Source organism: Treponema sp. C6A8 (genome assembly GCF_000619925.1).
Classification (GTDB): Bacteria; Spirochaetota; Spirochaetia; order Treponematales; family Treponemataceae; genus Treponema_D.
In genome coordinates, this window is record NZ_JHVB01000011.1 from 1 (window position 1) to 104,029 (window position 104,029).

Here is a 104,029-nt window from a genome sequence, read left to right on the forward strand (position 1 = left end):
AGACTTCCCTAAGACTATAAGTCTTCTGAAGACCCCAGAGAGACTATCTGGTTGATAGGATGCAGGTGTAAGCACAGCGATGTGTTCAGCCGAGCATTACTAATAGGTCGTGAGGCTTGACCATATTCTCATCTCCGTTTACAATACGGATACTTCATTAAAGACGCTCCGGTCGTGCAGCAGAAAATGCTCTAACGGCCCTTGTTTATAACTTAGTATAAAATACTGGTGGCCATAGTGGAGAGGCAATACCCGTTCCCATACCGAACACGGAAGTCAAGCTCTCTTACGCCGATGATACTGCTCTTCAGCGGGAAAGTAGGTAGCTGCCAGTTTTTTTTATTTAACGCTCATATTCCAAGGCTCCCTGGCAACCCGGGAGCTTTTTCTTTTTAACCCGCTGAAGAGCAGTGTAGTTGGTAAGCAGACGCGAAGCGGCTGCGACGCCGAAAACACGGAGTGTTTGAGGGTAAGTAAATGCGAAGCATTTACGACAAAGCAGGTAGGAAAGATGCACTTCCGTTATTAAATTATTCCTGTTAATATATTCGACTCGCGCGATTAATCGCGCTCGGAGCCGTTTATACGGATAATCCTTAAACGACCCTGACGGCTCGTTTTTTAACGGATTTACGATTATCGGCTGGTAGCTGCCTGTGAGCCGGGGCACTGTTAAAGACTTAGTCTTTCCTTCCGATTTTGAATATTTCCCCTTAATGCATTGATTATTACGTATAAAACAGTCTTACAGAAAATAGTCTTTCCTCGAAAAAAACAGTTATGTGATATAATAAGATTAATGAAAAAAGGATTACTATTATTTATATTTCTTTGCATTTTGCTGTGTTCATGTACACATAAGAAAATGGCATTTAATAAAAGACAATGGATTAAAGGGAAAAATCGATATTATATGGTCGATTCGCTTTGTGAAAAATTAAATGCGGAAAAGCTTAATCGGTCGGAAATAGTTGATTTTCTTGGCGACCCGAAACTTGAACGAACGCAAAAAGACACTGTAGTTTACTACTGGCTAAAATCAGAAGGTTTTCTAACTGTTTGGATTTTATATATTTATTTTGATGAGGATGGAAATTTCATATCAGCAGAAGTTGTGTGTGAAGATTAAGGTACGTAACATTCTTCAACTGCATCTATATGATAGCGTTCTAATCCTTGTAACATTGTGAAACTGTATTCTTTTTCTTTATTTCCATAAAAACTGTTCACAATAACAACATATTGATTAGCTACAGGATTATCATAAACTGCTTTTGCAAAATAAGAATAGCTGATTTCCAATTTATCCGCTATATTCTCCTGACTATTGAAATAATCAGTTAAAGTTTTTGATATGTCTGATGTTTCCTCTTCTGCAAGACTTCTGTCACCGATTATTCCATTTTTTATATCCCAAAGAACATAAGCAATATAATTGGAAAATTATAAAATAGGAGAATGATAATTCAAAATTTCAGATGACAGCCGGCGGGAGAAACGCAGGGCCTGGTCGGCGGAACGGTAGTGGAGCCGACTGAGCGTTAGCGAACCCGTAGTTGCGACTGGGTGGACGGCCCACGCCTGAAAATAAAAGAAAATGACGGACTGTGACTAAGTTTTGGGTAAAAAGGGGCTAAAAGTTGAAAAAAAATGACGGATAATGAAAGAAAAAGATTGACAATGGATGAATATGGGTTAAAATGAATTCTAGAATGAACGAGTATGACAGGAGGACGTCAGAATCGTTCAAAATAGGAGTTATTTTTATGAAAAAAACATTAGTTAAAATGGTTTTGGCCGGAGCTATGGCTTTGTCTTTTATGAGCTGCGGCAAAAAGAAAGTTGACATTGGAATCGTGCTTCCAACTAACGCAGAACCTCGCTGGAGTCGTGAGGGCGAAAACTTTGCTGCTCTTGTAAAGGATAAGTTCGCTGCAGAAATTATGTACAGTCAGAGAAGCTCTGACCTTGAGCGTACAAATATCGACACTCTTATCAACAAGGGAATGAAGGTTCTTATTATTTCTACACCTGAATCTACTGCTGCCGCTTCTGCTATAGAAGAAGCTCACAAAAACGGCGTAACTGTTATCTGTTATGACCGTCTTATTTTGAATACTGATGCTGTTGACTACTTTGTAACTTTCAACTTCCACAAGGTTGGTATGGCTCAGGCTCAGTACCTTTTGGATCACACTGAACCTGGCAGCAAGGGAAACTCTCTCTTCCTTTATGCCGGCGCTCCATCTGACAACAATGCATTCCTTATTTTTGGCGGTGCCTGGGAAGTTTTGCAGCCTAAAATCGTTGACGGTACTTTTGTAATCCGTAACTCTAGCAAGGCTGTTGCCCTTCAGAACAAGAAAGAGCTTACTCGCGGTGAAATGTCTGAAATCATCGATCAGATCACAACTGACTGGGACTTTGATGTTGCTAAAAAACGCGCTGCTGATAACCTGACTATGCTTAAGGACAGCGAAAAAGGCGTATGTTTTGTTCTTTCTCCAAATGATGGTACTGCCCGCTCTATGGGTGATGAGTTTGCAAAAGATTCTGCTGTAACTAAATACTACACAACAGGTCTTGATGCTGAACTTGCTTCTTTGCAGTACATTGTTGACGGCAAACAGTCTATGACTGTATTCAACGATACTGATACTTTGGAAAAAGACGTTCTTGCTCTTGCTGAAAGAATCCTTAAGGGTGAGCGTCCAACTATGACTGCCTTCAGCGATAATGGTAAAAAACAGGTTCCTGCTCAGCAGTCTGCTATTACTGCAATCGACAAAGATAATATTCAGAAATTGATTGATATTGACTATAATGGTGCTAAGACAAAATTACAGATGTAATTTGAATTATTAAAGTGACGGGCAGGGTAAAAACTGCCCTGTCATTTTGTTACACCAGGAGTTTAATATGCTTTCAGAAGCCAGACAGAGTAAAATCGTAAATCTTGTAAATGAAAACCGCAGTATGACCATCCAGATGCTGATGAAGGAACTGGATACTTCGGAATCTACAATCCGCCGCGATTTAAATGAGCTTGATGCTCAGGGCAGAATTGAAAAGGTTTACGGCGGTGCAATCGCTAAAGATATTACTTTTTCACGAAGGGATGAAAGCGTAAATTTCAGAAAAGAACAGAATAAAGATTCAAAAATTGCAATTGCAAAATATGCTGCATCGCTCATCAATGATGATGATTTTGTTTATCTGGATGCAGGTACAACTACGGAACTTATGATTCCTTTCATTATGGCTAAAAATGCCACTTTTGTAACAAACGGATTTTCGCACGCAAGAAAGCTTTCTGAAGCAGGATTTCTAACGTACATTCTTGGCGGCGAAATCAAATTTCCAACCGAAGCTGTGGTTGGAGAAGAGGCTATCCTCACACTTTTTAAGTATCATTTTACCAAGGGCTTTTGGGGCAGCAACGGCGTAACACCTTCGGGGGGCTTCAGTACTCCGGACGTAAAGGAAGCTCTTGTAAAACAAATGTCTATGAACCGCACCCGCGAGCGTTATGTGCTTTGTGATGCTACAAAGTTTTCGCAGATTTCTTGTGTTACTTTTGCAGATTTTTCTGATGCAACTGTAATTACTTCCAGTCTGGGTGATGATTCTCAGGGCTATCGTTCATATAACAATGTAATTGAGGTAAAAGACTGATGATTTATACTTTGACGGTAAATCCATCTTTGGATTATATAGTTGACGTTGAGCATTTTCAGACTGGTTCTGTAAACCGTACTAAAGCTGAAAAGATTTTTCCGGGCGGAAAGGGAATAAATGTTTCTATTGTGCTGCAGAATCTGGGCTTTAAGAATAAGGCTTTAGGTTTTACAGCAGGTTTTACAGGAAATCAGATTGAAAAGCTGCTTTCTGAAAAAAATGTTGACTGTGATTTTATCAGGGTTGAAAAAGGATTTTCCAGAATAAACGTTAAGCTTCGTTCAGATAATGAGTCTGAAATTAACGGACAGGGACCTTTTATTTCTGAGGCTGATATTTCGGCTCTTTTTGAAAAGCTTGATAAGCTTGGTAGGGATGATGCTCTTGTTCTGGCAGGAAGCATTCCTCAGACTTTGCCTCAGACTTTTTACAGTGATATTATGGCCCGGCTTGAAGCTAAAGGCGTGCGTTTTGTTGTTGATGCAACCCGCGACCTTTTAAAAAAATCTCTTGCTTATAAGCCTTTTATGGTAAAGCCCAATAATCACGAGCTTGGAGAGATTTTTGGCGTGGAACTGAAAACCCGCGATGAAGTTATTCCTTATGCTATGAAGTTTAAGGAAATGGGGGCTCAGAATGTTCTGGTTTCTATGGCTGGGCAAGGTGCTGTGCTTGCGGCTGCTGACGGAAATATTTATCAGGGGCCTGCACCGGAATGTAAACTTGTAAACTCTGTCGGAGCTGGTGACTCTATGGTCGCAGGCTTTATTGCAGGTTATATAAAGAGCGGTTCTTATAAAGAAGCATTGAAAATGGGGCTTTGTACAGGAACTGCCAGCGCCGGCTCAGAAGAACTGGCAACTAAATCGGATGTAGAGAAAATTATTTCGTCGTATAAAGCGCTTGATTAGTTTGTTGGAGGACTCTTCGGGAGTTTTTTATAGAAAAAGTTTTCATAAGAAAAATAGGAGGAATTATGAGAATTAAAGATTTGTTGAATCCGGCTTGCATTAAGCTGAACGGATCTGCAAAAAACAAAGCTGATGCCATTGAACAGATGGTTGATCTTATGGCAAAAAGCGGAAAAATCAGTGATATAGGGGTGTATCACAAGGGTGTTCTTGCACGCGAAGAAGAAAGTACAACTGCCGTTGGAGAAGGGGTTGCAATTCCTCATTGTAAGAGTGACAGCGTAAAGGCTCCTTGTCTTGCTGCAATGACACTTCCTGCTGGAGTTGATTATGATGCTCCTGACGGAGAGCCTGTAAAGGTTATTTTCCTTATTGCTGCTCCTAATACTAAAGAGAATGTTCACGTTGATGTTTTGAGTAAGCTTTCTGTTCTGCTCTTGGACGAAAACTTTACTGCATCACTTTTGAAGGCTGATTCTGTAGAAAAATTTATTGCCGCTGTTGATGCTGCGGAAACTGCAAAAGATGCTGCCGACGCTGCTCAGTCTGGTTCTTCAGCCGGTGCAAAAATCCTTGCAGTAACAGCCTGTCCTACAGGTATTGCCCATACTTACATGGCTGAAGAAAACCTTAAAAAGGCTGCTGAACGTGCCGGAGTTGCAATTAAGGTTGAAACTCGTGGTTCTTCAGGAACAAAGAATGAATTGACTGCAGCTGAAATTTCAAGCGCTGCAGCAATTATTGTTGCTGCTGACGTAAACGTTCCTATGGGACGCTTTAACGGCAAGAAGGTTATTCAGTGCCGTGTAGCTGATGGAATTAATAAAAGCGATGAACTTATTTCAAACGCATTAAAAGGAGATATTCCTGTGTTTACTGCAAAATCATCTGATACAGAAAAGAAGACTGGTGGAAATTCAGCTTACAAGCACCTTATGACTGGTGTATCACATATGCTTCCGTTCGTTGTTGGCGGTGGTATTCTTATTGCTCTTGCCTTCCTCTTTGATGGTATCTACTGTAAGATGAATGGAATTACTCCTGACGGCACATTTGGTTCTATGCTTCCTATTTCTGCCTTCCTTAAAGGAAAAGTAGGCGGCGTTGCATTCGGCTTTATGCTTCCTGTTCTGGCTGGTTTTATTGCTTACAGTATTGCTGACCGTCCTGGTCTTGCCCTTGGTTTCCTTGGTGGTGCAATGGCTGCTAACGGAACTTCTGGTTTCCTTGGTGCTCTGGTAGCTGGTTTCTTTGCCGGATATACCTGTCTTTTGTTGAAAAAATGGTTCAGCGCTCTTCCTAAGAGTCTTGATGGTCTTAAACCTGTTTTGATTTATCCTTTGATTGGTATGGTGATTGTAGGTCTTGGCATGAACTACATCGTTGAGCCTATTGTAGGTGCAATTAACAGCTGGATGAATGCAGGTCTTAATCATATCAGCGGAACAAGCGCAATCCTTCTTGGTCTTATTCTTGGCGGTATGATGGCTGTAGATATGGGTGGTCCTGTAAACAAGGCTGCTTACGTTTTTGCAACAGGTATGCTTGCTGAAGGTCACTATAATATCATGGCTGCTGTAATGGTTGGCGGTATGGTTCCTCCTATTGCAATTGCTCTTGCAACAATCATTTTCAAGAAAAAGTTCACAGAAGAAGAAAGAAAGGCTGGTCCTGTAAACTTTATCATGGGATTCTCTTTCATTACTGAAGGCGCTATTCCTTATGCTGCAGCTGATCCTGCTCATGTTCTTCCATCTTGTATTGTAGGAAGTGCTGTTTCCGGCGCTCTTTCTATGGCATTCAAATGTACTTTGATGGCTCCACACGGCGGTGTATTCGTATTCCCTGTAGTTGGAAATCCTGTAATGTATATTGTTGCTCTTTTGATTGGTTCTGCTGTTACCTGTCTGATGTTAGGAATTTTAAAGAAAGACGTAGCATAACAACGGGAACTGAAATTTGCAGTGGTGTTATGCTGCTGGAACTTCGCTGACGCGAAGTTGTGGCGATAAACATTGTTACAATATTAGTTTACAACTTTTGTAATAAATAAATCCTCTGTTGGGGCATAAAGAAGTTTTCTTTATGCCCCTTTTTTTAAGGATTAGTTGTTGCTGAAGAGTGGAGTTGAAAGGTAGCGGTCACCTGAATCCGGGAGAAGAACTACAATGTTCTTTCCCTTGTTTTCAGGGCGTGAAGCTACGATTGCCGCAGCTTTGAGAGCGGCACCACTTGAAATACCGACAAGGATTCCTTCGCTCTGTGCAAACTTGCGTCCTTCTGTAAAAGCATCTTCATTTTCGATTGTGATGATTTCATCATAGATTTTTGTATTCAAAACATCCGGAACAAAGCCTGCGCCGATTCCCTGAATCTTGTGAGGACCGGCTTCTCCCTTTGACAATACAGGGCTTGTTGCTGGTTCTACAGCAATTACTTTTACATTTGGATTCTGCTCTTTAAGATATTCACCAACACCAGTTACAGTACCGCCAGTTCCTACACCGGCAATAAAGATATCAACTTTTCCATCTGTCTGTTTCCAGATTTCAGGACCTGTTGTCTTTTTGTGGATTGCAGGGTTTGCAGGGTTTACAAACTGACCTGCGATGATTGAACCAGGAGTTGCAGCGTGAAGCTCTTCTGCCTTAGCGATGGCTCCTTTCATTCCTTTTGCACCTTCTGTAAGAACAATTTCAGCGCCGTAAGCCTTGAGAAGGTTTCTGCGTTCAACACTCATTGTGTCAGGAAGGGTGAGGATTGCGTGATATCCCTTAGCTGCTGCAACTGCGGCAAGACCAATACCTGTATTACCAGAAGTCGGTTCGATGATTGTAGCACCTGGCTTTAAGATTCCTTTTGCTTCTGCATCTTCAATCATTGCAAGCGCAACGCGGTCTTTTACGCTTCCTGCAGGATTTAAATATTCAAGTTTTGCAAGAATTTTTGCATCTTTAATATCTGCTGCTTTTGAATAGCCGTTCAACTGTAAAAGCGGTGTTCCGCCAATCAATTCCAATGCGCTCTGTTTTATATCTGCCATAGTCTGCTCCTGTCTGCCGTTTTCCGGCTAGTTTTTTTTGATTACCCATTATGTTAGTAGGTTTTGTGATTCTAATTTTATATTATTTCCCTACTTTGTCAATAGGTAATTAAACGGAAAGTGGAAAAATTATGAAGGAAGGTGGGGGGATTCGGCTTCCAGTCGAAGACGTTGGTTAAAAAATAAAAGAACTCCTAATTTCTTAGAAGTTCTTATTAAAATATCGGGTATACTGGATTCGAACCAGCGACCTCAACGTCCCGAACGTCGCGCGCTACCAACTGCGCTAATACCCGGATTCTTTATGTAGTAAAGTCCGTTATAGTTAGGTAAACCGGATTCGAACCAGCGACCTCAACGTCCCGAACCTGTAAATAGCAAATCCGTTAAAAAACGAGCCGAGAGGGTCGTTTTAGGATTTACTTAATTTGCGCTACCAACCAAAAAGGTAGTCACAAATAAAAAAGCCTTCCGGATTGGAAGGCTTTAGCGCGAGTGACGGGGCTCGAACCCGTGATCTCCGGCGTGACAGGCCAGCGCGATAACCAGCTTCGCTACACCCGCGTGATGTTTAATAATATATACTCTTCTCTTATTTTGGTCAATAGGTCAAAACAGAATTTTTGAAAAATTTTCAATTTTTTTTAACTTTTTTTTGCTGGGGCAGGAGACTTTTTTTGTGCTATAATAGGAATATGATTATCAAAAAGTTTGAGCCGACTTCTACCGGGCTTTGTAAAATTACACCGGATCAGGGGGCAATTTTTTACCTGAGAAAAGAATATCTTTTAACGATAGATTTTGATTCGATTTATGCCGGTGCGGAGTTTGAAACAGAAGAAGAGCTTTCTGAGATTCTGGATGCGGGGCTTGCGGCGGTAGTGGAGCTTAAGGCAATAACTTATCTTGCGCGCTGCGAGCAGTGCCGTTTTAATCTGACTAATAAACTTGTTCAGAAGGGCTATGAAAAAAAATACATTCAGATGGCTCTTGATTTTCTGGAAAGCAAAAATCTTTTGAGTGACAGCCGCTTTGCTACAGCCTGGCTGAATTCGCGAAGAACAAATCACTATGAAGGGCGAACCCGGCTTTTGGCTGAACTTTCTTCCCGCGGAATAGGAAGGGAAGAGGCGGCTGCTGCTCTGAATGAGTTTTTTTCTGAAAACGATGAGGAAGAAATCTGCCGTAAAGCTTATAAAAAGCTTTTAAAAAGCGGAAAACGCGACGAAAAACTTGTAAATGCGATGATAAAAGCGGGTTTTTCTTATAAAATGGTAAAGAACATTATCAGTGAAGAGGAAACTACGCACGAGAATTGAGCACCGCCGGAGGCGTTCGTAAGCAAGCTTTGCTTGCATCGAATGAGCGGCTAGCGAAGTGCGAAATGCGACTGGGAAGGGGGACTGGCGCCAGATGAAAATTAAAAAAACTGGATTTTGGATTATTTTTGTGAGCGGGGTGATTTTTGCTTCATGTTCAAAAACGCCGGAAATGACGATTGAAGAAATAGAGGCTTTGCAAAAATCTGTTGACTACGAGTTTATTCAAAAATCCATTTCTAAGCCTTTTGAAAACCAGCCTTTTGTTCCGGGAAAAAAGGGCGGAATCTGGTACGATACGATTATTTCTGAGCCAAAGACCTTTAATCAGCTTGTGGGAAATTTTGACGGAAGCAGCTACGCAATTATTTCAAAGACTCTGGACGGGCTTTTTGATTACGATAGTGTAAATAAAGTATGGCAGCCCCGTATGGCTTCTTTTGACATTGAAATTAACGAAAAAGAGCAGACTTTAACCCTGCATTGCAGGCTTCGGGACGATTTATACTGGAGCTTTTACGGAAGTGATAAAAAAATCCCTGTAATTTCTGATGATTTTGTTTTCTGGTACAACGAAATTGAAGGTGATGAAGAAGCGGGGATTGGCGGTTATGAGGACCAGTGCATTTCCTTGCCGGACGGAAGCAGGCGGCATATTGACTGCATAAAAATTGATGATAAAAATTTTGATTTTGTATTTCCCCGTATAATTGCCCAGCCGCTTTTGAATGCAAATATGAGTCCTTGTCCTTCCTTTTTGTTCAGGCCTGCAAAAGAAAAGGGCGGAATTGCTGCTGTAAAAAATCTTTTTGGCGTGGACTGCGACCCTAAAACTATTCCTTCCTGCGGTGAGTTTTTTATTACTGAATATGTGCCTGGCCGCCGTCTTGTTTTTACCCGCAATCCGGATTTCTGGAAAAAGGATGCAAATGGTGTTTCTTCTCCTTATTATGAAGAGCTTTTCTGTCAGATTGTGGGCGATCAGAATACGGATTATCTTCTTTTTAAACAGGGAAAAAAGGATGCCTATTCTCCGCGTCCGGAAGAGCTTTCTGATGTTGTAAATAACCAGAAAAATGATTATACGGTTTTTAATGCGCAGGGCTCTATGACAAGCTATCACTGGACTTTTAATCAGAATCCTGTGAATGAGGATAAGCCTTTTTACAAGTGGTTCTGCAAGAAGGAATTCCGTCAGGCTATGAGCTGTATCTTAAACCGCGAGCGTATCATAAAACAGACTTACAGGGGGCTTGCCGAGCCGAGGTATTTTTTCTTTCCGCCGGTAAATCCTTTTTACAATGAAAAAATCCAGCTTGAATACCGTTATGATATTGACCGGGCTCTGAAACTTTTGAAGGCGGCTGGTTTTGTGCAGGGTAAGGACGGTCTTTTGCGCGATGAAGAGGGAAATGAGGTGGAGTTTGACCTTGCAATTTATTCGGGGATGACTCTTTTGAGCGATATGGCCCAGATTATCTGCGATGAAGCTTCTAAAATCGGGATTAAAATAAATGTGCGTCAGACGGACTTTCAGAAAGTGATTGAGTCGATGATGTCTACCTTTGACTGGCAGAGCTGCATCGGGGCTTTCGGGACAAGTTATTTTCCGACTCAGGGCAGTAATGTATGGAAATCGAACGGAAACCTTCATGTCTGGTATCCTTTTCAGAAAGCTCCTGCAACTGACTGGGAAGCAAGAATCGACCAGCTTTATGAGGAAGGTGCCTATACTGTTGATCCGGCGGCGGCAAAAAAAATCTGGGATGAATATCAGGCAATCATTCTGGAGCAGTGTCCTTTGATTTATCTTGTAAGGGCGAGAAGCTTTATTGCCCTGCGTAACCGCTGGGATTTTGCTAACTTTTATTACGATAACAAAAACGGTGCTGAATCTACGTGGATTTATTTGCGCTAGGGGGTAAACTGCCTTATACTTATAGATAATAGTAAGGCCTTTTTTTTTGATTTATGCGGTATAGAAGCAAGGTAAACAGACTTACAATTTTGATTATTTTTTCTCTTTTTGCATTGAATATTTCTTTTAGAATAATCAAAGCCGCATATGATAATACTGTAATTGCAAAAAATCAGATTGTAATTGATAAGGCTATAAATCAGCTGATATATGCAAAAGATTCTTATGAGCATGATTTGAATCTCCTGCTGCCGCTTACAAATTTAAAGCATCTTTCAGAGGGGCAGCTGGCTCAGATTTACCTGCTGGTTACAACCCTACATTACAGCGCCGGAAATATGGATTCCTATTTTAAGGATGTAGGAAAGGCTCTTTTTTACAGTAAAAGAACAAATAATACGGACAGTACGATTTACCTTTATGCTAATATGGCAAAATACTTTCTGGAAATTAACGGAGACCAGGAAGCTTTTGATATCATTAATGAAGCGGCTTCCTTCGGTTCCTTTTATGAATGTTCCAACGTGCTTACCCGTATTCATATTTTTCAGGTTTATTCAGCCTATCTACTTCATATAAGGGACTATGACAGAGCCTTTCTTGCAGCCCATCAGATAATTTCTGATGCTCCGCTTACTGAAAGTTTTTCTCCCTTCTTCCCTGTAAGTTATGAACGTGCCGGTAATGCCATTAAAGCTTTGATTTTGCTGGAGCAGGGAAAAGTTAATGAAGCTTATGTTATGGCCTGCAGTCTTTTTGAAAAATATGCAGATCCAAAAGAAAGAATAACTCAGTTTAATGCCTTTGATTTTTATATGCCTTTGTATTACATAAAGGCAATCTGGGCCCTGCATCATCAGGAGTATCAGACTGCAATTGAAGCCTGTGAAGAATACGGAAAGCTTTGTGATGATAATTTCTTTATTCAGAAAAAAATCCAGCTTATCGGCCGTCTTATGAAAGAACTGCCCCTTTCAATGGCAAAAGAAAGAAGCCAGCTCTTTCAGACAATTTCCATTGATTCCAGAAGACTTTCTGCTTCTTTAATTTCCGAAAATACAAGGCTCTCAAAAGAAAAATTTAATACCGTCATGAATGAACTTATTCTGAACAGTGAACTTAAGGAAAAAACACAGGATATTCTTCATGCAATTCTGGTTAACTGTTTTATTATTGGTCTTGCCCTTATTCTGTTTTATGTGATTTTCAGCGAAATGCAGCTGGACGGCCTTACAAAGCTTTATAACCGCCGTACCCTTAATTCAAGAATTCATCATCTGGATAAGACAAATAAAAATTATGCCGCAGTAATGATGGATCTGGATGACTTTAAAAAACTTAATGATACTTATGGACACGCATTTGGTGATGAAGTTTTAAAAGCAGTTTCTGCTGCAATTCTGGAAGCAGAAGGAAGGTTCGTAAAGGCTTACCGTTACGGCGGAGAAGAGATTGTAGTTTTGTTTGAGCATCTTCCTTTTGAGGATGTTATCAGAATGTCTGAGTCGATTCGTAATAAGGTATGCAGACTTAAATTTTCAAAAGATGTGCGGGTTACAGCAAGCTTTGGTGTGGGTGCAAGGCCTGGAAATCCTGTAAAGCAGGCTGACGAAAATCTTTACTATGCAAAATCTAAAGGAAAGAATATTACTGCCTATAAGATTGACGGAAAGCAGTATCTTGCCGAACGGCGTCTGGAAATAAGAAATCCTATGCCGGATACAAAATAAAATAAAAAGTACGGGTGGGGCATGAATATAATTAAAAAATCACTTTATCAGATAAAAAGACCATGGAAAGCTTATAAAGAAAAAGCTCCTATGGCAGCTTTTATTACAGGCCGGCTTATTACAATGCTGGTTCTGCTTTTTCTGCTGGGCTTTTCGCTTTTTGGCCTTATGGAACTGGCTCCGGGGGACATTGTTGACCAGATGATGAGCCAGCAGATTATGTCCAGCATGGACGGCTCTTCTTCTTCGGGAAAAATGAGCGAAAGCGGCAAGGCTTCCGACAAAGATAATATTTTTAACCAGAAGCAGGTTGAGCAGCTTCGTGCGGAGTTCGGACTTGATAAGCCTTTTTATGTTCAGTATTTTAAGTGGCTGAACCGCGTTATTCTTCATCACGATTTAGGAACAAGCCTTATTTCTCGCGCTCCGGTAAGCTTTTTAATCCGCTCTCGAATTTGGAATTCCGTTTTATTAAACCTGATTTCCCTTGTTTTTATTACGCTCTTTTCTTTTTTTCTGGGTGTTTATTTTTCAAGCAAGGCTGGGACAAATGTTGATACTGCCGTTACTTTTTTTGCCTTGTTTTTTCACGCCTTTCCGGGGCTTTTGCTTTTGATTCTCGCCCAGCTTTTTGCTGCTGTTACGGGAATTTTCCCGGTTACTGCCTATCCTGACTTTTCTTTTGCTGACGCGCCTATGCGTTTTACTTTCAGCTATACGCACCATATTTTTCTGCCGCTTTTAGTTTCTTTTGTTGGCGGGGTTGGAGGCACAATGCGAATGATCCGTGCCACAATGCTTGACCAGATGGGTATGCCTTATATTTTTGCCCTGCGCGCCCGCGGCATTTCAGAAAAGCGCGTTTATCTTAATCACGCCTTCCGAAATACGCTAAATCCGTACATCACAGGAAGCGCAAACCTGCTGGCTTCTCTTTTCAGCGGTTCGCTGGTTCTGGAAATTATCTTTGCATATCCCGGAATCGGGAGGCTTATGTACGAAGCTGTAATGCAGCAGGACATCAATCTTGTACTTGCAAACAGCATGTTTATTTCGGCTCTTGTATTAATCGGCATGATTGTAAGCGATATCCTTCTTGCCCTTGTAGATCCAAGAATCAGATACGGAAAAGAGTAGGGAGTGCATATGAAAAAGTTTTTTGAGTTTTTACAGGTTCGCCGCCTTGCCCTTCTTTCGATGATTTTTCTGGCTCTTCTTTATTTTGTAATGATTTTTGCGGATTTTTTTGCCCCTTACCCCGCAACGCTTAGCTTTGAGCAGAATACCTATCACCCTGCCAACGTTCAGCTGACCCTGCGCGGTCCAAAAGTGCGCGAATACCGCGTAATCAACCAGATTACCTGGGAGTACGTCCGCGTCCGCAATGCCGAATACATTCACAAGCTGAACTTTTTCGTTAAAGGCGAGCCTTACAAACTTGCGGGGCTGATTCCCTGCAGCCGTCACCTTTTTGGCTGCAAGGACGGATATCCGGTTTACCTTCTTGGTGCCGATAACCTTGGCCGTGACCTCTTTTCCCGCATAGTTTACGGAAGCCGCATTTCCCTTACAATCGGATTTGTTGCTACTGCCGTTTCCCTGCTTCTTGCGGTGCTTCTTGGCGGCCTTTCGGGCTATTTTGGTGGCGCTACCGACTGGAGCATCATGCGCCTTTCCGAGTTTTTTATGCTGATACCGTCGCTGTATTTTATCCTCTTTTTGCGCTCCCTTCTCAACGCAAAAATGGACACCGGCACTTCCTACATGATAATTACCCTGATTCTTGCCCTTGTCGGCTGGCCTGGCTCTGCCCGAACAATCCGCGGTATAGTCCACGCCGTTAAGCGCGAAGAGTTTGTCGTTGATGCCGCTCTGGAAGGCGTTCCATCCGTTGTGGTAATATTCCGCCACATAATTCCTCAGACTGCCAGCCTTTTGATTGTAAGTACCGCCCTCAGCATTCCGGGCTTTATTATGAGCGAAACAACTCTTTCTTACCTGGGCCTTGGAATTGCAGACCCTGCCGTAAGCTGGGGTAGCCTTATCAACCGCGATATTTCAACCCTTTCTAACCTCAAGAATTTTCCCTGGCTCTTGTACCCGGTTCTCATGCTGCTGCTCGTGACCCTTGCCTTTAATTTTATCGGCGACACCCTGCGAGACTTTTTTGATCCGTATAGTGCTGTGTTTAAGAAAAAATGGGGCGTTACCGCCGGCAAGCGGCGGTCGGGCTTTCCGTGGTTCCGCGCTAACCGCGCTCCATTGCCTTGTTCGCAAAGCTCACAAGGCAACGGCTTCGCCGCCACTTCAATCCCTAACGCAGAGGTTCTGCTTTCCGTTCAAAACCTCCACGTCACCTTCATGAACCTTCAGGGCACCGAGTTCGTCCCTGTTGAGGCCGCCCGTGGCGTCAGCTTTGAAGTCCACCGCGGAGAAATCCTTGGAATCGTAGGCGAATCGGGAAGCGGAAAATCGGTAAGTACCACTGCAATCCCGGGACTTTTGCCTCGCAACGCTTCTGCCCGCGGTACTATCTTGTACAATGGTGTAGATTTAATGAAACTTTCTCAGGCGGAACTTAGAAAATACCGCGGGCAGAAAATCAGCTTAATCTTTCAGGAACCTGGAAGAAGTTTTGACCCCCTGCAGAATATTGGAAGTGTCTTCTGGGAAACTTACCGCATCCTGGAACCTCAGATTACAAAAGAAGAAGCTTACAAAAAGGCGTCCGCACTGCTTTCTGAAGTTGGAATTCCGGATCCGGCTTCACGACTTACAGCTTTTCCTCATCAGTTCTCCGGCGGACAGCTTCAGAGAATCGGAATTGCGCTGGCTCTTGCCCAGAACTGCGAGCTTTTGATTGCGGATGAGCCTACAACTGCCCTGGACGTTACAATTCAGGCTCAGATTGTTTCGCTTTTACTGCGCCTTAAAAAAGAACGCAATCTTTCTATTATATTTATCAGCCACAATATAGACCTTGTGGCTCAGATTTCTGACCGCATTGCAGTAATGTACCGGGGAAAAATCATGGAAAGCGGCAGGCCGGAAGAAGTCCTTAAAAATCCAAAGCATCCTTACACAAAGGCTCTGGTTGGTGCTGTGCCTCAGTTTGGAAGTCATTATACTGCCACCCGCATGCAGTCAATCAGCGAAGAAGAACGGGTAAAACTGGACCAGCTTGCAGATGTTCAGGGCTCAGATCTTTCGGGGGAAAACTAATATGGAAAATATCATTGAAGTAAAAAATCTATATAAACAGTTCAACCTGGAAGCAGGCTTTTTTGCAAAGAACCGCCAGAATGTATATGCCGTAAACGACGTCTCTTTTGATGTTGAGCGCGGCTCTACTTACGGAATTGTAGGCGAATCAGGCTGCGGAAAAACCACCACTGCAAAAATGCTGATTCAGCTTTTCCGCCAGACTTCCGGCCAGATTTTCTACTATCCGGAAACTACAGAAAAGTTCGAAGTTTCTTCCCTGAATAAAAAGGAACTTTCCCGCTACCGCGAAGAGGTAAAATATATCTTTCAGGATCCTGCCCGCTCTCTGAACCCTCGAATGTCGGTTTTTGACGTTATTACAGCAGGACTCCGCTATTCTTCCCTCTGGCAGGGCAAAAAAGAAGCATTAGAACGTGCAGAAAAAATCATTAAGGAAGTCGGCTTAAAAGGGGAAGACTTATTCCGCCGCCCGGCAGAGTTTTCAGGCGGTCAGCGCCAGCGTATTTCCATTGCCCGCGGACTTATTATGAATCCCCGTCTTATTCTGTGCGACGAAGTTGTAAGTGCCCTTGATGTTTCTATTCAGGGGCAGATTATAAATCTTTTGAGTGACCTTAAAGCGGCCCGAAACCTTACTTATGTCTTTATTACCCATGACCTCAAGGTTGCCTGCTACTTCTGTGACAAAATCGGCGTAATGTACAGGGGCGTTCTGGTAGAAGAAGCACCTGCAGCAGACCTTTATAAATCAGCCTTCCATCCTTACACAAAACTGCTTTTTAACGGCGCTAAAGGCGAACTTTCTTCTTCAAATAAGGAAGTAAAAACAACCCTTGAACAGGAAAACTGCTGTCCTTTTGCCTACCGCTGCCCTCACGCGAGTGAGCGCTGCCGAAAAGAGTTGCCTGAATTCCGCCAGCTTGCAGACGGCCACCGCGTAAGATGTTTTTTGGAATAGCCTCTTTCTGATTGTGATAACTGATTGAGATAACTTGTATTTTTCTTTATAATTACAAAAATATTTAAGAACTTTTGTCATACTGCAAAAGTAAAAAGGGGTACACCTATGATTACATTGAAATTTGGCGGAACATCTATGGCAAATGCCCGCCGTATTCTTTCTTCTGCGGATATTATTATTGGCCGCGCAAAAGAAGACCGTCTTAGTGTTGTTGTTAGTGCCGCTGCCGGCGTTTCTAACAGTCTTCAGGCTGCAATTGACGGGTGTACCACCGGGACTCCAGCTGAAACCTTTGTTTTTGACATTAAGAAAACTCACGAAGAAATCTGTTTTGAACTTCAGTCTAAGCTCAAGGGCTTTGACGCAGAAAAAGTAATGGCTGCAATTCAGCCTAACTTTGACGAGCTTGAAAAACTACTTGCAGGCGTCGGCTCTTTCGGCGAATGCCCTGATACAGTTCACTGCCGCATTATGGGTATGGGTGAACTTTGTTCTGCTCCAATTATGGAAGCAGTTCTCCGTGCAAAAGAGCAGAGCGTAATGCTTCTGGATTCTCGCAAATATGTATTCACAACTGGAAATCAGAAAGAAGGTGAGGCTGATTACGGAAAATCTACAGAAGCCTGCCGTCCTTTCCGCGACGGTGAATCAAATAGCCAGACTCGCATTCTTTTGTTCCCTGGTTTTATCTGTTCATGGACAAAGGGAACTGGTTCAAAACCTGTAATGGGACTTCTTGGCCGCAACGGTTCAGACTTCTCTGCTGCAATCATCGGAACCTGCTTTGGCGTAAAACGCGTTGAATTCTGGACAGACGTAGACGGTGTTTACACAGCTGACCCACGTGTTGTAAAAGACGCAATTCTTGTTGATGACATGAGCTATGAAGAGGCAATGGAACTTTCATTCTTTGGATCTAAAGTTCTTCATCCAAAAACATTGGCCCCTCTTCAGGCAAAGGGAATTGAAGCATGGAGCTTGAACAGCCACAATCCTTCTGCCCGCGGTACAAGAATCGGAAAAGGTCCTTTTGAAAGCCGCAAAAAGTTCAGCATCTGCGGTATTTCTTCTTTGAAGCATGTTTCTATGGTAAGCGTGGGCGGAACTGCAATGAGGGGTCGCACAGGAATGGCAAGCCGCGTTTTCAATGCAGTTTCTTCTGCCGGCTCTTCTGTTCTTTTGATTACTCAGTCATCTTCTGAATATACAATTTCTTTCTGTGTACGCGACAGCGAAGTAGACACAGTACGCGATGCAGTTGCAAAAGAATTCGAACTTGAAATCCGCGAACGAATCATTGACGAAATTGACGTTATCAAAGACTGTTCTATTGTAAGCGTTGTAGGCGACGGCATGATTAAAAACCGAGGCGTTGCTTCAAAGTTCACAAACGCACTTTCTTCTCAGGATATCAATATTATCGCTCTGGCACAGGGCTCAAGCGAACGCTGTATTTCTGCCGTAATTGCAGGCGAATTTACAGACACAGCTGTTAAGGCCGTTCACCGCTTCTTCTTCCACACTGCACAGAGCATAGAAGTATTTGCATTTGGTGCCGGAACAATCGGTGGTACTTTAATCGACCAGATTTACCAGCAGCACGACAAACTTTTGAGCGAAAACGTAGATATTAAAGTTCTTGCAATCACAACTATTGACGGAATGATTTTGAACGAGGACGGAATTGATCTTTCTAACTGGCGCGACCAGATGAAAAATCCGGAATATCCTTTCAACTCAGATGCAAACGTTGACCAGATTATCAACTTTGTAAAGGAAAAGAAGCCTCTTAATCCTGTTTTTGTTGACTGTACAGCTTCTTACGATTTGCCGGACCGCTACCTGGACATTTTGAATGCCGGAATGAGCATTGCAACTCCTAACAAGCGCGCAAACTCTAAGAATATTGAGTTCTACCACGAGCTGCGCCGCACAGCAAACAAAATGCACCGCCGCTTCCTTTACGAAACAAACGTTGGTGCAGGTCTTCCAATTATCGATACTCTTCAGAACCTCTATAAGTCAGGCGATAAACTTTCCAGCTTCAACGGAATTATGTCAGGTTCACTTTCATACATCTTTGGAAAACTCGACGAAGGTGTTCCTTTCAGTAAGGCCGTTCTTGAAGCAAAAGAACTCCGCTACACAGAGCCGGATCCACGCGATGACTTGAACGGAATGGACGTTGCCCGCAAGGCACTTATTATTGCTCGTGAATCAGGTTACGACCTTGAACTTGAAGACATCACACTTTACAAAGTATTCCCGGACAGCTTTGATTCAACAGGAACTGTAGAAGAATTCCTTAAAAAGCTGCCTGAAGTTGACGATTACTTTGCAAAAAAGATTGCAGATTTGAAAAAAGCTGGCAAAGTTCTGCGAATGGGTGCTACAATTAAAGATGGTAAGGCAAGCGTTGGCATGATGGAAGTTGGCCAGGACGACCCTCTGTACGGAGTACGCGGCGGAGAAAACGCATTTGTATTCTACACAGAACGCTATCAGCCGATTCCTCTTACAGTACGCGGATACGGTGCCGGTGCTGGCGTAACAGCTGCCGGTGTATTCGGTGACGTTCTGCGTACAGTATCATTCAACCCGGAACGATAGGAGACTTATATGAATAAATTTGTACTTTCAGTTTTAGTAGAAAACCACGCCGGTGTTTTGAGCCGTGTTTCAGGCCTTTTCAGCCGCCGTGGATACAATATCGATTCCCTTACAGTTTGTGAAACAAACAAACCGGGACAGTCGCGCATGACAATCGTTGTTAATGGCGACGAATACATCCTTGAGCAGATTCAGAAGCAGCTTGCAAAACTTGTAGAAGTAATCTCAATCAAAAAGTGCGAGAAAGCCTCTTCTACCCAGCGCGAAATGGCTTTGATTAAGGTTAAGGCTGAAGGTACAAACCGCGCCGTAATCATCGAAACCTGCGAAATCTTCCGCGCCCACATCGTAGACGTAGGAATTGACTCAGTTATCGTAGAAGCCACCGGTAGCGAAGACAAAATCGACAGCCTGGTAAGACTTCTTGAACCATACGGAATACTTGAGTACGTAAAGACCGGTTTAACAGCAATGGACCGCGGCTCTGTAATAATGTAGTGCCGCAAAGGTCGTAAGACCTTCTTACTTCCCAGCCTCAATCTGCGCTTTAAGTTCAAGGACTTTTTCAACAGTAAGTCCTTGAGCCTGTGCGATTTGTTCCACAGTGAGAAGTTTCATTTTCAGGAGGTTGGTTGCGGCTTCGATGGCACCTTCTTCTTTTCCCTCTCTTCTGGCGGCTCTTTGAATGTCTCTATCATGTAAATTCATAGCAGCGTAATCACTCCTGAATTTCTCGTTATCCTTGATTTTCTCAACAAGCTTTGAAAGACGGTTTGTAAAATCATCTTTTCCAGGCTCATTCGTGCTTATAAAATGCAGAAAGGCTTTGATCTTTTCATCCTTTTCTGATTCATAGGCACTTGCATTATAAATCACAGTAAGACTTTTGTCATTCAAATTAACCTGAGCATTTTCCTTGCAGATATTCTGGAAGGTGTAACAAGGCAGTCCGTAAGTAATTTTTTTTTCTTCATCAATAAAGAAAGGATCCTGTTTGCAGATAAACAAAATGTAGCTTTCTTTCAATTCTGGATAATCCTGACCTTTCATAAGACTGTCCATATCTATCATTGACTGATAATATCGCGTGCGCTTGCCAAGTGCTTCCTGGGGATAGCACTGTAATTCTACATCGATAATCTTGTCCTCATCTTTCAAATAAACATCAAGGCGGACACCTTTTGTTGTGTAAAATGGCTTGATTGCTTTTTCAAGCTCTGGATATTCAACGTGGCCTACTTTAAAGTGAAGAAGCCGTTCGATAAGCTCTGCACAAATCTCAGGATTTCGCATGACTTCCTGAAACATACCATCGTCTGCAAAAGTGAGCTTATCCACAGGCTTTTTGTCATAAATTGTGATTTTGTCAGTCATATTTTCTCCAAATTTTAATATTAACTCTCTACAGTTAATATGGACCTGAAACTATCATTTTTGACAAAATCGGAGGCTTAATTTTTGAAAAAAAGTAAGCGGCAAAGGTTATTTTCCTTTACAGTTGTAGAGAAGATTTTTAACCTTTGCACTTTTGACAAAAATTTGACATATTTAATTCTTGGTAGTATATTTTAGTCGGAGGTAGGTAATATGACTACAATTTCTGCAAAAATAGATGATTCTGATAAAGATTCATTCGAAAATATAATCTCTTCAATTGGATTGAATGTTACGACTGCAATAACAGCCTTTGTAAAAGCCGTCATCCGCGAAAATGGACTTCCATTTGAGTTGAAAGCAAAAGACGATCCTTATATTTATTCAGACGAAAACCTCAAATATCTTCGCCAGGCAATTGCACAAGTTGAAGGTGGAAAAGGGCAGGTTCATGAATTGAAGGAGTTGTCGTAATGATAAAAGTCTGGGCTGATGTCGCTTGGAATGATTATTGCAATTTCTTTGAACTCCACCAGCAAAAACTAATAAAAATGGTGCATGAACTTATAAAGGATATTGAGCGAAATGGTGTAGATAAGGGGCGTGGTCAACCTGAGCAATTGAAATATGAGCTTTCTGAATATTGGAGCCGAAGAATTGACAGGGCAAATCGACTTGTTTATAGGGTTGAAGGCGATAATCTTTATATAGTTCAGTGCGGAACTCATTATCATCAGGAAAAATAAATGCTCCTGTTTCCACTAAAAAAAATGGCAGCTCCCGCTCCTTGGGCAGCTGCCGAGCCCGAAATCACCGGCTAAAAAACTCTCTCATGTCCGGATCTATGCGGCAGTCAAGCTGCCGACTTTAATAATATAAAAGGAAAAATCAGAAAGTTCAAAAAAATCTGCTATTTTACCTTAAATTCCAGATCATCGACGGAAAGGTCACTTACATCAATACCTTCCTCAATTTTTTTCATTGCAATTTTTATTTTTTTTCGCAAATCTCTAATTGTTGTAACTGCAGGTATTTTGGCATACTGGTATTTATAAATACCTTTATTGTATATGTTCAGTCTTCCATCCTTTTTGTGGTTTATTAGACCTTCTTCAAAGATTTCATTCAGTATGCTTTCAAAATATTCGGAAAGCTTTTTCTCACTTTGCTTTAGGACGGTTCTGTCTTTTGTTTCCGCAAAGATACAAAACTTTTCTCGTTGAATTTCTACTCCATAAACGACATTTGAATTATCTGGAATATAAGTCCATTTCAACACTGATCCATTCATAAAATAAATATCAGATTTCCAGTTCTTACTGGCATTTATATTGAGAGTTTTTTGTACTGTAGATGCATACAATTTCTGATATACATCATGCAGACGTATTTCTTTGAGAGTATTAAAAACTTCTTTATCAACCAGATATGGACTATTTTCTTCTGAAGCACTCGTTACAACAAGACTTATAATTTTAAGCAATGATTCGAGGAGTTTTTTATATGAACTTAAGAATTCATTTCTAAACTTCTGTTCATCACTTGTTAATGAAAACTGAGTTTCAGAAAGAGCCTTGCATAAATCTTCGTATGCAACTGTCTGCCAATTTACTGGCCGATTTTTTTCTCTTTCTACTCTTTCAATCTCAAGTTCATCATTTATAAAGAGTTTTACAATTGACTGAATACTTTTGTCATTATGATTTTCCAAAAGCCATCCAAGTACGTTGCTGTGAAACAACTCTTTATCACCAAGAGAAAGTGTATAAACAAGATTCTGCTTAAGAGAAATTACCGTGTTTTTTAATAAATCAGCCATCATTTAGTTACATCCTACACACTCGCTTATGAACAAGTAATGCATTTGTCCGTCATTAAGTGAATCCCCAAAAAAAAGCCATTTTCAAGTTTTTCTAACGCTCCGAATTTTTCGTTGAGATTCAGGTATTCTGCGAAAGCCATCAGCTGACCTATGTTACCTTCTGCAACACAAATCCATTTTTCATCGCACATAAGTATCTGGCGGTTGATTGAGCCAAAACGATAATCAAGATAAATACGGTAGGTGTGATTTCCCATCTGTTTTTCTGCTATCATTCGGATAAGCGGATTCTTTTCTTTTATGAGGCTATCATCACTTACGTCCCCGAGTGCGTCTATACCTTTTTCTTGTGCAGTTTTAGTAAATGCTTCAAGTTCTGAAGGAACTTTTTCATAAGAATAAAGCTTCCAGCCATTAATTTTGAACGACGCAACGCCGTCTTTTGGAGCTTCCTGTACAATAATTTCCGCATGATCTGTTGCAGTGTGATTTACAAAACCACTAACAAAATCCTGTATTGAATCAACATCTATCTTCATATTTCCCCCTTAAAACTTATTTATTAGTGCGTGACGGATTGCTGGGGCAAGGCCAGTGTATTCGCTTTTGGCGGTGCCGAAGAGCAGGGAAACCCTGTAGTCCACATTAAAATACTTGTCGAGCGCGCTAAGCATTTTGCTGAAAAGCTTTTTTACGACAGCCCTCAATGTTTCCGGCTCAGGCGTTGAATCGGGCTTAGTGTAGGTGATATCCTGTAGCTTCCAGCCTTCTAGTAAGATATATCGGCGGTTCAGGTCAATGTCTGGAAAATCGTTGATGAGGCGCTTTCCGTTTATTATAACTTCAGGATGAAAAGTGATGACAGGCTTTTTTTCACCATTGATTTCTTCTTCCTCTACGCTGTGGTAATTTATAAGAAAAGAGATTTTTGATTTTTCTGAAAACTCGGCCAGGGTATTAAAAAGCATATCCGCAGTTTTTTCTGATGAGCCCTGCCACAAAAGCTCGCGGGAATTTAGTACTGCAAAATCTCCGCCAATGCGAAGACTTTTTCTTTCCTTTAGGATATTTTTCCCTTTCATAAACTTCCGCAGTTGGCCGTGAATATCAAAGCGCTCTTCAGACGTATAAAACTCAACTTCATCAGCAGTGATTTTCTTAATCGCTATGATTTTTACAAACTGCATAATTTCAGTGAACTGACCTGAGCCATAAAGACTTGCCATATTTGACATAAAAAAGCCCTATAAAAATGGCAGCTCCCGCTCCTTGGGCAGCTGCCGAGCCCGAAATCACCGGCTAAAAAAACTCTCTCCTATCCGGATATATGCGGCAGTCTTGCTGCCGACTTTAATAATATAAATGCAAAAATCAGAAAGTTCATTTTTTTTGTTAAAATCTACTGAAATTTATAACCTATTTCCTGTAATCGTTTACGGCTTTTGATTGTTAATTTATTCTCTGGAAAATAAAAACCTCGATTGTCAAATTCAACCTGGCAACCAGGTGCTATTTCAATATCAAGTTTTCCGTAAAGGTAATCAGAGCAAAGTGTATTCCAGTTTGCTTTTCCACCAAATATAAATTTCATAGATTTTGGAATAACAAGTTTTTCCAAATGACAGCAACAACCTAAAAATCCACCTGTTATTTCTTCGCAGCCTTCTTCAAAAATAAATTCTTTTATTGCTTCTCCTGAGTGCTCAGAAATCTGAGGGCGCGTAAAACCTGAAGTGTTTGTAAGCTCTGAAGTAGCAAGAGAAAGCAGACCTGTTATTTTTTTTCGTTTATAAAATTGCCAGTAACTTGGTAAAGTATCTATTCCCATTCCCATATCATAAGGATGAGGATTAGTCTTCCAGTTTTTTGACCAGGTTATACTACTGACATTTCCAAAATATATGTCACCGAAGGTAAGAATTTTTGTTTCCATTGGTAATTTTTTGAAGTATTGAAAGCAGTCTCCATCCATTATTAAAACTGTATTACGTGAACCTGAAAGTTCAATAACTGCATTAGGATGTTCTACCATATTATAATAGGGATTTCCCAGATAAATAATGCTTTCCGGTACAATTACTTTGTTAAAACCAGAACCATAAAACACAGTTGCAACAACAGGGTATCCTTCAATTTCTTTAGGAATATCAACAATTTTTGATTTTCCAATGTATTTTGTAATTTTAAGATAATCTTTTGATTTATCAACTGATGGTTCAACCTGGGCGAGCCATCCTTTTTCATAGTTATTTAAAAATACATAGTCAAAATCACTTTCCGGATTTGCTGCAAATGCTGAAAAATATAGAATTATGATTTCAATTACTGTCAAAATTATTTTTTTCATATAAATTTTTTTCAGTTGTATCTTGTTCTTAAAGTATTAAAATAGCACAGAGACTTTTATTCTCTGTGCTTGAAATAGTGATTTATGGAATTAACCAAAAATTCCAAAAAGTTTTTTCTTTTTGTTTAATTCTTCGTACAACTGTGCGAACTGGCTAAACATCTCTGGGTTCTTTAGCTTGCAAATATCAAGTTCATGGATGAGCTTTTTCTTTGCAGCTTTGATAACAAAAGTGTCTCTGAGCAAGTCTGCAGGTTTTGAAGTTGCCTTATCAAACAAAGCCCAGATTTCTTTCTTATATTCTTCCGGGTCTGAAGAAAAAGTCATTTTGTTAATTGCAATTATTTCTTCTTCTGCAGAATGTGTCTTTCCAAATTCTGCTTTTGTTCCATCCAAACCGGATTTCATTGCATCGGCCATTACGCCTGCACCTTTTCCAAGTCCACCAAGCAATGAACCTGCACCTTTTGTTAATGCTCCGAAACCTTTTGCAGCTGCACCAAGACCTGCAGCTGCCATTCCAATTCCAGCACTTGCTGTCATACCAGAACTACCCCCGCTTGATGTATCTGAACTTCCACTTCCCTGTCCATGTGCCGCAAGACAGCATTGTTTTGAACAATATAAAGATGAGTGAGGGTCAGAGCCTGTGGTACCCCAATCCCAAAGAACCGTGCCCTTTGGAATAAATTTACCACAATATGAACATTTTGAATCATAGCTTACACCCTTCCACTCTCTAGCACTAGCTGTTAATAATCCCATATCTATTTTTCCTCCACGTTTTTTTGTCCGCCGACTTTTTTTTATGAGGTCAAACCTCTGTATTTGAATTAAATTATACAATCAGATTTTTTTCTTGTAGTCAGTGAAAACTCACTTTATTTTAGTGAGTTAACTCTATATATTTCTGCTGGATGATGAAGTAAAATAAAAGTATGATTAGCGTAATCAGTATAGACGACCACGAAATGATAAGCCTGGGGCTGGAAAAATTATTTTCAGAGACAAAAGACATCAGCATCTGTCACTCCTGCAAGACAAAGGCAGGACTTGAACCTTTTATTGAGTCAAAAACTTCAGAAGAACTAAAAGATATGATTGCTATGGTCGATATCAAGCTGGAAGAAGAAAGCGGCTTTGATGCTGCCGATTATCTTATTGAACACGGAATTAAATGCCTCATGTATTCGTCATTTTCCAACGTGGGCTTTATTGTGAAAACGATGGAGCACAAAATCAAGGGCTTTATTACAAAAAATGCTGACAAGGCTGAAATCATGGAAGCAATCCGTACCGTTTCCCGCGGCGAAACCTACATACAGAAAGATTTGCTTTCCGACATGATGTACGTAAGCGGAATCCTTGTTACTCTGACCAAAAAAGAGCGCGAGCTTTTAGATTTAATAGCCGAACACCTGCCCAACGAAGTAATCGCTGAGCGCCTGGGTCTTTCCAAACGCAGCGTCGAAAACTATGTTTCCCGCATCTTCGACAAGTTCAACGTCAAGAACCGCTACGAGCTGGGCCGGTATTTGTAAAAAGAAAGTCTGCTGGCAAGCAGAAAAACTCCCCAGGCGGCGAAGGTGCAGATAAAGCGGTCGGCAATATTTACCGGAATGCGGACGGCAATCTGCAGGAGGAGCTTTGAATGGAATTTGTTATCCCATAAGAAGGTAAGAAAATCTGTCTGGCTGCTGGCGGCCTTGTAGGCTTCGACATATCTTAAGATGTAGCCGATGATTCCGCCCGAAATGCTCATTACCAGGCAGAGGACAAGGCTAAGAATAATCAGCTTTATAAAAATTGCCAGGCTTGAGTCTGTTTTTTTGATAAACCATATTTTAAAATATCCGGCAGTAAGGGCTGCAAGAAAATGGCAGATTACAAACCAGTGGCCCAGCTCTAAAGTTCTGTTTAGGCAAAAATCAATCAGATGATAGAAAAAGCCTGCAAGAACTCCCCACCAGGGGCCGGCAAGAAAACTCAGCGCCATAATAAAAATTGTGTCACAAAAAAGCGGCAGATGGTTTACCCAGGCTACAAAGTCGCAGATGATATAATCTAAAAAGCCGCAGAGAATGCTGAGGATAAAAAATAAAACTCTCTTCCGATTTGAAAAATCAAATGGAAAACTCATACTTTATTATATCATTTATATAGAAGAATGTGTTATATTTTTAGTAATGAAAAAGATTTTTGCGTTTTTAATATTTGGATTTTTATGTTTTTCAGGCTTCTGTCATAAGGCCCAGAAACAGACAGAAAAACTTATGCCCGAAGCTATTACCCAAAAGTGGCTGGAATGGGAGGCGGCAGGGGAGGAGGATGCCCAGAGCAGGCTTGAAGAACTTGCGATTGAAATAAAGAAGGCCCAGCCCTCTGATACTGTAATTTATTATTTTCCGGAAGCAAAAGTAATTCATGATAATCTGGTTAACGGAATCATAAAGGGAGATAAACAGAAAATTGCAGAAAATGTCGGCCGCTGGGAAGTTCTTCAGAAAAATCTTGTAAGCTTTCAGCTTGAACAGCTTTATTATTCCTACAGGATTTTGATTCTTGTAATTATTCTGGCACTTGGTATGTCGCTTGTTTTTTTAATTCTCTATCTTGTAACTTACAGGCGCCGTAAGGAAAACCTTATTTATACTGCCCAGGTGATTAAAACTCAGGAAGCCGAGCGCGAGCGTATTTCAAACGAACTTCACGATACTGTCTGCCAGGATTTGCGCGTGCTGCAGTTCCAGCTTGAAGATGAAGAATCTGTAGAACTTTGTAAGAAGATTGCAGGCGATGTCCGTAACTCCTGCTATGCTCTTACTCCGACAGATTTGAATGAAGGTCTTTTTGAAGCCCTTGTTTCCCTCTGTGAAGTCCTGAAAAAGCAGAGCGGACTTGAAATTATTCTTTGCATTCAGGATGAAGTAAAAAACAATCAGGACTTTAAGAATTTCCCAAAAGAAAAGAATCTGAATATTTACCGCATTGTGCAGGAAATCCTTTCAAATTCCATAAAACATTCCGGCGCAGAAAAAATAAGTCTGCTGGTCAGAACTTTTGATGAAAAGAATTTCAAAATTATAATTTCAGACGGCGGAAAAGGCTTCGACTTAAAAAGCGCCCTCAAAACGAAAAATCACTTCGGCCTTAAAAATATCCAGACCCGTGTCAAAAGCCTGGGCGGCCAGGTAAACTTCTTCACCGAAGAAGGCGAAGGCACTCAGGTTTCGGTTACTGTGCCCTATTAATTTTTCTCCAGACAGATTCGTTTACGGCCCAGGTATTGGGTGCTAGTTCTTCTGCGTCGGCAAGACGGAAGATTTTTAGCTGGAGAGGAAAGGTTAGGTCGGAAACTACACCTTCGGTTTTTCCTGCAACATTTGCGAAGCAAATGTTAGGCAAGTGTGAGTCAGATTCGGAAGTTGGAGTTTTCATTTCGACACTTGCCGCACTTGCCGTTTTGCAGAGAATGAGTTCTGCACTGCAAACGCCAGAAGCTGTGCTGATACGTGAATGACTGCCTAAGACCCGGAGCTGCAAATTTTCAGAAAAGTATACGCGTGGTTCTTCGAGTTCTACTTTTAAAATGCTCGGCGAGAGCTCCTTCAGTTCATCCTTTATCAGCTTTTTATTGCCGGAAAGAGAAAACTTGTCTTCAGGGAGAAAAATCCAGAGGGGGGTATTCTGGTAAAAAATTGGCTGCTGCGGGGCATTTGCTTCTTTTATAAAGGCCTTCTGCATTTTTACCAGCTGGGCAAGCTGATTAGGATTTGGGATAAGAACGAGCATGTGGATAGTATAATCTTTTTTTAATTTCTGTTAAACTAGGGTTATGGGTGGAAAGAATATTTTTAAGTCAGCATTTAAGGGCGTTTATATTCCTGTAAAAAAATCGGTGCGCTGGTTCAAGCGGCTTTCGCGCAATATGAAGTATTTTACGCTTGGCCTTGTGGTATTTGTGCTTTTTGACCTCTACCTTTTGTGGTATTTCTTTACTTTTGGCTCGGCAACTCCTGTAAAACTTGAATTTACCTATGACAGATCTGCGACGGAGCTTGTGGCTCTGGATTCTGCGGCTCACAAGGGCTGGATTAAGCAGGCTAATTACGCAAGTTTTAAATTTACTGATGAGGAGCTTGCAAAAATCAGGGAGTCTTTTGACCGCTATGGCAGCGCGGCCCTTATGGTGAGGGTGAAGGTTCTTCCGACTGCCAAACAGAAGCAGCTTTTTGAAAATGCCGTGGATTTGCCTTTACAGGCCGGCTTTTTGACTGAAGATGATTTTACTCCTAAGGGAAAACTGATTTCTCAGGTTTACGGCGGAGGAAACAGGCTGGTCGTTCAGGCTAACTTAAAGGAAACTTCTGACGTTTTTGATATTTCCATCGCCTTTAATAAAAATGATTTTTTGCCGGGCGGCAAAGTTTCTGTTTCCATGCCTTACGGATTTTTTGTTTTTTCTACTTTGCGAACGCGGATTGTGGCTGCCTGCATAAACGATGCAATGCTTGGCTTTGATGTCAGCAATGAAATCCCCCGCTACGGTTTTGCCTACAGCGGCGGAAAAATTGATATTACTAATTCAAGCTATGATTTTTCTAACGCGGGAAGCGTTTTTGATTCCAGTAATCAGAAAAATCCCCTGCCTGAAGTTTGCGTAGGGCTTTACGATGTAGCAAAATACAAGTCTACCCTGCAGGATAAGGTTATTGTTGAAATCAACGCCGGCGGAGAAAAGCTTTTTATTGATAATGTTCCGGGCGCTACAAAGGTTATCATTCCTACGGCTTCGCTGAATAATCCTTATAACCGCATGACTTTTTCTTCCAATAAAATGTGCGTCTCTTCCCTTTATATGAAGGTTTCGGACGGGGCTTTTAAGAAGGCGGCTTTTATTGAGGCTGAAAATATTCCTGCAAACCCTGGCGAAGTTCTGCTGCCTGTTGCAACTGACCCGGGCTTTATCCTGAATTACGATGTTCTCAAGTGGCGTACTGCTGATTATGAGATTTTTGAGTGGGACAGATTTGACCGCATCCTCTTTTTTGATACCAGAAATTATGAGGTTCAGGACAGGTTCTTTACCCGCCTGGCATTCTTTGTTGAAAAGGACGGCTATAAGGGCCGGCTTATGACGAACGAGCAGCTTAGCGGCATGCACGGCTACAACGCCCACGATTACAGCGCAGAAAGCATGGCTAGATTTTTTAATGCGGCTACAGATGCCAACTTCCGCCTGAACTATGAAGAAGAGCTTTTGAAAAAGATTTTGATTGTAAACGGATTTTTTGAAGTGGACGGACCTTATGTCCGCGCAAATGACGGCGGCCTTGTTTCCATTTCCCGCGAAACTTTGGGCGGAACCCGTAGAAATCTTCTGGCTCACGAGGGCTGGCACACGATTTTCTTCCGTGATGAAGAATTCCGTAATTTTGTTGCGGCTGTTTACGGCACCATTGATTATGATTCACGTCAGTTTCTGATTGATTATTTCCGCTCGCAGCCTTCCTTGGGCTATGACACCAGCGACGAATATCTGATGCACAACGAATTTATGGCTTACATCATGCAGCAGCCTTTAAGCGAAGTTTCAAAATATTTTGTGCATCTGGCAAACCGGGGAACTGTTATGGCTGCCACCCCTTATTTGTGCGCCTATATCAGGCAGAATAATGCGGCGGCTTTTGAGGACGCTGCAAGCATGATGAATGATTTTGTCTTTGACCGTTACGGAATTGTCTGCGGAAACATTTCTATTGTCCGCCGTTAGCCGTTAAAAATCGTCCATAACCGCTTTTAATGCGCCAAGTGTTGAAAGCGGGCCATGCCCCGGCATAATTACAGTCTGGTCATCCATTGTGTAGATTTTATTTTTGATGTTTGATTCCAGAATGAATTTTGAGTAGCTGGAGTTTGTTGAACCAATGCTGCCTGCCCCCAGAACGTCGCCTGTAAAAAGCACGTTTTCAATTTTATAGACCATTGAATCTGAAGTGTGGCCAGGGACTGTCATATACTGCACGTTGAGCTTGGCGATTTTGATGTGGCCGTCGTTTGAAAGAACGGTTGTGTCGTCTCCCGCAACTTCCCAGTCGGCGGCGTAGATTTTTGGCGAATAGATTTTCTGCAGGGTTTTGAGCCCGTGAACGTGGCTTCCGTGATTGTGGGTAATCAGGATGCCCGAAATTGTCAGGCCGTTTTCTTCTATTTGTGAGATGATTTCGTCGGTTACCTTTCCCGGGTCAATGATGATTGCTTCTTTTACCGCTTCATTTACTACGATATAGCAGTTTGAAAATCCGCCAGGATTATGATGATAGTATACTTTCATTTAATCACCGTCCACAATTGAGTTACCGAACTGAAGGTTATCTATGCTGCCCGAAATATTTTCAGGGCTGTCAAAAATTGCTTCTCGCGTATTTGACATTTTGAAGGAAACATTCTGGCGGTCTGAGTTTTTAAATATTGTCTTTTTAAGGTTGCAGTTTCTGAAAGATGTGTTTACCAGGGTTGCCTTAATAAAGCGGGAACTGAAAAAGTCCGAATTATCGAATGAGCACTGGAAAGCCTTGATGCCGTTGAAGTTGCACTGCTTCATATCGCTGGAGTTAAAAAGCGTATGGGTGAGGGTGCTGCAGGAAAAGCTTGAATAAACGGTGTTGTTCTGAATAAAGTTGCAGTCGTTGAAAAAGGCAAAGTCAAAAATTGAAATGCGGACAAGGGAATGTTCCCATTTGATGTTCTGAAAGGTGCAGTGGGAAAAATTGCAGCCGAAAAACTTTTTATTTGAAAAATCTATGTCCTTAAAAATAATTCCGCAGGCGTTGAGGCCGATTATTTTTTCGTGATTTTTGATGTAGTTGTAGATTTCTGCCTGTGTCTTTCCCGGATCAGGTGTGTGGTCAATGCAGTATCCGCGTTCAGCTTTAATATTTCCGTTTTCGTCAAAGGAAGAAAGCGCATCGTCCGGGCAGATATTTACAAGGCATTTGTTGATGGTAAACATAGTTCTATTATATAGTTGTTGACGTGCTTTTGCAATTTTTACATATTTTCGTTATTATATGGATATTATTGTAAAAAAGTTCAGGAGGATATGATGTCGGTTGATTTTGCCTTTCTTGATTCTGGCACTGGCGGAATTCCTTATATGAATTTTTTGAGGGAAAAATGTCCGGCGGCTTCCTGTGTCTATGTGGCCGACAATAAAAACTTTCCTTATGGCGAAAAATCTGCTGAACAGATTGTTAAAAGCGTCCTTTCTATCTGTGAAAAAATAATTTCCAAATTTAATCCCAATACGATTGTTATTGCCTGCAACACTATGAGTGTTAATGCCCTTGATGCTGTAAGAAAGGCTTTTCCTGAAATTAATTTTGTGGGCACTGTGCCTGCCATTAAGCTTGCGGCCGGGATTTCTAAAAAACGCCGGATCGGGCTTCTTGCCACTAATTCTACTGTAAATCATCCTTATAACAAAAAGCTGAAGGCGGATTTTGCCTCTGACTGTGAACTTATTTGCCGCGGCGATGCGGATTTGATTTCCTTTGTTGAGCACGAAAGTTTTACTTCTTCCAAGCAGGAAATTATGCAAGCTGTAAAGCCTGCGGTGGATTTTTTCCGTTCGCAGGATTGTGATGTAATTATTTTGGGCTGTACTCATTTTCTAAATATTGCCTCTGAAATTCAGGAGGTTTGTGGCACTGACATTAGGGTTGTGGACTCGAAGGAAGGTGTTGTGAATCATGCAATAGAGGTTTCCGGGGTTTTATGGGGTAAGCACAGCGTCCCCCTAGGCGAAGGGGTAGCGGAGAACGCCGGAGGCGGTCGGAGCGAGGGGAAGGCTTTCCCCATCCCTCAATTATATATCACCGGTTTTACTGAAAAAAAAGATGAAAATGAGTATGATGTAATCTGCAAACGTTTTGGACTTGTGTTCAAAAATATTATATAAAAAGGGAAGAAATTATGAAAAAAATTATTTCTGGTAAAGTTCGCGAAGTTTATGATCTGGAAGACGGACGCATGGTTATTGTTACTACTGACCGTCTTAGTGCATTTGATGTAATTCTGCCTACTTTGATTAAGGACAAGGGCAAGGTTTTGAATGCTCTTTCTAACTTCTGGTTTGAGTACACCGGTGACATTGTAAAAAATCACATGATTTCTTCTGATTTGAAGGATATGCCTGCTGAATTCCAGAAGCCTGAATATGAAGGCCGCACAATTCTTGTAAAGAAGCTCAAGATGATTCCTTACGAGGTTATTGTTCGCGGTTATATGTTTGGTTCTATGTACGAGGCTTACAAGAAGGGCGAGCCTTTCCTTGGTCACAAGTTTGATAAAGAATATAAAGAGGCTGAAAAGCTTGCTGAACCTATCTGTACTCCTTCTACTAAGGCTAAGGAAGGTCACGATATTAACGTTACCTGCCAGTACATGAAGGACGACCTTGGCGAAGAGCTTGGTTCTAAGATTGAAAAAACTGCAATTGCTGTTTACAAAAAATGCTATGAGCACGCTTACAAAAACGGAATTATCATTGCTGATACTAAGTTTGAGTTTGGTCTTGATGAAAATGGCGAGCTTGTTCTTGCTGACGAGGTTCTTACTCCTGACAGCTCTCGCTTCTGGGATTTGAGCAAATATGAAGTTGGCGGAAGTCCTGCAAGCTATGACAAGCAGTTTGTCCGTGATTGGCTTAAGGCTAACAATCTGGCAGGCGACCCAAATATTAAGGAAATCCCTGCTGACGTGGCTGAAAAGACTAGCGCAATTTACAAGGAATGTGAAAAGAAAATCTGTCATAAGTAAAAATCAATTCGTGGGACGCAGGCGGAAATTAAGGGGGGACCGCGGACGGGGTGATACCTTGATTTTCGCCGTCGCTGGGACCCGCGAATTGATTTTTACATAAGTTGATTATATTTGGGAGTTTAATTTTGCTTCGACTGTGGTTCATCGTAATTGTTTCATTACCTTCAATTTTCAGTTTTATTTTCACCAGCTGGGTGATTCGCATTTTTCGCAGGGTTTTGTCGGAAAATTTCTGCTATAAAATTGCAAAGAAGACTCTTTTGAAGATTATGAAAAGGGGAAGAATTTCTACCGAGGTTATCGGACGTGAAAATCTTCCTTCTGAGGGCGGATACGTTATGTATTCCAACCATCAGGGTAAATACGACGCAGTTGGTATTATCTATGGGCACGAAGCTCCCTGTACAATTTTAATGGATAAAAAACGCTCAAAGCTTCCGATTATGAAGGAGTTTTTGAGCATTATCCGGGGAATTGGCATTGACCGTTCCAGCATTAAGACTCAGATTGCGGCTATTAACCGCGTTTCTGAAGAAGTTAAGGCTGGCCGCAAGTATATCATTTTCCCTGAGGGCGGTTATAACCACAATCACAATACGATTTCTGAGTTTAAGCCGGGTGCCTTTAAGTGCGCGACCAAGGCTAAGGCTCCGATTGTTCCTGTCGTTGTAATTGATTCCTATAAGCCCTTTGAAATTAATTCCCTTCGTCCGGTAAAAACTAAGGTTGTTTTCTTAAAGCCTTTTTACTATGAAGATTATAAGGGCATGACTTCCATTCAGCTGGCACAGGTTGTGCAGGAGCGTGTTATGGAAGGAATGGAAAGATATCGTTAAAAATAGCCACAGATGGGACGCAGATGTTTTTTTTATCTGTGTTTATCTGTGGCTATTCAATTAAAGAAGTTTTTCTAGTCGCTCACGTATAGCGGCTATATACTCCCAAGAGTTTAATACTTTCTTAGCCTTAGGTTCAGCAATGCGGGCAATGTCGCCGGTCATGTAGCCTTCTTCGATTGTGCCGAGTGTGGCTTTTTCAAGCTTTTTAGCAAAATCAACAAGTTCTGGAGTTCCGTCCATTTCACCGCGTTTTGCAAGGGCACCTGTCCATGCAAAAATTGTCGCTACAGGGTTTGTAGAAGTTTTTTCTCCCTTGAGGTAGCGGTAATAGTGCTTCTGAACAGTTCCGTGGCTTGCTTCGTATTCAAAGTTTCCGTCCGGGCTTACAAGAACAGATGTCATCATGGCAAGAGAGCCGCATGCAGAAGCAATCATGTCTGACATAACGTCGCCGTCGTAGTTCTTTGTTGCCCACATGAAACCGCCTTCGCTTCTCATAACGCGTGCTACTGCATCGTCAATCAAAGTGTAGAAGTATTCGATTCCGGCAGCCTCAAACTTAGCCTTGAATTCTTCCTCGTAAACGCGGTTGAAGATTGCCTTGAAGTTTCCGTCGTAAGTTTTAGAGATTGTATCTTTTGCGCCAAACCAAACGCTTATTTTGCGGTCGAGCGCGTATGTAAGACAGCAGCGGGCAAAGCTTTCGATAGAGGCATCAAGGTTGTGGATTCCCTGAATAATTCCAGGTCCCGGTATATCTTTAATCAGCTTGCGGATTTCTTTTCCGTCTGCACCTGTGAAAACAAGTTCAGCTTTTCCTGCGCAAGGAGTTTTAATTTCTGTGTTTTTGTAAACGTCGCCGTATGCGTGGCGGCCAAGAACAATCGGCTTTTTCCAGCAGCTTACAGTTCCGTGAACGTTATTGACAAAAATCGGCTCGCGGAAAACAGTACCGTCAAGCTCTGCGCGGATAATTCCGTTTGGAGACGGTGTGAGCTGTTTTAAATGATATTCTTCTACGCGTGCCTGATTAGATGTGATTGTGGCACATTTTACACCAACGTGAAGGCGTTTGATTGCGGCGGCAGCTTCGTAAGTGATTTTGTCGTCCGAATCATCGCGGCTTTTCAAGCCCAAATCATAGTATTCTGTTTTTAAGTCTACAAAGGGAGTAAGAAGTTCATCCTTAATCACTTTCCATAAAACACGAGTCATTTCATCGCCATCGAGCTCTGCGATGGCATTTTTCATCTGAATTTTTGCCATGACCGCATTATACAAAAAATCGCAAGGCTTTACAATCTTTAGTAAGACTAAAAATGCTTAAGTTTTACTTAATTTTATTTGGACTTTGCTTCGTTCCAGAAATTATCTTCTTCTTTAAGATGTTCGTGATCCATAGGAATATTGTTTTCTGCCATCTTTTTTTCTACGTAGGTAAAACGGCGGTAGAACTTCTGATTTGTGCGGGTCAGGGCAGTTTCAGGATCTACACCAAGCTTGCGGGCATAGTTGACTACGGCAAAGAGAAGGTCTCCGATTTCTTCTTCAAGGTGAAGCTGTGCAGCATCTAAACCAGCATTTGAGCTTACGGTGAAAGGTTCGGTGTGAGAGGTGGTTTCTGCCGACGTAACAGTGCCGTCAGCCGCCTCTGCAGCTTTATTCCGCTCAATCTTAGCTTCCTTTGCCTCTGCGAATTCCTCTTCAATCTTTTCTTCGACTAATTCCGGGGTGTCCCAGTCAAAACCCTTTTTTGCAGCTTTTTTCTGAAGCTTGTAAGCGCGTAAAATCGGCGGGAAGCCTTGCGGCACTTCGTCAAGGATTGAATCTCCCTTGCGACCTTCAACATTCTGCTTGATTCTGTCCCACTGGTTCAAAACTTCGTCAGAAGATTTTACAGCGCCCTTTGCTTCACTTTTACCTTCGCTCTGTGGGAAAACATGAGGATGACGGCGGATAAGCTTGTCTGCAAGTTCTGTAAGAACTTCTGCTACCTTAAAGCTCCCTTCCTGCTCGTACATGTAAGAAATCATAGAAACGTTTAAGAATACATCGCCAAGTTCCTCTTTTGCGTGTTCTGCGTCATTCTGGCTGATTGCGTCCACAGCCTCAAAGGTTTCTTCTATTAAATCACGGCGCATGGAAAGGGGAGTCTGTTCCCTGTCCCATGGGCAACCGCCAGCCGCACGCAAAGTCTGAATTGTCTTAAAAAAATATTCAAAAGCGGCGGTAGTTACCTTAGTTATCTGTAAGTCCACGTCTGTATTTAAAGCGTCGTTTAGTTGTTCTTTCATATATTTCCTTTATTAAAATAGCCACAGATGGGACACAGATTCACACAGATTTTTTTATCTGCGTCCTATCTGTGTTTATCTGTGGCTATTAATTATTTTCTCACCGGAACGCCAAGTTTATCAAGTTCTTCCTTAATTCCGCCTACTGTGTAAGCGCCGGAATGAACCATAGTTGCAATCAGGGCAGCGTCTGCTTTTCCTTCTTTTAAGACATCTGCCATGTGCTGAGGTGTACCGCCGCCGCCACTTGCAATAACCGGCACGGCAACATTTTCTGCAATCAATCTTGTCAATTCAATGTCGTAGCCGTTTTTTGTACCGTCCGCATCCATCGAATTCAAAACGATTTCTCCGGCACCAAGTTCAACACCTCTTTTTGCCCATTCAAGAGCATCAAGACCTGTGTCTACACGGCCTCCGTTTATTGTTGTTCCGAATCCGCTAGGCTTTGTAGGGTCGCGTCTGACATCCATTCCAAGTACAATGCACTGATTTCCAAAAATGCGGGCACCCTCTGTTATCAGCCCCGGATTTTTTACCGCCTGCGAGTTCAAGCTTACTTTTTCCGCACCCGCAAGAATTGTTGAACGGATATCTTCTATGGTACCAATGCCGCCGCCAACGCAGAATGGAATAAATACCTGAGATGCAACCTTTGCAATCAAATCAAGAATAGGGCCGCGGCCGCGCGCAGAAGCAATGATGTCATAAAAAACAAGTTCGTCTACGCCCTGTCGGTAGTATTCAGCCGCCATTTCAACCGGGTCACCAATATCAATATTATTCTGAAACTTAACGCCCTTAGTTGTGCGTCCGTCCTTTACATCCAAACAAACAATAATTCTTTTTTTCAGCATATTACATCTCGCAGAAGTTTTTCAAAATCTTAAGACCTTCTTCGCCGGATTTTTCCGGGTGGAACTGACAGGCATAAATGGTTCCGCACTGAATGACAGCAGGAACTTCTATTCCGTAGTCTGCACTTGCCTTGATTACATTTTCGTCTTCAGGGCAGATTACGTATGAATGGACAAAATAAAAATCTGCGCCCTCTTTTACGCCGTCAAGAATTGCAGAACCGCCGTGCTTTACATTCAGATTGTTCCAGCCAATCTGCGGAATCTTAAATCCTTCGTGCGAAAGGCCTGCCTTAATCGATTCAAAATATCGGATTTTTCCTTTAACAAGGCCTAGGCAAGGAGTATCACCTTCCTCGCTCCAGTCAAAAATAATCTGAGAGCCAAGGCAGATTCCCAAAAGCGGAACTCCATCCTTACACTTTCGCTTCAAAAATTCTTCAAAGCCAGTTTCTTTGAGCTGAGTCATGGCGTAAGCCGCATCACCAACTCCCGGGAAAATCAGCTTGTCGCAGTTTTCCAGGTCTTCAGTTTTTTTTGAAAGCACAAAATCAATTCCAAGACTTTTTAGCGCGCGTTCCACACTTGTAATGTTTCCAGCGTTGTAATCAACAATTCCAATCATGGTTGTAAGGGTACTTTAATGCTTTTTTCATTTCAAGTGAATTTCAAAAAAAATGTATTAAATTATTGCAACTTTATGCATAAAACGATATTCTTTTTGTATATTTATGCAGTTTAGGAGGCCTTTTTTATGGCAAAAGAAAAAGTAGTTTTAGCTTATTCTGGTGGACTTGATACAACTGTTATCATCCCATGGCTCAAAGAAAATTATGATTATGATGTAATCGCTGTCTGCATCGACGTAGGACAGGGTGATGACTGGGCTGCAATCAAATCACGTGCCCTCAAAACAGGTGCTTCTGCATGCTATGTTGTAGATGCACGTCAGGAATATATTGAAGAATACATCTGGCCTGCTGTAAAGGCTAACGCAGTTTACGAAGATGAATATCTTTTAGGAACTTCTACAGCTCGTCCTCTTATCGGAAAAATCCTTGTTGAATATGCCCGCCAGGAAGGCGCTGTTGCAATCTGTCACGGAGCTACAGGTAAGGGTAACGATCAGGTTCGTTTTGAACTTGCAATCAAAGCTTTTGCTCCAGACTTGAAAGTTATCGCTGCATGGCGTGATGACAAATGGAACATGGACAGCCGCGAAGCTGAAATCAAATATCTTGAAGACCGCGGACTTGAAGTTCCAATGAAGAAAGACCAGTCATACTCTCGCGATGAGAATATCTGGCACCTCAGCCACGAAGGTCTTGAACTTGAAAAGACAGAAAATGAGCCAAACTACAAGCACATGCTCAAAAATACTGTTGTGCCGGAAGAAGCTCCTGATGCAGGTGAGTACGTAACAATCGAATTCGAAAAAGGAATTCCAGTTGCACTCAACGGCAAAAAAATGAATGCAGTAGACCTTTTGAATGAACTCAACGTAATCGGCGGACGCAACGGTGTTGGTCTTGTTGATATCTGTGAAAACCGCTGTGTTGGTATGAAGAGCCGCGGCGTTTACGAAACACCGGGTGGAGCAATCCTTTACTTTGCTCACCGCATGATGGATCACATCTGTCTTGACCGCGATACTTACCACTACAAGCAGCAGATTGCAATCAAAATCGGCGAACTCATCTACGACGGAAAATGGTTCACAACCTTGTTCGACAGCCTTATGGCCTTTGTTGACAAGACAGAAGAAACTGTTACCGGCTGGGCAAAAGTTAAGCTGATTAAGGGCGCTATCCGTGGTGCAGGTTCTGGTTCAAAATACAGCCTCTACAACGAATCAATCGCATCTTTCACAACCGGCGAGCTTTACAACCACAAGGATGCAGAAGGCTTTATCACATTGTTCGGACTTCCATTAAAAGTTCGCGCTATGATGGAGCAGAGTGTAGGTGAAGGTCAGGCTATTGTTGAAAGCAAAAATCTTAAGAAGAGACCTACTGAGTAATATCAATTCTTTTGGAGTGTGATAATGAGGGGGAAAGCCTTCCCCCTGGGCTCAGCCCGCAAGCGGTCTTCGCCACACCCCCATCTCCTAGGGGGATGCTTCGCTTACCCCCCTAAGACCCCGCTTTATTATTTCTTATACAACTTACTGTGACTTCCGATTCGATAAACGTATAACTCTAAAATCTTTTCTTTTATTCTATATATAAGAACTAAATCTGGGCGAATGTGACAGTCACGGAAATCTTTTAATTGACCTGAAAGCTGATGGTCATGATATTTTTCATCAAGAGTTTCGCCTTTTGCTAATTTTCGGATAACTTCCTTTGTCTCTTCCCGTTCTTCATTGGAAAGAGATTTCATGTCTTTTTTGAAAGCTGAAGATTTTGCTAATTTATAGATATATTTTTCCTGTTCTTCCACTTACAAGTCCCCGAACATGTCATCAACAGTGTTATATAATTTTAATGTGCCCTTTTTACGTTTACGTTCAATTTCCTTATCGGCTTTTAGAATTGATTTGACAGTTTTTTTGGAATAATAGCCATAGTCATCTAATGACAGAGATGCACCATCAAGTTTTACCATAGCCTTTAAGGCTTGAACGAGAGTTCCACTGGCATTATTTATTACTACAGTCATTTCTATACCTCTTTCTGTATTATATCATGCACTGCTTAATTTGTCATACTTTAGTACAAAAGTTATTTTTTTTCCGAAAGCTTTGTTGATTCTGAAAATAAGAAAGCTACCAGTTAAAACATCAGCAGTTATCTTATATATCTTTTGCAGCCTGTTTTATAATTTCCTTTAATTCCTGTGGATTCAATGCTGCAAACCGCTCCCATGTCCCTTTTTGCACGCGGTTTGCAGATTTGTCTTAATAAGAATTTTTAAATTATGATAAGATATTTTCATATAATTACTGAACGAAAGTATGATGGTGTGTATGTAGTCAATTTCTGTTCTAAATTCAAGAATATGATTTAATAGAAATCTGCTATATATAAACTTATATAAGATTCTTAATTGCGGTTAATAAATTGGACTTCCAGAATCGTGAAGTATTTGTAGAAAAGAAAAGTGTTACTTTATCAGAAGTTAATACGATGTGGAATGTTCAGGCTATTGTTGAAAGCAAGAATCTTAAAAAACGTCCAACAGAGTAAAGCAGGCGTTGCGGGCGGCGTTTGAGCCCGCAGAAAGGGTAGCCCGCAACAAAGTGCGGGCGAAGGGGAAGGCTTTCCCCTCCTTATTACTTATTTTATAAAACCCGGTTCATCACGAGCCGGGATTTTTTTTAGCCAGCCGTCTTTCTGTCAGATAGATATAAATAATAGTGAATGTTATAATTAATGAAAAAATAGGAGTTAAAAATGAAAAGGTCCTTCTTTGTAATATTCTTCACAATTTTTATAGGGTTTAATGTTTTTACACAAGATATAAAGAATGCAATTAATGATTATTTTAGTTACGAAGTTCATGAAAAAAATGAATATTGGAAATATTGCTGCAGTTCTTTCCTGAATGAAAATAATAAAGACATAAATTTTTATGGATATGCTAATTTATTTGATGATGATACTTTAACAGCATGGGCAGAAGGTGCTACTGGAAGCGGTATAAATGAATATCTGCTGATTCCATTTTATAAGCAGGATGAGTCTATGTTTTCATACAAAAAAAAGAAGAACATTAACATAAAGCTGCAGATAAATAATGGATACTGTAAGGATGAGGCATTATTCAAAAAAAATAATCGTGTAAAGAAAGCTAAACTGACTTTTTATGATGTTCCTTTGAATTCTGACATAAATAATATGTTTGTTGATGGAGACGCTGCGGTTATTTTGGAAAAAATTGTTGAATTAAAAGACTCGCAGGAAAAACAGGAGTTCGAATTTGAAACAAAGCTTGTAAATAACGAAACTTATGGCATTCCTTTTACGTTATTGAAATTTGAAATCTTAGAAGTTTATAAAGGCACGGATTACGATAACACGGCAATAAGTGAAATAGAAATCTATGGAGAATACAGTTCTAATATAGAAAACTAAGAAAAATTGTTGATTGACACCCTTAACAAGGTTATTTATTATCTTTCTGGAGGAAAAGTATGAGAAGTGATTGCGGCGCAAAAGAAATTTTATTTCCGATGCCAGTTTTGATTGTTGGATCTTATGATGAGAATGGAAAGGCTGATGCTATGAATGCAGCATGGGGCGGAATCGGGGACACAAAAGAAGTTTTTCTCTGTCTTGATGCTTCCCACAAAACTGTAAAAAATATTTTGAAAACCAAGGAATTTACAGTAAGCCCTGCTACTTTGGAAAATGTGATTCCTACTGATTATGTTGGAATTGAATCTGCCAATAAGGTTGAAAATAAAATGGAAAAATCAGGGCTTCACGTTGAAAAAGCTAAGAATGTGAACGCGCCGGTTTTTGCAGAATTTCCTGTAAGCCTTGAATGCCGCCTGAAATCTTATGATGAAAAGACCAGCCATTTATTCGGCGAAATTGTAAACGTCACTGCTGATGAAGCTGTTTTGACAGAGGGAAAAATTGATATTGCAAAACTTAAGCCGATTTCCTATAACCCGGTAGCGCATACCTATCATCTTGTAAATGCAGAGTCTTGCGCCCAGGCTTTTAGCTGCGGTGCTGCACTTAAGTAAAAAGCTGCCTTATAAAAACGCCCGGCTCATGATGAACCGGGTCTTTTAATTTTAAAGGCTTGCCTTAGCTGCAATCTTGTAGATTTTTGCAATGTCTGCTGCGCTCAGGTGAACAAAGCCGCCTGTTTTGCCGCTTCCAATTCCGAACTTTTCTACAAGTGTAGGAATGTCTTCTTCCTTTGCTCCAAGTTCAGCAAAATTAATTGGCATTCCGATACTGTGAAGGAAGGCACGGAAGCGTTTAATTCCTTCTCGGGCTGTGTTTTCAGGATTCTGGTAATCCATTTTGCAGCCCCATACACGTTCTGCCCACTGACAGAAGCGCATGACGTCATGCTTGTAAACAAAATCCATCCAGGCCGGCATGATAACCGCAAGTCCTGCACCGTGAGCGCAGTCATAAAGACCTGAAAGTTCATGCTCAATTCCGTGGCTGTTCCAGTCCTGCTCGCGGCCGACACCAACAATATTGTTATGAGCAACCATTCCAGCCCACATGATATTTGCGCGCGCCTCGTAATCGTTTGGATCTGCAATTACCTTTGGAGTTTCGTGAATCATAGACATTAAAACGCCTTCGCAGAGTCTGTCTGTTGTTTCAACATTCTTAGTGTTTGTGAAATAACGCTCGCAAACGTGAGCCATAATATCTGTTGCGCCGCAGGCTGTCTGATAAGCCGGTAAAGTCTGTGTAAGGGCAGGGTTCAAAATTGAAAAGCGGGGGCGGAGAAGGTCGTTACCGTAACCGCGCTTAATCATTCCGTCTTTTTTTGTGATAACTGTGTCAGGAGAGCCTTCACTTCCTGCCGCTGCAATTGTCAGAACTGTTCCAACCGGGATGGCTGCCTTTGGCTCTGCCTTTCCGCAGTAAAAATCCCAGAAGTCACCCTGATAGCAGACTCCCAGCGCAATTGCCTTTGAACTGTCGATTACAGAACCGCCTCCGACTGCAAGAATAAAATCAACTCCGTTTTTCTTGCACAAATCAATTCCTTCATAAACTAAATCATCAAGAGGATTAGGATGTACGCCGCCAAGTTCGACAAAATCAATTTTTGCTTCTTTTAATGAGTTTCTGATTCTTCCCAAAAGTCCGGATTTTTCTGCTGACTTTCCGCCAAAATGAAGCAGTACCTTACTTCCGCCAAATTCTTTTACAAGCGTTCCGGCCTGCGCTTCCATTTCTTTTCCGAATACAAATTTTGTCGGACTGTAAAATGTAAAATTATCCATATTTACCTCACTTCTATAAAGTATAATATGGCTGGCTTTCAAAGACAAAGAAACTTTTTGTTATTTACAGTGCCGCTTAATCGCTTCTATATAGCTCTGGGCATAACGTGATAAAAATACATTCTTGCGGCTTATAATTCCCACCGTCATTTTATCATCTACTGCAAGTGGACGGGCTATGATGTTTTCTCCGTTCAGTTCGTGGCTGATAATTCCCGAACAGATGGTGTAGCCGTTCAAACCGATAAGCAGATTGAAAAGGGTTGCCCTGTCTCTTACCTTGATATTTTTAGGGCAGTCAAAATCAATTGCAGAAAGTGGTTCTTCGGCAAAATAAAAGGAATTATAGTTTCCCTGCTCGTAAGTCAGGTAAGGGAAGGGCTTTAAATCTTCAAGCGTGATGATTTCTTTTTGCGCCAGCGGATTTTCTGATGAAATAAAAACGTGAAGCCCAGCCGTAAAAAGGGCTTCAAAGTTCAGGTTATTCTTTTTGAGAAGCTTTGATATTATGTCTTCGTTTTTATGGCTCTGATACAAAACGCCCAGTTCACTTTTTAAATGAGCAACATCTTCTATAATTTCATAAGTCTGGGTTTCCCGAAGGGTAAAGTCGTAGCCCGCTCCGCCAAATTCCCGGATGACATCAACAAAGGCATTTACCGCAAAAGAATAATGCTGGCAGCTTACAGAAAAAATAGGATTGGCTTCTCCCTTTCCCTTGTAGCGTTCTTCCAGAAGGCCTGCCTGTTCCACGACCTGCCGCGCGTAGGAAAGAAATTCGTCACCTTCATTAGTAAGGGTTACGCCCTTGTTTGTCCGGCTGAAAATCTTGATACCCATTTCTTCTTCCAGCTCATGGATAGAAGCTGTAAGGCTGGGCTGCGAAATAAAAACTTTTTTTGATGCCTCTGTAATGTTTTTTGTGTCGGCTACTGCCACGGCATATTTTAACTGCTGTAAGGTCATATTGATAAAATATTACCATAGGCAAAAGCTATTGCCAACTATGTAGAAATAGTATTTTTATAAAATCTTGTCATTTCATATACTGATGAAAACTAACATATAAAAGAGGTAGGTAAAAGCATATGGCAAAAACAGCAGTAACAGGTTTTCCAAGAATCGGAAAGAAAAGAGAATTAAAATTTGCATCAGAAAAATTTTTTAAAGGCGAGATAAACGAAGAAGAACTGCAGGCAGTTGCAAAAGAACTCCGCTTTTATGGCTGGAAAAAGCAGCAGGAAGCGGGAATTGATTTTATTCCTTCAAATGATTTTTCTTTTTATGATAACGTACTTGATACAGCTTTTTTGCTGGGCTCTCTTCCATCCCGTTATGTAAAGCTCGGGCTCAGCCCGCTTGAAACTTATTTTGCAGCGGCTCACGGCTACCAGGGAAATGCCGGCGACGTTAAGGCACTTCCGATGAAAAAGTGGTTCAACACAAATTATCATTACCTTGTTCCTGAACTCGGCGATGATACAAAAATTCAGCTGGCAGAAAATTCAAAACCTGTACGCGAGTTTTCTGAGGCGCTTTGTCTTGGTCTTAAAACTCTTCCAGCTCTTACCGGTCTTTACACCTTCCTGCATCTTGCCTCTTATACTGGAGAAAAAAAAGCTGAAGATTTTATTGATGATGCTGTAAACGCCTATTCACAACTTGCCCTTCAACTTGAAGCCCTTGGCGCTGAATGGATTATTTTTTCTGAACCTGCTCTTGTTCTGGATGTGAATGAAGAAGAAAAATCACTCTTCTTGAACATTTATAAAAAGCTTCTTTCAAAAATTCGCGCGGAAACAAAGCTGAAAATCCTTTTGAACACCTTCTTTGGTGATATACGTGACCTGTATGATGAAGTGCTTTCTCTTGGATTTGACGGAATCGGTCTGGACTTTATTGAAGGAAAAGAAAGCCTTTCTTTGATAAACAAAGCTTTCCCTAAAAATACCCTTTTATTTGCCGGCATTGTAAACGGAAAAAATATCTGGCGGGCTAATTACGAAAATAAGCTCAGCCTTCTTTCAGAAATCAAAAAATCTGTAGCTGAAGAAAATATAGTAATTGCGCCATCCTGTTCTCTGCTTCACCTTCCTTATACAACTTCGCTTGAAGATAAGCTTAGCGATGAGGTAAAAACTCACTTTGCCTTTGCAGAAGAAAAACTTTGCGAGCTTAAAGAACTTGCGGCTGGCGACGATGCAGCCTTTGCTGAAAATAAAAAACTCTTTGCACGTGAGCGCGTCAAGAAAAATCCTCAGGTTCAGACAGCACTTTTGAGTCTTACAAGTGATGACTTTATCAGAAAGCCTGATTTTGACATCCGTGAAAAAATCCAGAAAAAGGAATTCAATCTTCCTCTTTTTCCTACAACGACAATCGGTTCCTTCCCGCAGACAAAAGATGTCCGCGCAAATCGTGCCGCTTACAAAAAAGGCCAGATCAGCCGGGAAGAATATGTAAGCTTCAATCAGAAAAAAATTGACGAATGTATTGCCCTTCAGGAAAAACTCGACCTTGATGTCCTTGTTCACGGTGAGTTTGAGCGCAACGACATGGTTGAATATTTTGGCAGTCAGATGGACGGCTATATTTTTACCTCAAATGCCTGGGTTCAGTCTTACGGCACAAGATGCGTAAAGCCTCCAGTAGTGTGGGGCGATGTTTCCCGCCGCTCTCCTATGACTGTTGAATGGTCAGTATATGCCCAGAGCCGGACTAAGAAGCCTGTAAAGGGAATGCTTACGGGGCCTGTTACAATTTTGAACTGGTCATTCCCGCGCGAGGATATCAGCCTTAAAGAGCAGGCTCAGCAGATTGGACTTGCAATCCGCGAAGAAGTGCTGGACCTTGAGGCAAATGGCATCCGCATCATTCAGATTGATGAAGCCGCTCTGCGGGAAAAACTTCCGCTTAGAAAGAGTGACTGGCATTCTGAATATCTGGACTGGGCAATTCCTGCCTTCCGTCTTGTTCATGCCAAGGTTCGCGCAGAAACTCAGATTCATACCCATATGTGTTACAGCGAGTTTAATGATATTATCCGTGAAATTGATGATATGGACGCCGATGTAATCACCTTTGAAGCAAGCCGTTCTGATTTGAAAATTCTTGACGCCCTTAATGAGGCTAACTTTAAGACTGAAGTCGGCCCCGGCGTTTATGACATTCACTCTCCTCGCGTTCCTTCTGTTTCTGAAATTACAGGCGCCCTCAACAAAATGCGGGATAAAGTTCCTCTTGAAAAGCTCTGGGTAAATCCTGACTGCGGTCTTAAAACCCGTGGAGAAGAAGAAACTGTAAGAAGCCTTTCTAATCTGGTTGAAGCTGCAAAAATCCTGCGAGCCGAATCAATCTTCTTTGATAAAGCGGTATAGAAGGGTGACAGGACTGCTTGAGATATGAGATTTACTTCTGGCTGTGATTTTTATTATTCCACCAGAAGTTCAGCAGGGCCATGCTGATAATTACGGCGTAACCCGTAAGACTCATCCAGTCCGGTACCATGCCGAAGATGAAAAAGCCGAAGCTTGCAGAAAAAATAATCTGTGAATAATCGTAAATACTGATTTCGCGGGCAGGGGCGTGGAAGTAAGCCGCCGTGATGGCAAACTGACCGCAGGCTGCCCAGACACCTGCAAGAATTAAAACTGTAAGCTGATAAGTGTTCAGCGGCTCCCAGTGCATTATCATGTGGGGAACAGAAAGAAGGCAGGAGTAAACAGAGAAAAAGAGCACGATGACCTTGCCGTTGCATTTAAGGCTGGAAAGCTTTCTAACGCAGGCGTAGGCAAGTCCCGCTCCCATACCGCCTATAAAGCCCGCAAGTGTAGGTAAGGTTTGCGTAAAATTAAAGCTTGGCTTTACAACAAGCATGGCACCCAAAAATGCCCCGGTAATTGCCAGCATCGGTACAAGACGCACTTTTTCCTTCATCAAAAAAATGCTGAAGAGAATTGCAAAGAAGGGAGACATTTTATTTAAGATTGCCGCATCAGAAAGCACAAGCCTGTCAATTGCATAAAAGTTCCCGAAAATCCCGATAGAGCCCGCCGTAGCCCGAATAAAAAGGAAAATCAGCGCCCCCTTAGGAATTGCAACCGACTCCCAGCCCTTTTCGCGACCTTCTCTAATCAAAAAGCCCAGTGCAATCACCAGCGCTACCGCATTGCGGAAAAAAGCCTTTTCAATAAAATTAATTTCCCCCGCCAGCCGTACAAAAAGCGCCATAGCCGCAAAAGAAAAAGCCGAAAGAATAAGGAAAATAATGCCTTTGGAAGTGTTTGTCATTTTTGTTTCTGTGGTAAAAGAAAGGGCAGGAAAAATCCCGCTGTAAGTTAGACTGTTGAAAAACAGGGCGTGAGTGGAGCGGGGGCGCAAAGTCATTTTTGCGCTGGAATGGCGAAGCCATTAAATAATTTCCTATCAGCGCAAATCTATGACTTTGCGAACCCGTGCAACGGAAGCCCTGTTTTTCAACCTGGTGTTTATATTAAAGTGGAATATTTCCGTGCTTTTTCAATGGTTTATCCATATTTGCTTTTTCAAGCAGGAAGTCAAAACTCTTCACGATATACTTACGAGTCTCTTCCGGATTAATAACTTCAGAAATATATCCGCGTTTAGCCGCAATTTTTGGAGTCATAATCTCGTTCTTGTATTCTTCAGACTTCTGTGCAACTTCCTGTGCCTTGTTAGGATCAGCAAGCTCCTTTGCATACAAAATACCGATAGCACCTTCAGCACCCATAACGGCGATTTCTGATGCAGGCCATGCGTAAACAAAGTCAGCTCCAAGGTGTTTAGAACACATTGCAATGTAAGCTCCACCGTAAGCCTTGCGGGTAATTACAGTTACCTTTGGAACGGTAGATTCAGAATAAGCGTAAATTACCTTTGCACCGTGGCGGATAATACCCTTCTGCTCTTCCTGAGGTCCCGGAATAAAGCCAGGAACATCAACAAAAGTCAAAAGAGGAATATTATAAGCGTCGCAGTAGCGTACGTGGCGGGCAATCTTATCAGATGCATCGCAGTCAAGAACACCACCCATTCCGGAAGGATTGTTAGCAACAATACCAACCGAGCGGCCGTCAACCTTTGCAAAACCGGTTACACAGTTCTTTGCAAATTCAGCGGAAGTTTCAAAGAAAGAATCATCATCAGTTACGCAGTCAATAACCTGGCGGATATCGTAGCCCTGACGTGGATTTTCAGGCAGAATCTCCTGAATGCGTTTTGCCTTTTTCTTTTCATCAAATTTGATTTTTGCGGCCTGAACAATTTCATCACCATAGTAGTGAGGAATATAGTCCAAAAGCTTGCGAACCTGCTCGTAGCAGTTCTGTTCAGTTTCACAGCGGAACTGAGCAACACCAGACTTCTGAGAGTGAATGGAAGCACCGCCCAAATCCTCAGCAGAAATATCAAGGAACATTACAGATTTTACAACCTTAGGACCAGTAATAAAAAGCTGAGAAATCTTATCAACAGCAAAAATAAAGTCAGTAATTCCAGGGCTGTAAACCGCACCACCGGCACAAGGACCTGCAATAATAGAAATCTGAGGAACAGAGCCTGAAGCGCGAACGTTCTGATAGAACAAATCACCGTAACCGCAGAGGGCGTCAACACCTTCCTGAATGCGGGCTCCACCCGAATCGTTAATTCCGATTACAGGGCAGCGGCTCTGAATAGCCTTGTCGATGAGTTCAGCGATTTTTTCACCGTGCATAAGACCAAGCGAACCACCCTGAACAGTAAAATCCTGAGCATAAACGGCAACCTTACGTCCGTTAATTTTTCCAAAACCTGTAATTACGCCATCATAAGGAATGTCCTTTTTTTCCATTCCAAAGCTAGTACAGTTGTGGCGCACGCCGGAATAAATCTCAACAAAAGTATCTTTATCACAAAGCGCATTGATGCGTTCAATAGCATGAAGTTTACCCTTCTGATGCTGTTTTTCAATATTGTATTCCATTTATTACCTCGTGCTCCTATAATATTACACAATCCGAATAAGTGTCAATATGACAAAAAATAAAGAAATGTCAAAGAAAATAATGCACATAGGGGTGGGGAAAGTCTCCCCCTCGCTCCCAAGTCCTCACTCGCAAAGCTCGCTCCGGTCTTGTCCGCTACCCCCTCTGCGGGGTTCAAACGCCGCCCCGCAACGCCCGGCTGGTAGTATTCTATGTTTGTTGCATTACACTTAAATGCATAATTTATGCATTTTATTAAATAATCAATATAGGAAAAATCTAACATCTACATAACAAGGTTATAGATTTTTATTATTCTTCTATTTCAAAATTTCGTAAAACATAGCCTGATTACTAAATTTTAGTTATCATTGGATGGTTGTATGACACCAATTTGAACATCTATCTGAAGAGGAACCCCGTTATCATCGGTATTTAAGCTATATTTTGATTTATATTTATCCTTAAAAAATTGGCACCAATCTACAAAATATTCTTCGTCTACACCAAAAATATAATTAGTTATAAGCGTTTTGCTCATTTCTTCATACTTTTCACTCATTCTTTTTTTCGCACTTAAGTATGTATGATTTTTGTTGTCATCGACATAAACCGCAGACATTGTATATTTTTTAATCTTATCCTTAAATTTTTGTGTGATAGTTACTGAAACCCAACCATTAGTTATACTATCATTTTTGTATATCTCATGGTCTGCAAGTTCAAGTTTCAAGTTGTCATATTCTGCTGTCATAACAACATTCTGTCCGTCTTTTGGAACTGCTGCCAAAGCAATAGCTCTATCAAGAAAGTCAAGTGCAGTCTCTTGTGCAAACACCGCACCTGTCAAAATCATCAAAACTAGAATGATGCTAAAAATCTTTTTCATTTTAAACTCCAATAATTTGTCAATTTTGTAAAACACTCTTCGAGTATCATATTTTATGAGGTATTTTCTTCTGAAATTGGAAGAACATATTACCTATTTATCAGCAGTAATTTTATTCTCATCATTGAATTCCCTAGAATACAAGGCTTAACCGTTCTTTGCGATTATCACAATCAGAATAACAACTGCTATAATCAAACAAATTACAAATCTTGCTGCAGACTGACCTGCACTGTGATGGACTGTTTCATAATGTTCTTTCACAAAGTTGCCATTTTCATCTTTTCTCTGAATAGTGGTTTCTGATTTGTCAGATTTAAACGCCTTAAAGATAATCCACACGAAAACAAAGAAAATTATAAAACCTATCATCTTATTTCCTCATTTTACAGATTTAATTTTTGAAATCTTTGTAATGCATAATTTTATTCTCATGGTGTTTAAAACCTTCCGAAAAGAGAAAGAACTTGTTTGGCACTTAGTACAAACTGAAAAGAAACTTTGCTTGTAGTTCTGAATGTCATAGGATAATGAATATTTACTTCTCCCATACAATTAATTCTTCCTGATTTTTACCAAGAAACTTAGCTATACGCTCAATATTTTCAGTTGTGTGTGAAAGTTCATAATGGTAATACCAATAGTTACACCCGTTTCCGTCAGGTCTGTCTATCGTTGTTGTTGTATATTCCAGGCCTTCAATTTTAGGATAGTAAATACTACATTCAATTTCGGGATGTATAAACTTTTTTCTATCCTTGAAGAAACGGTCATTGTAAACAGTACACCCCAATTCAAAAAGCAGATTGTTTATTTTAGAAATAGTTTTATCCCAATCAATTTCTTTTTGTGTGGTACTTTCTTCCGTCGGAGTATTAACATCTCCAACATCTCCTGTACCAGATACTTCTTCGGTAGCGGAAGTTTCTTCTTCTGAACCATCTTCAACGTCTGAAATTACTCCTACATCTGAAACGTCTTCCACTGTTTCTTCAGACGGAACGGGCTTTTCATTCTTTATTTTTTCAGTCGTTGTAGAACCAACAGTTATGTTGACATCATTATTCATTGAACATGAAATACAGAGTAGACAGGTAAAAAGAATGATAATAATTTTTTTCATAGATATTCCTCGATATGGTGTAACACATTCCGAAAACGGAAGGGTGTATTTATTTCATTATAATTCTATATCATCTGATGCAGCCGTTTGCATTTCTTTAGTAATTGAACGCGAGTTGTATGTGACAAATACCCATTCTCCAAGTTTTGCCCTAAAACCATTAATTTGATTATTTACAGAAACTGTAACTATTAAATCTGTAAAGAGAAGCCATTGATATCCAAATTTAATTTTTTCATCTGAATCTATTGGATAATAAAGGCTTCCATATTTTTCAATTAATTTATTCCATAAAGCGTCATATTGTGTTTGAGTAAAATCTTCATAAATAACACGTACCCAATATAGTTTATTTTTATAAAAACGAAATACCCGACTTACTTTACCAGATTCAGCAGTATAGCATTCCTCATTAGTCATACAATCTGCATCCCATAATTTTATTAAATCAGGAAACTTAGATTTTACTTTTTCTACAGAAGAACCCCATTCTAATTCCTCATAACCGTCAATATAATTTTTCGCTTTAGTCTCTTGTGAATACAAAATAATTGGTAAAATAAGAATAAAAATACAAATAAAGAATTTCTTCATAAATGTACCTCCTAAATTTAAATGAGTGATAAACATTTATTTCTTATTAGTAAGAAATAGAAAATTACATTAAATAAAAAAACTTTTTATTTGTTAGCATAAAGAACAAGGTCTTTTACAGCTTTTATTGTTGTTTAACTATCTAAAAATATGATGTATGTGCTAATGGCGTATTAATATGCTTTTTATAATTATTATAAAAGGCTAAAAGCAAATTGTCAAATTGTTTTATACGCTGATAGCATATTATATATGGATTTGAGAACTGTTTTTATTTCTAATATAAAAAAGTATCGTAAAGAAAAATCAATGTCACAAATGCTGTTAGCCGAAAAATGCAGTACTTCTACAAGTTATATAGGTGAAATTGAAATTGGAAAGAAGTTCCCGTCCATAGAAATGGTTCAGAAAATCGCAGAAGCATTGGAAATACAGCCTTATAAATTATTTATGGATAAAGATGAAATTTATATTGCTTCTTTATCTCCTGAAATACAAAAGGAAATAGTTGATAAAATTCAGAAATCTGTTGAAGATATTGTTTATAATCGATGATATTTGATTTAGCAGTGTAACAAATTCATTGAAAAAATATTTCATAAAGCTTTAACAAAAAACTAATAACTGTGATATAATCCTTTTATAAGGAGGCGCAATATGGCAGCTATGCCGCTCAGACAAAGAGCTATCAATTATATAGATACTTTAGATGACGAACAGACTCTAAGTGTTATTGCTTTTATTGAAAATATGCCTCAAAAGAAACGTTCCTTGCAGAATTCAAAAACTCCAGAAGAACGCGAATTAGCAAAACAGGCGTTAGATGACCTTTTTTCAATGGCTCGCCCTGCAAAAAATGAAATAAGTATCAACGGACGTAAGGAAATTGCAAAAGCCATGTGGAGAAAGTATGAAAGTCTTAATTGATACGAATATTCTTCTTGATGTTATTTTGCTAAGAGAACCTCATCTGGAACATTCTAAAAGAGTTTTGCAATGTTGTCAGACTCTCGTTGATGGTTATATAGCAGTTCATTCCTTTTCGAATATGTTTTATATCCTTCATGAAATTGAAGAGTTTTCTATTGAAGAATGCCGCAATACCTTCAATAAACTTCTTTATGTTTTTGATGTAGCAGGCTTGAATAAGCATGATATTATTTCAGCTGTAAATAATGTATCTTTTGATGATTTGGAAGATGCCATGCAGCATGAAGCTTCTGTTGCATCAGATCTTGATTACATCGTTACTAGAAATTGCAAAGATTTTAAGAATTCAACAATTTCTGCCGTTACTCCTGAAGAATTCTTATTAATTGTTCACGCAGATAAATAAATTAAACTTCCCTTACTGCCTTCATCTGTTTTTTGCGGGCGTACATTTTCTGGTCGGCGCGTTTGAAGACATTGTCAACGTTTGTGTCGATGTTAGGGTCGAAGAGGGCATAACCGATGGCTGCGGAAACTTTTTCCCATGGTTCAAGACTGTCGTTTGCGGCATATTCTGATAAGACCTGATTAAATTCATTTGTAAGATTTATTATATTCTGATAGTCCTGACCTTTCAGAATTACAACGAACTCGTCACCGCCGATTCTGAAAACCGGTGAATGTTCAAAAATATTGCAGACAAGATGACACAGCCTTTGAATGGAAATATTTCCGTGCTCATGGCCGTAAGTGTCGTTTGTCTTTTTAAGGAAGTTCAGGTCAATCATTGCGATTCCGAACGGTTCTGCCCGGGCAGTTTCCATCATAAACTGCAGCTTCATCATTTCCTTGTCATAGGCGGTTTTATTTCTTACGCCAGTGAGAGAGTCCTTATTTGCAAGCTCTGTCATCTGGCTTGCCTGTTTTTTCAAAAGTTCTGAGTCCAGCTCGGCAGAAACAAGGTCTACAACATAATCCTGCATATCGTGGGTCATCTGCTCGATTGCAGCGCAAAGCTTGTAAACTTCGTTTTTCTGCTTGATTTCCGGCGGATTAAACTGAAGCTGGTTGATGTTTCTCTGGCCGTGGCTTTTCTGAACAAATAAAACTGCGCTTCTTGAAAGCATTGTAATCGGTCTGATAACATTTGTTCGAGACCACAAAAGGAAAATCACCATAAATATAAGGCCAAGAATGATAATTATACCTGCAGTAAAAATTGCCTGCTTGTGAAGCAGTTTTTTAAGCATGGTAATATCAATGTCAACACCAAGAATTGCATAGGCATTGCTTTTTGAATCATAAAGAGTAAGTGCACCTGTATAATCAAAGCCCCATTCGGTTTTTTCTTCAAAAAATACCGGTATGCGTTTATCCATTATTTCAAATAATTTATTAACAGTCGGCAGGTCAAATTCATCGTCACTTATCCAGCCAAGGTAGAGGTTTCCTTCCGTGTCGATGTAACGGTCGTAATAATTTTCCGCAGAAAGAACGCTCATTACGTTGCCGGTATGATTTCTATTCAAAGGCTTAACAATATAAAGATAATGAATGTTGAAATCTTCCTTAATTCCGTCCATGAATTTTTCAAGTTCATCATATTTTGGACTGCGTTCTGTCGTTTCAATACATTTTTTAAGGTCTTCAGCATCAATGCTGGTTTCAACGTAATTTAAAATATCAATAATATAGGATTCATATCCCTGATAAAGCGAGCGTTTGTAGCTTAAGTGGCTGGTTATGCCAAGAACAAGGCAGAGGGTGATGATAAAAATAATACAACCAAGCGCGATGCTTCTTCCAAGAGGCTTGATGTTTTGAGTGGTCATTTTTTCTGCATTCATCACACCTATTATAACACGTAATTATAAAAGGTGTGAAAATTTTTTTTGCTTAAAAACCAGCACGAAGGATTTTTTCCTGATTTTCCATAACAGTATGGGAAGGCACCCACTGATAACGGAAGCGAAGGCGGTCAACGGCTTTTACGACATCATCATTTTCTGCAGCAAGTGCTTCGTAATATTCAGACTTGAACTCTGCAGTGTCAAAAGAAAGCGGTTCTGCCTGCACGTCAATTCCCGTAAGTAGCCAGCGGTTTTTATGCCAGGAAAGAATGAGGTCTCCTGTCGTGTATTCAACCTTAAGTTCGCCAGTTTCTGTATTAGTTTCTACCATATAATAAGAAACATTGAGAGTAGTAGTTGAATTGCTGCTTAAGTCTCCGTCATTTTTATATGGGGCAGGGCGGGCTTTTTTTGTAGTCGGCACTGCATCCAGCTGAGATTTATAGCCGTCAATTACAAGGTTTGAGATTCCCCAGACGCTGGTGTTTGAATCTGAAATCTTATCCTTGGCGTAAAAAAACCATTTTTCAGGCTTCTGGTTCTGGCTGGTAAAAGTGTAGGCCTGGCTTGCGGCGTCTGCAACGTGCATGTTTGTAATTGCCGTAAGATAGCTTTTGAAAGGGGTGCCTTTTGACGCTGCCATCATCAGCTGAACGTCTTTTTCGTTGATGGCCTGGAAAAAGCATTCCGTTACCTGAGTCGGACTGAGTCCGATTGTTGTCGGCTGTGAAAGGTTTGATTTTACAATGCTTACCGCAAACATCCATACGATTAAGATTGCTGCTGCAACTGCAAGGATTTTTGTAGAGTTTTTTTTGAGCATTCTCTTACGGTCAAGTCTACTGTTTTTTGCTTTTAAATATTCTTCAGAACGTTTTTTGAAACTTTCGCTGTTCTGCACTGTATAATCTTTTGATTTTGAGGTATGGTTCAAAATTAATTTGAAAAGATTGTCGTGTAAATATAAACGTTCTTTCAGGGTTCCATATGGTCTTTGCGAAATTGCACGGTTTATAAGGTCGGCAGTTTCTTTGTCTATTCCTTCTACGGCATATTCTACTGGAAGAAAGTTTTTGTCCATTATGTCTGCGAATCGTTCATCGGGATTTTCTTTTGCAAAAGGGAACTGACCGGTTAGCAGTCTGTATGTAATTACAGCCTGTGTAAAAAGAATTGAAGTTGAATAATTTAAAAGCGGAATGCGGTAGAAACCGATATAGCGTGAAAAGATTTTGTCATCAGCTGCTGGAACTGAATTAAAAAAGATTTCTTCCGGCAAAAAGATTATGTTTGCTTTATTTGTACCAAAGCTTATGAGAATTCCACCTCCGTTTTGCGGGAGACGTATTTCTCTATGCGCAGCGAATCTAATGGCAGCGCAGATTAGGGTTGCGGCTTTTACGTAATTAGGGTCGTTAGATTCGGAGAGGTCAGCCAGCGCAGCTGCGGAAGGTGCATTTTCTTCCATAAAATCAAAAGTTCCTTCATAAAAGACAATGCTTTTTCCGCTTACGTCGGTTTCGCTTTTTATGCTGTCGAAATTCCATTCAGAAAATGAAAACTCCAGTTCTTCAGGGATTTCTTTTCCATCAGTTAAACCACACTGAGCAATAATTCCTTTCTCAGTAAGAAGACTTGCAAAACGTGTTTTAGCAAACGCTTCTTCTGTCATTCCAGAACTGAGTTTTATTTTTTTTCCTGTAATTTCAATCAACTGCATAAATTTTCCCTGTATGAATTTTTAACGGCGTCCCTCGGCATTGTAAAGATACTTGAAGTAATCCATGTTTGTGCTGTAGGTTGCCTTGTAATCCTTGAGGTTTGTTTTGTAAGATTCCATGCTCTTCCAGAAGTTGTAGAATTCAGGATCCTTGTTGTAAGCGGAGGCATAAATTGAAGCGGCCTGAGCATCGGCGTTACCCTTGATTTCCTCTGATTTTTTGTAGGCTTCAGAAGAAATTGAGCGTTTGTCGCTTTCAAGACGTCCCAGCCATTCAGCTTTTTTACCTTCACCGCGGGAACGGTAAGCCTGTGCAACCTGGTTTCTGTCCTTAATCATTCGGTTGAAAACTGATTCTGTAAGTTCGTCAGAATATTTAATCTGGCGGGGAAGAATATCAATCAGTTCAATTCCGTATTCCGGAACAAGCTTGTTTGCTTCTGCAAGCATTTCCTTACACAAAACGCTTCGGCCTTTTGTAATCAGCTCGTTTTCTACGTTTGTGTTTACCAGTGCTTCAATTTCTTTTGTGTCTTCGTCGTCTGCCTGAACTTCATTGTTCTTTTCTTCATTTATTCCGTTTGAACTGCGCACGATTTCAGAAAGTCTGTTCTGTGTGATTACAGTTCTGGTAGAAGAATCGATGATGTCTGAAAGACGGTTATAGGCGTTGTCTATGTTTGTAAAGCTCTGATAGAACTTTGCAGGATCTGAAATGCGCCAGCGTGATGTAGTATCTACTATAATAAACTGATTTTCCTTTGTAGGAATGCGCTGCTCGTCACCGTCAAGAGAAAGCACGAGTTTTGAGTAAGTTGTAACCTGATCAAGGAAAGGAATCTTAAAGTAAAGTCCTGCTTCTGTGTGAGTGTCTACAATAGAACCGAAGCGGGTGATAACAACCTGATTTCCCTCATTTACGATGTAAAGAGGGCCCATAAAAAGCAGAATGAATGCCAGAATTACAATTGTAAAAAATCCTGTGAAAAATTTTGTAGTTGATTTTGCCATATCGCTTTACCTCTCTTTAGTTTTTCTTGTCCTGGAATGTCTTAACCGGCACAAGATTCTGAAGTTTTCCGTCAATAAGTTCAGGCTTTGTGTCTGCGCCAAAAATCTCGTCCATTGTTTCAAGGTAGATTCGCTCGCGGGTTACCTTTGGAGATTTTCTGTATTCGTCGTAAACGGCATTGAAGCGGGCAACATCACCCTTTGCCATGTTTACGCGTTCTGCGGCATAACCTTCTGCAACCTGAATCATGCGGTCTGCTTCACCCTGAGCCTTAGGGATTTCTGCGTTGTAAGATTCCTTACCTTCGTTGATAAAGCGGTTCATATCCTGGATGGCCTTGTTTACGTCTTCAAAGGCGTCCTGAACTCCGCTAGGAGGCACGATGTTCTGAAGCTTTACTGCAATTACGCTGATTCCAAGTCCGAGTGAATCAAAATTTTCGTTCATCATGTTCTGGGCAAGGTTTTCAATATTTGAACGCTCACTACCCATTACAGAAAGGATTGCGCGGTCACCGACCAGAGTGTTGATTGCGCTGCGTGAAATATCGCGGATTGTCTGGCGTTTTTCGCTGACTCCAAAAAGCCACTGCTTAGGATCTACGATTCGGTACTGGATAATCCATTCAACGTCAACGATGTTGAGGTCGCCTGTAAGCATTGTGCTTTCTGTTGAAATATTGTTTTTGTATTCGTTGTTGCGTCCGGCCTTTACGGTTTTAAATCCGAACTGTTCTGTCTGAACAACTTTTACCGGTACGTTGTAGTTTCTTTCAATTCCAAAAGGAAGTTTTGTGTGAAGGCCTGAGCCTGTTGTGTAGGCATAGCGGCCAAGGCGGGTTACAACTGCCTGTTCAGTTTCATCTACCACGTAAAAACTGGTAAGACCAGCCAGCGCAAGAATTCCCAGAAAAATCAGGGTTCCTAAAAAACTCTTTCCAAATGATTTGTGCTTTTTTGCCTTGATGATTTTTTCGTCAGCCATCAAAATCCTCCACAATAAGAAAAAATATAAAATGCTTTTTAATAAAAATATAAAATATATAGAAAATAAACAATTAAAAAATGATTAAAATGTGTTATATTTATCACTATGGAAAAGAAAAAGGAAGATACAGAAGAAAAATCACTTTTGAAGAGGGCTGAAAAATTGCGTAATAAGCCGGCTGCTAAAAATGCCTCAGCGGCTTCTCATCCTATTCTCACTAAGGTTGCCCTGCGGATTGTTACAATAATTACCCTTACTCTGGTGGCGGCTTTTGTTTTGATGATTATGCTGCCAAACCTAAAGCAGACTTTCTTTAGTCAAAAAAAAGAAATCCACGAGGCTATGGTAACTCAGCAGCTTTTGAACGCTCAGGAACTGATTACCCAGAAGTACCGCTACAGCGATGTAATCACCCTTAAAAAATCGATAATGTTTTCTAAAAGTTACAGCATTGTAAAGTTTACGGGAATTATCAGGGCGGGAATAGGCGACGTTTCCCAAATTAAGTTTAAGATAAGTGATTCTTACGGTGGAAAAAAATCCATCAGGCTCAAGCTTCCTAAATCTGAAATCCTTGGAAATGAAATTGTAGATCAGTCGGTTTTTGATGAAAAACGCAGCGTCTTTGTTCCCATTACGACTCAGGAAATTTTTGATGAAATTGACCTTGTAAGAAATAATATTGCAGAAGAAATTGTAGGAGAGGGCTTTTTGAATGAGACTGACTCTTCAGCAAAAAAGACAATCACACAGATGATGTACGCGCTTGGTTTTGAAGCTGTGGAGGTAAGTCTTGAGTAAAGTTAATCTTCTGAAAGGCTTACAGAAGCGCTATGCCCTGACAACCCTTCTTTCTCCTCTTTCCATGATTGGCGAAGTCTGCATGGAAGTTTCAATTCCTTTTATCATGGCAAAAATAATTGATATTGGGATTGCGGGGCGGGATATTCCTTACGTTACTAAAACCGGCCTTTTTATGGTTGGACTTGCCGTTATTTCTCTTTTGTTCGGCTGCGCGGGTTCTTTTTTAGCGGCTTACTCTTCCCAGGGCTTTGCAAAAAATCTTCGTCAGCGGATTTACTGTAAAATTCAGGGCTTTTCTTTTTCCAATCTTGATAAGTTCAGCACGGCTTCCCTTGTAACAAGGCTTACAACTGACATTACAATGTGCACTAACGTTTATCAGATGCTGATAAGAATCTGCATCCGCTCTCCTTTTATGATGATTGCGGGCTGTCTTATGGCATTTAGAATTAACACTGAACTTGCCGTAATTTTTCTGATTGCAATTCCTTTTCTTGCGGCGGCAATTCTTCTTCTTTCAACTTTTGCTCATCCTCGCTTTTTGAAGATGATGAAAACCTACGACGGGCTTAACGCTTCCGTTCAGGAAAATCTTGTTGGAATAAGAATCGTAAAGGCTTATGTCCGTGATGAATTTGAGTTCAAGAAGTTTGAAAAGGCTGCCGGCCAATTATGCAATGCCCAGTACCGGGCAGAAAAAATTATAATCTGGATGATTCCATTAATGCAGCTGGTAATGTACCTTACTATGTCGGCTGTGGTCTGGTTTGGCGGCCATAAGGTTGTATTTGGTACTATGAGCGCCGGCCAGCTTATCAGCTTTTTTGCCTATGTTACCCAGATTTTGATGTCCCTTATGATGCTGGGAATGATTTTTGTGTCGCTTGTTATGGTTCGCGCTTCTGTGGGACGAATTAAGGAAGTTCTTTCAGAAGAAAGTGATATAAGATCCCCGGATGCTGTGAATGCCGTTACAGAATTGAAGGACGGCAGCGTGGAATTCCGCGACGTAAGCTTTGGCTACAATAACCGCTATGATAATCTTGTGCTTGAAAATCTTTCCTTTAAAATTGAAAGCGGACAGGTTGTGGGAATTATCGGCGGAACGGGATCTTCAAAGACAACTTTAATTTCCCTTATTCCCCGCCTTTACGATGCCCTTTCCGGCATGATTTTTGTAGGCGGCCAGGATGTCCGTAACTATGATTTGAAGGCCCTGCGGGATGGAGTAGCTCTCGTTCTTCAGAAAAACGTGCTATTTTCGGGCACCATTAAGGAGAATCTTCGCTGGGGAAATCCAGATGCCACAGATAAAGAGATTGAAATGGCCTGCCAGGCAGCTGATGCAGACAGTTTCATAAAAGCTTTCCCTGACGGCTATGATACAGAGCTGGGGCAGGGGGGAGTAAATGTTTCCGGCGGTCAGAAGCAGAGGCTTTGCATTGCCCGGGCCCTTTTGAAATCTCCGAAAATTTTAATTCTTGATGACAGTACAAGCGCAGTTGATACGGCAACTGAAGGCCGCATCCGAACTTCGCTGAGAAATATTGCTCCTCAGACTACAAAAATCATCATTGCCCAGCGCATTTCTTCTGTAAAAGATGCCGACGTGATTTTTGTTCTGGACGAAGGAAAATTAAACGGAATTGGAAGTCACGAAGAACTTTTAAGAGACAATAAAATCTATCGTGAAGTTTATGAAAGTCAGCAGCAGGGAAGCGGCGACGCGGATATGGTTCCTGATGTTTCCGATAGGAAACAGGTGCGGCCAGACGGCACTGACATTGTAGACTGATTTAAGGAGACGCACCCTTGCCACCACATAAACCAAAGGGCTTTTCAAAGCCTAAAAATACAAAAAAGACACTCTTCCGCATTCTCTCTTATATGGGAAAATTTAAAGCCCTCTGGCTTCTTGTTTTTCTTTTTGTAAGCATAAGCTCTCTTGCGGGGGTTGCGGGAACTTATATCTTAAAGCCTGCAATCAATGATTATATTATTCCGCTTATCGGACAGCAGACTCCTGATTTTTCAGCCTTTAAGCAGCTTCTTATAAAGGTTCTGTTTATTTTTGCCTGCGGTGTTTCTGCCAGCTGGGCAAACCAGAGGGTAATGATTTTTATTGGAACAAGGCTTCTTTTGAATATTCGTGAAGATTTGTTTTACAAGCTGCAGAAGCTTCCCCTTCGTTTTTATGATTCACATACCCACGGCGAACTGATGTCCCGCTTTACAAACGATACTGACGCTCTTCGCGAAATGATGAGCCATACAGTTCCCCAGCTTTTGTCATCTGTGCTTTCTGTTACCGCTGTTTTTGTCATGATGCTTGTTCTGTCTCCTCTTTTGACGGCCGTGATGATTGTAACTATGGCATTGATGACCCTTCTTGCGGGCTGGACTGGAAAAAAATCTGCATCTTCTTTCAGAAAAAATCAGAAGGCTATGGGAGAGCTTAACGGTTTTATAGAAGAAATGATTGAAGGCCAGAAGGTTATCAAGGTTTTTAATTATGAAGACAGGGCTATCGAACGCTTTGAAAAACTAAATGAAGAACTCTGTAAGGCGGGAACTTCTGCCAATACTTTCGGCGGTATTCTTGGCCCTTTGATGAATAATCTCAGTCATGCCCAGTATGCCCTTGTTGCTGTAGTTGCGGCCTTCCGCGTGATTTCGGGGCATATGGATTTGGGTACTGTGGCAGCCTTTTTGCAGTATACAAGAAGCTTCAGCCAGCCTGTCTCTATGATGAGCCAGCAGGCAACAAGCCTTTTGAATGCCCTTGCCGGAGCTGAGCGTATTTTTGCAATTATTGATGAAGAAGCTGAAGTAGATGAAGGAAAAATTATTCTTGTAAATGCCTACGACGCTAAAACTTCTGACGGAAAGCTGCAGCTTGTTCAGTCTTTTGCAAAAACAGGCGAATGGGCCTGGAAAAATCCTGTGGACGGAAGCCTGACCCGTCTTAAAGGCGAGGTGATTTTTGATCACGTAACTTTCGGCTATAAGGCAGAAAAGACAATCCTTCATGATTTGTGCATTCACGCAAAGCCGGGACAGAAAATTGCTTTTGTTGGTTCGACTGGTTCTGGTAAAACTACGACAATAAATCTTCTTACCCGTTTTTATGATATTCCGGAAGGCTACGGTCGCATTTTGCTGGACGGCTTTCCTATTAATCAGATAAGCAAGGCAAGCCTTCGACAGTCTCTGGGAATGGTTCAGCAGAATACTCATTTGTTTACTGGAACTATCCGCGAAAATATCCGCTACGGAAATCTTGAAGCGAGTGATTTACAGGTTTATGAGGCGGCCCGTCTTTCCAATGCCGACTCCTTTATCCGCCACCTGGAAAACGGCTACGACACTGTGATTACTGGTGACGGCGCTTCCTTGAGCCAGGGTCAGCGTCAGCTTCTGGCAATTGCACGGGCTGCGGTTGCAAATCCGCCGGTTTTAATTCTGGACGAAGCAACTTCTTCTATTGATACCCGAACTGAAGCTTTGATTGAAAAGGGAATGGACAGCCTTATGAAGGGGCGGACAACCTTTGTAATTGCCCACCGCCTTTCTACCGTGCGCAATGCCGATGAAATCATCGTGCTTGAGCAGGGAAGAATAATTGAGCGTGGTACCCACGAAGAACTGATTGCCCGGAAGGGCCGCTATCACTTTTTGTATAGCGGCAATCTGATAGATGAGTAAAAGCTAGAACTTCCAGGTTGCATAAAGAGGAACTTCGTAGCCCCAGTACCAGTCTGAAAGAGTTTTCTTCTTTTTATTTGTTCCAACCTGCATGCAGGTAATTATGCTTCCTGCCGATACAGTGCATTTTCCAAATGTAAGCCAGAGGCGGGGATAAAAGGCAAAGGTCTGGCGGCTCAAATCGCTGTCTTTTTCATTAAGGGCAGCGTAATAGTAAAAGCGTGGCTTAAAGGCTACGTGTTCAACAATCGGTATGAGGGTCTGAGTTCCTGAATAAAGAGGAATGTAGTCGCCTTCTTTTGAATGACCGGCTTCTGCTTCCTGGGTAATTTCTACATTTCCAAGATTAAAGCTGAAATTAATGGATGCAAGATGACATTTTTTCAGTTCTTCCTGATTGTAATTGCTTACATTTTTGAAAGTGCTGCTTGCAACGTATGCTTCTGCTTCGTAAGAATATGAGGCAAAGAACTTTGACTTGGAGATAAAGCCTGTCCAGTCCGGTGAATACTGAAGGGAAGCGGCAAAAGAAAAGTCTTCGTTTTTGAAATCTTCAAAAGCTGAAAAGCCCAGTTCTACAGGAAGGCTTTCTGAAAGAGTTTTGAAATTGTAGGTAAGGGCGGCGGCAAGAGCGAAAGATTCCTTAAATGAAACGTAGCTTTCTGTTACAGGAAGCGCGATTCCGCCTCCAAAGCCCATGTAATCAAACTTAGTGCCAACGCCTGTTTTTCCCCATCGGGTATTTCCCGTGTAGATTTCTGCGAGAGAAAAATATCCGCCCGGAAGATAATATGAATAAAGTTTTCCTCCGGCGATTTCAAAAAAATCATTTCCTGCAGGACGTACTTTTATGTACGCGCGTTTAATTTCTAATTTCTGCTGTTCTTCTTCACCTTCTGCAACAGAATGAAGTCTGTAATAGATTTTTCCTGCTGCTGTAATGTAATTATTTCCCTGAATAATGTCGCCCCAAAGGTAAGCGCCGCCAAACTGGTCGTCAGTATCCTGATGAACTCCGTTTTTATCAAAACTTACTGGATTTTCAATCGGGTCGAGCCCGATTCCAACAAGGGCTTTATTTGCTGGTTTTGCAAAAAGAAGGGCTGATGAAGCTGCAAAAATAAGTGCAAGTGATTTTTTCATAAAAGGAACTCCGAAAAAAATGTTTGGAGAATAATATAGAAAGAATTAAAAAGCGTCAATTAAAAATATGGGCGCAGAAAAGGGGCTTCTTCGAAAAACTCGCTGTTAGGGAAGGTATCTGAAATGGCTTTAAGGCTGTGCTCTGATGCTGGTGACTGCATTTTTCCTGCAAGAAAGGCTTCTTTTTGAACTGTAATGTCCGGCAGCTTTAATGCCGCCTGTAAATCGCAGGCTTCAATGCCGGGAATTTTCATGCTCTGGGGGCAGAGTGTAAAAGTTTTTGTATCCGGACAGTTTGCAAGGCGTGCTTCGAACCACCAGGCGAACATCTTCATGCGGCTGTCTGTTGTAACACGCTGGCCAAGATAGTTTTCCGCAGGGCTGGCATTTGCACCGAATAAAAGTCCTGCCGTAAAGTTTTCTACTGTATTTGTGCGCTGAGCCCTTGTATGGAAGGTCTCTTCTGCGCTGCTTCCTTTAATGTGAGTCTGTTTTGCTGGGAAGCTTAAATCCAGGCCTGCCGTGAAAATTGTTTTGGCGCCGCAATAATATGCAAAGTTCCAGGCTGCAGAGGCAACTGAACCGCCTGTTCCTAAATCTCCTAAATCAAGGGAAAGCTTTTTTTCAAAATACTGGCCCACCGGGAACTGGCTTTTGCAGAGCATTATTTTTTTGCATGGGAAGCGGAAAACTGCGGGGTAGGCGCTGACTTCTGTAATTAAAATAGCTTCCGGGGCTGATAAGCCTGCAATATGTCGGTAGGCCCAGAACTGAGGATCCATAAGCATGATAAAATCGGGCTGAATGCCGGCTTTTAAAAGTGTGTGCAGGGCCGTTTCAACGCAGACGATTACCATGCGCTTTTTAAGCTCTGCCAGCTGCGGAAGGATGCCTTCTAAACTTGGCCCGGCTCCCACAATCAAAAATGGCAGTGCCCCGCCGGCGTCCTTAAATCCCGCAAGGCCCTGGCAGCGGCTAAGCTGAGCAATATTTTTTACGCTGTTTCTTACCCAGAGTTTCCCGAACTTTTTCAGGGTTGCAGCATTAATTTCGTTTTTACGCTGGTTTCTCTTTATGATTGTGCGGACATCGTTAAAGTATTCTGCTGCGTGGTTTGTAAAGGCCGGAATGTCAAAAAAGAAGGTGTCGTTTACGCCTGTGTCTCCGACGTTTACTTTTGAAGAATCTTCTATTAAAGAAAGTACGCTTTCCTGAGGGCAACCTACAGCCAGAATAAGCTGCTCCTGAGCAAAAACGGCGCTCCAGTCAAGGATGCAAAGGGCTCCCAGCAGGTGTAAAAGGTCTGGCTCTAAAAGCACTAATTTTTTTTCCGGATATTTTTTGCAGAACTCGATTACCTGCCAGCCAAGTCCAAAGCCGTAAAAAAACGTGCTGGACTTTTCTGCCACTGCGGGCTGAGCTACAGCGTTTGAGGCTTCGCGGGAAGGATTATAGAGAGAGTGCAGGGCAGTGCCGCCTTCCCTTGCAGATATATCCCCGTTTTTTGCCGTTAAAACTTCCCACTTAAGAGAACTAATTAATGCGGCGCTGCCCTCTTCATCTTTTATTGCGCTTATATCTTTTTTGCACATTTCAAAAAGGGCTGGGAAGCGGCGGCGGAAAGATTCCAGATTTTTATTCCAGATTGAGTTCAATTACCATGTCCTCCGAAAATGGAGTTCCCGGTGCTGGATTCTGGCTTGTAACCCATCCGCTTCCGTTGATTATAAAATGAACGTCTTTTCGGGTAATAAGAGGAAGAAGGTCTTTTTTAGACTTTCCGATAAGGTTTGGAACGTAAGAGCCCATGCTGACTGCCTGATTCTGGCGGATATTGATAACGCCCGAATGTTCAAAAGAAGCTGCATTTTCGCGGCTCATACCAAGGTGGTCAATGATTACGTCGGCGGCCTCTGCAATTACAGGGGCAACGATACGTCCGGCGTAGGTTTCGCCCTTTGCCTTTGTAACGACGATGTAAAGCACAATCTGAGGATTTTCAATCGGGAAGATTGAAATACAGTTTGAAAGGAAGTCTGTTGTAGAATAGCCGCCGTGAACCTTGTCAGCCATCTGGGCTGTACCGGTTTTTACACCGATGCTGACGTCGTGAAGGTTGGCGCGGGAACCTGTACCTGTTGTGGCTGTGGTTTCCATACAACTGAGAACGTAATCTGCGGTTGCCTTGGAAAAATTGCGGCTTTTGTATTCCGGAGTGTGCTCATAGAATACGGTTCCGTCTTTGTTTGTAATCTTGTGAATGAAGGTCAGCTGAACAGGAAGGCCGCCGTTTGCAATTGCGCTGGCTGCCTGAACCATCTGAAGGGCGCTAACGGTAATTTCCTGTCCGATTGCGATTGTAGGCTTTGAACGTGCCGACCAGCTCTTGCTGTCTGTGTCTTTTACAACGCCGCTTGTTTCGCCGGGAAGTTCTACGCCTGTTTTTGTGCCAAAGCCCAGCTGGCGGATGCGGGCAATAAAGTCATCATCGTAAACGCGGTCTGCAATCTGCCCCAGGGCATCGTTGCAGGAGAAGCGGAGGGCGTCACGGGGAGTACACCAGCCGTGGTGTTCAAGACATTTGATACGGATGCGTTCTCCACTGGTAAGCTTTTTTTCGTAAACACCGTCGCACAAAAAACTGTCGTTAGGGCTGATTACGTGCTGGTCGTAGGCAATTCCCACTGTAAAAATCTTAAATACAGAACCAGGTTCGTAAGAATACATTGCCGGGCGGTCCATGCGGCTTTCTTCTGTGGATTCGCCGTATTCGTTCAAATCAACAGAAGGAAGGCTGATATAAGAAAGGATTTCGCCTGTGGTACAGTCTGCCGCTACAAGCATCATGCTTTCTGCCTGAGTATTTGCGATTGTTTTATAGGCAATCTGTTCAAGCTTGTACTGAAGGTTTGCGTCAATTGTAAGGTAAATGTTTCTTCCCTGTTCCTGCTGGGCTGGGTCTTCAGAAATATCAGGCTGCAAAATCTTCTGCTGGCTGAATTCAATGCCCGCAAGTCCCTTTCCGTCATTTCCCATATAACCGATAAGCTGGGAAGCAAGGGCGTGGTTAGGGTAGTTGCGGCCCGGAATCTTTTCGTAGCTTACAAAATTGTAATTTTTATCTTCGGTGATATTTTTAAGGGCTTCGTATTCAGTCTGAACTATCTTTTTCTTAAGATAGACAAAGCTTTTTTTTGTGCTCAAAAGTTCGTTGAGCTGGCTTTCGTTCATATCAAGGATGGGAGCTACGTCACTTATAAAGGCATCCTTTATTTTTTTATTGTCGCGGATATTTCTCAGAGTTACGCCCACGTGATAGAAATTTGTCTGAACTGCAAGGGGGAAGCCAGAGCGGTCTACAATTGAGCCGCGTTCAACGATTTCTCGCGCCGGGTTTGAAGCGCTTACAGGCAGCATGGCAAGCTTTGCATAACGGATTAAAATTGCAGCAATGCAGAGTCCGCAGCAGATAAAAAAGAAAACTGTCTGTTTTTTCTTGAAGAAATCATTCATAAAAGGATTATTCCCGCCCACTTTCTACTATATAACGAATCAGCGAAAAATTCCATTTATTCTAAACAAATTCTGTAATTTTCCGATATTGGATTTATGGAAATAATAAGTTTTGTACAGGATAAGCCTGCTGTCAGAAAGTTTAATCTTCCTTTGTTTTCAAAAAGTGGACGTGAAAGCAGCGAAGGTTCTTATTTTCGCATGGGAGCTTTTTCACCTATGGGTGGAAGTATGCGCCGCCGTGAAATTTATCCGACAGAACTTAAAACCTTTGCAGTAAAGACTGTTTCAGGTCCTTTTAACCTTCACATCTTTTTGATGGAAACAGGACGCGCCGTTTCTGAGTTTATCCAGCTTCTTTTTGAAAACTCAGTCCGCATTTCAAAGATAATCCTTTTCTCTATCCTTCTTGTGATGATGGCTGTGGGCGGCTTCCGAGCCTATAATTATTTCAATAATTTTACAGGCCCACTTTCAATTCAGAAGACTGATGAAATCAGCATAGAAAAACTCAATCAGCTTATGTCTGATTTTGCCCTCGAGGTTCAGCAGGAAATTGATGAAAGCGGAAAAATTGCCGAGGCTGCAATTCCACTTCGCGCAAACTATACTTCACCTGTAACTTATCAGACTTACAAGGTTCAGAGCGGAGATACAATCGGCGGTATTGCCCGCAGGTTCGGACTTACAAATGTTTCGACCCTTATTTCCGTAAACGATATCAGTAATGTTCGTCAGCTTGCCGCAGGACAGAAACTCAAAATCCCAAGCATCGACGGAATTATTTACACTGTAAAGGGCGGCGATTCAATCAACAGCATCGTAGAAAAAAATAAAATCGATCTCAAGCAGCTTCTGGATGTAAATGACCTTTCAAGCGAAGTTCTTCACGCAGGGCAGCAGCTCTTTTTACCGGGCGCTTCACTTGATCAGCAGACTTTAAAAACTGCGATGGGCGACCGCTTCATCATGCCGATTGCTGCCCGCTTCCGCTGGAGCTCTCCTTACGGCTGGCGTGAAGATCCTATTGCCCATGTTCGCTCTTTCCACACTGGAACTGATATGGCTTGTCCGACAGGAACTCCAATCCTTGCTTCAATGAGTGGAAAAGTCATCACAACTGGAATTAACCGTGTTTACGGAAATTATGTAATTATTGATCACGGAAACGGTTATCAGACCCTTTACGCCCATATGTCAAAAATCATTGCTTCTAAAGGTCAGTGGGTAAGTCAGGGAACAAGAATCGGTCTTGTAGGTTCAACCGGATATTCAACCGGACCTCACCTGCATTTTACGGTTTATAAAAATGGAAAAATGGTGAACCCGATGACGGTTCTGAAATAAACGGGAGGCTGAAAATGAAAAAGGAGATTTGCAAAGACTGCGGAAAACTTATTGATTCTACATTCTTGTACTGCCCCTGGTGCGGTCATTCCAGAATCAGAAGAAATGAAAAAACTTCTGCCAACCTGCGTTATCTTGAGTTTTTACGCCAGCAGGAAGAAAACCGCAAACGCCAGCTCAGACAGATGGAAAATCAGCTGAACGATTTGGAAAAGGAACTTTCTGTTTTAGTTTTAAGCGCGGAGATGCACAGATGATGAATAAAAAAAGTACAAGCGTTTTTGCCGGCATTTTACTGTCGGCTTTTTCGGTTTTACCGCTACAAGGCCTTTTTGCAAATATTTCCTTTGAAAAAAGCGATATAAATCAGAATGATGAACTCTTATTCACTGTTAGCCAGAATGCCCTTGGCTCAGCAAATTATACATCACTTTTTTATTCAAAAATCAAAAACGGAGAAGTGCCGGTTCAGCCCGAGCTTATAACCTATTACCCTGAACAAATGGAGCTTCTGGACGGGGGAAATATCCTTCAAATCAGAAACCGTTTTGGTACCGCCCGCTATGACCGAAAAAACGACAGGCTTAAGTGGGTAAAAAAGATTGCAGGCTTGCCGGAAAATGTAATGCCGACCGCTCCCTATCAGGCAAGCCCTGACGGAAAGTGGTTCTGCAAAATCGAAAAAACTGAAATCTGCTCAGGCCGCCTTGTAGTGGAACGTACTTCTGACGGCCAGCGCATACTTCTTGCCGACAAAGTTCTTAATTCCTATGAGTCTCTTCCCGTAAAGTGGTCGCCTGACAGCAGCCTTCTTGTTTATGAGAAAAACGGCGCAGTTTATTTCTGCAATCCCGAGGCTTTGTCCCGCGGCGTTGAAATTGAAGAGCGCTTCAGAAAAATCGGGCGCGGTACAATCAACAGCGTAAGCTGGGGCTCAGAAAAATTCCTTGCCTATATCGATGACTATCTTCTTTACAGAATCAGCACAAAGGAAATGTACACAGTCGGACTTTATGCCGGAATCATCGGACAGGGAAAGGCAATCGGCCGCCTTCCATCCCGCTTTAATCCTCTTTCTGACAAGTTCTACGCAAATAGAGACGTAACTTCGATTGTAACAGTTCAGAATAAAAAGATATTCTCTTATCTGACAATTCAGAGTCTTTCCTGCGACTATCTGGACGTAATTTTTTCCCGCCCTTATACAGATTCTTCTGCATCCCTGAAGGAAACTTATGTTTTCTGGGATAAAAATCAGAATCCTGTTTTGTGGCAGGAAAAACTTCCCTATGCCGGCAGTGTAGAAAAGGGCGCAGTTTACCGCCTTGGCGCCCAGCCAAAGCTTGTTCTTGAAATTTCTGATTCAGGACGTCCCTGCCTTTCTCCGGACGGCAGCCGCGTGGCAGTTTTTTCAGAAAATGACATTTACATTTACGACGTAAACTCATGGCAGTGCATCGCGGAACTGGATGGTGAGAAGGTAACAAGTCTTGTCTGGCTTGACCGAAATCAGCTTTATGCCGGCGGTACTCAGCGCCTTCGCCTCTGGAACCTGCTTTCCAACAACGCAGAAACAATCAGCCTTTCAAGCGCCAAGGACTGCTACTGGTATGGCGACGATAATCAGATTTATGCCAGTGTGAGCGGCGGTTCCTATTACCGCTTTAACGTGGCAAACGGCACCTGGTCGCCTGCTGCAACCCCTGCAAGAATTAATGCAGTTGCTCAGAACGGACGTTACCGTGTTTTTGCGGGCTCAACCCAGAATCCCCGCTATGAAAACGCCCTTTATATCAGAACTTTGAGCGCCAGCGCAGTTACCAAGCCCGTTTATCCTATGAGCGTAGAAAAACAGCCTGCCAAAAAGAAGGTTGCCCTGATTTTCGATGCCTATGACAATTCAGACGGTCTTACTCCGGTTCTTTCGGCCCTTAAAAAATACAATGTAAAGGGAACTTTCTTCATCAACGGAGAATTTATCCGCCGCTATCCTCTTGAGACAAAGCAGATTGTCCAGAACGGTCAGAAATGCGCTTCAATGTTCTTTACAACTTCCGACCTGACTGCCCCTGGCTTTGCAATGACAGAAGATTTTATCCGCCGAGGTCTTGCCCGCAATGAAGATGAGTTCTATTACGTAACCGGCACCGAGCTGAACCTGTACTGGCACGCTCCAGATTACAAGGTTACCGACGCAATCAAGGAATACGGAAAGCTTGCCGGCTACTCTTATGTGAACAACAATTTCAAGTATTCAGATACCGACATTCAGACCATCAATCCCGAAATGCTGATAAACGAGTATAATTCGATTTTGAAATTCGCAAATTACGGAATTATCCCGGTTTCAATCGGCTATTCGACCGGCATTCACGAAGACCCTCTTTACGCCCATATGGACCTGCTTATAAGTTCGCTTCTGGATGCAGGTTACGAGATTGTAGAGCTTGAGAAATTGTAGCCTATATTTATTAACTTGATAAAATCCGCTAAAATATTTGCACACTTTTTAATTTTGGAGACCAATCATGTCTTTAGACAAAATGCGCAACATCGGCATTATGGCGCATATTGATGCCGGAAAAACAACAACAACAGAACGTATTCTTTATTATACTGGAAAAATTCACAAAATCGGCGAGATTGATGACGGTCAGGCAACAATGGACTGGATGGCTCAGGAGCAGGAACGTGGTATTACAATCTGTTCAGCTGCCACAACAACTTACTGGAAAAATTATCAGATAAACATTATCGATACTCCGGGTCACGTAGACTTTACAGCAGAAGTTGAACGTTCCCTCCGTGTTTTGGACGGCGCGGTTGCAGTAATCTGCGCGGTTGACGGTGTTCAGCCTCAGACAGAAACTGTATGGAAGCAGGCTGATGAGTTTGCCGTTCCACGCCTTTGTTTTATGAACAAGATGGACCGCATTGGTGCTGACTTTTTCGGCTCAATGGAAGACGTACACAATAAGTTTGGAGTAGAAACTCTTGCCCTTCAGATTCCAATCGGAGAGGGCGCTGATTTTGAAGGCGTAATCGACCTTCTTAAGATGAAAGAACTTCGCTTTGAAGGTGATGAAGGCGAAAACGTAGTAGAAAGTGATATTGATTCATCCCGCCTGGCTCAGGCTCAGGAATGGCGTGAAAAATTAGTTGAAACTGTTGCTGGCAGCGATGATGAGCTTATGGAAATCTACCTTGAAGGCGGAGAAATTTCTGTTGAACAGCTTAAAAAGGCTATCCGCAAGGGTACAATCGGCCGTGCTTATGTGCCTTTTGTAATGGGGTCTGCCCGCCATAATCAGGGTGTTCAGCCTTTGATTGATGCCGTAATCGACTATCTCCCTTGTCCAACTGACGTTCCTGCTGCAAAAGGACTTCGCGTAAAGAAGGATGCCCAGGAAGATGTTGAAGTTCCTTGCGACCCTTCAAAAATGGCCCTTGGTCTTGTATTTAAGATTCAGTATGACCGCGAAATGGGACCTCTCTGCTATGTCCGCATGTACTCGGGAAAAATTACCAACGGTATTCAGATTTACAACATCAATAAAAAGAAGCGCGAGCGCGTAAACCGCATTTTGCGTATGCACGCAGATAAATCAGAGCCTTGTGATTCAATCAGTGCAGGTGATATTGCCGTATTTATCGGTCTTAAGCTTGCCCAGACAGGTGATACAATCGGTTCTGAGGCTTTCCCTGTATTGCTGGAACAGCCTAAGTTCCCTCAGCCTGTAATTTCTGTTGCCCTTGAGCCGGAAAGTATGAGTGAACGCGACAAGATGAACGAAACTCTGGAAATCCTTAGCCGCGAAGACCCAACCTTTACAAGTCATGAAGATGCAGAAACCGGTCAGCTTATCATCAGCGGTATGGGAGAACTTCACCTTGATGTTCTTGTTACCCGCATGCGCGATGATTTTGGCGTAAAATGCAACGTAGGTGCTCCTCAGGTAACTTACCGCGAATCTGTAAGCGGTTCTGCTACTGCTTCAGAAGAGTTCAGCCGTGTTCTTGCAGGAAAAGAAAATACAGCCGGCCTTACAATTACTGTTGAGCAGCGCGAGCAGGGTAGCGGAAACCTCTTTGTTAATGAAGTTAAGCAGGGCAATATCCCTGATGAAATCTTTGATTCAATTAAGAACGGCTTTGAAAGTGCCCTTAATTCAGGTATTAAATACGGCTATCCTTGTACAGACGTTGCCGTAAAAGTAACAAAAATTGATTACAATGAACTTACATCTTCTACATTTGCCTTTGAAGCATGTGCTGCCCAGGTTTTTGATAAGGCTTGTACAGCCGCTAATCCTATTATTCTTGAACCAGTTATGAACGTTGATATTTCATGTCCAAAAGAGTTCGTAGGACCTGCTTCAAGCCAGCTTTCACAGCGCGGCGGAAACATTATGGGACAGGATTCAAAATCTACAGGTGATATTATTCACGCTCAGGCTCCAATGGCAAAGATGTTCGGATTCTCTACAAACCTTCGTTCTGCAACTCAGGGACGTGCAAGCTTCAGTATGGAATTCAGCCACTTCCAGGAGAAGGTTGGAGGCTTAGGAAGCTTCTAAAAAAATAAAAATATTTAGAAAATCGTGATAAATGCTATTGACACTTTTTCACGTTTTCTATATATTTAATATCACATTCCGCGGGGGTGGTGGAATTGGTAGACACGCAAGCTTGAGGTGCTTGTGGCGTAAGTCGTGGCCGTTCAAGTCGGCTCCTCCGCAAAAGGCAGTCAGAAATGACTGCCTTTTTTATTTTAACCTGATTATGGTATAATAAGATAAAGATTTTAAGCCTTAGCGATGCAACCTATTCAAGTTCTTCTATTGCTGCTGTAGGAGTTGCTGCACACGAGACAGGTCATGCAATTCAGCATAATACAGGTTATTTTCCACTTTCTTTCAGACGTAGTCTTGTTCCTGTGGCAAACCTTGGTTCACGATTAGGTCCTCTAATGGCTGTTGCAATGACTTATGTCGCAAGTGCCCTTTCTGCAGTGGGGTCCTTCCTGCGTCTGCTTTTAATTACAAACAGCAGACGCAGAAGAAGATAAGTCTGGAAATTATCAGATTACTTTATATTTAAGTTCCCGACGTTTTACAGCGGCAGGTTTTGTGTCACTATAGCCAATTGTAATAACAGCTGTTACATAGTGATTTTCTGAAAGATTTAATACAGGCTTCATTTCATCCTGTGTAAACCAGCCTGTCCAGCAGGCAGAAAGTCCCATGTGTTCTGCCTGAAAGAGTAGTGTAGTAGCCGCAATTGAGCTGTCCCTTATTACCCTTTCCATATCACCATCACCACGATATGTTTCGTTTCCCACGCATACAATAAATACAGGCGCTGTAAGCATCCATTTCTGATTATGATCAGCCATGCAGATTTTTTCTTTCATTTCTGCGGAACGTACTACAATAAAGTCCCAGGGCTGTTTGTTTGAGCCAGAAGGTGCTAAAGAAGCTGCCTTAAGAAGAAGTTCTATCTGTTCATCAGAAACGTCTTTTTGCTGATATTTTCTTACGCTTCGTCTGTTTTGAATTTCTGGTAATATATCCATTTTAATTACTCTGCTCCCCGAATTTGTAAAAAGATATAAAAAAAGACTTCCGTTTATGGAAGTCTTTTGACGCTAGACGGGCTCGAACCGCCGACCCTCTGCTTAGAAGGCAGATGCTCTAATCCAGCTGAGCTATAGCGCCGTGGAAAAATAATATATCATATTTATTATTTTGTTTCAATACTTGAAGATGGTGCACTCAGCATCTCTTTTACAGTTCTCCAGCCAAGCATTGCGCATTTTACGCGGGCAGGCATGTGGGAAATGTCCTGAAGGGCTGCGGCCTCATCAAGTTCTTCAAGTTCTTCATCGGTGACGCTGCCTTTAATCATGCGGTCAAATATATCTGCAAGTTTGAGTGCTTCTTCCTTTGTTTTTCCGATTACAAGGTCTGCCATCATGTCGGCAGAGGCCTGGCTTACGGCACAGCCGCTTCCGATAAAGCTTGCGTCTGTAATTTTATCGCCTTCCATTTTAAGCTGAAGGGTAATCTGGTCGCCGCAGCTTGGGTTTACACCCTCAAGGCAGAAGGAAGGATTTTCCATATTCTGCTTGTGAATGGGATTGAGGTTATGTTCATTTAGTATTTCGCGGTAAAGTTCTTTTGTATCCATGAGTATCTCCTTTTGTTCAGGTTCTAGGTTTTAAGTTCTGGGGAGTTTTTTGGGGGTTAGGGGGTTTTAGGGGGAAAGTACCGCGTCCCCCTAGGCGAAGGGGTAGCGGAAGACAGCTTGCTGGCTGTAGCGAGGGGGAGACTTCCCCCTCCTTCCTATAACCTAAAACCTGGCACCTGTAACCTAGTCACTAAACCCAGCCCAATGCCTAACCTGGGCGATTTTTTCAAGGAAGGTGTCGACTTCTTCTTCGGTGTTGTAAAAATAGAGGCTGGCACGGGCTGTAGCTGTCTGACCAAGATACTGGCCTAGCGGCTGAGCGCAGTGGTGGCCTGCACGAATGGCAATGTGTTCTTCACTAAGAAGGGTCGCAATGTCGTGAGGATGAACGCCATCTATTGTAAAAGTTGCAATTCCGCAGCGTTTGTTTCCGTCTTTACTTCCTATGATGTTAATATGAGGGATTTTCTTCATGCCGTCAATAAGGCGGCAGCAGAGGGCGTTGTCGTGTTCTGTTATGTAGTCAAGGCCTACCGACTGAACGTAGCGGATAGCGGCTGCCATACCAACGGCATCGCCTGCGCTTACGGTTCCTGCCTCAAACTTGTGGGGAACTTCTGCCCAGGTTGCAGTCTCGCGGGTAACGTATTCAATCATTTCGCCGCCGCGGAGGAAAGGATCCATTTCTTCAAGAAGGGCCTTTTTCCCGTAGAGGGCACCGATTCCCATAGGACCGCCAAGCTTATGTCCGCTCATTGCAAAAAAGTCTGCGTCCATGTCCTGAACGTCAACCTTAATGTGAGGGGCAGACTGGGCTCCGTCTACAATCATAATTGCTCCGTTTTTGTGAGCAACCTCAGCAATCTTTTTTACCGGGTTTGTAACACCAAGAACATTACTTACGTGGACTACAGAAACAATTTTTGTGCGGGAATTGATTTTAGAATTGATTTCTTCGTCGCTGATTACGCCGCTTTCTTTATCGCATTCCATGAATACGAGTTTTGCGCCGGTTTTCTGGCAAACCATCTGCCATGGAACGATGTTTGAGTGGTGCTCCATGATTGTAACGCAGATTTCGTCGCCTGCTTTAAGCTTATTTAGTCCCCAGCTGTAAGCAACAAGGTTCAGGCTTTCTGAGGCATTACGGGTAAATACAATTTCAGACGCTTCCTTTGCATTGATGAACTTTGCGGTAGTTTCGCGGGCATTTTCGTAGGCAAGGGTAGCGCGCTCACTCAGTGAATAAAGTCCACGGAGTGGGTTTGCATTTTCTGTTGCATAAAAGTGGGTCATCGCATTCAATACGATGAAGGGACGCTGGGCAGTTGCCGCAGTGTCAAAATATATCAGGTCCTTGTTTTCTACGGAAGATTTTTCATCAATCGCTTTGAAAAACGGAAAGTCTTTTCTGTATTTATTCATAGTTTTGCCCTTATATTTTTTAATTTGCCGCGGTTAGACGGCATTATTTATCTAAATATGCGTTGATTTTTTCTTTTACCTCTTCGCTTGGAATCAGAGAAGCGGCTGCCTGAATCTTTGCGCGTGACATGATTTTTTCTGCCTCTGCTTCTGAAATTCCGCGGCTTTGCATGTAAAAAAGAACTTCTTTTGAAAGACGGCCGATTGTAGAACCGTGTTCGCCTTCTACGTCTTCTTCATCACACAAAATTACAGGAATTGATTTATTTATGGCTTTTGGTGAAAGAAGGAGAACTTCTTCCATTTCGTTGCCTTTTGAGCCTGCGCAGCCGTTCTTAAAATCGATTGTTCCCCGGTAAGTTTTGAAAGCATTTTCCAAAAGTGTACCGTTTACGTTCATCAGACATTCTGATTTTTTGCCTGTGTGATAAACGATGTGGTTCATATCAAGCATCTGGTCTTTTTTGCAGGTGTAGGCAACTTCGCTTGTGAAGCGTGACTTATAGCCTTCAAGAATTACGCCAAGTCCTGAATCAACGTGGTGTCCGCCAAGTTCAATCTGTGTAAACTGAACTTCTGCTCCGTCCTTTGCAATTACTGCTGTATCATCCAGCTGAAGGCTGTCTGAGCCCAAAAGCTGAACTTTTGCAATGTGGATTTTTGCGTTTTCTTTTGCAAGAATCTTTGCCCGGTAGATTGACTCAGAAGCCTTTCCTTCATAAACAAAGACTACTGTGCTTTCAGAATTTTCTTCTGCAATAATGTATGTAAGATTTGCCTGATTTTCATCATTAGAAAAATTGATGATAAGAGGCTTTTCAACCTTGCCATTAATTCTTACAGTGTTAGAAAAGTTGCTGTCTGCAAAAATTGCTTCTACAGGGTGATTTTTATCTTCTGTTACAAAATCAAAGTGAGGATGACCGTCTACAAGCTTTGGATTTTTTGCATTAAAAACTCCGCTTGTAAAATTAAGGCCTGCAGCTTCGGAAGGTGCACCTTCTTCCACTGTAATTCCATTTTTCGCATTCAAAATCTCTGCATCAGCCGCACTAAAGGCAGCATTAAGAGTGATTTTGTCGCGGTTGAGTTTCATCCAGTTCCAGGTTAATGAAGGAATTTCATTGATTGTAGTTTCCATTATAAGCCTCCCTTCATCTCTAATTTTATAAGGTTATTCATCTCAACTGCATATTCCAGCGGCAATTCCTTACTTACCGGATTTGCAAAGCCCGAAACTATCATGCTGCGGGCTTCTTCTTCGCTGATTCCCCGGCTCATAAGATAAAAAATTGCGTCGCTGCTGATTCTTCCGATTTTTGCTTCGTGTCCTACGTCGCTTGAATCGTTGAAGATTTCCATTGCAGGAACTGTATCTGAACGGCTGTCGCTGTCCAGCATCAAAGACTGGCAGGAAACACTTGCCTTACTTTCTTCTGCATCTTTTGAAATGTAGATTGCAGAACGGTAAGTGCTCATTCCGCCGCCCTTGGAAATTGACTTTGTCGTAATCAGACTTGAAGTTTTTGGGGCCAGATGAACCATCTTAGCGCCTGTATCAAGGTTCTGACCGTTACCGGCAAAAGTAATTCCTGTAAAGTCAGCCTTTGCGTTGCGGCCAACAAGGTCACTTTCCGGGTACAAATAAGAAACGTGAGAACCAAAGGAGCCCGAAACCCATTCAATGCTTGCGTCCTCTTCAACCTTAGCACGTTTTGTGTTCAGGTTGTACATATTTTTTGACCAGTTTTCGATTGTTGAATAGCGGAGGTGAGCGCCTTTTTTTACAAAAAGTTCTACCGCACCCGCGTGTAAGTTTGCTTCGTTGTATTTTGGAGCAGAACAGCCTTCAATAAAGTGTAAATCTGCGCCTTCATCAACAATAATCAGAGTGTGCTCAAACTGACCGGCTCCCTTTGCGTTCAAGCGGAAGTATGACTGAAGAGGGAAGGAAAGATGTACGCCCTTTGGAACGTAAACAAAAGATCCACCAGACCAAACCGCACCATGAAGGGCAGCAAATTTGTGGTCTTTAGGTGTAATCAAAGTCATAAAGTATTCTTTTACCATTGGTCCCCATTCTGGAGACTTGAGGGCATCTTCAAAGCCCAGGTAAACTACGCCCTGCTTTGCAACTTCGTCCTGAACATTGTGATAAACAAGTTCTGAATCGTACTGGGCACCCACGCCGGCAAGAGATTTTCTCTCAGCTTCAGGAATACCAAGCTTTTCAAAGGTGTCTTTAATATCCTGAGGAACGTCTTCCCAGCTTCCGCTCATCTGAGTTTTTGGACGAACGTAAGTTGCAATGTCGTCGATGTTAAGGCCTTCAATTGAAGGACCCCAGTCAGGCACTTTGAGCTGATTATATATTTCCAGCGATTTAAGGCGGAATTCCCTCATCCATTCAGGGTCGCCCTTTTCTTCGCTGAGTTTTGTTACGATTTCAGCTGTCAATCCGCTTTCGATTCGGTAAAAGTCCTTTTCCGATTCTTCGTAGCGGAAGTCATAAAAATCGCGGTTTATGTCGTTTATCTGTGTCTTTTCTTCCATAATTTCTTTAGGTTTTAGGTTCTAGGTTTTAGGTGTCAGGGTGGGGGAAGTCTCCCCCTCGCTGCAACCGTACGCACGCAAGCGTGCTCCCGTTTTCCGCTACCCCCTCTGCGGGCTCAGTCGCCGCCCGCAACGCCTGCTATCTACCTATAACCTAGCACCTTTAACCTATAACCTATTTTATATATCCTTCAAAGCCTTTTTCATTAATCTCCTTGAACAACTGACCATCTCCTGTCTTGGCAATGTGGCCTTTTACAAGGATGTGAGTTTTATCTACGTTCAGGCCGTCGAGAATCTTTGTTGTGTGGGTGATAATCAAAAGAGAACCGTTTGTAAGGCGGCGGTATTCTTCAAGACCTTTTGCAACAAAACGAACAGCATCAACGTCAAGACCAGAATCAGTTTCATCAAGAATTGCAAAATCAGGTTTGAGCATCAAAAGCTGAAGGATTTCACTCTTTTTGCGTTCACCGCCGGAAAATCCTACGTTCAAATCGCGTTTTGCATAATCCGGGTTCATGTTCAAAAGTTCCATGCAGGCCTTAAGCTCTTTCTGGAACTGGAAAAGCTTTACGCGTTCGCCTGTTTTCTGCTGAAGGGCAGAGCGGATAAAAGTTTCAAGCGAAATGCCAGGAACTTCAAGCGGCGCCTGGAAAGACATGAACATTCCCATCTTTGCACGCTTGTCTGTGCTTTCTTCTGTAATATCTGTATCTTTGAAAAAGATTTTTCCACCTGTGATTTTGTAAACAGGGTTGCCTAAAAGGGTGTTTCCCAAAGATGATTTTCCGGCACCATTTGGTCCCATAAGTACGTGAGTTTCGCCGGCGTTTATAGTAAGGTTCAGGTCGTTGAGAATCTGTTTTCCGTCCTCAAGTCCTGCGTTTAAATGTTGGATATCAAGTAACATAGCATAAATATACTAAAAAGATAGGTTAATGGCAAATATAAAAATTTTCCGGAAAGCTGCAATTCCATTTATTAAAAAGTCCAGACGTGATAAAATATAAAAAATGTTTTTAAGAGGTGAAAAATGTCTGCACAATTCTACGGACCGAGCGACAAGCCTCCATTAAAAAAATGGATTCCGCTCAGTTTTCAGCATGTGTTCGCCATGTTTGGCGCAACTGTTTTGGTTCCTCTGCTCACAGGGCTCAGTACATCAACAGCTTTGTTTACTGCAGGAACAGGAACTTTACTTTACAGCCTTGTTACAAAGGCAAAGGTTCCGGCCTTTTTAGGCTCATCGTTTGCATTTATTCCGGCTTTGATTGGAATAAGTCAGGCTTATGGCGCTCCTTACGCAATGGGCGGCGCAATTTTTGCAGGTATTTTCTATTGTATAATAGCAATAATCATCAGATTTGCAGGAAAGGACTGGATTGACCGCGCTCTCCCTCCTGTTGTAATCGGTTCTGTAATTATCGTAATCGGTTTGTGTCTTGCACCAACTGCAATTAACGAAGCCTTCTATATTAATAATGAATATTCACTTGTAGCACTTTCAATCGCAGCTGTAACCCTGTGTGTTGCAATTATCATGATTGTATTTATCAGAAGCTTCTTTAATACACTGGCAATCTTAATCGGACTTTTGGGCGGCTACATCTTTACTTTGATTATGGGAATCTTCTTCCCGGCTTACCGCCTGATTGATTTTAGCGGAGTCCGTGCTGCTAAATGGTTTGCCCTTCCATTCCTTCAGACTGCTGCTGACGGTTCAACCTTCTGGATGGCTCCAAAGTTCAATCTTGTTGCAATCCTTACTTTTGTAATCGTTTCAATTTCTACAATCTGCGAGCACCTTGGTGATACTCTTACAACTTCTAAGGTTGTTGGAAAGGACTTCTATAAAGATCCAGGTCTTCACCGCACTTTGATTGGTGACGGTCTTGCAACGGCCTGGGCTGCAGTTTGGGGCGGACCTCCGAACACAACTTACGGAGAAAATATTGGTGTTATGGTAATCACAAAGGTTTATTCTGTTTGGGTTATCGGTGGTGCTGCTGTAATTGCCGTTCTGCTTTCTTTCTGCCAGAAGTTCGGTGCTTTGATTCAGACAATTCCGACTCCGGTTTTGGGCGGTATCTGTACTTTGCTTTACGGACTTATCGCTTCAAGCGGACTACGCACAATCTTTGATGCCGGCGTTGACTACACAGACAAGAGAAACCTTACAATTTCATCAGTAATCATGGTAATCGGTATTGGCGGCGGTGCTTTGCAGTTCAATATTGGACCTGATTTCAAATTCAGCCTTGGCGGAGTTGCCCTTGCAACAATCGTTGGTATTGTGCTGAATCTGATTATTCCTAAGAAGGCAAATTAAACAGAAAATGCGGAGCCGGGGTTCGTGATTTGCGTAGCATTGAATGCGGGAAAGCAGGTTTGCTGAAAGCAAACTTGCGAAGTATATAAAATACTTATCCGCATTCTCGGCGGAGCAAATTACGGTTTCCGGCGGGAGCATTTTCTTTGAGGGGGCCTTTTATGGCAGATTTATTTGATTATCTTGACTGGCGCGGTGATTTATCTTTTGAATCAGTGCCGTTTGGAAAAATTGATGCGCTTATACTTTCGCAGCTTTCTTATTTAAAATTCAATGGCCTGGTACCGCAAAGTATTAAACTTAGCGATGCCATTACGCTTTCTGATTTGGATAAGATTTTTAAGGCTGCGCCAGATTATGACTTCAGGGTAGATTTAGGCCCCGGAATCAACGAGCGCACTGCCGAACTGTTAGCCAAAGCTGCCTCTTGCGAGCGGTTTAAAAATGTTCGCATTCTGGGATTCTGCGAAAAAATTGATGAACAGAATGTTGAACAGTTTGCCGCCATGGTGTTTGTTTTTGGCAAAACATCTGTAATTACTTTTCGCGGAACGGATGAAACAATTGTAGGCTGGAAAGAAGACTGCAATATTGCCTGCGTGCCAGAAATCCTTTCTCAGCGGGATGCGTCTGCTTATTGCCAGATGGCGTTTGATTCCCTTAAAACTGATTTTATTATCTGCGGGCATTCCAAGGGTGGAAACTTAGCCATCAATTCTGCCGTAAAATGCGGTGCCAAATCACAAAAGAAAATCAGTGCTATTTATAATTTTGATGGTCCTGGTTTTTCTAAAGCTTTTTTTGAAAGCCCTGACTTTTGTGCAATAGAAAATCGCCTTGTAAACGTGTATCCGTCAGGCTCTATTGTAGGAATGATTTTCTGTCATCCACAAAACTATGAAATCATTAAGGCAAATCGTGTGGGGGCTATGCAGCATGACCCGTGCTGCTGGCAGATTTTAGGAAATAATTTTGTTCACAAAAAAGATTTTTCAAAGGAAAGTCAGTTTTTTTATAATTCCGTTAACAACTGGATTGACCGCATGTCTTCGGAAGAAAAACAGACCTTTGTAAATTCAATTTTTGAAGTTATAGAAGCATCTGGCTTTAAAACTATTACAGAATTCTATGATAATCCTGTGATGGCTTCTGCAAAAATTATTAAAAAACTTGCTTCTATGGACAAAACTACGCGCGACGACATAAAACGTGTTATGCACAATTTTAGAATCTGCGTAAAAGAAGAAATCCCTTTCCTTCAGATTTTTGACCGATAAAGGCTAACAAATCTTACTACAAATAGTTTGCACCTCTTCTTTTTACATACTATAATTAGAGTATGAGTGATAAAACTATAGTTACTGACAGCCCGGTAGGAAAACACCTTGAATCTTTTGGTGAAGCAAAACCTGCCTCTTATCTTATGTTCAACAAGCAGAAAATTGACCTTGTTGCTAAAATTTCAATCGGACGTGATACAGACAATGACGTTGTAGTTGATAATAAGCTTGCAAGCCGTCATCATGCTATGATTCAGAAAATCAAGAATGCATATTTTATCAAGGATATGGGAAGTACAAACGGAACCTTTATTAACGGCGTTCGTATTCCTAACGACAAATATGTAAAGCTGAATCCTGGCGATAAAATTACAATCGGAAACATGAATCTGGTGGTTTCTTAGGAGAAACTTCGTTAAAACATGCTTTCTGAAGTAAAAAAAATCCTTTGGGCTGCTGACCTTCCTTCTCATGACGAAATTTTTGCCCTTGCCGATGAAGCATCTACTGTTCTGGAATCTGAAATAAATGATTACAGACAGATTAGTGAACTTGGCAAGCCGGGAAGCCTTCTGGATTTTCAAAAATCACCTTTACCTCTTATTGTTGTACCCGATTTGCATGCCCGTCCTCTTTTTATGGAAAAAATCCTTGATTACAGGCTGCCTGAAGATTTTGTCAGCGGGGCTCTTACTGTTTTTGAAGCCGTGGAAAAAGGACTTGCCAGAATTGTTGCGGTTGGAGATGCACTTCATTCTGAAGTTGATACAAAAGAACGCTGGATTGCCGCTGAAATTGAATTTGCCAGCAACATTTATACGGGGCCTGCAATCTCAAATGAAATGAAAGACGGTTTTGCAATTCTTGGCGCCCTGATGAAATTAAAGTCCATGTTCCCGGCAAATGTTCATTTCTTAAAAGGAAACCATGAAAATATTTTGAACCGCACTGGGGAAGGCGACTATTCCTTTGTAAAATTTGCTGACGAAGGCCGTATGGTCCGCGAATTTATTACCGAATATTACGGAGAAGATGTCCTTTATCTTATTTCCTGTGTAGAAAATGTCCTTCCTTTGATTGCCGTAACAAATAATTGTGTCGTTTCCCATGCAGAACCTCGTTTTGGCTTCAGAAAAGATCAACTGATTAATGCCAGAAGCGACGCCAGCGTTGTGGAAGGCCTTACCTGGACAGATAATGACGCCGCCCAGGACGGCAGCGTTATGGAAATTATAGAAGAACTTTGTGCTTTACCTTCCGGCCCTGACCGTGATAAGGCTCTTGAAAATTATGTTTATTTAGGCGGTCACCGTCCTGTAAAAGAAAATTACAAGCTTCGACAAAATGGAAAGTATATCCAGATTCATAATCCCCGCCTGCAGAATATTGCTCTTGTCAGACCTTACAGAAAATTTAATCCTGAAACAGATATTGTTAGTGTTACGAATTTCAAATAATATATAGAAGAAGTTAGTTTTTAGAGGGCAGCTATGAGTGATGAATTTCCCCCAATGATAGGAAAATACAAGGTTACAGGCATTGTCGCAAAAGGCGGAATGGGTGTCGTTTACAAGGCAATTCATCCGTCCTTGAAGCGTTATGTTGTAATCAAAAAAATGACAGCCCGGGGAAAATCCACAAACGGCGAACGCTTTAAAAAAGAGGCTCAGATTCTTCTTGATTTGCAGAGTCCTTATATTGTTCATCTTTTTGACTATTTTACTGAAGGCGGCTTCCGCTACATGGTTGAAGAACTGGTAGACGGCGCTGCCCTTGATAAAGTGATAGAAAAAGAAACAGCGCTTCCAGTTCCTGTTGCTATGCTTTTTATGCAGGATGCCTGCTATGCCCTTAAATATGCCCACTCCAAGGAAATCGTTCACCGTGACATTAAGCCCGGTAACATTTTGATTTCTAAACGAGGTGAAATTAAGCTTGCGGATTTTGGAATTGCAAGTGATGCAGAAGGTGACACAATCACTCAGTCCGGAGTTGCGCTTGGAACTCCTGCTTACATGCCGCCTGAGCAGTTTGAAGACAGTTCCAAAGTTGACCGCCGCGCCGACATCTACGCGCTTGGTATCATGCTTTACGAAATGGTAACCGGAACAAAGCCTTATCCTGGAACTTTCTCTGTAGAAACCCTTAATACCATAAAGAAGGGAAAGTATATAAGTCCCCGCCAGCTTGATAAGACAATTCCGCCTTCTGTCTGCCGCCTGATTCATAAAATGATTCGGCCTAAGGCAAAATCCCGCTTTCAGTCTATTGACGGCGTGTTAAAAGCTGTAAAACGCTATCTTTCTCATTATGATACTCATGAGCTTCGTGTTCAGGTTGCAAAATCTGTCCTTAATGATAAAACTTATGAATTCCCGGTAATTGAGCCAAAGGATAAAGTCCGCCGCCTGATTACCCGCATCGTGTCAGGCGTCGTGGCTGCCTCTGCTGTTTTTGCCTTCTGCTGGAAATGCGGTTTTATTCATCGTACAATCCTTAGCCCATGGTATGCCTGTGTTAGCGTTCAGATGGAAATGCCTAAATCACTTTTGAACGTAATGGATTTGCCAAGCCAGGCCGTATTCTTTGAAAATGACAATGACGAAATTCCTGAAATTATGGGAAGCCGCCGTATTTTCATAAAAGAGGGCAGCCGCTTTATCGATAAAATTAATATCTTTAAGCCAAAAATTGAAGTAGACCGTCCTGCAGCTAAAAATCAGACTTATGTCATGAACGATGTTTTTGTAAAAAAGCATGGTGACTATCGTCTCAAAGTGGTAGTTGGCCCTTATGTCTGGTGGAAGAGCTTTAGCGTTGCAGATGAAGATATTTCCATAAAATGTGATTTCCTTAAAAACACCCACCGCAGCCTTAAAATCCGTGTGGATGCCTATGACAGCCAGACTTTTGAGAAAATCAATAATCCCCTTGTCCGCCTGAATTACAAGGGAAACTGGAAGCCTCTTTCTGAAATCCCTGAAACAGCCCTCCGTTCTGCTACTGTCTGGAAAATTAAAATCTCTGCAGAAAATTACTCGGAAGAAACTTATTCTCTTTTGATTGACTGGTATCAGGATGATTTAATTGTAAGTGCGGCTCTCAGCCATCTTAATTCAGAAATCACAGAATAAATCTTTTGCTTTTTGTCATATTTATTATTATATTCATAGTATGGCAACAAAAGATGATAATTCAATTATTCCAACAGATCAGATTTTACCAAATAAGCTGACCCTCATTCCTTTGCAGGGACGCCCTGTTTTTCCGGGAATTTTCACACCCCTTATGATTAATTCAAACGACGACGTAAAGGTGGCTGAGCAGGCTTTTGAAAAGGACGGATTTATAGGCATCGTCATGCTCAAAAATGACGCAGAAAATCCTTGTGTGGCTGACCTTCATCGGGTGGGAACTGTTGCAAGAATCATAAAGAAAATTAACCTGCCGGACGGCGGAATTAATATTTTTGTTTCTACAATCAAGCGTTTTAAGATTCGTAAAACCCTGCATTCTCAGGCTCCGATGGCTGCGGCTGTTGACTACCTTGAAGAAGAGGAAAATAACACCTTTGAAGTAAAGGCTTTGACCCGCGCCCTCATCAGCGAGATGAAGGAAGTTAGCGAAAACAATCCTCTTTTCAGTGATGAAATGCGACTTAATATGGTCAACATCGATAATCCTGGAAAAATTGCGGACTTTATTGCTTCAATTTTGAATACAGATAAGGACGACCAGCAGAAAATCCTTGAAACTCTGAATGTACGCCAGCGAATGGAGCAGGTTCTTGTTTTCATTAAGCGTGAACAGGAACTTTTGCGAGTTCAAAAGAAGATTTCTCAGGATATTAACGAACGCGTAGACAAGAATCAGCGTGAATACTTTTTGCGCGAAGAGCTTAAGGCAATTCAGGATGAACTTGGCGAGACTGCCGAGGGTAACGCAACTGACTATCAGAAGTTTAAGACAAAAATTGACGAGCTTAAGTTTGAAGGCGAGATTAAGGAAACTGTTGAAAGCGAGCTTGAAAAGTTTAAGCTTATGGATCCTAACTCCAGCGAGTTTATCGGAACCAGAAATTTCCTTGAACTTGTTGTAAATCTCCCCTGGCATGAGACTGTTCAGGAGGATTATGACCTTGGCCGCGCCAAGAAAATTCTTGAAAACGACCACTTTGGCCTTGATGACGTAAAAAAGCGCATTCTTGAATATCTTGCCGTTCGCAAAATGAAGAAGGATGCCAAGGGCTCTATTATGCTTCTGGTGGGACCTCCGGGAGTTGGTAAAACTTCAGTTGGAAAGTCGATTGCAAACGCGATGAACAAGCCTTTTTACCGCTTTAGTGTGGGCGGTATGCGCGATGAAGCAGAAATTAAGGGACACCGTAGAACTTACATTGGTGCTATGCCTGGAAAAATCATTCAGGGACTCAAAATTACAAAATCATCTTCTCCGGTCTTTTTGATTGATGAAGTTGATAAGATGGGCTCAAGCCATAACGGCGACCCGGCTTCGGCTTTGCTTGAAGTTCTTGACCCGGAGCAGAATGTAAACTTCCGCGATAATTACCTGGATTTGCCTTTTGATGTTTCCAACGTCTTCTTTATTCTGACGGCAAATACCCTTGATTCTATTCCGGGGCCGCTTCTTGACCGTGCAGAAGTAATTCAGCTTTCGGGATATATCGACCAGGAAAAGCTTGAGATTGCAAAAAAATACCTGATCCCAAAGAACCTTGCAAAGAACGGTTTGAAAAAGAATCAGGTAAAATATACAAAGGCTGCCCTTCTGGATATTGCAGAAGAATATGCGCGTGAATCTGGTGTGCGAAACTACGAAAAGAACATCGATAAGATTCACCGTAAAATTGTTTCTGAACTTATTACTCAGAGCGAGCTTAAAAAGAGCGAGCTGGACAGTCAGATTAAAGATGATATGCCTGACGAGCAGAAAGCCCAGCTTACAAAGGAGCGCGATGAGGCTGTAAAGGCTGTGCTTGAAACTCCTTATACTGTGGATGAGCCTGATTTGTTCAAGTATCTTGGAAAGCCTGTTTTTGACGAAAGTGAAATTAAGGCTGCAAAAGTGCCTGGAACTGCCATTGGTCTTGCATGGACCAGCATGGGCGGCGATACACTTTTGATTGAATCAACTGCCTTTGCGGGTAAGGGAGGCCTTGTCCTCACCGGGCAGATGGGAGACGTAATGAAGGAATCAAGTCAGATTGCCTTTAACTGGGCTCGCAAGTTTGTGCTTGACCGCAAGTCTAAAAAGGCAGACTGGTTTGACAAGAATATTGTTCATCTTCATATTCCTGAGGGGGCAACTCCAAAGGACGGACCTAGTGCCGGAATCACAATGGCGACTACTTTTGTTTCGCTTTTGATGAACAAAAAGATTAAGCCTAATCTTGCAATGACAGGTGAGCTTTCCCTGACAGGACAGGTTTTGCCTATTGGCGGTTTGCGTGAAAAAACAGTTGCCGCAAAGAGAAATAAGATTAAGACAATCATTATTCCAAAGGCAAACGAGCGCGATCTGGAAGAGATTCCTGAAAACGTAAAGAGCGGAATTAAGTTTATTCCTGTAACGGATGTGCATCAGGTGCTGGAAGCGGCACTTGGAATAAAATAGGGGACTACTTCAGTGTGTGAATGCAAGGACGTAAAGGCAGTAATTTTTGACATGGATGGAGTCCTTCAGGACTCCGAAACAATAAGCGATATTACCTGGGAAATGGCAGCAAAGGAATTCGGCTTTGAAAGTAAGCCGGAAGCCCTGCAGGCCTGCCGGGGCTGTAACCGTTCCGATATTGAAGCGAAATTAAAGGATTTTTACGGTAAGGATTTTGATTCTCATTCCTATCTGAACCGTACCGGGGAACTCTTCCATCAGATTGAAGCAGAGAAGGGCATTCCTTTAATGCACTATGCAAAGGAAATCCTCGAATACCTTAAGCCAAAATATAAGCTTGCCCTTGCCTCGTCTACCAGAGGGGAATCTGTCCGCCGTCAGATGAAGGCAGGCGGTCTTATCGATTTTTTTGAAAGTCTTACTACCGGCGATATGGTTGAACACAGTAAGCCCGAGCCTGAAATCTATCTTAAGGCTGCAGAAAGCATAGGAATAAAGCCTGAAAATTGTGTTGCCGTGGAAGACAGCCCTAACGGTGTAAAAAGCGCTTATGCTGCCGGAATGAGGGTAATCATGGTGCCGGATAAAATCCAGCCGGATGAAAATCTGAAAAAACTCTGCTGGAAAATCTGTCCATCCCTTGAGGCTGTAAAGGACCTTTTATAACTTACAGCTGATTTTTCAGCTCTTTTTTGCGCTCATACATCCTTTTGTCCGCAATTTTGAAAAGTTCTGCAAAGGATGCTGATTTTTCTGCCTTGAAGTCGGCAAAACCGTCTGAAATAACTACAAGTCCTTGTTTTTTGTTGTCATCTATCTTTTTATTGAAGGCGGCAAGCAGTCTGCTTTTGTTTTTATAATCTTCACCCAGCAGAAAGGCAACAAATTCATCACCGCCGATTCTGTAAACCGGGCTGTGCTTAAAAGTCTGGCAGATAATGTTTGATGCCGCCCTGATGATTTTATCTCCTTCCTCATGTCCCTTTGTATCATTTGTCTTTTTTAAGTCATTTACGTCAAAAACAATAAGGCCAAAGTCATCAAGAAGTCCTTTTTTCGTACGGTTGTCGATTCCCTGACAGTCTTCCTGATATGCAGCCTTGCTTTTTACGCCGGTAAGGGGATCTCTGAAAGCAATCTGGCGGGCCGATGAAATTTCAATTTCCTGAATTTTTTCTATCTGCATAAGCCGGTGCAGCTCTTCCTGACGGCTGCTTCTTTCATCTTCTACAACAAAGGTATGGATGATGCAGGTACCCAGAAGAAAGCCGATGGAATAGAATGGCGTATTAAAATCCAGAAACTGCAATGCTATGAAAATCGTCATTACAATGCCGAACATTTCAATTGCCCGGTAACGCAGCTTAATCTTGCCGCTTGTCTTGAAAACCGCAGCAGTCATGTAAATTGTTGTGGCAAGAAACATCAAAAACTGGAAAAGCATGCTGAAATGCCTTGCCCTTCCTGTGTGGTAATTTCCATTGTCGTCAAACCAGAATGCAATAGGAATGAAGATGTTTATAATCAGTATGACAGTCTGTGCTGCAATAAAGATAGCGCCGCAATATTTAAGGAATATTGTAAAGCCAATCCTGTCCTTGATGTATTCGATGACAAAGCGGGTCCATTGTAAAATTACAAAAGCCATTACCATAAAGTAGATTTCGGTCTCATAGAAACTTATGTATTTTAAATTAAAGCAGATGAGGATACCCCAGGTAATATCTACAATGTAAAAGACAATCAGGGTGTAAAGGAATTTTTTATAAGCCAGACTTGCGGGAATTCTGTCCGACGGAATTCTTTTAAAAAGAATATTGAAGTTTATGATGAGATGAATCAGTAATGATAAAACGCCAACTTCTGCATAATGCATTTTTATTCATTATAACACGTTTTTATGGAAATATAGAAATAAAATGTAAGTAAAAATCATAAATTTTTACTGTCTGAAACTACCTGATTCTTACCGTGAGTTTTTGCGTAATAAAGACAGTTGTCCACACGCTTGTAAAAACTCTTGTTATCATCATCATCCCGCAGGGCTGCTACTCCAAGAGAAATTGTTATTTGTGGCATCTTTTCCCACTGAAGCTTATGAACTTCGCTGCGGATTCTTTCTGCTATTGAAAGGGCATTTTCCCTTTCTGTATCAGGAAGAAGAATCATAAACTCTTCTCCGCCCCAGCGGCCCATAGAATCATGTCCCCTTATGCACTGTTTTGCTGTCTGCGCAACGCGGACAAGAACTTCGTCTCCCATATCGTGGCCGTAGGTGTCGTTTACCTTCTTAAAATTATCAATATCGAACATAATCAGATTGATATTTTTTGATTCCCTCTTTGACAGTTCATAATTGATAAGTTCTGAAATCTTTTTTCGGTTGAAAACTTTTGTCAGGCCGTCGGTAGTGGCAATTTCTTCAAGCTTAAGGTTTGCAAGGTAAAGGTCGCGGCTTGTTGCGTGAAGGAAATTTACAAGACGGTCTTCAAATGGAATAAGTTTTTCTTTTTTATTGTTAAGAGAAATTTCTGTACCAAGTTTGTTAAAGTCGATAAAACGGCTGTTTCCATAAAAGAAATCTTCCACATAGCAGTCCTCTGAGTACATGGATTCCTGAATGTCATCAACTTCCTTAAAGCCGATGGCAAGCAGGGCACTGTTTTGTAAGCCGCCAGTTTTATTTCTGTAAAGGATTTCTGCAAAGGCAAAGCAGCCTGCAGTTTCCCTGTAAAAGTTTGAAAAGGCCTGAAGTTCAAGCAGTTCGTCTTCTTTTAAATATGCCTGACGGTTTCGGCAAATATGAAGAATAAGGCCTTCAAGATTTTTTCGGCTCATGTATTCTGCAAGGTTGAAGCTCTGCTGCAAAATGATTTTTTTTGCTCCGTAAGAAAAGACAAGTTTTTCTCCCTTTCTTATGTCTGCCGTAAAGTGAATGAAACCTTTTTCATCTTTTACAATAGGAATTCTTGCAAGCCATTTTCCAGAGCGTCTGAGCATAAAAGGGAATTCGCAGGTGTTTTCAAGAAAGTTTTTTGATGAGGTAACGCCAAGATAATTTTTATAAATATCACCTGCAAGAATATTATCAATTGTTTTCAGGATATGATTGTCAATTACCTCGGTTACTTCCATTTCCTTTCCAACAGGCGTCCATCCCAGAGTTGATTCTGCATAGACTTTGAGATTTTTACCCCTGAAGAAGGTAATGACTATTCCGCTTTTATGAACTTCGTTTCCGAATACAAGAAGTTTCTGGGGAACGCTGCCTGCTTCAAAGCCGGCGCCTGCGCCAAAAATAGGAATATCGGCTTCTTCCAGATTAAATGATGAAAGAAAATCGTTAGTAATTTTATTCTGAAGAGGAGTTGTGTAAACCTGGATAGCTTTGAGGTCCTTCAGGTTTTTCATCTTATTTACGAAAGCTTTTTTTGCTTCTTCAACAGGTGTTTTTACAAAATCAAATTCAAGAACATCAATTTCAGATTTTTCAAAGAGAAAGACAGTCAGGATTGTAGTTCCTTTTACAGGATCTCCCTGGGCAAAGCCCTGAAGGCAGGTCAGTCCGGAAACTTTTGCCTTATCAAGAATCTTTTTTATGCTGCAGGTAATATAGGAAATATAGTCTTTCTGAATTCTTTCTGTAAAAATATTTACCAGCACAGATTTTGCATTTTTATAATCAGCGCTGTTTTTGATTTCGTTCAGAAATTTTACTGCGTCATAACTGTCCTGAATAGCGCAAGTCTTCTGTTTCATAAAAAAGCTCCTCTACTGATAATGATACATTAGAAAATCTGATTTTCATAATAAAAAATGCTTGCATTCGCCCGGAAATCTTATTAGCTTTAAAATGAGGTAATTTATGACAACAAACGAAAGAGCCGAGATGGCAGCAGGATATAAATCATCAGGAATGTGTAACTGCTGTCAGGCTGTAATGAAAGCATACAGTGACAGTGTAAATGTAAGTGAAGATAATTTGATGCAGATGGGAGCCGGCTTTGGCGGCGGCATGGGCTGTATGGGAGCAACCTGTGGAGCCCTTGTTGGCGCCGGCTTTATTGCAGGGCTGAAAACAGAAGGGCAGGCAACAACCCGAGTAACAAAACAGGTGCTTGCAAAGTTCCAGGAAAAATGTGGGGCAACAATCTGCGGGGACTTAAAAGGTATTAAAACCGGTAAGGTTTTGTGCTCCTGTGATAACTGCGTAAGAAATGCGGTGCTGTCGCTGGAAGAGGTGCTGGCTTAGGTGACTTGCCCATGTGGCAGTGCTGTATTCCCGTGGGCTGTTCTCTTATAGCGTGATTTTTCCGTTAGATAAATCTTTTAATTTTGAAGCAAAGGCCTGATATTCGTCGGACTGAATTTCGCCTGTCAGGGTAACTTCAGTTCCGAATTCTTCCTTTATATTCCAGAAGTGAAAGCTTCCGCATTCCATAAGGTTTTTAACAGGCTTTAATAAAGAGTAGTCTGTGCTGAAGGTGAAGGCTCTTTTTTCTACCAGCGGCTGAAAGGCTCCCTCCTGGTCTGCGGCTGCGATTACTCCCTTTGCTCCGTTTCCGTAAGCCTTTACAAGCCCCCCTGTTCCAAGCAGAGTTCCCCCGAACCAGCGGGTAATAGTAAGAATTACGTTTGTGCAGCCCCGGCCTGAAAGCACATCCAGGGCCGGCCTGCCTGCAGTTCCTGATGGCTCTCCGTCATCACTCATGCCTTTTACTTCTGCACCGTTACCGGTAATAAAGGCGTGTACTACGTGGGTGGCATCGGCATATTTTGCTTTCTGTGCTTTAAGTATTTCTCGAGCCTCCGCCTGCGAAGAGCAGGGAATAAGTTCCGAGAGAAATCGCGAGCCTTTTATAGTTTCTTCGTAAGTTACGTGTTTTTCAAGAATGTCCATAGATGAGGAATTAAGCGGATTTTCCTTTTCTATTAATATCAGTTATTCCAAGCAGAAGATTTGGAACATATAAATCTTCATCAAGATTATCCCAGTGAATTCCAAGTCCTCCACCGCTTAATTCGTATTTGCTAAGTTCTTCAGTATTTGCATTCTGGAGAGTTGGAAAGAAAACTAATGGTAATGAAAGTTGTCTGCCGTCAAGTAAAAGCAGCCACAAATTATCTGCATCAAACCAGACTTTCTGAGCTTTTGCATTATTCAAAGAAAAATCCATTCCAAGCCTCCTTTATTTTCTTAGTATTTTCGTTAATTATAGTCGATATCTCATTCAGTTCTTTTGCTGTAAATCCAATGTTGTCTGCCAGTGAACATTTTTCAGAAATCCAGAACTTTGCAAGAGCTCCGTTTTTTCTTACATGAATATGGCAAGGCTCCTGTGGATTTCCTTCATTTGAGAAAAAGAAAAATCTATAGCCCTTTTCGTTTAGAACTGTTGGCATGTTGTTAGTTTAACATATATTCTCTTTTTTTCAATAAGGAGAGTATTTTGAAATTCATAAGTTTATTTTAATCTCTCTGGCAACGATAGTTCCAAACAGTTTGGATAATACTTTCTGTACAACTTTATTGTAAAAGCTGCTTCGTATTCTATTTTTATTTTGAGCATTTCTGTTTCTAATTTTAAGAGAATAAAAACTATACCTATTGTCTTACTGTGGTATAATTAAATTATGAATAATTCTATTACTATAAGTACAGAACGAGCTTCTAGGTTTATTATAAAAGAAATAAATCTTTTATCATTTATTATTATATTTTTATTAAGTTTTGTTCCTATTTTTGCTAAAAATAATGCTCCTGAAATAAGTCCCGAAGCATTAGAATATATAAATCGACCAGTAAAAAAATTTTATTCATTTAATCAAATATATGAAACTAATTCAAATTTAATTTTCTTTGATTTTACAGGTTTTGATGTTGGTTGGTGTATTGTAAAAAATAATACTGATAAAACAATAGATGTTTCATGTTTACAAGGTATAGATGAAAATTCAACAATTGTCCCATCAAATAGTTATAATTATTTTTACTGTTATCATTCAGATCTAAAACCAAATTATGAACATATTTTATTAGATAATTATGAATTAACACTAGGTGAACATGTCATAAATGATTATGATTATTCGCTTCGCTGGGATGGTATAGAAAAACTCGCATTAGAAATTTCTAACGGTAATGTAACAAAATACGAACTTTCTACAGCAAACGTTACGAATTGGAGAAGCAATATGTCAAGAGCGATTGTTATTACAATCCTTGACTTTGAAGAAAAGAATGTTGATTTACTACCAAAAGAAATAGATATTGTTGATACACATTTCTTAAATGATGCTAATTCCCAATTTATAAAAAATAAATTCCATAAAGAAAAGAAGTACTTTACAGAAGCATATTTTTTTTATAATGAAGATGAAGCAGCTATAAGAGTTAGAAATAAATGGTATAAAACAACAGATTTAATAAAAGAGCAATGTAATGATTTTATTTCTAAGAACCCTGATATAAAAACAATTACAGCTGAAACTGAAAACATGTATACATTTATTTTTGAAAAAAATACGGATTCGTTTTTCGTTTTAACTGCAATTGAAGGGTACTGTTGGGATTCTTTGCCGGAAGTTTTATTTTCAGAAAAACATTATAAGAAAATTAATGACTCAATAAAAGGTAAAGTGCTAACTTTGTCTATTCGCGATGCTAACTTTATTAATAACAATCCATATGGTTTTAAAAAGAATTATTACTATAATGATGAACACAAATGGGGTTATGTTTATCAATGGATAGATGAAAAAACATGTCTTTATGATTTTGCACCTGATACAGCATATACAGCAGGCCAAGGTTTAGCACTAGTTGTTTTTGATAATAGTATTCAGCAATTTCCATTTAATAAAAAAATCTTATACCATTACGAAGGTGCATATACTTATGACACCTCAGATGGTGGTACAAATACAGTCCCAAAATTTTCAGTTATTTTTAGTACAGATGATTATAATATACCTTCAGATATTCCATCAAATACAGAATTTGAAATGAAAGAGCTTTCCTATAAAGATTATTGTTTTAAAAACAATAATCCTTATGGTTTTCTTAAAAATTGTAAATATACTGAAAATAAAACGATTAAAGGCAAAGTATTACAGTGGTTGGAAGATGGGTGTTTATATGATTTTGCAGGTCCTATTACAGAATTAAATTATTTTTGTATTTCTTATTTAGTATTAGCAGAAGAAGATCGCAATAAATTTTTTGATTCAGATATTTCACATTATTTTATATATTCAGGTGTTTTCTGTTATGAAAATGTAAATAATCAAATGCTTACAGTTCCTATGTTCAAAGTTGTTTTTGACGAAAACTAATGGAATAAAATTTTTTTTCATAAAAACGGGGGATTTTAAGGGGGCTTGCCCCCTTAGGCGAGAGGGTAGCGGACAAGTAACAAAGCGGAGCGAATCGGCACTGCTTGCAGGGGCGATTCGTGGAGCGACTTACTTGGGAGCGAGGGAGAGACTTCTCCCTCCTTCCTAAAACCTTGAACCTAGCACCTGTAACCTACAACGGCAATTCCCCGTTCACTGGCTTGGCACTCTGCACCTCAATCGTCTGCACTTCCTTGGCGGCGACGCGGACTCCCTTGGCTTTAAGCGACTTCTCTTCGTAATCGCCGGCCTTGAACTTTTCGGACAAAATCTTAACCTTTGGCTTCTTAACGTAGTTAAGCTGGAAGGCAAAAGCTTTGCGGGTGTCGATGTGGAGAACTTCCATGCCGTCCGGGGCAAAAAAGTAGTCGCGGTTCATGATGTAAGACGGAATCTTACAGCGTTTGATGTAAACGTACTGAGTTTCCGGGTCGCGGTACAAAATCGTAAAGAGGACTTTTGAAAGGTTGTCCTTGTCTGCAAGTCCGCAGAAAGCCATACCAGGGCCCACGAAAATCTTTTTAGGGCATTCGCTGACAGAGTAAATGCCGCTTTTTCGCACATAGAGAACCTTGTCGTAAGGGGTAACCTTTAGCATTTCGTTGCCGCCGGAAACTTCTACACCAAGATAGCCGGATTTTTCGTCGTAGTGAAGGGACATATCGCGTTTTACAACCTTCTTTACGTCCACAGTCTTGATGTTTGTAAGATGTGTGCGGCGTTTTGTTGTGGCGGCGTCCAGTTTTGCTTCAATTCCGTCAAGCCAGCTTACGGCGTAATCTACCAGGTGCTTCAAAAGGCGGTTGATTTCCTTGATGCGGTCGTTGATTGCCTTTACTTCCTGGCGGTTTTTATTCATGTCGTAAAGAGAGATGCGGCGGATCGGGATTTTAAGAAGATGGTCAACGTCTTCGTCTGTGAGCGGGCGGATAAGTTCTGCCGCAAACGGCTTGAATCCGTCTTTTACTGCCTTGAGAACGCCTTCCTCTGTTTTTTGAGTTTCGATTTTTTTATAAATGCGTTCTTCAACAAAAATGCGCTCGATTGTGCGCAGGTGAAGTTTTTCTGTAAGCTCGCGTTTTTCAAGTTCCAGCTCGTCCTTCAAAACGCCAAGCAGCTGCTTTGAATGGTACTCGATTACCTGGGTACAGGTCATCTGCACCGGCATGTTGTCCTTGATTACCAGAAGATTACAGTAAACGGTCTGTTCGCAGTCTGTAAAGGCATAGAGGGCGTCTACCACATCCTTTGTGTAAACTCCGCGCTGGAGTCGGATTTCAATATTAACTTTGTCCGAAGTGTAGTCCTGAATGGAAGCGATTTTGATTTTTCCGTTTTTAGCGGCCTTTTCGATAGAATCTGTAAGGCTTTCTGTTGTCGAACCGTAAGGAAGCTCTGTGATTACGATTTTCTTTTCGTCCGAAAGGTCCAGTTTTGCGCGGGTAACGATTTTTCCAAGTCCGTCCTGATAGTCTGAAACGTCAATAAGACCGCCTGTAGGGAAGTCAGGGTAGAGCTGAAATTTTTCTCCGCGCAGGCATTTGCGTTCAGCGTCAATTACTTCGTGAATATTGTGGCTCAAAATCGAAGTGCTCATACCAACGGCAATACCTTCTGCGCCCAAAATAAGGCAGAGCGGCAGCTTTGCGCGGAAAGTTACAGGCTCTTCGTCGCGTCCGTCGTATGTCGGAATGTAATTTGTGATTTTCGGGTTATAAAGGATGTCTTTTGTAATTCCCTTAAGACGGCATTCAATGTATCGGGGAGCCGAAGCGCCGTCGCCGGTCAGCATATTACCAAAGTTTCCCTGCTTGTCGATAAAAAGTTCCTTGTTTGCAAGGTTTACCAGGGCCGCGTAAATGGAAGCGTCTCCGTGAGGGTGGTAGGCCATAACCTTTCCCACAACGTTTGCAACCTTAGTAAAGCGTCCGTCATCAGTTTTTAAAAGTGTATGAAGTATTCGTCTCTGAACAGGTTTGAGTCCGTCTGTGATTTCCGGAATTGCACGGTCGCGAATTACATAGCTCGCGTACTGAATAAAGTTTGAATCGAATAAATTTTTTACGTATGCCATTTTCCCACCGGTTTTTATTTTAAAGCAAAAGAAAAATTTTATCTAGGGTGGGGAAAGCCTTCCCCTCGCTCCAGCTGCTGCGCATCTTCCGCTACCCCTTCCAGCGGGGGAAAGCCCCCGCAACGCCCCCTTTTTTTATAAAGCAGCGCCTTCGCAGCATAGCTGCTCGGAGACTCGCTTAAAACGCTCCACTGGAGCGTTTTACCGGCTAAAGCCGTCGCTCCCTAGATTTTGCACCACACTTTGCGACCGCAAGCCCTGCTTTTTGATATGTAGATATTTCACTCTTTTAATGGTAAAATATATTATCAGTTTTTTTGAGGTTTTTAATGCAGGGAACTGTTCAGGCTGGAACGAACAATACTTTTACTGTTGAATGTGATGACGATATAACGCGCCAATGTACCATTAAGGGCAAGGTTTTAAAATCTGACAGGCAGTTTTATAACCCTCTTGCTCCGGGCGATGTCGTTGAAGTTGAACCAGACCCAATAAACGAAGAAAAAGGGCAGGTGCTTTCGCTTCTGCCCAGGAAAAATACCTTTTTGCGCTGGAATGTAAAAGGCCGCTGTCCTCAGCTTCTGGCAAGTAACCTTGATTATCTTATTCTTGTTACAACTCCTGACGAACCGCCTTTCCGTCCCCGCTTTATTGACCGCGCCCTTGCTCAGGCAGAACATCAGGGAATTACTCCTGTTATTGTCTGCAATAAATATGATTTAGCCGAAAACATGCAGAATGATGACCGTCAGGCAGAGTTTGAAGAAATTGACCGCCGTCTTTCTATCTGGGCAGATTTAGGTTATAAGGTTCTGCGTCTTTCTGCAAAAACCGGCGAAGGAATGACAGAGTTTGCTGAACTACTGGAAAATCATACTTCGGCTTTTGTAGGGCAGTCCGGTGTTGGTAAGTCCAGCCTTATAAACGTAATGGACTCTACCTGCGTTCTTAAAACCGGAAGCCTTTCTAAAAAATACGGAAGAGGAAGCCATACCACAACAAAGGGAACTTTAATTCACCTTTCGCTCAATGAATCTTTGATGGAAGGCGTTCAGGGACGAAAGGCTCATATTATCGACACTCCGGGAATCCGCCGTTTTGTCCTGGATGATATTGAAGCCGGGGATTTGGCCCTTTACTTCCGCGAGTTTGAACCATTTATAGGAAAATGCAAATTCGGACTTGGCTGCTCTCATCTTACAGAGCCGGAATGCGCCGTTATTCAGGCAGTGCGTGACGGAAAAATTACCTCGGAACGTTACGACAGCTGGCAGCGCATTTCTAATGAAATCAGAACAGGCAGCTGGGAAGACTAATTTTTATTTTTAACTGAAAAAATTTATGAACGAAAAAACACTTACTGAAATAGATTATTTTAGAATCAGGGATGAAATTTCGCTTTTCTGTTTAAGTGAAGAAGGAAAGTACGACCTTCAGAACCGGGAGCCTTTTACAGAATCAAAAAAAATCGAGTTTTACAAAAACTGCAGCCGCGAATGGAAAGACTGGCTTTCGGCCGTAAAGGGAAGTCCTTTTTCTGCCTGGGGACCGGTGCACGGTCTTACTCCAATTATCAAGACAAACGGGGCCAGCCTTACTCTTGAACAGGTAAAGGCACTGGGAGAATTCTGTACAGCTGCAGAAAATGTAAAGGCTGCCGTCTTAAATCATAAAGAAGCGCTCAATTTAAAAGCTTTAACTTCTCAGGTGGAACTGCTACCGGATATTTCAGAAACTTCCAGAAAAATTTTCAGAATTATTACAAAAGACGGTGAGATGCGTGAACTGCCGGAAATTGCAGAAATCCGCTCAAAAATTGCCAGCCTCAACAGCCAGATTAAAAACATAATGAAAAAGTTTACCGGAGACCAGAAATATGCGGCTGTGCTTGAATCCAGTGTTCCGGTTTTACGCGGGGGCAGGCAGGTTCTTGCAGTTAAGGCAAATCAGCAGACCCGCATTAAGGGAATTATCCACGATGTTTCTGCAAGCGCCCAGACAGTTTTTATTGAGCCTGAAGAAGCAGTTTTTTGCAGCAACGAACTTATTCAAAAGGAATACGAGCTTCAGTCTGTAATTAAGCGCATTCTGACAGAACTCACTGCCGATTTACAGCCTTCAATTCCTGTAATCCGCGACAGCCTTCCACTTATGAAAATCTTTGACACGACGCTTGCCGCTGCCCGCTGGGGAATGGAACATTCATGCGTCTATGCGCAAAAATGCGGGAAGGAGATTGCGTCGGGTCACACTTATCATTCCGGGGCTGACTCAGAACCTCCGCTTTTGCTGCAGGCCCGCCATCCTCTTCTGGGTGAAAAATGCGTGCCGATCGATATCCGCTTTATGACGGGAAAACGGGTTCTTATTATTACGGGCCCAAATACCGGCGGAAAAACCGTCACCTTAAAAACTTTCGCCCTTCTTTCCATGCTCAATCAGTCGGGCTTCCCGGTTCCTGCGGGCGAGGGCACACGTCTTCCTGTTTTCTCCAACGTTTTTGCAGACATCGGTGACGACCAGAGCCTGGATCAGAGCCTTTCTACCTTCAGCGGCCACATGAAAAATATTGCCCACGCAATTAATGCCGCCCGCGAAGACACTCTTATTCTGCTTGACGAGCTTGGAAGCGGCACCGATCCTCAGGAAGGAACTGCAATTTCCATGGCAGTGCTGGACAAGCTGATTGAAAAGGGCAGCTTTGTCCTTGTTACAACCCACCAGGGCATTTTGAAAAACTACGGCTACACCAACGAGTCTTGCGTAAATGCCAGCGTTGAGTTTGATACAAATACTTTGTCGCCGTCTTACCGCCTTTTGATGGGCGTTCCCGGCGAAAGTCACGCGCTTGATATTGCCCAGAAGTCCGGTCTTCCCCGCGAAATCTGCCGTGCCGCCCGCGACTACATTGCAACCGAGCAGGCTGACGTTTCCGCCCTTATCCGCGGTCTCAACCAGAAGCACCTTGAGCTTGATAAAATGCAGTCTGCCGCCCGCCGCGAAGCCGATTTAATAGAAGAAAATAACCTGAAGCTCCGCGAAAAAGAAGTCGAACTTCGCCGCAAGGAGCACGAGCTTAAAAGCGGAAAGCAGCAGGAAATGTACGATTTCCTTGTTCATTCCCGCCGCCAGCTTGAAAATCTTGTCCGCCAGATTAAGGAAGGCGAGCTTACTCGCGAAAAAACTCTTGGCGTAAAGGGCTTTATTTCCGACCTTGAAAAAAATGTTGCCCGCCTTGATAAAAAAATTGAAGCCGAGGGCGAGGAACTAGAAAAAGCCGCCGAGGAACTTAAAAAAGCAAAGGAAAAGAGAAAGCATCCCGCTTCTAACAAAACGACAAAGAAAAAACTCAGCCTTGCAGAGGCCCTTAAAACCGCAACTTCTGTTACGGAAGATGAATCCGCGCAGGGCGCGGCCGGGGGATTAGGCACCGGCACTAAGGCAAGTGCCGGCAAAAATACCGCTGCCCCTAGTCTCGTATTTGAAGTGGGTGCCTCTGTTAAATCAAAGAATGGCGGGAATAGCGGAATAATCACCGGTTCTGCAAAAAAGGGAGTCTGGCAGGTTCAGTTCGGCAGTATAAAAATGACAATGAAGGAAAAAGACCTTCAGCTTGTTAATGCCCCTCAGAATCTTGTGCCTTCTTACAGCGTAGATATGGCACCTAACGTTTACGAATACGGCGATAACGTTATCGTGGAAAAAGAAGGCACCCGCCCGGTTTACGAACTCCGACTTCTTGGAATGTACGCCGAAGAAGCTGTTAAAGCTCTTGAACGGCAGATAGACTTGTGCGTGCTAAATAATTTTGACCACTTCAGCGTAATTCATGGAAAGGGCAACGGAGTTTTGCAGCAGGCTGTCCGCGACTATCTTTCCCACAGCCCTGCCGTTGCCGATTTTGAATACGCCCCGGCAGAAGACGGCGGCGCCGGCAAGACTTACGTGACTTTGTGCAAATAGAGGAACTTCAGATGAAACTTCTGATACTTTGGAGAACTAGAAAAAATGGCGCGAGCGGAGATTGTTTTAGAAAAACGTCTCTCATATTTTGGAAAGATAAAAAATAGCGCGAAGGAGTATAGCGTGGGGCAAAAACATTCTATTTTTGTCTGCCGCGATAGCGGCGCATTCAATAGTTTCCTTACAAAAATAGCATGTAGCGCGGTACCGCGCGGTTTTGTACCACGCTATGCGACTGGGAGCTATTTTTTTTTGTAGGAATAATTTTTAAGGGAGATGTTTTATATGGAATGGTTTGAATCTGAAGATTTCTGGAAAAACTACGGCCCCATTATGTTCGACGAAGCCCACTGGGCAGAAGCTCCAGCTGTTGCTGACCGAGTAAAAAAACTTGCAGGTCTGAAAGACGGAGACACCATTCTTGATGCCGGCTGCGGAGTAGGGCGCATTAGTGTAGAACTGGCTGCTCTGGACCTTAAGGTAACCGGCACTGATATAATTCAGGCTGAACTTGATACCGCCGCAGAATCTGCCCGTGATGAAGGCGTTGAAATTGAATTTGTAAAAGCCGATATGAGAAAGTGGTGCCGCCCGGCCGCCTTTGACTGCGTTGTAAACCTTTATACTTCCTTCGGCTACTGTGACACTGTCGAAGAGGACATGGCATATTTAAAGAATATGTGTGACTGCGTGCGGGAAGGGGGCACTTTCATTTTTGAAGGCACTACCCGCGAAATTGCCGCCATGTATTTTACCGAAGGCGAATGGTTCGAACGTGCCGGTTACACAGTTCTTACTGAGTTCGGTGTTGTCGGCGCCTGGGAAGGCCTCCGATCCAAATGGATATTAATCGATAAAGAGGGAATGCGCCCCCGCATAGAACACGAATTCGTCCAGCGCCTTTACCCTGCAAGCTTCCTCCGTGATAAGCTTTTAGAATTCGGCTTCAGCCAGGTTCAGGTTTACGGAGACTGGGAAGAATCTCCTTACGACCACAAGGCCGCTACCTGCGTAATTGTCGCAAAGATGTAGAAGGAATTCATAACTTCTTATAGCCTCAGTTTCACAAGAAAACTTCCTGCACTTCCGATACAGACTCCTCCGCAAAAGCCGAACAAAAAGTATCTTGCCTTAAGCTTTGATGGCGGATTTTGCAGGGCAAAGTTCTGACCGTTACAATATCCTTCCTTATAGCCGCACTTCCAACCGGCAGAATAGGCTTCTTTTATATAGTTTTCCGAAAGGGCGTTCAGTTCATTTACAAGGTTCTGGACTTCTGCATCCGTCCAAAGTCTTTCTGTAAATTCGTTCTGCGTCTTTTCTGTACTTACTGGCAAGCTCTGTGCATTCAGCATTGCAAGCGTCACCGTAAAGGCCGTAAGGCATACCAGAACCTTTTTTAACTTCATTTTTACCCCCATTTGCATTTTGTTTTTTCAGGCAGAGTGCAAGGGCGGCGGCAGCCCCCGCAAAGAAAAAGGCTGAAAATTGTAATTTCATAAGTCAGTTATTTTAAGGTACCTTCCCCGGGTTCAGATTTAAACTTCTGAATCCGGGGATTTTTTGTACTATCTGGCCATAAAGGGCTTTCTACTTTGCGGTAAAGTCGAAAGCCTTTTATGGCAAAGGGCTTTCAGTTTCAGAGCAAAGTTGAAAGTACCAGGTGTTAAAAGTGAAAGGGCTTTGCCGCAAAGTAGAAAGCCCTTTGCTCTAAAAGTCTTTGGGGTTTGCAGAAAAGCACAAAGTCCTATGCTCTAAAGCCCGGTAACCTTGGTTATTAATTCTCATATTATATATAACAATTTATTAATATTTGTTATTATTTGAAAAATTTTTGGAGAGAAAAAGTGAGTAATTTTAAAACATGCCTGTATTCAAACAGTCAGGTATTAACAAGGAAACA

At 41.8% G+C, this 104,029-nt stretch carries 94 protein-coding genes, 4 tRNA genes and 2 rRNA genes; 52 read left to right on the plus strand and 48 right to left on the minus strand.

All coding sequences use genetic code 11. The features are described from left to right. The 3 genes from T530_RS0109665 to T530_RS0109675 all read left to right on the plus strand — a co-directional run. Positions 1-124: ribosomal RNA gene (locus T530_RS0109665) — 23S ribosomal RNA — on the plus strand; the annotation flags it as partial. Between the two features lie 100 nt (positions 125-224). After that, positions 225-335 (plus strand): 5S ribosomal RNA (gene rrf, locus T530_RS0109670). 464 nt (positions 336-799) lie between these two features. After that, complete coding sequence (locus T530_RS0109675) at positions 800-1,129, plus strand: hypothetical protein (RefSeq protein WP_027728832.1); 330 nt, start codon at positions 800-802, stop codon at positions 1,127-1,129. Here the strand turns inward: T530_RS0109675 and T530_RS15155 are convergent. After that, complete coding sequence (locus tag T530_RS15155; protein ID WP_156011616.1) at positions 1,126-1,302, minus strand: hypothetical protein; 177 nt, start codon at positions 1,300-1,302, stop codon at positions 1,126-1,128. The genes T530_RS0109675 and T530_RS15155 overlap by 4 nt on opposite strands. A 464-nt stretch (positions 1,303-1,766) precedes the next feature. Between T530_RS15155 and T530_RS0109685 the strand changes: the two genes are divergently transcribed. The 4 genes from T530_RS0109685 to T530_RS0109700 all read left to right on the plus strand — a co-directional run bounded on the left by T530_RS0109685 (position 1,767) and on the right by T530_RS0109700 (position 6,532). Continuing rightward, positions 1,767-2,852 carry a sugar-binding protein gene (locus T530_RS0109685; protein WP_027728833.1) on the plus strand — a complete coding sequence of 362 codons (1,086 nt, stop codon included), beginning with the start codon at positions 1,767-1,769 and terminating at the stop codon, positions 2,850-2,852. A 67-nt stretch (positions 2,853-2,919) separates the two neighbouring features. Beyond that, complete coding sequence (locus T530_RS0109690; protein WP_027728834.1) at positions 2,920-3,675, plus strand: DeoR/GlpR family DNA-binding transcription regulator; 756 nt, start codon at positions 2,920-2,922, stop codon at positions 3,673-3,675. Next, on the plus strand, positions 3,675-4,589 hold the full coding sequence (gene pfkB, locus T530_RS0109695; protein ID WP_027728835.1) for a 1-phosphofructokinase: 915 nt from the start codon (positions 3,675-3,677) through the stop codon (positions 4,587-4,589). The genes T530_RS0109690 and pfkB overlap by 1 nt, the downstream gene beginning before the upstream one ends. A gap of 65 nt (positions 4,590-4,654) precedes the next feature. Continuing rightward, the gene (locus T530_RS0109700) at positions 4,655-6,532 is read left to right on the plus strand and encodes a fructose-specific PTS transporter subunit EIIC (RefSeq protein WP_027728836.1); all 1,878 of its coding nucleotides are present in this window, start codon (positions 4,655-4,657) and stop codon (positions 6,530-6,532) included. Positions 6,533-6,693: 161 nt separating this feature from the next. Here the strand turns inward: T530_RS0109700 and cysK are convergent, their stop codons facing one another. The 3 genes from cysK to T530_RS0109715 all read right to left on the minus strand — a co-directional run bounded on the left by cysK (position 6,694) and on the right by T530_RS0109715 (position 8,196). Beyond that, positions 6,694-7,632 carry a cysteine synthase A gene (gene cysK / locus T530_RS0109705; protein WP_027728837.1) on the minus strand — a complete coding sequence of 313 codons (939 nt, stop codon included), beginning with the start codon at positions 7,630-7,632 and terminating at the stop codon, positions 6,694-6,696. Between the two features lie 223 nt (positions 7,633-7,855). After that, positions 7,856-7,928 (minus strand) — tRNA-Pro (locus T530_RS0109710). Positions 7,929-8,122: 194 nt separating this feature from the next. Further along, positions 8,123-8,196: transfer RNA gene (locus tag T530_RS0109715), tRNA-Asp, on the minus strand. Between the two features lie 131 nt (positions 8,197-8,327). On the opposite strand from T530_RS0109715, the gene T530_RS14115 reads away from it, so the two are divergent. From T530_RS14115 to ilvN, 8 genes are all read left to right on the plus strand, one after another. Beyond that, the gene (locus tag T530_RS14115; protein WP_051537933.1) at positions 8,328-8,951 is read left to right on the plus strand and encodes a regulatory protein RecX; all 624 of its coding nucleotides are present in this window, start codon (positions 8,328-8,330) and stop codon (positions 8,949-8,951) included. Between the two features lie 94 nt (positions 8,952-9,045). Continuing rightward, a complete protein-coding gene (locus tag T530_RS0109725) occupies positions 9,046-10,869 on the plus strand; it encodes an ABC transporter substrate-binding protein (protein ID WP_038074384.1) in 1,824 nt (607 codons plus the stop codon). 53 nt (positions 10,870-10,922) lie between these two features. Further along, entirely contained in the window at positions 10,923-12,599 is a 1,677-nt protein-coding gene (locus T530_RS14820) for a GGDEF domain-containing protein (protein ID WP_081773714.1), read from the plus strand. A gap of 21 nt (positions 12,600-12,620) precedes the next feature. Next, positions 12,621-13,736 (plus strand): ABC transporter permease, encoded by a 1,116-nt coding sequence (locus tag T530_RS0109735; RefSeq protein WP_027728840.1) that lies wholly within the window; start codon positions 12,621-12,623, stop codon positions 13,734-13,736. Between the two features lie 9 nt (positions 13,737-13,745). Continuing rightward, positions 13,746-15,821, plus strand: a complete 2,076-nt coding sequence (locus tag T530_RS0109740; RefSeq protein WP_027728841.1) for a dipeptide/oligopeptide/nickel ABC transporter permease/ATP-binding protein — start codon at positions 13,746-13,748, stop codon at positions 15,819-15,821. Position 15,822: 1 nt separating this feature from the next. Next, a complete protein-coding gene (locus T530_RS0109745; RefSeq protein WP_027728842.1) occupies positions 15,823-16,782 on the plus strand; it encodes an ABC transporter ATP-binding protein in 960 nt (319 codons plus the stop codon). A gap of 108 nt (positions 16,783-16,890) precedes the next feature. Next, complete coding sequence (gene thrA / locus T530_RS0109750; RefSeq protein ID WP_027728843.1) at positions 16,891-19,395, plus strand: bifunctional aspartate kinase/homoserine dehydrogenase I; 2,505 nt, start codon at positions 16,891-16,893, stop codon at positions 19,393-19,395. Between the two features lie 9 nt (positions 19,396-19,404). Then, complete coding sequence (ilvN, locus tag T530_RS0109755; protein ID WP_027728844.1) at positions 19,405-19,893, plus strand: acetolactate synthase small subunit; 489 nt, start codon at positions 19,405-19,407, stop codon at positions 19,891-19,893. A gap of 24 nt (positions 19,894-19,917) precedes the next feature. Here the strand turns inward: ilvN and T530_RS0109760 are convergent, their stop codons facing one another. Beyond that, a complete protein-coding gene (locus T530_RS0109760) occupies positions 19,918-20,769 on the minus strand; it encodes an Rpn family recombination-promoting nuclease/putative transposase (protein WP_027728845.1) in 852 nt (283 codons plus the stop codon). A gap of 213 nt (positions 20,770-20,982) precedes the next feature. Between T530_RS0109760 and T530_RS0109765 the strand changes: the two genes are divergently transcribed. Further along, positions 20,983-21,243 (plus strand): type II toxin-antitoxin system RelB/DinJ family antitoxin, encoded by a 261-nt coding sequence (locus T530_RS0109765; protein WP_027728846.1) that lies wholly within the window; start codon positions 20,983-20,985, stop codon positions 21,241-21,243. Then, entirely contained in the window at positions 21,243-21,515 is a 273-nt protein-coding gene (locus tag T530_RS0109770; protein WP_027728847.1) for a Txe/YoeB family addiction module toxin, read from the plus strand. The genes T530_RS0109765 and T530_RS0109770 overlap by 1 nt, the downstream gene beginning before the upstream one ends. Before the next feature lie 164 nt (positions 21,516-21,679). Here the strand turns inward: T530_RS0109770 and T530_RS0109775 are convergent, their stop codons facing one another. The 5 genes from T530_RS0109775 to T530_RS0109795 form a co-directional block, all read right to left on the minus strand. Further along, positions 21,680-22,591 carry a PD-(D/E)XK nuclease family protein gene (locus T530_RS0109775; RefSeq protein ID WP_027728848.1) on the minus strand — a complete coding sequence of 304 codons (912 nt, stop codon included), beginning with the start codon at positions 22,589-22,591 and terminating at the stop codon, positions 21,680-21,682. A 23-nt stretch (positions 22,592-22,614) separates the two neighbouring features. Next, positions 22,615-23,130, minus strand: a complete 516-nt coding sequence (locus tag T530_RS0109780) for a hypothetical protein (RefSeq protein WP_027728849.1) — start codon at positions 23,128-23,130, stop codon at positions 22,615-22,617. 9 nt (positions 23,131-23,139) lie between these two features. After that, positions 23,140-23,817, minus strand: a complete 678-nt coding sequence (locus T530_RS0109785) for a hypothetical protein (protein WP_197018266.1) — start codon at positions 23,815-23,817, stop codon at positions 23,140-23,142. 173 nt (positions 23,818-23,990) lie between these two features. Then, on the minus strand, positions 23,991-24,938 hold the full coding sequence (locus tag T530_RS0109790) for a hypothetical protein (RefSeq protein ID WP_027728851.1): 948 nt from the start codon (positions 24,936-24,938) through the stop codon (positions 23,991-23,993). A 90-nt stretch (positions 24,939-25,028) separates the two neighbouring features. Next, positions 25,029-25,703, minus strand: coding sequence for a hypothetical protein (locus T530_RS0109795; RefSeq protein WP_156011618.1), 675 nt, complete (start codon positions 25,701-25,703; stop codon positions 25,029-25,031). 173 nt (positions 25,704-25,876) lie between these two features. On the opposite strand from T530_RS0109795, the gene T530_RS0109805 reads away from it, so the two are divergent. Further along, positions 25,877-26,479: a response regulator transcription factor gene (locus T530_RS0109805; RefSeq protein WP_027728854.1), complete on the plus strand. Its 603-nt coding sequence runs from the start codon at positions 25,877-25,879 to the stop codon at positions 26,477-26,479. Here T530_RS0109805 and T530_RS14125 read toward each other — a convergent pair. Continuing rightward, positions 26,455-27,078, minus strand: coding sequence for a hypothetical protein (locus tag T530_RS14125; protein ID WP_051537934.1), 624 nt, complete (start codon positions 27,076-27,078; stop codon positions 26,455-26,457). The two genes, T530_RS0109805 and T530_RS14125, sit on opposite strands and share 25 nt — an antisense overlap. Positions 27,079-27,124: 46 nt before the next feature. On the opposite strand from T530_RS14125, the gene T530_RS0109815 reads away from it, so the two are divergent. Further along, positions 27,125-28,189 (plus strand): sensor histidine kinase, encoded by a 1,065-nt coding sequence (locus T530_RS0109815; protein WP_038074405.1) that lies wholly within the window; start codon positions 27,125-27,127, stop codon positions 28,187-28,189. Here the strand turns inward: T530_RS0109815 and T530_RS0109820 are convergent. Continuing rightward, positions 28,173-28,730 (minus strand): hypothetical protein, encoded by a 558-nt coding sequence (locus T530_RS0109820; protein ID WP_027728856.1) that lies wholly within the window; start codon positions 28,728-28,730, stop codon positions 28,173-28,175. The genes T530_RS0109815 and T530_RS0109820 overlap by 17 nt on opposite strands. Before the next feature lie 43 nt (positions 28,731-28,773). Between T530_RS0109820 and T530_RS14825 the strand changes: the two genes are divergently transcribed. Further along, entirely contained in the window at positions 28,774-30,711 is a 1,938-nt protein-coding gene (locus T530_RS14825) for a hypothetical protein (protein WP_051537935.1), read from the plus strand. A 3-nt stretch (positions 30,712-30,714) separates the two neighbouring features. Here T530_RS14825 and T530_RS0109830 read toward each other — a convergent pair whose 3' ends face one another. Together T530_RS0109830 and T530_RS0109835 are read right to left on the minus strand one after the other, a co-directional pair. Beyond that, the gene (locus T530_RS0109830) at positions 30,715-31,272 is read right to left on the minus strand and encodes an MBL fold metallo-hydrolase (protein ID WP_027728857.1); all 558 of its coding nucleotides are present in this window, start codon (positions 31,270-31,272) and stop codon (positions 30,715-30,717) included. Further along, on the minus strand, positions 31,273-31,950 hold the full coding sequence (locus T530_RS0109835) for a pentapeptide repeat-containing protein (protein WP_027728858.1): 678 nt from the start codon (positions 31,948-31,950) through the stop codon (positions 31,273-31,275). Positions 31,951-32,043: 93 nt separating this feature from the next. Between T530_RS0109835 and murI the strand changes: the two genes are divergently transcribed. From murI to T530_RS0109850, 3 genes are all read left to right on the plus strand, one after another. Continuing rightward, positions 32,044-32,898 (plus strand): glutamate racemase, encoded by an 855-nt coding sequence (gene murI / locus T530_RS14135; protein ID WP_051537936.1) that lies wholly within the window; start codon positions 32,044-32,046, stop codon positions 32,896-32,898. 14 nt (positions 32,899-32,912) lie between these two features. Continuing rightward, positions 32,913-33,758 carry a phosphoribosylaminoimidazolesuccinocarboxamide synthase gene (locus tag T530_RS0109845; protein ID WP_027728859.1) on the plus strand — a complete coding sequence of 282 codons (846 nt, stop codon included), beginning with the start codon at positions 32,913-32,915 and terminating at the stop codon, positions 33,756-33,758. A 128-nt stretch (positions 33,759-33,886) separates the two neighbouring features. Further along, positions 33,887-34,597, plus strand: coding sequence for a 1-acyl-sn-glycerol-3-phosphate acyltransferase (locus T530_RS0109850; protein ID WP_027728860.1), 711 nt, complete (start codon positions 33,887-33,889; stop codon positions 34,595-34,597). 60 nt (positions 34,598-34,657) lie between these two features. Here the strand turns inward: T530_RS0109850 and T530_RS0109855 are convergent, their stop codons facing one another. The 4 genes from T530_RS0109855 to hisH all read right to left on the minus strand — a co-directional run bounded on the left by T530_RS0109855 (position 34,658) and on the right by hisH (position 38,376). Further along, the gene (locus T530_RS0109855) at positions 34,658-35,866 is read right to left on the minus strand and encodes an NADP-dependent isocitrate dehydrogenase (RefSeq protein WP_027728861.1); all 1,209 of its coding nucleotides are present in this window, start codon (positions 35,864-35,866) and stop codon (positions 34,658-34,660) included. A gap of 74 nt (positions 35,867-35,940) precedes the next feature. Next, positions 35,941-36,894, minus strand: a complete 954-nt coding sequence (locus T530_RS0109860) for a YabN family protein (protein ID WP_051537937.1) — start codon at positions 36,892-36,894, stop codon at positions 35,941-35,943. A 92-nt stretch (positions 36,895-36,986) separates the two neighbouring features. Next, complete coding sequence (hisF, locus tag T530_RS0109865) at positions 36,987-37,751, minus strand: imidazole glycerol phosphate synthase subunit HisF (RefSeq protein WP_027728863.1); 765 nt, start codon at positions 37,749-37,751, stop codon at positions 36,987-36,989. A gap of 1 nt (position 37,752) precedes the next feature. Further along, on the minus strand, positions 37,753-38,376 hold the full coding sequence (hisH, locus tag T530_RS0109870; RefSeq protein WP_027728864.1) for an imidazole glycerol phosphate synthase subunit HisH: 624 nt from the start codon (positions 38,374-38,376) through the stop codon (positions 37,753-37,755). A gap of 129 nt (positions 38,377-38,505) precedes the next feature. Between hisH and T530_RS0109875 the strand changes: the two genes are divergently transcribed. Next, on the plus strand, positions 38,506-39,771 hold the full coding sequence (locus T530_RS0109875) for an argininosuccinate synthase (protein WP_027728865.1): 1,266 nt from the start codon (positions 38,506-38,508) through the stop codon (positions 39,769-39,771). 128 nt (positions 39,772-39,899) lie between these two features. Here the strand turns inward: T530_RS0109875 and T530_RS0109880 are convergent, their stop codons facing one another. Continuing rightward, the gene (locus T530_RS0109880) at positions 39,900-40,193 is read right to left on the minus strand and encodes a type II toxin-antitoxin system YafQ family toxin (RefSeq protein ID WP_252507364.1); all 294 of its coding nucleotides are present in this window, start codon (positions 40,191-40,193) and stop codon (positions 39,900-39,902) included. After that, the gene (locus T530_RS0109885) at positions 40,194-40,412 is read right to left on the minus strand and encodes a hypothetical protein (protein WP_027728867.1); all 219 of its coding nucleotides are present in this window, start codon (positions 40,410-40,412) and stop codon (positions 40,194-40,196) included. Between the two features lie 401 nt (positions 40,413-40,813). On the opposite strand from T530_RS0109885, the gene T530_RS15320 reads away from it, so the two are divergent. From T530_RS15320 to T530_RS0109900, 3 genes are all read left to right on the plus strand, one after another. Continuing rightward, positions 40,814-40,939 carry a hypothetical protein gene (locus tag T530_RS15320; protein ID WP_256380941.1) on the plus strand — a complete coding sequence of 42 codons (126 nt, stop codon included), beginning with the start codon at positions 40,814-40,816 and terminating at the stop codon, positions 40,937-40,939. A gap of 207 nt (positions 40,940-41,146) precedes the next feature. Next, positions 41,147-41,827, plus strand: a complete 681-nt coding sequence (locus T530_RS0109895; protein ID WP_027728868.1) for a hypothetical protein — start codon at positions 41,147-41,149, stop codon at positions 41,825-41,827. Positions 41,828-41,886: 59 nt separating this feature from the next. Continuing rightward, complete coding sequence (locus T530_RS0109900) at positions 41,887-42,447, plus strand: flavin reductase family protein (protein WP_027728869.1); 561 nt, start codon at positions 41,887-41,889, stop codon at positions 42,445-42,447. 51 nt (positions 42,448-42,498) lie between these two features. Here the strand turns inward: T530_RS0109900 and T530_RS0109905 are convergent, their stop codons facing one another. Together T530_RS0109905 and T530_RS0109910 are read right to left on the minus strand one after the other, a co-directional pair. Continuing rightward, positions 42,499-43,680, minus strand: a complete 1,182-nt coding sequence (locus tag T530_RS0109905) for an iron-containing alcohol dehydrogenase (protein ID WP_027728870.1) — start codon at positions 43,678-43,680, stop codon at positions 42,499-42,501. A gap of 60 nt (positions 43,681-43,740) precedes the next feature. Continuing rightward, positions 43,741-44,646 (minus strand): LysR family transcriptional regulator, encoded by a 906-nt coding sequence (locus T530_RS0109910; protein ID WP_027728871.1) that lies wholly within the window; start codon positions 44,644-44,646, stop codon positions 43,741-43,743. A gap of 122 nt (positions 44,647-44,768) precedes the next feature. Here T530_RS0109910 and metE point away from each other — a divergent pair, with 122 nt between their 5' ends. Further along, on the plus strand, positions 44,769-47,057 hold the full coding sequence (gene metE, locus T530_RS0109915; RefSeq protein ID WP_027728872.1) for a 5-methyltetrahydropteroyltriglutamate--homocysteine S-methyltransferase: 2,289 nt from the start codon (positions 44,769-44,771) through the stop codon (positions 47,055-47,057). A 31-nt stretch (positions 47,058-47,088) separates the two neighbouring features. Here the strand turns inward: metE and T530_RS0109920 are convergent, their stop codons facing one another. The 5 genes from T530_RS0109920 to T530_RS0109945 form a co-directional block, all read right to left on the minus strand. Beyond that, complete coding sequence (locus T530_RS0109920; protein ID WP_027728873.1) at positions 47,089-47,970, minus strand: DMT family transporter; 882 nt, start codon at positions 47,968-47,970, stop codon at positions 47,089-47,091. A 202-nt stretch (positions 47,971-48,172) separates the two neighbouring features. After that, positions 48,173-49,663, minus strand: a complete 1,491-nt coding sequence (locus T530_RS0109925; RefSeq protein ID WP_027728874.1) for an acyl-CoA carboxylase subunit beta — start codon at positions 49,661-49,663, stop codon at positions 48,173-48,175. Between the two features lie 362 nt (positions 49,664-50,025). Beyond that, entirely contained in the window at positions 50,026-50,553 is a 528-nt protein-coding gene (locus T530_RS0109930) for a hypothetical protein (protein WP_027728875.1), read from the minus strand. A gap of 538 nt (positions 50,554-51,091) precedes the next feature. Then, on the minus strand, positions 51,092-51,676 hold the full coding sequence (locus tag T530_RS0109940) for a hypothetical protein (protein WP_027728877.1): 585 nt from the start codon (positions 51,674-51,676) through the stop codon (positions 51,092-51,094). A 57-nt stretch (positions 51,677-51,733) separates the two neighbouring features. Continuing rightward, positions 51,734-52,270: a hypothetical protein gene (locus T530_RS0109945; protein WP_027728878.1), complete on the minus strand. Its 537-nt coding sequence runs from the start codon at positions 52,268-52,270 to the stop codon at positions 51,734-51,736. Positions 52,271-52,522: 252 nt separating this feature from the next. Here T530_RS0109945 and T530_RS0109950 point away from each other — a divergent pair, with 252 nt between their 5' ends. From T530_RS0109950 to T530_RS0109960, 3 genes are all read left to right on the plus strand, one after another. Then, positions 52,523-52,825 (plus strand): helix-turn-helix domain-containing protein, encoded by a 303-nt coding sequence (locus tag T530_RS0109950; protein ID WP_027728879.1) that lies wholly within the window; start codon positions 52,523-52,525, stop codon positions 52,823-52,825. Between the two features lie 102 nt (positions 52,826-52,927). After that, positions 52,928-53,197, plus strand: coding sequence for a hypothetical protein (locus T530_RS0109955; RefSeq protein ID WP_027728880.1), 270 nt, complete (start codon positions 52,928-52,930; stop codon positions 53,195-53,197). Next, on the plus strand, positions 53,181-53,606 hold the full coding sequence (locus T530_RS0109960; protein WP_027728881.1) for a PIN domain-containing protein: 426 nt from the start codon (positions 53,181-53,183) through the stop codon (positions 53,604-53,606). Before T530_RS0109955 ends, T530_RS0109960 begins: the two co-directional genes overlap by 17 nt. 1 nt (position 53,607) lies before the next feature. Here the strand turns inward: T530_RS0109960 and T530_RS14830 are convergent, their stop codons facing one another. From T530_RS14830 to hflK, 4 genes are read right to left on the minus strand one after another with little or no spacing between them, the layout of a single operon-like run. Beyond that, positions 53,608-55,047: a GGDEF domain-containing protein gene (locus tag T530_RS14830; protein WP_027728882.1), complete on the minus strand. Its 1,440-nt coding sequence runs from the start codon at positions 55,045-55,047 to the stop codon at positions 53,608-53,610. 49 nt (positions 55,048-55,096) lie between these two features. After that, a complete protein-coding gene (locus T530_RS0109970) occupies positions 55,097-56,770 on the minus strand; it encodes a hypothetical protein (RefSeq protein WP_027728883.1) in 1,674 nt (557 codons plus the stop codon). 21 nt (positions 56,771-56,791) lie between these two features. Then, positions 56,792-57,781 (minus strand): protease modulator HflC, encoded by a 990-nt coding sequence (gene hflC / locus T530_RS0109975; RefSeq protein WP_051537938.1) that lies wholly within the window; start codon positions 57,779-57,781, stop codon positions 56,792-56,794. 16 nt (positions 57,782-57,797) lie between these two features. After that, complete coding sequence (gene hflK / locus T530_RS0109980; protein ID WP_027728885.1) at positions 57,798-58,766, minus strand: FtsH protease activity modulator HflK; 969 nt, start codon at positions 58,764-58,766, stop codon at positions 57,798-57,800. A gap of 108 nt (positions 58,767-58,874) precedes the next feature. Between hflK and T530_RS0109985 the strand changes: the two genes are divergently transcribed. The 3 genes from T530_RS0109985 to T530_RS0109995 all read left to right on the plus strand — a co-directional run bounded on the left by T530_RS0109985 (position 58,875) and on the right by T530_RS0109995 (position 63,278). Then, positions 58,875-59,570, plus strand: coding sequence for a DUF4230 domain-containing protein (locus tag T530_RS0109985; RefSeq protein WP_027728886.1), 696 nt, complete (start codon positions 58,875-58,877; stop codon positions 59,568-59,570). Positions 59,571-59,634: 64 nt separating this feature from the next. Next, positions 59,635-61,368 carry an ABC transporter ATP-binding protein gene (locus T530_RS14145; protein WP_371180457.1) on the plus strand — a complete coding sequence of 578 codons (1,734 nt, stop codon included), beginning with the start codon at positions 59,635-59,637 and terminating at the stop codon, positions 61,366-61,368. 17 nt (positions 61,369-61,385) lie between these two features. Next, a complete protein-coding gene (locus tag T530_RS0109995) occupies positions 61,386-63,278 on the plus strand; it encodes an ABC transporter ATP-binding protein (protein ID WP_027728887.1) in 1,893 nt (630 codons plus the stop codon). 3 nt (positions 63,279-63,281) lie between these two features. On the opposite strand, the gene T530_RS0110000 is transcribed toward T530_RS0109995, so the two are convergent. Genes T530_RS0110000 through T530_RS0110010 form a run of 3 tightly spaced genes read right to left on the minus strand, consistent with a single transcriptional unit; the run spans position 63,282 to position 67,934 of the window. After that, positions 63,282-64,421, minus strand: coding sequence for a hypothetical protein (locus T530_RS0110000; protein ID WP_027728888.1), 1,140 nt, complete (start codon positions 64,419-64,421; stop codon positions 63,282-63,284). 59 nt (positions 64,422-64,480) lie between these two features. Next, entirely contained in the window at positions 64,481-66,076 is a 1,596-nt protein-coding gene (locus T530_RS0110005; protein WP_027728889.1) for a motility associated factor glycosyltransferase family protein, read from the minus strand. Then, positions 66,057-67,934 (minus strand): penicillin-binding protein, encoded by a 1,878-nt coding sequence (locus T530_RS0110010; RefSeq protein ID WP_027728890.1) that lies wholly within the window; start codon positions 67,932-67,934, stop codon positions 66,057-66,059. Before T530_RS0110010 ends, T530_RS0110005 begins: the two co-directional genes overlap by 20 nt. A 96-nt stretch (positions 67,935-68,030) precedes the next feature. Between T530_RS0110010 and T530_RS0110015 the strand changes: the two genes are divergently transcribed. The 6 genes from T530_RS0110015 to T530_RS15000 all read left to right on the plus strand — a co-directional run bounded on the left by T530_RS0110015 (position 68,031) and on the right by T530_RS15000 (position 74,349). Further along, on the plus strand, positions 68,031-69,281 hold the full coding sequence (locus T530_RS0110015) for a M23 family metallopeptidase (RefSeq protein WP_027728891.1): 1,251 nt from the start codon (positions 68,031-68,033) through the stop codon (positions 69,279-69,281). 14 nt (positions 69,282-69,295) lie between these two features. Further along, complete coding sequence (locus T530_RS0110020; protein WP_009105768.1) at positions 69,296-69,538, plus strand: hypothetical protein; 243 nt, start codon at positions 69,296-69,298, stop codon at positions 69,536-69,538. Continuing rightward, on the plus strand, positions 69,535-71,742 hold the full coding sequence (locus tag T530_RS0110025; RefSeq protein WP_027728892.1) for a polysaccharide deacetylase family protein: 2,208 nt from the start codon (positions 69,535-69,537) through the stop codon (positions 71,740-71,742). The genes T530_RS0110020 and T530_RS0110025 overlap by 4 nt, the downstream gene beginning before the upstream one ends. A gap of 67 nt (positions 71,743-71,809) precedes the next feature. Continuing rightward, positions 71,810-73,858 (plus strand): elongation factor G, encoded by a 2,049-nt coding sequence (gene fusA, locus T530_RS0110030; RefSeq protein WP_027728893.1) that lies wholly within the window; start codon positions 71,810-71,812, stop codon positions 73,856-73,858. 80 nt (positions 73,859-73,938) lie between these two features. Then, positions 73,939-74,020, plus strand: a tRNA-Leu gene (locus tag T530_RS0110035). A gap of 62 nt (positions 74,021-74,082) precedes the next feature. Continuing rightward, positions 74,083-74,349, plus strand: a complete 267-nt coding sequence (locus T530_RS15000) for a zinc metallopeptidase (protein ID WP_256380942.1) — start codon at positions 74,083-74,085, stop codon at positions 74,347-74,349. A gap of 12 nt (positions 74,350-74,361) precedes the next feature. Here the strand turns inward: T530_RS15000 and T530_RS15005 are convergent, their stop codons facing one another. The 7 genes from T530_RS15005 to sufC all read right to left on the minus strand — a co-directional run bounded on the left by T530_RS15005 (position 74,362) and on the right by sufC (position 80,361). Further along, entirely contained in the window at positions 74,362-74,856 is a 495-nt protein-coding gene (locus tag T530_RS15005; RefSeq protein WP_197018267.1) for a nitroreductase family protein, read from the minus strand. A gap of 67 nt (positions 74,857-74,923) precedes the next feature. Further along, a tRNA-Arg gene (locus tag T530_RS0110045) sits at positions 74,924-74,998 on the minus strand. 25 nt (positions 74,999-75,023) lie between these two features. Then, positions 75,024-75,470: a Fe-S cluster assembly sulfur transfer protein SufU gene (sufU, locus tag T530_RS0110050; RefSeq protein ID WP_027728895.1), complete on the minus strand. Its 447-nt coding sequence runs from the start codon at positions 75,468-75,470 to the stop codon at positions 75,024-75,026. A 183-nt stretch (positions 75,471-75,653) separates the two neighbouring features. Continuing rightward, complete coding sequence (locus T530_RS0110055) at positions 75,654-76,895, minus strand: aminotransferase class V-fold PLP-dependent enzyme (RefSeq protein ID WP_027728896.1); 1,242 nt, start codon at positions 76,893-76,895, stop codon at positions 75,654-75,656. A 43-nt stretch (positions 76,896-76,938) separates the two neighbouring features. Beyond that, positions 76,939-78,036, minus strand: a complete 1,098-nt coding sequence (locus T530_RS0110060; RefSeq protein WP_038074390.1) for a SufD family Fe-S cluster assembly protein — start codon at positions 78,034-78,036, stop codon at positions 76,939-76,941. Then, positions 78,036-79,448, minus strand: a complete 1,413-nt coding sequence (sufB, locus tag T530_RS0110065) for a Fe-S cluster assembly protein SufB (protein WP_197018268.1) — start codon at positions 79,446-79,448, stop codon at positions 78,036-78,038. Before sufB ends, T530_RS0110060 begins: the two co-directional genes overlap by 1 nt. A 175-nt stretch (positions 79,449-79,623) precedes the next feature. Then, entirely contained in the window at positions 79,624-80,361 is a 738-nt protein-coding gene (sufC, locus tag T530_RS0110070; RefSeq protein WP_027728899.1) for a Fe-S cluster assembly ATPase SufC, read from the minus strand. A gap of 123 nt (positions 80,362-80,484) precedes the next feature. Here sufC and T530_RS0110075 point away from each other — a divergent pair, with 123 nt between their 5' ends. The 7 genes from T530_RS0110075 to T530_RS0110105 all read left to right on the plus strand — a co-directional run bounded on the left by T530_RS0110075 (position 80,485) and on the right by T530_RS0110105 (position 89,360). Continuing rightward, on the plus strand, positions 80,485-81,780 hold the full coding sequence (locus T530_RS0110075; RefSeq protein WP_027728900.1) for a solute carrier family 23 protein: 1,296 nt from the start codon (positions 80,485-80,487) through the stop codon (positions 81,778-81,780). A 161-nt stretch (positions 81,781-81,941) separates the two neighbouring features. Next, the gene (locus T530_RS0110080) at positions 81,942-83,057 is read left to right on the plus strand and encodes an Mbeg1-like protein (RefSeq protein ID WP_027728901.1); all 1,116 of its coding nucleotides are present in this window, start codon (positions 81,942-81,944) and stop codon (positions 83,055-83,057) included. Positions 83,058-83,119: 62 nt separating this feature from the next. Continuing rightward, a complete protein-coding gene (locus tag T530_RS0110085) occupies positions 83,120-83,464 on the plus strand; it encodes an FHA domain-containing protein (protein WP_027728902.1) in 345 nt (114 codons plus the stop codon). Between the two features lie 18 nt (positions 83,465-83,482). Continuing rightward, positions 83,483-84,517, plus strand: coding sequence for a hypothetical protein (locus T530_RS0110090; protein ID WP_027728903.1), 1,035 nt, complete (start codon positions 83,483-83,485; stop codon positions 84,515-84,517). Between the two features lie 33 nt (positions 84,518-84,550). Next, a complete protein-coding gene (locus tag T530_RS0110095) occupies positions 84,551-86,194 on the plus strand; it encodes a serine/threonine-protein kinase (RefSeq protein ID WP_027728904.1) in 1,644 nt (547 codons plus the stop codon). 40 nt (positions 86,195-86,234) lie between these two features. Beyond that, positions 86,235-88,694: an endopeptidase La gene (lon, locus tag T530_RS0110100; RefSeq protein ID WP_027728905.1), complete on the plus strand. Its 2,460-nt coding sequence runs from the start codon at positions 86,235-86,237 to the stop codon at positions 88,692-88,694. A gap of 12 nt (positions 88,695-88,706) precedes the next feature. After that, positions 88,707-89,360 carry an HAD family phosphatase gene (locus tag T530_RS0110105; RefSeq protein WP_027728906.1) on the plus strand — a complete coding sequence of 218 codons (654 nt, stop codon included), beginning with the start codon at positions 88,707-88,709 and terminating at the stop codon, positions 89,358-89,360. Between the two features lies 1 nt (position 89,361). Here T530_RS0110105 and T530_RS0110110 read toward each other — a convergent pair whose 3' ends face one another. Further along, on the minus strand, positions 89,362-90,570 hold the full coding sequence (locus T530_RS0110110; RefSeq protein WP_027728907.1) for a GGDEF domain-containing protein: 1,209 nt from the start codon (positions 90,568-90,570) through the stop codon (positions 89,362-89,364). A gap of 56 nt (positions 90,571-90,626) precedes the next feature. Continuing rightward, a complete protein-coding gene (locus T530_RS0110115) occupies positions 90,627-92,453 on the minus strand; it encodes a diguanylate cyclase (RefSeq protein WP_027728908.1) in 1,827 nt (608 codons plus the stop codon). Between the two features lie 106 nt (positions 92,454-92,559). On the opposite strand from T530_RS0110115, the gene T530_RS0110120 reads away from it, so the two are divergent. Then, entirely contained in the window at positions 92,560-92,946 is a 387-nt protein-coding gene (locus tag T530_RS0110120) for a C-GCAxxG-C-C family protein (protein ID WP_027728909.1), read from the plus strand. A 45-nt stretch (positions 92,947-92,991) separates the two neighbouring features. Here the strand turns inward: T530_RS0110120 and T530_RS0110125 are convergent, their stop codons facing one another. From T530_RS0110125 to T530_RS0110135, 3 genes are read right to left on the minus strand one after another with little or no spacing between them, the layout of a single operon-like run. After that, positions 92,992-93,594: a YigZ family protein gene (locus tag T530_RS0110125; protein WP_027728910.1), complete on the minus strand. Its 603-nt coding sequence runs from the start codon at positions 93,592-93,594 to the stop codon at positions 92,992-92,994. Positions 93,595-93,604: 10 nt separating this feature from the next. Then, positions 93,605-93,871 (minus strand): DUF2442 domain-containing protein, encoded by a 267-nt coding sequence (locus T530_RS0110130; protein WP_027728911.1) that lies wholly within the window; start codon positions 93,869-93,871, stop codon positions 93,605-93,607. Continuing rightward, a complete protein-coding gene (locus T530_RS0110135) occupies positions 93,852-94,097 on the minus strand; it encodes a DUF4160 domain-containing protein (RefSeq protein ID WP_027728912.1) in 246 nt (81 codons plus the stop codon). The genes T530_RS0110130 and T530_RS0110135 overlap by 20 nt, the downstream gene beginning before the upstream one ends. Positions 94,098-94,328: 231 nt before the next feature. Between T530_RS0110135 and T530_RS0110140 the strand changes: the two genes are divergently transcribed. Beyond that, positions 94,329-96,029 carry a hypothetical protein gene (locus T530_RS0110140; protein WP_027728913.1) on the plus strand — a complete coding sequence of 567 codons (1,701 nt, stop codon included), beginning with the start codon at positions 94,329-94,331 and terminating at the stop codon, positions 96,027-96,029. A 193-nt stretch (positions 96,030-96,222) separates the two neighbouring features. Here the strand turns inward: T530_RS0110140 and T530_RS0110145 are convergent, their stop codons facing one another. Further along, entirely contained in the window at positions 96,223-98,163 is a 1,941-nt protein-coding gene (locus T530_RS0110145) for a DNA topoisomerase IV subunit A (protein WP_027728914.1), read from the minus strand. Between the two features lie 329 nt (positions 98,164-98,492). Here T530_RS0110145 and rsgA point away from each other — a divergent pair, with 329 nt between their 5' ends. From rsgA to T530_RS0110165, 3 genes are all read left to right on the plus strand, one after another. Beyond that, positions 98,493-99,479 (plus strand): ribosome small subunit-dependent GTPase A, encoded by a 987-nt coding sequence (rsgA, locus tag T530_RS0110150; protein ID WP_027728915.1) that lies wholly within the window; start codon positions 98,493-98,495, stop codon positions 99,477-99,479. A 25-nt stretch (positions 99,480-99,504) separates the two neighbouring features. Then, the gene (locus T530_RS0110155; RefSeq protein WP_027728916.1) at positions 99,505-102,126 is read left to right on the plus strand and encodes an endonuclease MutS2; all 2,622 of its coding nucleotides are present in this window, start codon (positions 99,505-99,507) and stop codon (positions 102,124-102,126) included. A gap of 285 nt (positions 102,127-102,411) precedes the next feature. Continuing rightward, the gene (locus T530_RS0110165; protein ID WP_027728918.1) at positions 102,412-103,158 is read left to right on the plus strand and encodes a class I SAM-dependent methyltransferase; all 747 of its coding nucleotides are present in this window, start codon (positions 102,412-102,414) and stop codon (positions 103,156-103,158) included. A 17-nt stretch (positions 103,159-103,175) separates the two neighbouring features. On the opposite strand, the gene T530_RS0110170 is transcribed toward T530_RS0110165, so the two are convergent. Next, positions 103,176-103,535 carry a hypothetical protein gene (locus T530_RS0110170; protein WP_027728919.1) on the minus strand — a complete coding sequence of 120 codons (360 nt, stop codon included), beginning with the start codon at positions 103,533-103,535 and terminating at the stop codon, positions 103,176-103,178. Positions 103,536-104,029: the final 494 nt, after the last annotated feature.

Coding starts and splice junctions, on each gene's coding strand:
- T530_RS0109675 (WP_027728832.1), top strand. CDS start 800: ATGAAAAAAGGATTACTATTATTTATATTTCTTTGCATTTTGCTGTGT.
- T530_RS0109685 (WP_027728833.1), top strand. CDS start 1,767: ATGAAAAAAACATTAGTTAAAATGGTTTTGGCCGGAGCTATGGCTTTG.
- T530_RS0109690 (WP_027728834.1), top strand. CDS start 2,920: ATGCTTTCAGAAGCCAGACAGAGTAAAATCGTAAATCTTGTAAATGAA.
- pfkB (WP_027728835.1), top strand. CDS start 3,675: ATGATTTATACTTTGACGGTAAATCCATCTTTGGATTATATAGTTGAC.
- T530_RS0109700 (WP_027728836.1), top strand. CDS start 4,655: ATGAGAATTAAAGATTTGTTGAATCCGGCTTGCATTAAGCTGAACGGA.
- cysK (WP_027728837.1), bottom strand. CDS start 7,632: ATGGCAGATATAAAACAGAGCGCATTGGAATTGATTGGCGGAACACCG.
- T530_RS14115 (WP_051537933.1), top strand. CDS start 8,328: ATGATTATCAAAAAGTTTGAGCCGACTTCTACCGGGCTTTGTAAAATT.
- T530_RS0109725 (WP_038074384.1), top strand. CDS start 9,046: ATGAAAATTAAAAAAACTGGATTTTGGATTATTTTTGTGAGCGGGGTG.
- T530_RS14820 (WP_081773714.1), top strand. CDS start 10,923: ATGCGGTATAGAAGCAAGGTAAACAGACTTACAATTTTGATTATTTTT.
- T530_RS0109735 (WP_027728840.1), top strand. CDS start 12,621: ATGAATATAATTAAAAAATCACTTTATCAGATAAAAAGACCATGGAAA.
- T530_RS0109740 (WP_027728841.1), top strand. CDS start 13,746: ATGAAAAAGTTTTTTGAGTTTTTACAGGTTCGCCGCCTTGCCCTTCTT.
- T530_RS0109745 (WP_027728842.1), top strand. CDS start 15,823: ATGGAAAATATCATTGAAGTAAAAAATCTATATAAACAGTTCAACCTG.
- thrA (WP_027728843.1), top strand. CDS start 16,891: ATGATTACATTGAAATTTGGCGGAACATCTATGGCAAATGCCCGCCGT.
- ilvN (WP_027728844.1), top strand. CDS start 19,405: ATGAATAAATTTGTACTTTCAGTTTTAGTAGAAAACCACGCCGGTGTT.
- T530_RS0109760 (WP_027728845.1), bottom strand. CDS start 20,769: ATGACTGACAAAATCACAATTTATGACAAAAAGCCTGTGGATAAGCTC.
- T530_RS0109765 (WP_027728846.1), top strand. CDS start 20,983: ATGACTACAATTTCTGCAAAAATAGATGATTCTGATAAAGATTCATTC.
- T530_RS0109770 (WP_027728847.1), top strand. CDS start 21,243: ATGATAAAAGTCTGGGCTGATGTCGCTTGGAATGATTATTGCAATTTC.
- T530_RS0109775 (WP_027728848.1), bottom strand. CDS start 22,591: ATGATGGCTGATTTATTAAAAAACACGGTAATTTCTCTTAAGCAGAAT.
- T530_RS0109780 (WP_027728849.1), bottom strand. CDS start 23,130: ATGAAGATAGATGTTGATTCAATACAGGATTTTGTTAGTGGTTTTGTA.
- T530_RS0109785 (WP_197018266.1), bottom strand. CDS start 23,817: ATGGCAAGTCTTTATGGCTCAGGTCAGTTCACTGAAATTATGCAGTTT.
- T530_RS0109790 (WP_027728851.1), bottom strand. CDS start 24,938: ATGAAAAAAATAATTTTGACAGTAATTGAAATCATAATTCTATATTTT.
- T530_RS0109795 (WP_156011618.1), bottom strand. CDS start 25,703: ATGGGATTATTAACAGCTAGTGCTAGAGAGTGGAAGGGTGTAAGCTAT.
- T530_RS0109805 (WP_027728854.1), top strand. CDS start 25,877: ATGATTAGCGTAATCAGTATAGACGACCACGAAATGATAAGCCTGGGG.
- T530_RS14125 (WP_051537934.1), bottom strand. CDS start 27,078: ATGAGTTTTCCATTTGATTTTTCAAATCGGAAGAGAGTTTTATTTTTT.
- T530_RS0109815 (WP_038074405.1), top strand. CDS start 27,125: ATGAAAAAGATTTTTGCGTTTTTAATATTTGGATTTTTATGTTTTTCA.
- T530_RS0109820 (WP_027728856.1), bottom strand. CDS start 28,730: ATGCTCGTTCTTATCCCAAATCCTAATCAGCTTGCCCAGCTGGTAAAA.
- T530_RS14825 (WP_051537935.1), top strand. CDS start 28,774: ATGGGTGGAAAGAATATTTTTAAGTCAGCATTTAAGGGCGTTTATATT.
- T530_RS0109830 (WP_027728857.1), bottom strand. CDS start 31,272: ATGAAAGTATACTATCATCATAATCCTGGCGGATTTTCAAACTGCTAT.
- T530_RS0109835 (WP_027728858.1), bottom strand. CDS start 31,950: ATGTTTACCATCAACAAATGCCTTGTAAATATCTGCCCGGACGATGCG.
- murI (WP_051537936.1), top strand. CDS start 32,044: ATGTCGGTTGATTTTGCCTTTCTTGATTCTGGCACTGGCGGAATTCCT.
- T530_RS0109845 (WP_027728859.1), top strand. CDS start 32,913: ATGAAAAAAATTATTTCTGGTAAAGTTCGCGAAGTTTATGATCTGGAA.
- T530_RS0109855 (WP_027728861.1), bottom strand. CDS start 35,866: ATGGCAAAAATTCAGATGAAAAATGCCATCGCAGAGCTCGATGGCGAT.
- T530_RS0109860 (WP_051537937.1), bottom strand. CDS start 36,894: ATGAAAGAACAACTAAACGACGCTTTAAATACAGACGTGGACTTACAG.
- hisF (WP_027728863.1), bottom strand. CDS start 37,751: ATGCTGAAAAAAAGAATTATTGTTTGTTTGGATGTAAAGGACGGACGC.
- hisH (WP_027728864.1), bottom strand. CDS start 38,376: ATGATTGGAATTGTTGATTACAACGCTGGAAACATTACAAGTGTGGAA.
- T530_RS0109875 (WP_027728865.1), top strand. CDS start 38,506: ATGGCAAAAGAAAAAGTAGTTTTAGCTTATTCTGGTGGACTTGATACA.
- T530_RS0109885 (WP_027728867.1), bottom strand. CDS start 40,412: ATGACTGTAGTAATAAATAATGCCAGTGGAACTCTCGTTCAAGCCTTA.
- T530_RS0109895 (WP_027728868.1), top strand. CDS start 41,147: ATGAAAAGGTCCTTCTTTGTAATATTCTTCACAATTTTTATAGGGTTT.
- T530_RS0109900 (WP_027728869.1), top strand. CDS start 41,887: ATGAGAAGTGATTGCGGCGCAAAAGAAATTTTATTTCCGATGCCAGTT.
- T530_RS0109905 (WP_027728870.1), bottom strand. CDS start 43,680: ATGGATAATTTTACATTTTACAGTCCGACAAAATTTGTATTCGGAAAA.
- T530_RS0109910 (WP_027728871.1), bottom strand. CDS start 44,646: ATGACCTTACAGCAGTTAAAATATGCCGTGGCAGTAGCCGACACAAAA.
- metE (WP_027728872.1), top strand. CDS start 44,769: ATGGCAAAAACAGCAGTAACAGGTTTTCCAAGAATCGGAAAGAAAAGA.
- T530_RS0109920 (WP_027728873.1), bottom strand. CDS start 47,970: ATGACAAACACTTCCAAAGGCATTATTTTCCTTATTCTTTCGGCTTTT.
- T530_RS0109925 (WP_027728874.1), bottom strand. CDS start 49,663: ATGGAATACAATATTGAAAAACAGCATCAGAAGGGTAAACTTCATGCT.
- T530_RS0109930 (WP_027728875.1), bottom strand. CDS start 50,553: ATGAAAAAGATTTTTAGCATCATTCTAGTTTTGATGATTTTGACAGGT.
- T530_RS0109940 (WP_027728877.1), bottom strand. CDS start 51,676: ATGAAAAAAATTATTATCATTCTTTTTACCTGTCTACTCTGTATTTCA.
- T530_RS0109945 (WP_027728878.1), bottom strand. CDS start 52,270: ATGAAGAAATTCTTTATTTGTATTTTTATTCTTATTTTACCAATTATT.
- T530_RS0109950 (WP_027728879.1), top strand. CDS start 52,523: ATGGATTTGAGAACTGTTTTTATTTCTAATATAAAAAAGTATCGTAAA.
- T530_RS0109955 (WP_027728880.1), top strand. CDS start 52,928: ATGGCAGCTATGCCGCTCAGACAAAGAGCTATCAATTATATAGATACT.
- T530_RS0109960 (WP_027728881.1), top strand. CDS start 53,181: ATGAAAGTCTTAATTGATACGAATATTCTTCTTGATGTTATTTTGCTA.
- T530_RS14830 (WP_027728882.1), bottom strand. CDS start 55,047: ATGAATGCAGAAAAAATGACCACTCAAAACATCAAGCCTCTTGGAAGA.
- T530_RS0109970 (WP_027728883.1), bottom strand. CDS start 56,770: ATGCAGTTGATTGAAATTACAGGAAAAAAAATAAAACTCAGTTCTGGA.
- hflC (WP_051537938.1), bottom strand. CDS start 57,781: ATGGCAAAATCAACTACAAAATTTTTCACAGGATTTTTTACAATTGTA.
- hflK (WP_027728885.1), bottom strand. CDS start 58,766: ATGGCTGACGAAAAAATCATCAAGGCAAAAAAGCACAAATCATTTGGA.
- T530_RS0109985 (WP_027728886.1), top strand. CDS start 58,875: ATGGAAAAGAAAAAGGAAGATACAGAAGAAAAATCACTTTTGAAGAGG.
- T530_RS14145 (WP_371180457.1), top strand. CDS start 59,635: ATGATTGGCGAAGTCTGCATGGAAGTTTCAATTCCTTTTATCATGGCA.
- T530_RS0110000 (WP_027728888.1), bottom strand. CDS start 64,421: ATGAAAAAATCACTTGCACTTATTTTTGCAGCTTCATCAGCCCTTCTT.
- T530_RS0110010 (WP_027728890.1), bottom strand. CDS start 67,934: ATGAATGATTTCTTCAAGAAAAAACAGACAGTTTTCTTTTTTATCTGC.
- T530_RS0110015 (WP_027728891.1), top strand. CDS start 68,031: ATGGAAATAATAAGTTTTGTACAGGATAAGCCTGCTGTCAGAAAGTTT.
- T530_RS0110020 (WP_009105768.1), top strand. CDS start 69,296: ATGAAAAAGGAGATTTGCAAAGACTGCGGAAAACTTATTGATTCTACA.
- T530_RS0110025 (WP_027728892.1), top strand. CDS start 69,535: ATGATGAATAAAAAAAGTACAAGCGTTTTTGCCGGCATTTTACTGTCG.
- fusA (WP_027728893.1), top strand. CDS start 71,810: ATGTCTTTAGACAAAATGCGCAACATCGGCATTATGGCGCATATTGAT.
- T530_RS15005 (WP_197018267.1), bottom strand. CDS start 74,856: ATGGATATATTACCAGAAATTCAAAACAGACGAAGCGTAAGAAAATAT.
- sufU (WP_027728895.1), bottom strand. CDS start 75,470: ATGGATACAAAAGAACTTTACCGCGAAATACTAAATGAACATAACCTC.
- T530_RS0110055 (WP_027728896.1), bottom strand. CDS start 76,895: ATGAATAAATACAGAAAAGACTTTCCGTTTTTCAAAGCGATTGATGAA.
- T530_RS0110060 (WP_038074390.1), bottom strand. CDS start 78,036: ATGGAAACTACAATCAATGAAATTCCTTCATTAACCTGGAACTGGATG.
- sufB (WP_197018268.1), bottom strand. CDS start 79,448: ATGGAAGAAAAGACACAGATAAACGACATAAACCGCGATTTTTATGAC.
- sufC (WP_027728899.1), bottom strand. CDS start 80,361: ATGTTACTTGATATCCAACATTTAAACGCAGGACTTGAGGACGGAAAA.
- T530_RS0110075 (WP_027728900.1), top strand. CDS start 80,485: ATGTCTGCACAATTCTACGGACCGAGCGACAAGCCTCCATTAAAAAAA.
- T530_RS0110080 (WP_027728901.1), top strand. CDS start 81,942: ATGGCAGATTTATTTGATTATCTTGACTGGCGCGGTGATTTATCTTTT.
- T530_RS0110085 (WP_027728902.1), top strand. CDS start 83,120: ATGAGTGATAAAACTATAGTTACTGACAGCCCGGTAGGAAAACACCTT.
- T530_RS0110090 (WP_027728903.1), top strand. CDS start 83,483: ATGCTTTCTGAAGTAAAAAAAATCCTTTGGGCTGCTGACCTTCCTTCT.
- T530_RS0110095 (WP_027728904.1), top strand. CDS start 84,551: ATGAGTGATGAATTTCCCCCAATGATAGGAAAATACAAGGTTACAGGC.
- lon (WP_027728905.1), top strand. CDS start 86,235: ATGGCAACAAAAGATGATAATTCAATTATTCCAACAGATCAGATTTTA.
- T530_RS0110110 (WP_027728907.1), bottom strand. CDS start 90,570: ATGCATTATGCAGAAGTTGGCGTTTTATCATTACTGATTCATCTCATC.
- T530_RS0110115 (WP_027728908.1), bottom strand. CDS start 92,453: ATGAAACAGAAGACTTGCGCTATTCAGGACAGTTATGACGCAGTAAAA.
- T530_RS0110120 (WP_027728909.1), top strand. CDS start 92,560: ATGACAACAAACGAAAGAGCCGAGATGGCAGCAGGATATAAATCATCA.
- T530_RS0110125 (WP_027728910.1), bottom strand. CDS start 93,594: ATGGACATTCTTGAAAAACACGTAACTTACGAAGAAACTATAAAAGGC.
- T530_RS0110130 (WP_027728911.1), bottom strand. CDS start 93,871: ATGGATTTTTCTTTGAATAATGCAAAAGCTCAGAAAGTCTGGTTTGAT.
- T530_RS0110135 (WP_027728912.1), bottom strand. CDS start 94,097: ATGCCAACAGTTCTAAACGAAAAGGGCTATAGATTTTTCTTTTTCTCA.
- T530_RS0110140 (WP_027728913.1), top strand. CDS start 94,329: ATGAATAATTCTATTACTATAAGTACAGAACGAGCTTCTAGGTTTATT.
- T530_RS0110145 (WP_027728914.1), bottom strand. CDS start 98,163: ATGGCATACGTAAAAAATTTATTCGATTCAAACTTTATTCAGTACGCG.
- rsgA (WP_027728915.1), top strand. CDS start 98,493: ATGCAGGGAACTGTTCAGGCTGGAACGAACAATACTTTTACTGTTGAA.
- T530_RS0110155 (WP_027728916.1), top strand. CDS start 99,505: ATGAACGAAAAAACACTTACTGAAATAGATTATTTTAGAATCAGGGAT.
- T530_RS0110165 (WP_027728918.1), top strand. CDS start 102,412: ATGGAATGGTTTGAATCTGAAGATTTCTGGAAAAACTACGGCCCCATT.
- T530_RS0110170 (WP_027728919.1), bottom strand. CDS start 103,535: ATGAAGTTAAAAAAGGTTCTGGTATGCCTTACGGCCTTTACGGTGACG.